This is a genomic window from Nocardiopsis sp. NPDC055879 (assembly GCF_053615935.1).
In genome coordinates, this window is record NZ_JBSHCT010000021.1 from 1 (window position 1) to 102,972 (window position 102,972).

The following is a 102,972-nucleotide window of genomic DNA, read 5'->3' on the forward strand; positions in this document are numbered from 1 at the left end:
TCAAGGCCACTAACCCCATCGTCACAGAACCCGACATCGCCTTGACGCGTGCGGTGCGGGCGGCAACAATCACGCGGCGGGGAAGGAGGGAGAACTACCCGAACAACGCCCAACAACCCCCAGGACCCCGACCCGAGGCGCCCCACCAGCCACCCGAACAACGCCCAACAACCTCAAGGTTCTCGACCCGAGGCGCCCCACCCATTCCCATCCGGACAAACCCCACCGACACCCCCACCGGTACGGATCGGTGCGGATCGGCTCGGGTCCGGCGCGTGCCGGGGATTTTTCCGGGGGCCATGTCGATCGTCCACTTCCACAAGGCAGGATGGTCTTGTGGGACGGCCCATACGGACGTGTACTCGCATGCTCACCCTGGAGGAGGCGGTTCAATGACGAAACGCAAGCCCACCGGTATGGAATTCGAGTCCTGGATCGATGTCCAGATCCGTGAGGCTCAGGAAAAGGGAGAGTTCGACGATCTTCCCGGTGCCGGCAAGCCCATTCCCGACATCGACCGCCCCTATGACGAGAACTGGTGGATCAAGCGCAAGCTCAAGCAGGAGAACGTCTCGCTGCTGCCGCCCACTCTGCGACTGCGCAAGGAAGCCGAGGACACCCTGATCGAGGCGCGCAAGGCCCGGACGGAGAAGCGGGTCAGGGAACTCCTGGAAGGCTTGAACAAGAAGATCCGGGCGATGAACACGAACGCGCCCCCGGGGCCGCCGCTCAACCTGATGCCCTATGACGTCGACGAGTTCCTTCGCGACAAGTGGGAGGGCCCTGGAGCCTGATCCCTCCCAGGTGCGAGTGGCCGACTGCGGCCGGCGGGGCCACCCGAACGGTCGGATGGGGCATGGCTGGATAGTCTTCCGGTACCCCAGCAGTCGCGCACCGTGAGGTGGACCCGTTGAGCGTCGAAACCCCCAGGGACAGCACGTCCAACAACGCCCGGGATGTCTTCGGAACGTTGTTCCAGGCGCGTGACATCACGGTCCACTACATCAACGGTGCCATCTCTGACGTCTCTGATGTCTCCGACGACTCCGAACGCGCCTTCGATCTCCTGGTGCCTCCCTCCTATGTGGACCGGGATGAACCTCGGGCCGACGCGCAACGGATCATCGACGAGGACCCGAGTGCCTCGACCATGCTCACGGTGTCCAGCAGGATCCAGGGCGGGGGCACGACCGCCTTCGGCCTGAAACTCCTGCACGACGGTTTCGAGCGGGATCGTGCCCGTTTTCCCGGCGGCCACGTCCTGGTGGACCTGGTCCGGGAGGATCCGTGGATGGCCGTGGGCCGCCTGTTGCGTCTCATGGACATTGCGGAGGAGGACATTCCGGCCACCCTGGAGTGGCGTGTCCAGAAGCTGCACCAGAGCCCGCGATGGCGGAGTGGGATCGCCGTCATGGTGGATTCTCCCGGCAACTTCACCGACGTCCGCCTCTTCCTGGCGACCTCCCCCGGAAGTCTCACCGTGGTCACCGGACCCCAGAACTTCGACCTGAGGACGCTGGGCCGTGACGACAGGAGGCTCCTGCGCCACGTTCAATGGCGCTCTATCCAGCTGGACGCCCTGTCGGACGAGGACGCCACGACGATGTTCCGCCTGCGGTCGGACCTGGCACCCTCCCGGCCGCGGGAATGGGCGATGGTCGCCGACTTCGTGGCCGCGGCCGGAGGCAATCCCGGACTCATCGCGGACTACGCCTTCGATGTCCACGTCGAACGCCAGTGCGGGGCACCGGACCCACTCGCCACCGCGCACCGGAACCACTTCGGTTCGGACGCCGTCCCAGGGCGGCGTCCGCGTGATCGTGTGGACTTCGCGGGACTCGATGACGGGCAACGTGCCTTGGCGGTCCGACTGGCCGGCCTCCCCGACGTCGATTTCGGTTTCGATCTGGCCGAGGCCCTCATGGCCGACTCCGTGAGACCGGAGGACGTGCGTGCGGGGCTGGGAATCCTGGCGGAGAGGGGCGTCCTCGACACCGTCGTGACCGGCCCCGAACCCAGGTACCGCTTCATCACGCGCAGTATGCGGTCGACCTTCACCCCTGACACGGAGAAACCCTTGGACACCCCCCGGCGCACCCTCACCCACTACTACGAGATCGGTTACGCCGCGCACCGAAAGCTGATGCCGGGTCGCTGGCTCCAGGTCGAACTCGACGGCCGTTCGGCCTTCCCCGACGGCGCGCGGGCCGCTCGCTCCTTCGGGAGCATCGACGAGGCCCGACAGGCGCTGACCCCCGAACGTCAGACCCTGGTCAAGGTCGTGATCGACGCCGTGGCCGCGGGCCACTTCGCGATGGCCGCGGAACTGTGCGAGGTCCTGTGGCCCTTCTGGTTCCACTCCGGCTGGTTCACCGACATGGTCGATGCGCAGGCGCCCGTATTGCGGGCGACCCTGGACACCCACCACCTCGAACCCGCTCGGCTCTCCCGCCTGTGCGTGCAGACGGCCATCGCCTATCGCCGGGACCGGAACCCCACGGACGCGCGCCTTCAAGCGGAGCGGGCCCTGGAACTCGCCCAGGGCGAGCACCCGCTGGTGGTCCTCACCGCCCACGACGCGCTCGGGGACGTCGAGACCGACGCTGAAGAGTACGACGCCGCGATCGGGCACTTCGCCGAGGCCCGCCGCATCGCCGAAGGTCTGGACCCCGTCGATCTCAGGGCACTGCACATCATGGAACGCAAGGAGGGCGTCGCCCACCGGCGGGCGGGACGTCCGGCAGAGGCGGAGTCCCTGCTCCTGCACGCGAGAGGGATGCTCGCCGAGGGCGACCACCAGAACCACGCCCGAACCGGCACGGCCCTGGGCGACCTGCGTCGGGACCAGGGCCGGGTCGAGGAGGCCCTGGAATCGTACGATGGCGCGATCGATCGCCACCGTCTCCTTGGTGACCTGCGCCGGGTCGGAGACGTGTACGTGCTGCGAGCCGACGTGAACCGGGTGCGGGACACCGTGGCCTCCCGATCGGACCTGGAGCGTGCGTTGGAGGCGTACGAGGCGGCGAACGCCGAGCGCGACGCGGCCGATGTCCGCGAGCGACTCGCCGGATGATCTCGGGGTGGTCACCCTTCGTTCGATGCTCGGATGGTGAAGCTCGACTCGTGCTCGCCCAGCAGGACGAGGAGTGACCCCTCGGGGGCTTCACCCTCGACCCATTGATGCCAGTACGCCGAGGCGGCGGCGGTGGGATCGTGTCGGTGTCCGGGGTCGTCCGCCATCAGTCTGATCCGTGTGCCGTCACGGTCGACGAGCAGGCAGTCGGGGCCGTCCGCGGCGACTGCGAGGTGGGCCCGAGGGTGATCGGACAACCTTGCCCGCAGCACTGCCCATGAGGTACCCCCACCGGGGCTCCCCGACTCGGGGCCGCAGAGGAGCAGGCAGGCGGCTTCGCTCCACCGGGCCTGGGTCTCGTCCGTATGGGTGACCAAGTGGGGGCGGTCCAGGAAGAGCCGTTCCCTGGTGATGGATTCGGCGGGGTGGCGGCGCACCCGGAGCCCGGAACCCTCCTCTTGGACGGTGCTCCACAGTGGTGCGTGGCCGGTGGCGTCGGGCCAACCCCGTCGATAGGGGATGGGGACGTCGGCGGGGAGGGTCCGTACCGGGCGCTCGGGTTCGGGTAGATCCAGGAGCCGGTAGAAGGTCTCGCGCAGGATCCGTCCGGAGCCGCCGGGTTGGGAGTTGAGCCGGTCGGTGAAGGCCGCGAACCGGTCGGGTTTGTGGTCGGCGGCGTCGGCGAGGATCTGCGGGAGCAGGGGGAGGTCGGCGCGTAACCGGGTGGCGGAGCGGCCGAATCGGGCGATGGGGGAGAACGGATCCATCTCGGTGTCGGGAAAGGCCCCGAGCATGGTGTGGGTACCCAGGGACGCCCCATAGGCGGTGACGGATCCGTGGTCGCCGATGACGTGGTCGGCGGCCACGAGCGCGGCCTGCCAGCCCTGGCGGGGCGGAAGTACGCGCAGACCGGCGCGTTCGGCCTCGGCGAGCCAGGAACGTACCTGGTGGTGACCGTGGCCGTGCCAGGTGTTGGGGTGCAGGGCGAGGGCGACGCGGTACTCGTCGACGGGCAGTTCGGCGAGCAACCGGTTCAGGAGTTCGGGCCGGGAGCCGAGGAGGGAACCAGGCCCCCAGGTGGAGCTGACCACGACCAGTTTCCGGTGCCCGGTTTCGAGGTGGTCGCGGTAGCGGTCACGCCAGGGGAGTCCGGCCAGGATGCGGTCGTGGGAGGGGTCTCCGGCGATGAGCGCGGCGTTCACGGCCTCGGGGCAGCTCCGGCGGAGACGGTCGAGCTGTTCGGGGTGGGACAACACGAGCGTTCCGGGAACGAGGGTCCCGTCCCGCAGGAGGGTGGCCGGACCGAGCCCGAAGGCCGCTTTCCGCTTTCCGCTTTCCGCTTTCCGCTTTCCGCTTTCCGCTTTCCGCTTTCCCTATCTTATTGTACCCCGCGCCATGAGAGAAAACAATCAAAGGCGCGTTTATCAGGTGTAGGTCATCGCCGTAACTGGCCGCGATCGCCAGGTCGAATTCCTCCTCCAGTGCCTGTTCCCAGGGTGCGACGAGAGCACCGATGTCATCGAGGAATTCGGTGACGCCCTCGCGGAAGTTGGAGGTTCTGGCCCGGGTGAAGACGAGCTGGATCCTCGGGTCGGAATCGAACAGCGGAAGGACGTCGAGAAGCCTCGTCAGGGTGGTGACGGTGTGGGCCACGACGAGGATTCGGCGGGCGTCGGGATAGGTGGACCAGTTCGGCGCCGATCCGATCGGTACCCGCAACCGTTCCTCGACCGACATGCATGCTCCCGCAGCTCGAAAGTCCGGAGTGCCCCGGAACACGATGGAACAGCGTACCGAACCCGTGTTCCGGGGCCTTCGCGGGCCTATACCCCGTGAACGGTGTGCCGGAAGTGCGCGTAGCGTTCACGCAGTTCCGTTCCGGCCTCGGAGTTGTACGTGGACGACTCCTCCGGTGCGCCCAGGGTCCACACCGGCGGTGATTCCTCGCCGGACAGCGCCCAGGCGGCCTGGCGGGCGGCGCCCAACGCCACGTACTCGGCGGCCGGTGGAACCACCACGGGCGCGCCCAGGACGATGGGGGCGATGGCGCGGACCGCGGCCGACCGGGCGCCTCCGCCCACCAGCAGCACCCGTTCGGTGGGCACACCCTGCCCGGAGAGGGCGGCCAACCCGTCGGCGAGTCCGCACAACATCCCCTCCACGGCGGCGCGGGCGATGTTGGCGGGGGTCATGTTGTCCCTGCGCAGGCCGTGCAGGGATCCGGTGGCCTCGGGGAGTTCCGGGGTGCGCTCACCGTCCAGGTAGGGCAGCAACACCACGCCATCCGACCCCGGGCGCGCTCCCAACGCGAGGTGGTCGAGCCCGGCCAGGTCGGTGCCGAGCATCGCGGCGGCCGAGCTCAGTACCCGGGCGGCGTTGAGGGTGCACACCAATGGCAGGTGGCCGCCGGTGGCGTCGGCGAAACCGCACACCGTTCCGGTGGGGTCGTGGGTGGGGCGGTCGTGGGCGGCGAACACGGTGCCGCTGGTGCCCAGGGACACCACCACGTCGCCGGGGCGCACGCCCAGGCCGAGGGCGGCCCCCATGTTGTCTCCGGTGCCGGGCGCGATGAGCGCGCCCTCGGGGGTGTGGCCCACGGTCTCGGCGGGGGCGGCCACGCGGGGGACCTCCAGTTCCCGGCCGAACCCGCGCACCAGCAGGTCGGTGCGGTAGGTGTTCTCGGCGGGGGACCAGTAGCCGGTGCCGGAGGCGTCGCCGCGGTCGGTGGTGGGTGCCCGGCGGGCGCCGCCGAGCCGCCAGGTCAGCCAGTCGTGGGGGAGCATGACACCGTGCGCGCGGGCGGCGAGCTCGGGTTCGTGTTCGGCGAACCAACGCAGCTTGCCGACGGTGAAGCTGGCCACCGGCACGTTTCCCACGGCGTCGGCCCAGGCCTTGGGGCCGCCCAGTTCCTGGACCAGGTCGTGGGTCGCCCCGGCGGAGCGGGCGTCGTTCCACAGCAGGGCGGGGCGGATGACCTCCCCGTCCTCGTCGACCACGACCATGCCGTGTTGTTGACCGGCCACGGAGACCGCGGCGACGTCGTCGAGCAGCCCGGAGGAGGCCTCGCTCAGGGCGCTCCACCAGTGGCGGGGGTGGGTCTCGGTGCCGTCGGGGTGTGGGGCGCGTCCCTCGCGCACCACCTTGCCGGTGGTGCTGTCACAGACCACGACCTTGCAGGACTGTGTCGAACTGTCGATTCCGGCGACGAGTGCCATGTTCGCTCCGTGTGGGTGAGGGGGTCCTGGCCGGGGCTCGGCGGGCTCATTCTCGCACTCTGGTGACCCCTCTCACAGTCCGGGGTGCGCCTCGATGAATCACTTGCCCGAGCAGATGGGCGTCAATAAAATTGAGTCCAGACAACTCAACGCGATGGGAGTGGTCCGATGCGCGTCACCGACGTCTTCGAAGGGGTCGAGCACACCCTGTGGGCGCAGCTCGCCGTGGATCCGGTCGTCCGGGTCGACAGTGGGCGTCGCGGCGCCGACCTCGTGGTCGAGGTCGAGCTTGCCCCGGGTGTGGATCCCGGTGGGGTCCTCGTGCTGCGAGAGGATCGTGCTCTGACGCTGGTGAACGCCTCCGATCGCGCGGTGTTGTACCGGATCCCCCTGGAGACCGCCGTGGGTCGCCCTGTTCGACGCGACCTCCCGGGTGGACTGCTCCTCACCGCACCCTTGGCCGGCCCGGCCCCGGTCTCCGTGGCCCCTGGAGTGCGCCCGCCCGTCGGACGTCTGCGCGCCGCCCTGACCCGCCTGTACGACCGTCTTCGGGGATTTCTCCGGGTATGACGAGGGTGCCCCCGATCGAGCGGGGGCACCCTCCTTCCCGAGGTGGGGCGGACGTGAGGCCCGTCGAGTGCAATTGCCAACTAAACCTGTAGGGAATGTGGTTTACTGGCGTGCATGGAAGCCGGCGCACCATCACACCTTCGGCCCTGGTGGCGGCCGTTCACCTTCGATGAGCGCTGTCGATGACAGGAGTCCCCGGATCACCACCGACAGCACGAGAAGGCGACAAGGACCATGACCATCAACGACATCGCCGCGCCCACGCCGCTCACCCTGGACCGCCTGTCCGGGTTGGCCGCGAAGGTCGCGGAGGAGGTCCGCCAGGGGCTCCACGAGATCCACTTCGACGCCGAGAATCGGTGGTCGGTCCGGCTGCACGCCGACGACTACACCGACGTCTGGCTCATCTCCTGGACCCCCGACCAGTCCACCCGACTGCACGACCACGCCGGTTCGCTGGGCGCGCTCACCGTCGTCACCGGCGAGCTGGTGGAGTACTACTGGGACGCCGGACCGCGTGAGCGCACCCTGGTCGAACCCGGGGGCGGTCGCTTCCCCCTCGGTCACGTGCACGACGTCGTCAACGCCTCCGACGGTCCGGCCGTGAGCGTCCACGCCTACTCGCCGCCGCTGACCGCCATGCACTACTACGAGATCACCGACCAGGGCTCGCTGCGGCGTACCAACAGCATCCTCACCACCGCGCCCGAGCCGGGTGTCCCCACCCTGGAGACCGTCCCCTCCGCGGAGGCCGCGACGGGGGAGGGGTGGCGATGAGCGGGCCTTCGGTCAGCGCCATCGAACGGCTCCTCGACCAAAAGCGCGCCCGCCTGGAGCGGCTCGACCCGTACCGGGCCCATGTCGCCCAGCGCGAGGGTGCCCTGCTGGTGGACACGCGTCCCGTCATCGATCGGGAGACCGAGGGGGAGATCCCCGGCGCCCTGGTGATCGACCGCAACGTCCTGGAGTGGCGGTTGGATCCCACCAGCCCCGACCGGGTGCCCGAAGCCGACTCCGCCGACCGCCGCATCGTGCTGTTCTGCAACGAGGGCTACGCCTCCAGTCTGGCCGCGGTCCAGCTCCAGGAGTTGGGGCTGGAGTACGCCACCGACCTGGACGGTGGTTTTCGCGCCTGGCGTGCCGCCGGCCTGCCGGTGACCGATCCACGCGGCTGACCCGCGCCTTTTCCCGAAGGCCCGCGACGGCGTGACCCGCGTCGTCGCGGGGTCCGGCTCGACCCACGCCCTCTAGCTATACTAAATAAGTAGGTTTAATCGAGTTGGGTCGACGCCTCCCCACCACCCCCGTCACCCCAGGGCGCATCGACGCCCGGAGATCGAGAAGGACATGAGCGAGACACCCTCCACCCCACACCCGAAAGCGCCCCCGCGCGGTCGGGGTTCCGACTCGGCGAGGACTGGGCCGCCACCATCACCGGCCTCGTCCTGCTCGGCCTGGCCCTGGTCGGCGTTCTAGGGTTGGCCGCCACCACCCGGTCAGTCCCCCCGCTCCGGCGCCGACGCCCGGGGGCCGCGATAGATGTACCCGACCTTGCGGACCGTGGCGATGCGTTCTCCGGCCGGCCCCAGCTTCCGGCGCAGTCGGTGGATGTGCACGTCGATGGTGCGCGAGTGCAGGTCCCGACTCACACCCCAGACCCGTTCGAGGAGTTCGGAGCGGGTGACCGCGCGGCCGGGGGCGGCGGTCAGGCAGTCCAGCAGCTCGTACTCCTGGTAGGTCAGGTCGATCTCTTGGCCTTGGACCCAGACCCGACGGGCGTTGCGGTCCAGCAACAGGACACCGTCGGTCGCCTCGGCGGTGGGATGCGCCCGGGGATGGGGTTCGTCCACGACGACCCCATAGACCAGCATGTACCGGCCGCTCTCGGGCAGGGGCAGGACGCCGAGCAGGGAGTGTTCCCCTTCGGGGACCGTGACCTTCGGGGGGTGGCCCTCGGGGGAGCGGACGGCGGTCAGGGGCGGCCGCGTGAGGGTGGAGCGACCGTTGGTTCCGGGTATGGCGGTGCGTGCGCTGAGCATGATTCCATGATGCGCCGTATTCCCCTTAATATCTACCTTATTAATAGGTAATCTCTGGGCTGTGGCCAAGGCCACGTTTCGGTCGGCGTTAATCGGATTATTCCTACCATATAGGTTGGATAGGGTCTGATCGGCTCGTAGGCGCACCAAAGGGGCGCCCGAGTACACCGCGTCCAGGTCCGTCCCGGCCTCGGCCACCCCCCGCGATCCTCCATCCCACGATCACGAAGGAGCGCACTCATGCGCACGACCTCGATCCTCATCGGCGCGGCCGCCCTGACTCTCGCGGTCGCGGCCTGCGGTGCCCCCAGTGAGCAGGCCGCCGAGTCCACCGAGGACGGCCAGGCACCGCTCCGGATCGGTGTCAACCCCGTTCCGCACGGTGACGTCCTCGCCTTCATCGACGAGAACCTCGCCGAGGAGGCCGGGCTGGACCTCGACATCGTGGAGATCGCCGACTACAACACGCCCAACGCCCAGTTGGTCGACGGCGACCTGGACGCGAACTACTTCCAGCACCGCTCGTTCCTGAACGAGTGGCTGGAGAACGGCCCCGAGGCCGACCTCACCTACATCACCGACGTGCACATCGAGCGCCTGGGGCTGTACTCCGAGAGCGTGGAGAGCATCGACGACCTGCCCGAGGGCGCCGAGGTCGCGGTTCCCAACGACCCGGCCAACCTCAACCGAGCCCTGGGCATTCTTGAGACCGAGGGTCTGATCACCGTCGACCCGGAGGCCGGTGAGACCGCCACGGAGAAGGACATCACCGACAACCCGAACGACCTGACGATCACGCCGCTGGAGGCCGCCCAGCTTCCGCGCTCGATCACCGACGTCGACGCCGCGGTCGTCAACGGCAACTACGCCATCGAGGCCGACCTCGCCGAGGAGTCCAACCTCCTGGCCTGGGAGCCCGAGGGTGACGACTACGTCGAGAAGTACGCCAACGGCCTGGTGGCCTTGGACGAGAACGTCGACGACGAGCGGGTCCAGCTGCTGGCCGAGCTGCTCCACGACGAGCAGGTCCTGGAGTACATCCAGCAGACCTGGCAGGGCGTCGTCCTGGCCGTCGACGCCGAGGGTCGGCCGGTCGAGTAACCGCGCGCCGTACGCCGTTCGGGGCGGTGGAGTCCTTCGACTCCACCGCCCTTTCGCGTGCCAGGGGCCGGATCCGAAGTGGCGCAGGTCACATGGGGGAATGGCGCCCTTCCTTCCCATTAATCCTACTCATTAAGTAGGATTTCCTTGTCCGGTCGACCCCACGACAGAAGAGGGCCCCATGAGCATGCGAACCTCCGCGCTTTCGACCGCCGCCGCGGCACTGGCGATCGGGCTGGTCGCGACCGGCTGCGGGGGCTCCGACGCCGACGCGGGCGGAGACGCCGACACCCTCACCCTCGGCTACTTTCCGAACGTCACCCACGCGCCCGCCCTGGTGGGTGTGGAGAACGGGACCTTCGACGAGGCGCTCGGCGACGTCGATCTGTCCACCCAGACCTTCAACGCCGGCCCGGACGCGATCAACGCGCTCTTCTCCGGCGAGATCGACGCGACCTTCATCGGTCCCAACCCGACGATCAACGGCTGGTCCCAGTCCGGCGGCACCGCGCTGCACGTCATAGCCGGCTCCACCTCCCAGGGTGCCGGTCTGGTGGTGCGCGAGGGCATCGACGACGTCGAGGACCTGCCCGGCCACACCATCTCCACGCCCCAGCTGGGCAACACCCAGGACGTGGCGTTGCGCTGGTTCGCCGAGGAGCAGGGGTGGGACATCGACACCGAGGGCGGTGGCGAGTTGTCCATCCTGCCGCAGGAGAACGCCGAGATCATCAACGCCTTCGAGCTCGGTGAGATCGACGGCGCGTGGGTGCCCGAGCCGCATCTGAGTCGGCTGATCCTGGAGCACGACGCCGAGTTGCTCGTCGACGAGAAGGACCTGTGGCCGGACACCGGCGGTGAGTTCGTCACCACCAACCTGATCGTCAACGCCGAATTCCTGGAGGAGAACCCCGATACCGTCCGGGACCTGCTGCGGGGCCACGTCGAGACGATCGACTGGATGAACGACAACTCCGAGGAGGCCCAGGAGGTGACCCTGGCCCACCTGGAGGCCCTCACCGGCGGAGACCTCTCCCCGGAGGTCGTCGCCTCCGCCTTCGACAACGTCTCGTTCACCGCCGACCCCATCTCTGCCTCGCTGCGAGGCGGAGCCGAGCACGCCGAGGCCGTCGGTCTGCTCGACCCGGTGGAGCTGGAGGGGATCTACTCGCTCGAAGCGCTCAACGAGATCCTCGCCGAGGAAGGACACGACGAGGTCGAGGGCTTCTAGCGCTTCCACAAAACCTACTTATTAAGTAGAGTTTTTCCGTGCCGCTTCAGACCTCGAACCCCCGACACGCGGGTCCGCCCGAACCCACCGAGAGCCGCCTCGGCCGCCCCGGTGGGCCTGGAAGGCGAAGGGAAACAATGAGCACCATCACCGAGACCCGCACCGACACCAACGCCGTGCGGATCGACGACATCTCCAAGGTGTTCGGGCGCGGCGGTGGCGCCGTCACCGCCATCGACGGGATGTCCGTCCAGGTAGAGGAGGGCGAGTTCCTGGCCATCCTGGGCGCCTCCGGATGCGGCAAGAGCACCCTGCTCTCCCTCGTCGCCGGACTGGAGGACCCCACCACCGGCAGCGTGGACGTGGGTGAACACCGTGTGGCCATGATGTTCCAGGAGGCCGCGCTCTTCCCCTGGCTCACCGTCGGCGCCAACATCGAGATCCCCATGAAGGTCAACAAGGTTCCCAAGGCCGAACGTCGCAAGCGTGTGGCCGAACTCCTGGACCTGGTGCGTCTGACCGGACTGGAGCGCAAGCGCCCGCACGAACTCTCCGGCGGCATGCGCCAGCGCGTGGCCCTGGCCCGAGCCCTGGCCCAGGACGCCGACGTCCTGCTCATGGACGAACCCTTCGGCGCGCTGGACGCCATGACCCGCGACATCCTCCACGACGAACTGGAACGGATCTGGCGGGAGAAGTCCCTGACCATCATGTTCGTCACCCACAACGTGCGTGAGGCGGTGCGCCTGGGCGACCGGGTCGTGCTGTTGTCCAGCCGTCCCGGGCGCGTCATCTCCGATTTCGAGGTGAAGGGTGAACGCCCCCGCCGCATCGACTCCGCCCTGATCGCCGAACAGGCCGCCGCCATCACCGACCGACTCCGTGAGGAGGTCTCACGCCATGCCTGAGACCCAGGACAGGGACACCGCCGTCCAAGGCCTGGACGCCCTCGAACTACAGCCCAAGCGTGGCAGCGACGAACGGAGCGTGGCCGAGACCGCGGGCAGGATCTGGGCGGCCACCTGGCCCAAGCTCGCCGCCGTCGCCTTGGTGCTGTTGGCCTGGCAGGCCGTGGTGTGGAGCGGCTGGCGTACCGAATGGGTCTTCCCCGGGCCCGACCGCGTCCTGCCCACCCTCTTCGGGGAGATCACCACCCCCGAGTTCTGGGAGGCCGTACGGGTCACCATGCGGCGGGCCTTCATCGGCTTCGCTCTGGCCCTGGCCGTGGGTGTGGTCGTCGGCCTGGCCGTGTCGCAGTTCAAGCCGTTGCGGGTGGCGATCGGCTCGCTCATCACCGGCCTGCAAACGATGCCGTCGATCGTGTGGTTCCCCTTCGCGATGCTGCTGTACGGCATCAGCGAGTCCGCGATCATGTTCGTGATCGTCCTGGGCGCGGCGCCCTCGATCGCGGGTGGTCTCACCTCGGGTATCGACTACGTGCAGCCGTCGCTGCTGCGCGCCGGCAAGGTCATGGGGTTGCGCGGGGCACAGCGGTACCGGCTGCTGATCATCCCCGCCGCGCTGCCGATGTTCGTCACCGGGCTCAAACAGGGATGGGCGTTCGCCTGGCGCTCCCTGATGGCGGGAGAGCTGCTGGTGATCATCAACCAGCAGAACTCGATCGGGTGGGCGCTGAGTCAGGCGCGCCAGCTCAACGACGCCGAACGACTGCTCAGCTACATCATCATCGTGCTGGCGATCGGGATCCTCATCGACGTGTTCTTCAACTGGGCCGACCGTTCTCTGCGCCGCAGGTGGGGCATCACCCGGTAACGGGGCCGAAGGGGAAGGGGCCGCACTTCGCGTGCGCGGCCCCCTCTCCCGATCAGCCGTAGACGGCGTGGTACAGCTCCACGACCTCCTCGGCGGTGGGCACCCGCGGATTGTTCCCCGGCGAACCCGACGCCAACGCCTGCCGTGCCATCAACGGCGCCAGCTCCCACCAACGCTCGGCGTCGATCCCGTGGGCGCGCGGGGAGGGCACCCCCAACTCCTCGTTGAGCAGTCGCAGCTCCCACACCAGCGCCCCGGTGGCCTCACCGTCCGTGCTGCCCGGCGCGGCCATTCCCATCGCCCGTGCGCAGTCGGCGTAGCGCTCAGGCGCCGCGCTCACCGAGAACTCCGTGACCGTCGGCAACAGCATCGCGTTGGACAATCCGTGCGCCACCTTGAAGTGCGCGCCGATCGGTCGACTCATCCCGTGCACCAGGGCCACGCTGGAGTTGGAGAAGGCCATACCGGCCTGGGTCGCGCCCGCCATGACCGCCTCCCGGGCGGCCCGGTCCGCGGGGTCGGCGTACGCCGAGCGCAGGTGGGCGAAGAGCGTGCGCATCGCGTCCCGGGCCAGACCGTCCGAGATCGGGTTGGCCTTGGTGCTCACGTACGCCTCGATGGCGTGGGTCAAGGCGTCCACCCCGGTGTCGGCGGTCAGCCGGGCCGGCATCTCCAAGGTCAGTTCGAAGTCCACGAGTGCCGCCCGCGGCAGCATCGCCAGCCCCGCGCACAGCATCTTCTCGTCGGTCTCCGCGTCGGTGATGATGCTGTAGCGGGTCGACTCCGAACCCGTGCCCGCGGTGGTCGGGACCGCGATCACCGGAAGGGCGGGCGCGTCGGTGACCACCGGGGCCTTGTAGTCGCGCATACGGCCACCGTGCGAGCCGAGCAGGGCGACGGCCTTGGCGGTGTCGATGGGGCTACCGCCGCCCACCCCCACCAACGAGTCGAAATCGCCCTCCCGCAACGCCCGCACCCCCGCGTCCACCACCTCGGTGGTGGGGTCGGGCACGGTCTCGGTGAACACCCCCGGCGAGATCCCGGCCCGTTCCAGCCGGCTCAGGATCTCGTGGAAGAAGGGTCGGGAGGCGACGAAGGGGTCGGTCACCAACAGGGGACGGGACAGGCCGAATGAGTCCAGGACCTCGGCCAACTCGGATGAGGCCCCCGCACCCACGCGTAGAACACGGGGCAGGGCCAGGGAAGCGGACACGTCGAGTACCTCCGGGGGATCGGGAGTACGGGCTTGGTACCCCGACCGAAAGCTCCGACGAGGCACGGATCAACGTCCCGGTACCTACCCTCTCGCCCCGTTCGATTCCTCCCGGACGCGGTCCGTTTCCGGACCGCGACCTCGCCTCGACCCGGGGCCGGGCACCGCTATGGCGCCCGGCCCCGGTGGTCCGTGTGGATCAGCCGCTCACCAGCGGGGTGTCCACCAGGTGTTCGGCCACGAACCACGCCTCCAGCTCGTTGGTGCGGATCACGTCCGAGACCAGCACGTCGTTGGTGCCGTCGTCACCCAACTCCTGCACGCGCGCGGCCGCGTCGTGGGCCTCCTCCAGGATGGTCTCGTGGGCCTCCAACAGACGGGAGAGCATCGCCGGGACCTCCTCGGCCCCGTTCGGTGGACGTGGGATCCTCGTGATCTCCGCGACGTGTCGGGGGTCGCCCACCGCCACACCGCCCAGGGTCTGGACGCGCTCGGCGACGGTGTCGATCAGCTCCAACTGCTCGTCGGCGTGCTTGTCCATGAGCAGGTGCAGCTGGTAGAAGGTCTGACCGCGCATCAACCAGTGGTGCTTCTTGTAGAGGTCGTGCAGGATGCGGGTGTCGCACAGGACCTGGTTGAGTCGCTGGCACGAGTACATCCGGGTGTCGTAGGACAACCCGACCGGAAGTTGGCGGACCGTCCCGAACTGCTGGATCTCCTCGCCCCGCTGATGGAGCCACGGCTGGCTGCTGCGCGGCTTGGGCGTGTTCGTGCGCTGATCGGAGGTCGTCACGACCGATTCCCCCTTGCGAGTAGGTGGCGGAACGCGGTTGGACGCGTCCCGCCTGCCAGTCTCGGCCACCGACCGTTGTCACGGGAGAAACAGCACCCCATGGCAGGGCAAGACTTCACCCGGCCGGCCGGAACACGGTCTACCGGCCCGGGTCGAAGGTCACCGGCAGCGCGAACAGCCCGTGCATGATCATGCTCGGCCACCAGCGCAGCTCGGATTCGGGGACGGAGAGCCGCAGCCCGGGCAGACGGTCCAGGACCGCGCCCACCGCGACCCGCGCCTCCATCCGCGCCAGGCGAGCCCCGATACAAAAGTGCGCCCCGTGCCCGAAGGCGAGGTGGGAGGAGCCACGTTCGAGGTCGAAGGTGTCGGGGTCCTCGTACTGTTGCGGGTCGCGCCCGGCGGCCAACAGCGACACCAGAACGGGTTCGCCCGCCTCCAGGCGCACCCCGCCCACGGTGGTGGGCCGTGCGGGGAAGCGCCAGGTCGCGTTCTGCAACGGGCTCTCCAGCCGCAACGATTCCTCGATCGCCGGGCCCAGCAGGGAACGGTCCTCGCGGACGCGTTCCAACCGGTCGGGGTGGCGCAACAGGGTCAGCAGCATGTTGCCGATCAGCGCCACGGTCGTCTCGTGCCCGGCCACCAACAACAGGAACGCGGTGGAGGTCACCTCGTCGCGGGCGAGGTCCCCGGCGCGGTGTGCCTGTACGAGGTCGTCGAGCAGGTCGTCGGTGGGGTCGGCCAGCCGGGCGTCCACCAACGACCCCAGGTAGGAGTCGAACCAATCGGTCGTCGCGGCGATCGCCTCGACCTCTTCGTAGGACGAGGAGTCGATCACCGCGGCCTGACGGTGGAACTCGGGCCGGTCCGCCTCGGGCACCCCGAGGATGTCGCAGATGATCGCGATCGGTAGCGGGTAGGCCAGGTCGCGCACCAGGTCGGGGTCGGGGGAGGCGACCAACGCGTCCAACAGCCGGGCGGTGACCCGTTCGGCGCTCTCCTCCAGTGCCCGCACGCGCCTGGGTGTGAAGGCGGCGCTCGCCACCCGACGCAGCCGGGTGTGGTCGGGGGCGTCCACGTTCACCATGCTGCGCCGCAGGCTGTCCCGGTGGTCGTAGGGCAGACCCAACCCGGCCTTGAACCAGGTCCGCTCACCCGCCAACGGGTCCTTGAGCATCTCGGGGTCGGCGAGCACGTCGCGGGCGTCACCGTAGCGGGTCACCACCCACGCCCACGCGCCGCCGGGCAGGTCCACCCGGTGTACCGGCCGGTTCTCGCGCAACCACCGGTAGGCGGGGTGCGGGTCGGCCTCGAACTCGGGGCCGTGCAGGGGCGGAGGGGTGGTGGTCATCGTGGGCCTTCCTCGGACGGGGGGGCGGTATTGCCGCACGGTTCCTACCCATCCGTCCCGCCTTCCGCACCCGGGTTCCGGCCAGGGCACGGCGGGCTCAGGGCGCGATGGCGCAGGCCGTCTCCAACACGAATCGCGACCAGGGACGGTGCGGATCATGACCGGTCAGTTCACGGACCCGACGCAGTCGGTAGCGCAGGGTCTGGGCGTGCACGTGCAGCTCGTCGGCGGCGATGGTGGCCGCCCCGGACCGGAAATAGGCGCCCAACGTCTCCAACAGGTGCCGGTGTTCGAGGTTGAGCAGTGGGCCCAGGACCGTGCGGCGCACCGTGGCCGGGGCGACGCCGCCACCGTTGAGCAGGGCGAGCACACAGGCGTCGGCCTCACGGAGCAGACCGTCGTCGCCCAGGGCGTGGGGTGGCGCGGTCTCCAGGGCGCCGTCCGCCAGCCGGTAGGCCGCCGACATGTCGCCGAGCGCGCGTGGCGCCAACGCGCATCCCCGTAGGCCCCGTTCCACCATCGCGGCGATCACGCGCGCGGCGTCCTGGGCCGCGACCAGTACCACCACCCGGCCCGAACGCGTGGTCACCAGCGGGTCCGCGCCGGTCACCTCCCGCAACAGGTCCAGGCCGGTCGCCACGGTCGCGCCCGACTCCCCGTCGGGTTCGACCACCACCAACGTCGCCGGGTCGGGTGGCGCGATGCCCAACGTGCGCGCCCGGTCGCGGATCGCGCCGGGGGAGGACTGGCGGCCGATGAGCAGGTCGTCGAGCAGGGCGCGGCGGGCCCGTTCCCGGTCGGCGTCGAGACGGTCGGCGGCCTCGACGTGGCCCTGGGATAGGCTCTCGGAGATCTGGTCGAGGGAGGTCAACCAGAGTTCGCCCAGAGCGAACACGTCGTCGGTGTCGAGCCGATCGCCCGCCCGCTCCCGGATGATCCGCACCGCGGCGGCCGAACCCACCCGGTGCGCGCGCACCACCGCGCCGATGGACCGGCCGTCGGCGGCGCGTGTCCGCCCGATGCCACGCAGCCGCTCCACGTCCTCCTCCGCAAGCCGGTCCGCGCCGCGCACCCATAGCTCCATCGAACGGGTGACCAACCACGACGTGATCGCCCGGACCTCCGCCAGCTGCGAGGTGTGCAGCGCCCGGTAGGCGGGCACCTGCGCGTACACCTCGGTGACGATCCGCTCGACCAGCGCGCCACGGTCCCGCCCGAGTTCCGCGCTGACCCGAAGCCGGTCCTCTTGTCCCATTCGTCCCCTCCCGGGTTCGGGCGGGCAGACTATCGCCCCCCCCCGCGCGGGAGTGGCCGGGTCCGGCCATCCGGGTGAAAAGCCCGGCCGACAGCGGCGCAGCCTCAGGTCCGCACCAGCGCCGACGTGGCAGTATGCGCACAGTGGTCGAACAGACCACGAATACGGGAGCAAGAAGGACGACGTACACGGCGATCGGCCGGTCGGACCGACGGGGGATGAGGACGATGACGGTTCCCACCATCACACTGAACAACGGGCTTCGCATGCCACAAATGGGCTTCGGCGTGTGGCAGGTACCCGATGACGCCGTGACCGCGGCGGTCATGGAAGCCTTGGCCGTCGGGTACCGCAGTATCGACACCGCGGCCTCCTACGGCAACGAGGCCGGTGTGGGGGAGGCACTGCGCCGTTCCGGGCTGGCGCGGGACGACGTGTTCGTCACCACCAAGGTCGCCAACCCCGACCACGGCTACGACCCCACCCTGCGCGCCTTCGACGCCAGCGCCGAACGTCTGGGGACGGACGTGGTCGATCTCTACCTCGTGCACTGGCCACAACCCGGGCACGACCGGTACGTGTCCACGTGGAAGGCGCTGGAACGCCTCTACTCCGAGGGCCGGGCACGTTCGATCGGGGTGTGCAATTTCAACCGCCCACACCTGGAACGTGTCCTGAGGGAGGGCGGAATCGCCCCCATGGTCAACCAGATCGAGTTGCACCCGCTACTGGCCCAGGCCGAACTGCGCGCCTTCGACGACGAGCACAACATCGTCACCGAGGCGTGGAGTCCCTTGGGCTCGGGACGGTTGCTGGACCATCCGCTCATCGTGGAGATCGCCCGGGAACTGGGACGGACCACCGCGCAGATCCTGCTGCGGTGGCACATCCAACTGGGCAACGTGGTCATTCCCAAGTCGGTCACGCCCGAGCGCATCCGCTCCAACTTCGAGGTGTTCGACTTCGAGTTGTCGCGGGAGGCGATGGAACGCATCGAGGGACTCGACGAGGGGCGTCGCTTCGGTCCCGACCCCGAGACCCTGGAGAGTTGAGGGGGCCGAGGTCAGCGCAGCTCGCGCACCCTGCGGGCGCCGGCCAGCATGGCCTCGGTTCCGTTGCGACGAGTCCGCGCGACGTATACGGCGCCACCGACGAAGATCGAGAGGAAGATCCCGACCACGACGATCAGGGCCAGGACGGACAGCACAGTAGAGATCATGCACTCATCGTAGCCGTACCCGATCGCACCAGCCATACCGCCATCAGGCACACGCCCAGGCCGGCCAGGGCGCCGGGGCCCACGGGGTCGCCGAACATCCACCAGGTCCACAACATCGTGGTGGGCGGGGTGAGGTAGAGCAGCGCCGAGACCCGGGCCACGCCGGTGCGCGCCAGGTTGACCCAGTACAACCCGTACCCGCCCAGGGTGGACAGCACCACCACCCAGAGCACCGCCGCCCAGAACCCCGGTTCCATGGGTGGGGCGAGGGTTCCGGTGACCGAGGCCAGACCCATGAACAGCACCGCGCTGACCGTGCACTGCACGGCCAACGCCTCGATCAGGTTCCCGCCGGGCCGGGTCCGACGCTCCACGAGGGTGGCCGTCACCAACGACAGCATCGCCCCCAACGGCAACAGGTAGGCCCACCAAGGGGCGGCTTGCGCGCCCAACAGGTCGGAGCCAACCGCCAACCCCACGCCGCCCAGTCCCACGGCCAGTCCCAGGACCTGCCGGCCGCGCACCGATTCGCCCAACAGGGGGATGGCCAGGGCCGTGGCCACCATCGGTTGCAGCGCGGCGACCAACGCGCTCGTACCGGCCGACACCCCGTGTTCGGCGGCGGCCACCACGCCGTACAGGAAACCGGCCTGCGCGAGTAGCCCGATGAGGGCGTGCAGGGCCAGGTCGCGACGGCGCACGCGCGAGCCCCGCCATAGGCACCAGGCGACCAACGCCGCGGCCACCAGGAGGAACCGCCAGGCCAGCAGGGTCGTGGAGGACGCGTACCGGGTGCCGAGCTCGGCTCCGACGAAACCCGAGCTCCACATCACCACCAACCCCACCGCGAGCAGCGGTGTGACCAGGTCGGTGCGGCGGGACGGGGCGCGGGGCGCGGTGGTGGAGAGACTCATACCGTGGAGGTAAACACACCGGTCGGTATACTCGCCATGTAGTCGCCGGACCCGATCAGGGAGACGTCATGCACACCATCGAACAGCGCCCGCTCACACCCGCCGCCCGTCGGGTCCTGGAGGTCGCCTCCGAGCTCTTCTACAGCCGGGGCGTCAACGTCGTGGGCATGGAACTGATCGCCGAGGAGGCCGGGGTCACCAAGAAGACCATCTACGACCGCTTCGGGTCCAAGCAGCGCCTGGTCGTCGCCTACCTGCGCGCCCGCGACCTACGGTGGCGCGACTTCCTCACCTCACGGGTGGAGGCGCACGATCCGCCCATCGACCGGATCGTCGCCACCTTCGCCGCCCTGGACGAGTGGATGGACCGGGAGAACGAACGCGGCTGCGCCATGGTCAACGCCTACGCCGAACTCTCCGACCCCGAACACCCCGGTCGCGCCGTGGCCCAAGAGCAGAAGCACTGGCTGCGGGACCTGTACCGGACCCTGGTCGCGCGGACCGGAGCCGGAGAGCCCGACGCCTTGGCCGACACCCTCGTCATGCTCCACGAAGGAGCGGTGGTCGCCCGCAACGTCACCGGGATCGCCGACGCCGCGCCTACCGCGAAGGAGGCCGCCCGGATCCTGCTCCGCGCACATGGGGCGGACGGCCCCGATCAGAGGTAACCCAGACGGGACAGCTCGTTGCGGGCCACCTCGTGCACGTCACCGTGGTCCCGGCGGGACAACCGCTCCTTCCACGAGCCCACCCCCGAGTCATCGCTCAGCAGCTCGCCGGCCGACACCCGCGCCCCGGTGAACTCCCTCAGCTTCTCGGCGGTCTGCACCTCGCCGCCGCGCACGTCCTCGTACCGCAACGTCAACAGTTGGTCTGGGCCGATCTCCCGGCGCAACCCGGCGGACATGCGCAACGCGCCCCGCCACCGCATCGCGCACTTGGTCGCCGTCGATCCCTCGGTGAACCGCTCCAGGTCCGACTCCTCGTCCAACCCGAAGAAGTGGTTGGGGAACTCGTGCTCCAACTTCATGAAACTGGGCTTGAGCCAGGCCAACGACAGCTCGTCCTCCAACATGTCCGCGACGACGTCACGGCCATCGCGGATGATCTGCACGAACAGGGCGTCGGAGAAGGCCGCGTGCAGGGCGCCGGCGCTGTAGAGCAGGTCGGGGCTGGCGTCGCCGTAACGGCGCACCCTGGAGCTGTGCTCACACGGCTCGGAGGCCGTGTTCGCGGGCACCCGGGCATAGGGGCCCGGACACTTCGGGCAGGTCAGGGGGGTGAGCTGCCAGGCCTCCGCGTAGGCCTCCCGGAACAGGCTCGCGGTGGCCGAGGCCTTCTCCGAGGCGAGGGAGGGGCGTCTGGCCACCGCGTACACGGTGTTGAGCACCCCGGAGGAACCGGCTCCCACGTGGAAGCCGGGCGCGCGGGACAGGGCACGGGCGATCAGCGGAACCCCGGAGTGAGGGGCGCCCAGTACGAACACCGGGCGTTGGACCTTGGTCCCGTTGACCACGAGAATGTAGGACTGCTTCATGATTGTGTGCATTTTGGCACCCTTTGCCCCCCTCGTGCGCATCGGTGGGGCAATGCGACCACCCGCCCCACACGTACCCGAGAGTACGACGTCGGCTTCCGCCCGGGCCCGCGACTCGTGGCGGGCCGTGCGGAAGGGGGATCACGGGCGCTGTAAGAATGGAGTATGGCCTCGATGACCGACGACACCGCGAGCTTCGCCGACCCCGAGGGGTTCGAGCACGCCGCCGAACTCCTCGCGTCCGCGCGACGCATCACCGTCCTGACCGGCGCGGGGGTGTCCACCGACTCCGGAATCCCCGACTACCGCGGTCCCCAGGGGTTGTGGACCAACGATCCCGACGCCCAGGCGTTGTCGGACATCGACTGCTACATGGGCGACATCGACGTGCGCCGTGAGGTCTGGTCGTCGCGCCGCGCCCACAGCGTGTGGAAGGCCGAACCCAACGACGCGCACCGCGCCCTGGCCGACCTGTCCGCGTCGGGCAGGTTGCGCGCCCTCATCACCCAGAACATCGACGGCCTGCACCAGCGCGCGGGGGTCCCCGACGAGCAGGTCATCGAGGTGCACGGCACGATGCTCCGGGTGATGTGCATGGAATGCGGGCTGCGCACCCCCAGCCCCGCCGTGCTCGCCCGCCTGGACGAGGAATCCGATCCCCGATGTGTGGAGTGCGGAGGGATCCAAAAGTCCGACACCATCTCCTTCGGCCAGCGATTGAACCCCGAGGTCATCGAGAGCGCCGCCGAGGCCGCCCGCGACTCCGACGTGTTCTTGGCCATCGGTACGTCCCTGACCGTGCACCCGGTCGCGGGGCTGTGCGACGTCGCCATGATGTCCCGCTCCGCCCTGTGCGTCATCAACGCCGAACCGACCCCCTACGACGACTACGCCGGCGCCGTGCTGCACGACCCCATCGGCCGGGTCGTCCCCGCCCTGGTCAAAAGGGCCCTGGCGGGCCAGGTGCGCTGACCACGGAGCGCCGGTCCGTCGAACGAACTCCTCACCATCCGGAGGAACCCCACCACGCACCGGAAACGTCGGCGTCCTCCGCGGGTTCCTGCGATACCGGGGAAGACGGGTACGACACCGGGGGCAGTGGCGGGTACCGGAAGGTCCCCGCGGCGGGTGGGGCGGGGCTCGGCGCGTCGAATCCGTCCCGCTCCGCGTCCCTCTCCAGGAACCTGAAGATCTCACCGCGCAGTCGACGGAGCGACTCCATGACCTCCGGTGTCTCGGCGGAGCGGTTCCCCGCCTCCCGGAGGGCGTCCTGGGCCATCCGGGCCAGGGTCTGGCGCTGTTCACCGTGCCGGGGCTCGGGCCAGGAACGCAGGTCCTCCAAGGCCTGTCGCAGGACGGTCAGGGTGACCCCGCCGGCGTCGAAGGCGAGCAACCGCCGATAGCGGGTGAGCCGTTCGTCGACCTGCTCCGCGGAAAGACCGTCGAGCGGCTCCAGGCGCAGCCGCAACACGTCGTGGGCCACCTCCCAGACCCCCTCCTCCCCGGGGTCCTTGGCCACGAATCTCCCCAGTTCGTGGGAGACGTGCTTCAAGTAGGGGGAGAGGGTCAGCGCCAACCGGGAACCGGTTCCGTTGACCCGCAGCGTCAGGGAACGCAGGAATCGGTGCGCGACCGTTCCCGCCGGGATCTCGATCTCGTACGGATTGATGTAGGACGGGGCCGCGTGGGCTTCGTGGCGCAGTTCGAAACCCGTGCACTCGCCGAGGTTGACCGGGCCGCCCCTCTCGCGTTCCAGGACCGAGACGGGGTCCTGGCTCTCCCAGAACCCCAGGTGTCGGACCCGCACCGTCTCCAGGATCCCGAACCACTGTGAGGCGGGCAGTAGACGCCACAGACCCACCATGCGGCGCCAGGTCTGGCGTGGGTCCGGCACGTCGTGGTAGAGCTCCGTCAGCGGAACCGGCTCCTCGGTGAGCAGAACCAACAGGGTGATCAGGTTCGCCGTGTAGCACGCCTCCCGGGTGGCGATCGGCAGCCGCTTGGGTTCGTACTCGGCGAAGGAACGGTTGGGGGCGGGGAAGGGTGCCTCGCGGAACAGGTCGATCAACAGCTCCCGCAGGTCGTCTCCGAGCCCGGGATCCTCCCGCACACGGGCTTGGAGCATCTCGTCCAGGAAGGACACCACCTTGTCCCGTCCGGCGAAGGCGGCGAAGGAGGACAGGGCGTAGAGCTCGCCGTCGTCCAACCGGGACGCCCGGTTCCGTCGGCGCGTGGCCCGGCTCCGATCCTCGGCGAGTTCCTCCAGTACCGCCACCACCAGGCGGGCCACCAGGTACTCGCCGAAGGTCGCGTGCAGGAACTCGAAGGCGCTGCTGGTGCCCTCCGCGGTTTGGGCGCGGTCCTCGTGGACGAAGAAGAACCGGCCCAGCACCTGGTGGGCGGGGGCGATGGTGCCGTGCAGGCCCGTGTCCTCGGGGCGTTCGGCCGCCTCGGGCATCAGAACGGACAGGTCGTATTCCAACTCCTCGGCGCGCACGCTCTGCAGGCCGCGGGCGAACATCGCCATCGCGACGACCTCCAGACGGCGTAGCTCGTCCTCCACCGCCTCCTCGCGGGCCCGTCCGCCCAGGCGGGCGCGGTGCTTTTCCACCTCGCGTTTGGCGAACATCGTCAACAGGCGTTCGTACAGCTCGCCGTGGGAGAGCGTCTCCGAGTCCCGGCGCAGCGCGTTGCCGTGCGCGTCGTAGATGAGCAGCATCAACATCAACAGCGGCTGTTCCGCCAGCTCTCGGTAGTGGAGAAGGGACCGGGCCTCCAACGGCAGCAGGCCCTTGCGCTCGAACGCCTCGGCGTTGGCCTGGTTCCACACCCGCAAGAGCTGTTCGATCTGGCCGTCGTCGAAGGGCTCCAACCTGATGACCGTGGTCAGTGACGGAAACCGGGTCCGTTCGGTCACCAGGGTGCGGCTGGTGACCATCACGACCACCGGTTGCCCCAGTGCCTCCTGTTGTTGCTGGAACTCCTGGACGCGTTCCAGGTAGTCGGAGCGGTCCACGCCGGTGGCCTGGAGGAGTTCGTCGAACCCGTCCAGGATGATCACCGGCAGGGCGCCGTCGGCGTCGTCGGCCAGGTCCCGCCAGGAGATCGAGGTGTGCAGGTCGGCGTTGAGCCCTTCCTCGATCTGGGTGTGCAGGGGCGCGTTCGGGCTGACCGAGCGCAGCTCCACCCGGATGGGCAGGAAGTCCTCGGGGGGTAGCTGGGCGGCGAGCATCTCGGTGAACTTGGACTTGCCCGCGCCCGGATGCCCCAGGACCACCACCGGGTACTCGGTGGCGCGCGGATGCGTGATCAACGAGGCCACCAGGGTCTGGAGGTCGTCCTGGACGGGGAACTCCCGCCACCAGCGGTCGAGGGCGGGGGAGCTGCCGCTGTTGATCAGGGTGATGCGCCCGCGCGGGGGGATGTAGGCCTCGCGTAGCGAGGGCAGGGAAAGCCCGGAGGGGACCTCGTCCGACCGGAGCACGGGACGGTTGAGCACCGCCTGGTAGGAGGCGGAGAGCTCCCGTCGACGCCGCGAGACGGGGCGGTCCGAACCGATCCGGGTCAGCTGTTCGTGCAGGTCGGCCAGGCCGGTGCCGATCTCCCTCCGGTCGCGTTCGCGTTCGGACGTGTGCAGCCACATGGCGAACTCGGGGATGTCGGCCCCCAACCGCAGGATCCCCTCCTTGAACCGGGCCGAGGCATGGCGGGCCAGGGACCGTTGGAACCTCTCCTTCAGTGGGTGATCCGGGGTGAACCCGTTCCGTTCGGCCACGGCGAGTCCGAACACGAAGGACGTGAAGTCGCCCGTGGCGCCGGTCCGCTCCAGCGGCCAGTCGATCCCCGCGCGGCCCGACCCCGAGTGGGTGAAGGGGAACAGGACGCGGGTGCCCTGGCTCAGGTGCCGCCCCAACAGCGTGTACTGCTCCTCGGCGGTGATCTCCAGTTCGTCGATCCCGAACGGCAGGCCGACCTCCTCGAAGGCCTCCTCGGCCCCTTCGAAGAACGAGGTGATCACCAGGACCTGGTAGGCGGCCGAGATCTTCTCCGTTCGCGACATCCGGCTCTGGCCCTTGAGCTTGTCTCGGATGCCCTCCAGAGCCTTGCGTCCCTTGCCCACCAGCGCGCCGCGCACCCCGAACAGGTCCGGGACGCCTATCAGCCCCAACCCGCCGTCGGCGAGTTTCTCCGCCAGGTCCAGGACCTCGGAGTCGTTCTCGCCGAGGGTCCGAAGCGCGTCTTCGTAGCCGAGTCTTCTCGCCATAGCCGGGGGTGGCCTTTCCGGGTTCGAGGGGGTGGAACGCGGCGGACCCGGCGCCGGGGGAGGCACCGAGTCCGTGGGCTGGTTCGTGTTCGAGGGTGGAATTTGCGTGAGGGCTCCCAGGGGATGGGAGTGCCTAGGGCAGCCGCCAGTTCACCGGTTCGGCGCCTTGTTCGGCCAACAACGCGTTGGTCCTGCTGAACGGCCTGGAACCGAAGAAACCGTTGCGCGCCGACATCGGGCTGGGGTGGGCGGACTCCACGCAGGGGACCCCGGGCATCAGTGGCCGCAGGTTTCGGGCGTCGCGTCCCCACAGGATGGCCACGAGCGGCCGGCCGCGGTCGGCCAGGGCGCGGATGGCCTGTTCGGTGACGGCCTCCCAGCCCTTGCCTCGGTGCGAACCGGGGTTGCCCGGAGCCACGCTGAGCACACGGTTGAGCAGCAGGACGCCTTGCTCGGTCCAGGGGGTGAGGTCGCCGTTGGAGGGCATCGGCACGCCGAGGTCCTCGCCCATCTCCTTGTAGATGTTGCGCAGGCTCGCGGGCAGACGCACGTCGGGGGCGACGGAGAAACTGAGCCCCACGGCGTTGCCCGGGGTCGGATAGGGATCCTGACCCACGATGAGGACGCGTACCTCGTCGAAGGGCTGTTGGAAGGCGCGTAGGACGTGGTCGCCCGCGGGCAGATAGGTGCGCCCGGCGGCCACTTCCTGACGGAGGAAGTCGCCCATCGCGGCGATCTGTGGGGCGACCGGCTCCAGCGCCTTCGCCCAGCCGCTGTCCATGATCTCGTTCAGGTCCCTGGATGACATGGCCAGAACACTAGTGCCCACCACCGACACCCGCGTCCGATTCCGCCGATCGATGGTGGTTTTCGCACGATCGCCACGGAACCCTTGGGGCCTCGAAGGATCAGGGGGTGTGGGCGCGCCAGAGGGTGAGGTGGGTGCGAATGCCACGAGTGCTCTCGGCCTCTTCCCCGTGGACGCGGACGTGGTCGGCGAGCAGCGCCTCGTACTCGCGCACCGCCTCCGCCGGGCGGCCGTCGTAGCCCAGGTAGGCGGCGCGGTAGTGGCGGGCGCGCAGGGTCACCGGGGCGTCCGCGCCGCGCAGTCGGGCAAGGTCCGGGATCAGCGTGCCGAGCAGGTCCACCGCGCGGCCCGACTCGCCGGCCTCGCCCACCTCGAACCCCAGGTACAGGCGTGCGGTGAGCACCTTGGTCGAGTCGGGTCCACCGACCGCGACCAGGTCGGGTAGGAGCGCTTCCAGGGTGCGGGCGGCCAGGACGTGGTCGCCCGCCCGGCCCGCGTTGGTGGCCAGGTAGTAGCGGGCCGCCAGGGTCTCGGGGTGGCGCGTCCCGTAGACCCGGATCAGGTCGGGCAGGAGCGTCTCGAACCCGGTGACCGCCTCGCCGTGGTCGCCGCCCTTGCCGGTGGCGTACGCCTCCCGACGGCGGGCGCGCAGCGTGTCCGGGTGGTCGGCCCCGTACACCGCCCGCAGCAGCGGGATCAGGGTGCGCAGCTCCTCGGCGGCGGTGTCGAAGTCGCCCTCGTCGACACGGTCCCTGGCGGCGTCCACCAACTCCGTGAGCCGGATCGGGTGCGCGTCGCCGCTGATCTCCGGCTGTTGTCCCTGCTGTGCGCGGGGCGGGGTGGGCGCCGGCTTGGTGACCGGGATCGGAGTGGACCGGTACGGCAGGTGCGGGGCCAGACGGTCACGCACCTCCTCGGCCCCGGCCGGGCGTTGCTCGGGCTTCTTGGCGAGCATCTGCGTCACCAGTTCGGACAGCGCCGGCGGGATCTCCGGGCGCAGCGCGCAGGGTCGCCGGGGCTTCTGGTTCAGGTGCATGCGCAGCACCGTGAGCGGGCGGTCACTGTGGAACGGGGGCTCACCGGTCAGCATCTGGTACAGGATGGCGCCCAGCGAATACAGGTCCCCGGCCCGGTCCACACGGTCCCCGCGCACCTGCTCGGGGGGCATGTACAGCGGGGTACCGATCACCTGTCCCGTCCGGGTGATGCGGTCGTTCTGGGTCGCCGCGACCACCGCCGCGATACCGAAGTCCAGTACCTTCAGCCCGGGCCCGTCGGGGCCGTCCTCGATCACCATGAGGTTGCCCGGTTTGACGTCCCGGTGGACGATCCCGGCGGCGTGCGCCGCGCTCAACCCCGCCGCGGCCTGCGACACCAGCGACGCCGTCAGGTCGATCGGCATCGGGCCGTTGTCCTTGATCATCTCCGACAACGGACGTCCCGGCACCAGTTCCATCACCGTGAACACCACGCCCCCGGCGTCGTGACCGAAGTCGTGCAGGATCACCACGTTGGGATGTCCCGCCAGGCGTGCGGTCAGCCGTGCCTCGCGGCGGAATCGGGCCGCGACCTCGTCGGAGTCCGCGCGTCCGGGCTGGATCAGCTTCACCGCGACCGGTCGATCCAACAACTCGTCCACGGCCTGCCAGACCTGGCCCATCCCGCCCGCGCCCAGCTTGGACAGAAGGCGGTATCGGCCGCCCAGGACCCTCTCCTCAGGCACGCGTGACCCCCTGCGATCGGACTGAAAAACCCTCGCCCCTGACCGATGGCGGTCACGATGGCCTACGGGGCGTAAGCGTACAACCGCTCCCGATACGGTGTTCGAGGTGTCCGCGGGCACCTGAGGCCCGACTCGCACGTCGGACCGACGACGAACGCACCCGCGCGCCGAGCGTACGAGGGCGTTCCGTTCCGCCGAGATCGCTACTCCGCGCGCCAGCCGCCCTGGCGGTCCTCCAGGTTCAGCGCCGTGGTCACCAACGGCACGTGGCTGAAGGCCTGTGGGAAGTTGCCGACCTGCCGCCCCGAGCGCGGGTCCCACTCCTCGGCCAGCAGACCCACGTCGTTGCGCAAGGACAGCAACCGCTCGAACAACTGCCTGGCCTCGTCCTGGCGGCCGATGGACAGCAGCGCGTTGGCCATCCAGAAGCTGCACGCCAGGAAGGCGCCCTCGTCACCGGGCAGTTGGTCGGCGGAGTCCTCCAGGTCGGTGCGGTAACGCAGCACGAACCCGTCCACCATCAGGTCCTTTCGGACCGCGTCGATGGTGCCGATGACCCGGGGGTCGTCGTAGGGCAGGAACCCGACCTCGGGGATGAGCAGCAGGGCGGCGTCCAGCTCCTTGCTGCCGTAGTACTGGGTGAAGGTGTTGCGCTGCGGGTCGTAGCCGTATTCGCACACCTCGGCGTGGATGGTGTCGCGCAGCGCCGTCCATCGTTCGATGGGCCCTTCCTTGCCGAACTCCTCGATGCTGCGCACGGCGCGGTCGGCCGCCACCCACGCCATCACCTTGGAGTGCACGAAGTGCTGCCGTGGTCCACGTACCTCCCACAGGCCCTCGTCGGGTTCGTCCCAGCACCACTCCAGGTAGTTGACCAGGGACCTCTGCAACCCCCACAGGTGGTCGCCGCCACGGATCCCGGATCGTCTGGCCAGGTGCAGCACGTCCATGACCTCGCCGTACACGTCGAGCTGGTACTGGCCCACGGCGGCGTTGCCGATCCGTACCGGGCTGGAATCCTCATAGCCCGGCAGCCAGTCGGCCTCCCACTCGGTGAGCCGTCGTTCGCCCCGGATGCCGTACATGATCTGCATCAGCTGGGGTTCGCCCGCGACCGCGCGGACCAGCCACTCGCGCCAGGCCTGCGCCTCGTCCTTGTACCCGGAACGGATGAGGGCTTCCAACGTGATGGTGGCGTCGCGCAGCCAGCAGTACCGGTAGTCCCAGTTGCGGACCCCGCCGATGTCCTCGGGCAGGGAGGTGGTGGGCGCGGCGACGATACCGCCAGTGGGCTGGTAGGTGAGGGCCTTGAGCACGATGAGGGAACGCACCACCGCCTCCCGGTAGGGGCCCTCGTACCTGCACTGGCTGACCCACTGTTCCCAGAAGCGCTCGGTGCGCGAGAGCGCCTTCTCGGCGTCCAGGTGGTCGGACTCCTCGACCTGGGAGGGGTGCCAGGTCATCACGAAGGGGATCCGCTGGCCCTCGTTGACGGTGAAGGTGGCGTCGTGGGTGAAGTTGTGCCCCTTGAGGTGGACGGGGCTGCTGAGCCAGACGGCGTCGGGGCCGGCGATGGCGACCAGTTCGGAGCCGGTCCGGTGCACCCAGGGGACGACGTGCCCGTAGTCGAAGCGGATGCGCATCGCCGTGCTCATCTCCACCGTGCCGCGCACACCCTCCACGATTCGCACGATGTGCGGGGCGCCGCCGCGCGGTGGCATGAAGTCGATGACCCGTACCGTGCCGGTCTCGGTGTCCCATTCCTGTTCGAGGATGAGGGTGCCGCCCCGGTAGCGGCGCCGGTCGGCGTGGGTGGTGCCACCGGTGGGGCGCAGGCTCCACAGGCCGTTCTGTTCGTCGCCCAACAGGGCGGCGAAGCAGGCGGAGGAGTCGAAGTCGGGCAGACAGGCCCAGTCGATGGAACCGTCGCGACCGACCAGCACGGCTGTCTGCATGTCGCCGATCACTGCGTAGTCTTCAATCCGGCCGGGCACGCGGCACACCCCCATCACGTCGTCACGAGTATGCGGTAGGCGCTGATGTCCCCGACCGAACGAGGGGCATCGCGCCGTCGCGAATCGCGGTGCGCACGTCCGTGCGCACGCCCCCTCGGGGTTTCGTCGCCCGACCTCTCCATGGGTCGGGGCGCTGTTCGGGCCACAGTTCCCCCGGTCGTCCGTCGCCGCCTCACCCGGTTATGTGCCCAAGTGAGGGCAGCCGAAAAGAACGGTGGGAGAAAGTGTCGATCCCGACCCTCGCCGTTTACCGCGATCCCCATCTTCCACGCTCCACGGGGTCGTCGCCACCCTTGGGTGCACGTGCATATGCCGGTGCGCGGAAGTATGAGGTGGAATGGGGAGTTTTTCCGTGGAGAAGTTATGTCGTGGTGATCATCGAGGTGTCTGCTCCGGATTCCCCTCGCCGTGGGAGGTCGGCTCCGGCATTCGCATCATCGGCAGGAACACCTGTGCCAGTGGGCCGATGGCCACCATGAACACCACTGTGCCGATCCCCACGGTGCCGCCCAGCAGGAAACCGGCCAGCGCCACGGTCAGTTCGATGAGTGTGCGGGCCAGGCGAACGGAGAGCCCGCGCGCGGCCAACCCGGTCATGAGTCCGTCCCGGGGCCCGGGCCCCAGTCCCACCCCGATGTAGCAGCCGGTCCCCACCGCGCACACCAGTACGCCCCCCACCAGGAGCGTCACCCGCCAGAACATGAGGTCGGTGGTGGGCAGCAGCCACAGGGACAGGTCCGTGGAAAGCCCGATCACGACCACGTTGCTCAGCGTGCCGACCCCGGCCTTCTGGCGCAGCGGGATCCACAGCAGCATCAACAGCGCGCCGATGATCACGCTCCAGGTGCCGATCGTCAGCCCCGTCTGCAGGGACAGGCCCTGGTGCAGCACGTCCCAGGGCGTGGCGCCCAGGTCGGAGCGGATCAGCATGGCTCCGCTGAGCCCGAACAGGTACAGGCCCAGGTAGAGCTGGACCAGGCGGCGCAGACGCGGACGCGGCAGCGCGGGGGTGATCAGGATCCTGGACGCCAGGGTGCGGACCGTACTGGACACGGCCTTCCTTTCAAAGTCATCTCAAGCAAGTCATCCTGTCATTGGATGACAATCAACCAGGGGGAGCCACATCGGTATCGTGGACCAAGAAATCCCGGAAATGAAGAGCCAATCAGGACAAGTGGTCTGATTCAGACCCACCGAGGTGGACCCCTTTGGTAAAACCGCGCAGCGACCGTCCCGGAACCGGAGGCGGAACCCGACGGATCAACGGGCGTCTGCTCGCCCGTCTCATCGGCGAGGCGCCCGTCGAACGCCCCTACTACCTTGCCATCGCCCACGCCATCAGTGGCCTGGTCCTGGACGGTCGTGTGCCCACCCACACCCGCCTGCCGGCCGAACGCGACCTGGCCACCGCCCTGGGGCTGAGCCGCAACACCGTCACCGCCGCCTACGCCTGGCTGCGCGACAACGGCTACCTCGACAGCAGGCAGGGCGCCGGAAGCTGGACGGTCCTGCCCGACTCCGGAAGCCACGAACCCTCCACGTTCGCGCCGGCCACCGAGCACATCGACCTCGGGGTGGCCGCCCCGCCCGCCGTGGCGGGACTGCGCGAGGCCTCCTTCCACGCCTCGGAACAGCTCGCCGCGCACGTCGCCGGCATGGGCTACTACCCCTATGGGTTGCCCGAACTACGCCACGCCATCGCCCGTCGCTACGTCGAGCGCGGACTGCCCACCACACCCGAACAGATCTTCGTCACCAACGGCGCCCAACAGGGCATCACCCTGGCCATGGACCTACTGGTCCAGGAGGGCGACCAGGTGCTGCTGGAGTCGCCCACCTACCCGCATGGGCCGGACGCCGCACGCCGCAACGGGGCGCGCATCCGCACCACGGGGGTGACCCCGCAGGGATGGGACATGGAGTACCTGGTGGACGCGTTCCGCCAGTGGAAACCGGCCGTGGCGTACACGGTCGCCGACTTCCACAACCCCACCGGCGCGCTGATGGACGACGACGAACGAGGCGTCCTGGTCCGGGAGGCGCGTCGCGCCAACACCCACCTCATCGTCGACGAGTCCGCCGCGGAACTGGCCATCGACTCCGGTGACCTGCCCGCCCCGGTGGCCGCCCACGACATCGACGGGCGGGTGCTGACCGTGGGGTCGGTGGCCAAACTGTTCTGGGGTGGGCTGCGGGTGGGCTGGGTGCGCGCCACTCCACCGATGGTGACCCGGCTGATGCAGGTGCGCCAACGCTTCGACCTGGCCGGTTCGGTGCACGACCAGCTCACCGCCACCCACCTGCTCGCGGACGTGTTGCGCATCCGCGCCGAACGCAGTCGGGAGTTGCGCCGCAACCGGGACGCCCTCCTGCGCGCCCTGCGCGAGCGGCTGCCCGACTGGCGGCCGAGCGTGCCCGGGGGAGGACTCGTGCTGTGGGCGACGCTGCCACAGCCGGTGGCGAGCGCACTGTCCACCACCGCGATCCGGCACGGGGTCCACCCGGCGGCCGGGCCGGTCTTCGGCGCGGACGGGACCCTGGAGCGGTACCTGCGCCTGGCCTACACCCGCCCGCCTGAGGTCATGGTCGACGCGGTGGACCGCCTGGCCGCCGCCTACGCCGAGATCCTGGCCCACCCCGCCCAGCCGCGCGGTCGCCTGTACGTGTGAGGGCCGGCCCTTCAAAAGGTCGGATCGGTCAGGGACCGGACCCTTGCCGGGCACCGTCCCCATCGTGAACCGCCACACCCAGTTCCGTCAGCGCCCGCCACCCGACCCGTGCGACCTCGGCCTTCGGTACCGCGGCGAGCGTGATCGCCTTCACCAACCCGATCCCCCTCGCCCGTGCCTCCGTGGCCTCGTCGAGGCCGCCGTAGGCCCGGTAGGCCTCGCCCACGGCGTCGCGCCGCAGCAGCAACCACAGGAAACCCAGGTCCACCGCGGGGTCCCCTCGCGCGATGTCGGACCAGTCGATGATGCCGCCGAACCGGCCCTCGTCGGAGATCACGTTGAACGGGTGCAGGTCGGCGTGGATCCAGACCCGCGGGGCGTCGTCGGGCACCGCGAGCGCCCGCCCCCACAGTTCCTCCACGGCGCCCGGGTCCACCATCGGTCCCCGCCCCGCCCCCACCGAGGGCAGGGTCCGCAAAAACCTTCGGAGCACGGGATCCCGCTCGGCGAGCCGAATGCTCTGCTCGACATCGAACGGGGCGTCGGCGGGCGCGGGCCGGTGGATCTCGGCCAGGGCCCGACCCAGGTCCGGCGCCGCCGACGCCTCCAGGGGGTGTCGTGCCGCGTTCCGGCCGGGAAGCCAGGACGTGACGGCCCAATTCCAGGGGAACTCCTCACCCGGGACACCCGTTCGCACGATCCGCTGCGTGGGGAAGGTCCACCCTTCGCTCAGTTCCCTCACCCACCGGACCTCCACCGCCAACGAGGCGATCGCTTCCCGGTGACGCGGTAGTCGGACCGCGAGGTCCTCACCGAGTCGGAACACGGCCATGTCGAAGCCCTCGACAGGGTCGGTGATCTCGCGATCGGCCAGGTCCGGGTGCTGCTCGCGCAGCAGAGCGCGCACGACCTCCCGCGAGGTCGCCACCTCCGAGGGCGGTGGTGTGAGCGAGGGCATCGAGCGGCCGTACGATTCGTCGTGCCGTCCGGACTCCGACGTCGGCGGTGGGATGGTCATGCGCCTCGGCTCCTCGTTGTGGGATCAGTTCGTGAAGCGGTGGGCGAAGCGGATCACCTCGGCCAGGACCTCGTCGCGGTCGGTCTCGTTGAACACCTCGTGCCGGGCGCCGGGGAAGATCCGCGCGGTGAAGTCCTCACCGGCGAGCCTTTCGATCCCCACCCGAGTGTCGGAGACGGGGACCAGCGCGTCCTCGCTGCCGTGCACCCACAGCATGGGCAGCGAACCCACGGTCCCGGACGCGTTGCCGCGCTCCAGTTCGGTGAGCAGCGCCTCGACCGTGGTGCGCTTGAACGGACCATGCCAGACCAGTTCGTCGGCCAGGTAGGCCCGCCCCACCTCGGGGTCGCGGGACAGGACGGAGGGGTCGATGGGGTCGTCGGGGATCTCCGTGGCGGCGGCGAGCCGTTCGGCCGCGGTCCAACGGCCCAGGACCGGCCCGGACAGCACCAGTGCCTGCAACGACTCGGGGTACACCTGGGCGTAGCGGGCGGCGATCATGCCGCCCATGGAGTGGCCGATCAGCACCAAGGGGATCGTGCGGTAGGCGGTGCGCGCCTGGGTGACGACGCGGTGGACGTCCTCCACCACACCGGCGTAGTCGTCGATCAGGACGCGCTCGCCGGAGGACCGTCCGTGTCCGCGGTGGTCGGCGCCGTAGACCACCGCGCCGGCCGCGCACAGGTCCTCGGCGACCTGGTCGTAGCGGCCCAGGTGTTCGCCGTAGCCGTGCACCAGGACGGCCAGCCAGGTGGGTTCACCCGTCGTGGGCGCCCAGGCCCGTGCCGCCAGCTTCGCCGAACCGTCGGGCCCGCCCGCCAGGGCCCACTCGCGTGTACTGATCACCGTGTCCTGCCTCCTTGTCGCCGTGCGGCTCTGGGACGATCGAACCGTCGTCCTCGGTAGAGCATGGGGCATCGGGTACGGCGATGTCATCACCCGTGGTGCCGGTCCGGCCGCCGAGAGGACACATGAAGCGGTTCTTCGGAAACGTTCGGACAACGATTCGCGTTGTTCCTTGGGGTGAAGGTCCACACGTGGGCGGAGATCCTGGTGGTCACCGACGAAATGCGGCAAAAGGCGCGATTGAGACTACTCACCGTGAAAGTGGATCTTCTACGCTGTTGAGTGGGTATCCCTCGGGTGGGTGCAAATTGGCGTACCGCCTACTCGGCAATTCAGACTGGAGAGGGTGACCGCCTGTGCTGTCCGACTCCTATGGGCGCGTGGCGACCGACCTCAGGGTCTCGCTCACCGACCGCTGCAACCTCAGATGCACCTACTGCATGCCTCCTGAGGGCCTGGAGTGGCTGCCCAAACCGGAACTGCTCACCGACGAGGAACTCCTGCGACTGGTCCGTATCGGGACCACTCGTCTGGGCATCGACGAGGTCCGTTTCACCGGTGGCGAGCCCCTGCTGCGGCGCGGCCTGCCCGGCATCGTCGCCGGCACCACCGATCACGAGCCCCGCCCGCGCACCGCCCTGACCACCAACGGCATCGGGCTCGCCCGGATGGCCCCCGCGCTCGCCGAGGCCGGGCTGGACCGGGTCAACGTCTCCCTCGACACCCTCGACCCCGTCGTGTTCGAGAAGCTCGCCCGACGTCGTCGCCTGGACGACGTCCTGGAGGGGATGGCCGCCGCCGCGGACGCCGGCCTCACCCCCGTCAAGGTCAACACCGTGCTCATGCGCGACATCAACGACCACGAAGCGCCCGCCCTGCTGCGTTTTTGCATCGAACGCGGCTACGAACTGCGCTTCATCGAGCAGATGCCGCTGGACGCCCAACACGGCTGGCGGCGCGACAACATGATCACCGCCGACGAGATCCTTCAGCGGCTGGAGGCCGAGTTCGACCTCGAAGCCGCCGACGCCGACACCCGGGGCAGCGCCCCGGCCGAGCTGTTCCACGTACGAGGTGCGAACTTCCCCGATGGTCGCACCGCCACCGTCGGCGTCATCGGATCGGTGACCCGACCCTTCTGCGGGGCCTGTGACCGGGTGCGACTGACCGCCGACGGCCAGATCCGCAACTGCCTGTTCGCCCGCGAGGAGTCGGACCTGCGCACGCCCCTGCGCGAGGGCGCCACCGACGACGAGATCGCCCAACGCTGGAAGGCCGCCGTGGCGAGCAAGCTGCCCGGTCACGGCATCAACGACCCCAGCTTCCTGCAACCGGCCCGCCCGATGTCCGCGATCGGCGGCTGACCCGCCCGCCCCGACCGGCGACCGCGAATATTCGGTTGCCCGCGACCTCCCGTTCTGACTTGATGTCCCGGGGGCGCCGACCGGCGCCTCCGGGGCCGACACGAGAGGGAGGTGGCCCCATGTCCTACACCGAGGTTCCCGGCGAACGAGTGCCGATCCGTATGTGGGCCGACCCGAACGGGGTCGAGTCCGCCGCCATGGAGCAGCTGCGCAACGTCACCCGCATGCCCTGGACCCACGGCCTGGCCGTCATGCCCGACGTCCACTACGGCAAGGGCGCCACGGTGGGTTCGGTGATCGCGATGCGCGACGCCGTCAGCCCCGCCGCGGTCGGCGTCGACATCGGCTGCGGCATGACCGCGGTGCGCACCGGCCTGAGGGCCGGGCGCCTGCCCGACAACCTGCGTCCCCTGCGCTCGGCGCTGGAGGCGACCATCCCGGTCGGTTTCCACGCCCACGACGAGCCCGTCGACCCCGCCCGCGTTCCCGGCCTGCGCAGCTCCGGCTGGGACACCTTCTGGGCCGGATTCGACGACCTGGCCGAGGCCGTCCACCCCCGCAGCGAGCGCGCCCGCCGTCAGATGGGCACCCTGGGCGGCGGCAACCACTTCCTCGAAGTGTGTCTGGACGACGACCAGACCGTGTGGCTGGTCCTGCACTCGGGGTCGCGCAACATCGGCAAGGAACTCGCCGACCACCACATCGGCCGGGCCCAGACACTGCCGCACAACCAGGACCTGCCCGACCGGGACCTGGCGGTGTTCCTGTCCGGGACCCCGGAGATGGACGCCTACCGGCGCGACCTGTTCTGGGCCCAGGACTACGCGCGTCGGAACCGCGACGTCATGATGGGCCTGGCCTGCCGGGTCCTGGCCGACCAGGTCCCCGGCACCACCTTCGAGCAGTGGATCTCCTGCCACCACAACTACGTGGCCGAGGAGACCTACGACGGGGTGGACGTGCTCGTCACCCGAAAGGGCGCCATCCGCGCCGGTTCGGGCGAGTTCGGCATCATCCCGGGCAGCATGGCGACCGGGACCTACATCGTGAAGGGGCTGGGCAACCCGGCCTCGTTCAACTCCGCCTCCCACGGGGCGGGGCGTCGGATGAGCCGCAACAAGGCGCGCAAGACCTTCACCGAGGCCGACCTGGCCGAACAGACCAAGGGCGTGGAGTGCCGCAAGGACCGGGGCGTCGTGGACGAGATCCCCGCCGCCTACAAGGACCTCGAATCGGTGATCGAGGCCCAGACCGACCTCGTCCAGGTGGCCGCCCACCTGCGCCAGGTCGTCTGCGTCAAGGGCTGAACCGTAGGGCATGCTGGGGACGTGAGCGAGTACCTGGACGCGGTGATCCTGGCCGGGGGAGCGGCGACCCGCATGGGCGGGCTCGACAAACCCGGCCTGACCATCGCCGGACGCACCCTGTTGGAACACGTCGCCGCCACCGTGCGCGCGCACGACCCCGACGCCGGCGTCACCGTGGTCGGACCCGAACGGGACCGGCCACGGGCCGCCTACGTCCGCGAGGACCCGCCGGGCGCCGGCCCGGTGCCCGCCCTGCGTGCCGGTCTGTCTACCGTGCGCGCCCCCTGGTGCGCGCTGCTCGCCGCGGACCTGCCCTACCTGCGCCCCGACCACCTCGCCGCCCTGGCGCGTGCCGCGACCTCCACGAACGGTGCCGTGCTGGTGGACGCCTCGGGACGCGAACAGTGGCTCACCGGCCTGTGGCGCACCGACGTCCTGCGCGAGGCCCTGGCCGCCTACACACGGCGATCGCTCTATGGACTGCTCGGTCCCCTGGAACCCGCGCACGTTCCGCTGCCCGGAGCCCCGGACGCCTTCGACGTGGACACACCCGAGGCCCTCACCCGAGCACGCGCGGACCTGGAGAAGCCCACCGAGGGCTGAACCCGGTCCCGGCGCCGCGAAACCTCCTTGCGACCGGTGTCGTGGCACTGCCAAGGTGATCGCCATGCCCGAGGACATCCCCGAGAACGGCCCCGCCCGGCGTCTCCTGGCCGACGTCGTTCCCCTCACCGGGAGCGAGCGCATGCGTCGGCTCGCTCTCTACGCCCGGCAACACCGACACGGTCCACTGTTGGCCGAGACCGTGTCCGGTCTCGACGCTCTGGACGAGCCGGCTCTGGGCGCGCACCTGGCCTTGGCCGCGCGCGACCCCGCCCTCATCACGCGCTACCTGAACGGTGCGGACCAAGACCTGCGCCGCTCCGTACTGTGCCGGACACCGGGGATGGCTCTGCCGGATCAGACCTTCGAGGCACTGCTGGACGACGCCTCCCACCGGCTGCGCCGCACTCTCTACGTCGTCCTGTACCGGGACCACCGGACCACGGTCGCCGACCGGATCCTGCCCTTGGTCCGAGAACGCCACGGTGAGCGCGAGGCCGCCTCGCTGCTACCCGCCTGTTCCACCCCGACGGTGGACGCGCACCTGGACGAACTGGCCCACCGGGTCGAAGGCTGGTCCCGGTTCGCCCGACGCCATCCGGACCCGTTGCTGAGACGACTGGAACGTGAGAAGGACACGTCCCCGATCACGGGACTGATCTGGGCCCACCCCTGGTACCGCGTGGCCGAAGCCCTCGCCAAGACGAGCCCCGAACTCCTCGTTCCGTTCCTGCGCGAGCGCCTCGAACCGAACGCCCCCTCCACCCACTACGTCCAGGCCCACCGGCTCCTGCACGCGGAAGGTGACGCGCTGCACTACCCGGCCCGTTACCCGGCGTACGCGCGTGACCGTCGCGACGTGGGCGGTCTGATCAAGACCATGCACGACGCCGGCCCCCGGGCCCTGCCGATCCTGCGGGTCATGCGTTACGTGGACCGGGCGCCGATCATCGACCGGTTCGTCGCCGAGGGCGGCGGGGAACGCGCCACCCTGCTCCCCTACCTCGGCCTGTTGCCGGCGGACCGGACGGTGACCGAGGCCAGGCGGATCCTGGATTACCTGGAGAGCTTCCGGGCCGTGCACCCCGACCACACCCACCGGGACGTGGAAGCCCTCGCCCACCTGCCCTTCGAGGAGGCCGAACCCGCCCTGTCCCAGGCGGCCGGAGATCCGGACCCGGACCGCCGCGAACACGCCCTGTACTGGCTGGTCGTGGCCGCCGGACGCGATGGGGCCGGCGCCTTGGCCCGGGTGCTCACCACCCGAACGGCGCGGTCCGCCGCCGACCGCGACCAGGTACGACGCTCCCTGCCCCTGGCGCTGGGGGTGCTGCCCCCGACCGTGATGGCCCCCGAAACCCTGCCCGACCTGTACCGCCTGCTCGACGACGACCTCGCCGCGCCCGACACCACCCACGCCACCCGCTGGGCCTTGGGCCACCTTGCGCTGCGGGTCCTGCGCCACCCCCTGGCCCGGGACCGGACCGATCTGACCGAATGGGCGCTCACCGTCCTCGCGCGGCTGATCGAACGCCACGGCGGGGACGGTGTCACCGGGTACGGAAGAGGCGCCTACGAGCGCTGGCATCGTCGGCCCACGTTGGGTCGGAGGTGGACCCTCGCCGAGGTGCTCACCCCTGATCGGGCGCGGGACCTGTACGACCGGCTCGCGCCCGCGCTGGCCCGTGCTCGGGCCCGGGGAGACCATGACGGCACCCTGGTCCTGGCCCGCGCCCTGGGGCATCACCTGTACGGGATCCCACCGTTGCTCGACCACGACCTGCGCGAGGTCGTGGTCGCGGACCCACCCGTCGCCAGGGCGTATGAGGCGGCGGTGCTCCACCTGCGCGGCACCCGTCCGGGAGAGCGCGCCGAACGGCTGTTCCGTGCCGCTCCCGCCACCGTCCTGATCGAGCCGGTCTGGGAACGCCTGGCCCGGCTGCGTTCCGACCTGGTGGTCGAGGCACTGAGGGAGGCCGCTCGCCTGAGGACGGGCGGTGGACGGCCGCCCCACCGGATCGTCGAGATCCACCGTGACCTGATCCGGACCTGGACGTCGGTCGAACACGCCCACGCGGCCGAGTACCTGCGGGGCGTGGTCGAGGACATGGTGGACCACGACCTGATCCCCGCGCGGGCGCTCGACGGACTGAGCGCCTTGCCCGGCGCCATGGACCACCTGCTGCCCTGGGTCGAGGCGGGCGCATGGACGAAGGAGCCCGCGCTGATCCGGACGGCGCGTTCCGATGACCCCGAACGCGCGCTCGGGGTGCTGTTGGAGCACGTCGACGAGGGCACCTCCTCCCGTGCGGTCGTGGCGGTGCTCGGCTCCTGCGCTCGGCGGGTCCGGTCCTCCACCCTGGTGGCGAGCCTGGGCGAGGTCCTGGCCCGACCGGGCAAGGTGAGCGTGCGCAAGACCGCCGCTCGGATCCTGGGCCTGGTGCGGCCGACCGGTGGCCTGGAACTCCTCGTGGACCTGCTCGATCAGGAGAATCCGCACCGTGACGTGCGCGCGGCCGTACTGGAGGCGCTCATCGCCGGAAGCGACCACCCGGGGGTCCTGCCCGCACTGGAGGAACGCGTCGCTACCTTCGACGACCCCGTGGCCAGGTCCACCCTGCTGGCGCACCCGCCCTTGGACGTACGTCCGGACCTGCGCGCCAGGGTGGCCCGGTTCATGGTGTCCCTTCCCGAGAGCGGCGACCCCGCCATCGACGAGAGCGTCGACGTGTGCGCCCGGATCTCGGGTTGGGCGCTGTGGGACGAGGCCCTCGCCGAGACCCTCATCGAGGACCTGAAGGACCTCTCCCGGTCCGACCAACGTGTGCTGCGCCTCTTCGAGGGGCTGCTCCGGGAAGACCGTTACCGGAAGCGGCTGCCCGCCGTCGTGGCGGAACTGGCGGACCTGTGCCCGCCTGTCGGCCGGGAGGTCCCCGTCCGAGGACCGGAGACCGATCGTCGCCCCTCCCTGCCGCACAGGGCGGTCGCCACCGCCCGGATACTCGCCGAGCGGATCCGGGGACGGGACGACCCGTACACCGCCGTACCCGGCCTGGACCACGCCGTGGAGCGGCTGGCCGCGCACCCGGGACTGCGCGCCGAGGCGCTGCTGCTACGCCTGGCCGACCTGCCCACCCTGACCTGGAACCGGAACCGGATCCTGCCAGCGGAGGTGTTCGAGGCCCGGGTCCGAGCCTGGGCCGACCTGGCCGCCCGCCACCCCGGTGACCGGTCGGCCACACCGGAGGCGGCGGTCGCGGACCTGCTCCCGAGCGGGATCGTCCACGGGGTGGGTCCCCGACACCTCGCCGTGCTGCTGCGTCACCTCGTCGCCCCGGCTCAGCGGGACCGTGGCGAGGCGGGCCGTCTGGTAGGTCTGGTCGCCGTCGCGCTCGCCGAACGGGAGGGCCGACGGCAGGACTGGAGCGATCCGTGGGCGCGGCTCATCGCCGACCTGGGCGCTTCACCTCACGAGGACGTCCGGGTGGCGGCTTGGCGGGCCGCGTCGTTGTGACACCCTCGCGCCGTGGCCGGCCCCGTGACCTGCGGGGCTTGCCTCGGCCCGGGGGAGTGGCCCATGATGTCCGCCATGACGATCAGGAAGGGCGGATGCCGCCCGGGCCGTTGAGCCCCACCACGCCGACGTTCGGGTCGGCCATCGAACTCCTTCACCACCTGAGCCCTCTCTCCAGGCCCGACCGCATGGCCCGGCTGGCCCGGTACGCCCTGGGACACTCGGGTACGCCCCACCTCACCGCGCTCCAGCGCGAGCTCGACGAACACGGGCACGGCCGCCTCGCCCTGCACATGGCCACGGCCGCCCGAGACCTCGACCTCATCGCCCCTCACCTCGCCGGACCCGACCCGGAACTGCGCCGTGCCGCCCTGCGTGCCGTGCGCACCCTCCCGGTCCCCGACGAGGCCGTCCGACCACTGCTCACCGACGCCTCGGCCGGACTCCGCCGAGCCCTGTACCGCACCCTGTTCACCGCCCGCCGGACCACCTTGGCCGACTCCCTCCTGGACCGGGTCCGCGCGGAGTTCGGTGACCAGGACGCGGCGGCGCTCCTACCGGCGTGTACCCCCGACACGGTCACCCGACGACTGCCCGACCTCGCCCACGCGGTCTCCTCCTGGCGTCGCCTGGCCCGGCGCCACCCCGACACCCTGGCCGACCATCTCGCCGAACGGATCACCGACGAGTTCACCTGGTGGCCCCACCGAAGGGCCTTGGCCGCGCTGGACGAGATCCGCCCCGGCCGGGTCCTGGGCATGCTGGAGAACTCGTCGCTGCGGAACCGGAACCTGCGGGTGCCACGCGCCCGCCGGTTGGATCGGACCGACACCCTCGACCCGCACCACGGCGCACCCCTGGGCCCACGGCTGAACCGGGAGCTGTGGCGCGCGATGCGCCGCAACCCCGGGACGGCCCGATGCGTGCTGCGGTCACTGCCCCCGGAACGGGCCGCGGAACGCATCGAACGGGCCATCGAACGCTTGGGCGATCGATCCCCCGAACCCCTGTTCCCGTTCCTGGACCTGCTGCCACCGGCCCGGGCCGAAGAGATCGCCCGCAACGCCCTGCGCCGCTTCGCGGTTTTCCAGCGCACCAACAGCCGGTGCCTGGACGCCCATCGGGACCTGGACGCGATCGTCCACCTGCCCTACGCGGAAGCGGCCCCGCTCCTGTCCGAGGCCGCCTCCGCCGGTGACCCGGAGCGAAGGGCGCGAGGGCTGGCCCGCCTGATGGAGGCCACCGCACGCACCGGTGACCCCGAACTGCTCGCCACCGTCCTGGGTGAGCGGGTCGACCGCCACGGCGCCGACCGTGATCCGGTGCGACGGGCCCTGCTGCGCTCCCTGGTCCCGATGGAACCGACCCTGTTGTCGCCGTGCCTGGACGCCTTGCATCGATTGGTCCGGGACACGCTCCGCTCACGCGACACCTCGGCGACCACCCGTCGGGCGTTGCGTGACCTGGTCGCCCGCCTGCTGCGTCACCCCCGGACCCGCCTCGATCCGGCCGTCCAGGACTGGGGAGTGGAGACCTACGCCCGGCTCGTCGAACGGTTCGGCGCGAGGGGATGGGGGGACCCCGATCGGGCGCGCCACAATCGTCCGTGGTGGGCACGGAACCCGCGGAGCGTCTGGTGGCGCGGGACCGAACCCGCCGGCCACCACCATGGTCCCGAACCGCGTCTGGACCAGATCCTGCCGCCCGGCGCGGAGACGATGCTCCTGGAGCGACTCGCTCCGGGCCTGCGAGCGCTCCGACGCCGTGACCCCGAAGCGCTCATCGCCCTGGCCGGTGAGCTCGGCCGTCGGGGCCGGGCCCTGGCACCGCACCTGCGGGAGATCGTGCTGGACGACCCCGCCCACGGCACCGCGGCGAGGGCCGCCGCCCTGTACCTGTCCGGACCTGAGCGGGCCGACCGGGCACTGGGATTGTTCGAGGGGGATCCGCGCACCGCTCGTGTCCCGCGGGTCTGGGAGACGCTGACCCTGCACCACGGCCCGGACACACTCGACCGGGCTCTGGACGCCGTCCTCGGCCACCCGGATTCCGAGGAACCCACCGATGGACCACGATCCGCCGACGGTTCTTCCTCGCACGAGTGGGAGAACCGGTGGCGCACCGCCGGGGACGACCCGGTATGGGTGCCGCGCGTGGAACGGGTCCTGGCACGGGACTGGCCCGAATCCCTCCGCGCACGTCTGACCACCCACCTGCGGGCGGTGGTCGTCGACCCCGTATCGACCGTCGAGGAGCGCGAGGCCGCGCTGCGTTCGCTGTGCGCGCTCCCCGGCGGCGAGGCGCACCTGGCCGTCCACCTGGCCGGCGACGACGTCCTGCTGCGCGAGGCCACGATGTCGGCCCTGGGCCGCTCCGCCGACCCCGCGGGCACCCTGGAACGGGTCATATCGAACGCCGATGGTCCGCGGTCCAGGGCCGCCGGGCCGGTGATGTCCCGCTGCGCCCGCTGGACACCGCCCTCCCGACTGGGGTCGTCGCTGGCGCGGGCGCTCGAAGGGCCGGTCAAGGTGACCGTCCGTAAGAGTGCGGCCCGGCTCCTGGCCGCCCACCGGCCCGAGGAGGCCGTGCCCTCCCTGACCCGGGTGCTGCGCCGCGAAGCCGAACATCGTGACGTGACGGCCGCCGTGGCCGCCGCGCTCCTACGGTGCGCCGACGACCCCCGTGCCTTGAGTGCCCTGGCCGAACGCGTGCCCGCCCTCGCCTCGGAGGAGATCCAGGTCGCTTTGCTGGGGGTCGACCCGGACCTGCTGGCCCCCGCCGTTCGCGCGCCGGCCGCTCGGATCTTGAACACCCTCCCCGCCCCCGAACGAGGTCATTGGCGAATGGCCGGCTGGTGGGCCCGGTGGGACCTATGGGGTGAGCAGACGATCGACGACGTCGTCGACGCCCTCTGCGACCTCGATCGTCCCTTAACGCGGTCGATGGCCGCGTTGCGCCGCCACCTGGACACGGGGCGCGGTGTGGACCGGATCGCGGAAGCCCTGGGACGCCTCCTGGACCAGGTTCCGCCGGCGGCACGGGGGATCCCACCGCGCCGGACCGGCCCGGAACGGTGGGAGAGCGCCCACCGGCGCGTCCAGGAACTGGCGGGGCTGATGAACACCCTGCTGGAACGCACCGACGCGGGACACATGATCGGGGAGGACCAACGGGACCGGTGCCTGGAGTTGCTCCGGGGCAGAGTCGAGTACCGGAGCGAGACGGTCCGTCTGCTCCAGACCGACCTGAACCGGCGGCTACGGGAACAGGACGACCCGTCCGCCGCGACCGTGGTCGACCACCTGTCCGACGTCGCCGGGGTGCTCGCCCTCGGAGGGGTCGCCGGTCCCCGACACATGGATCGCCACGTCGACGGGATCGTTCCACGGTACGGAAACGGCGGGTTGCCGAACGAGACGTCGGCCGCTGTGGTGCGCGGTCTCCTGGCCGTGGCCGCCGCCGACCCGGGGGAGCATGGGCGGGTCGTGGGAGCCCTGGCGTTGGTGATGGTCGAGCGCTGTGGCGGGGAGACGGGTTGGGCGGATCCCTGGCCGGAACTGCTCACGGCGGTCGGGGCGGTCGGCCACGAGGACCTGCTGCTGCACGCTTGGCACCTGGCCATGGGCTGAGGACGGGGCGTCCGGGCATCACCGCGACGGTGGTCGGACGCCTCCCCTCAGAGGCCCGTGTCAGCCCTCGAACTCGTCCATGGGGACGGTCTCGCGCAGGAAACCGCGCATGTCCAGGAAGTTCGCCAGGTAGTCGCGGTGCTCGTCGCAGGCCACCCACACCTTGCGACGGTCGGGGGTGTGCAGCTTGGGGTTGTTCCACACCAGGGCCCAGTCGGCGGGGGCACGGCAGCCCTTCCGAGAGCAGTGTGCGTCCTTCGTGGTGTCACCCAATGCCGAACCCCAGGAGATCAAGCGGAACCGATGGTCAAGCCACGGCCACGGGCGGGTGGCCACCCGCCCGGGTGTGGACAAAAAGCGACGCCGGGTGGTTACGGGGGCAAACCACCCGGCGTCACATGCGATGTTCCAACGGGGGCTCGGAACATCGCCGCGCGCTCCGACGGGGGACCGAAGCGCTACAACCCAATGTACACCGCCGCCCCCCGGGGTACGTCAAGAGTCAGTTACGACGTTGTCTCGGGAAAGTCCCGTCGACGTAGGGTCTTCAGTCCCAGGTCAGGACTAATCTGACACTTCGCCCCCACTTGTGTCCCTGTGTTCCCCCGAGTCCACCGTGGCACTCGGGTCAATCCGGTCCCACGCGGGACCAAGGCCCCCGGAAAAGGTCGGCAAAGGTCGAGGATCCCCGGTTTCGGAAGGGGATCCGGGACGAATCGGTCATCTCTCACGGCCACGTGTGACCGTGGGGGATCGGGGGGACGCAGGGAACGGGGGCCGCGTCCGCGCCGCCCCCGCAACCGACTACGCAGGGGGTCCACCGATGACCGACCACACCTACCGCGTCACCGAGATCGTCGGCACTTCGCCGGACGGGATCGACCAGGCCATCCGCAACGGCGTCCAACGGGCCTCGGCGACGCTGCGCGGGCTCGACTGGTTCGAGGTCACCCAGGTCCGCGGGCACATCGAGGACGGCCAGGTCGCCCACTTCCAGGTGGGCCTCAAACTCGGTTTCCGGCTGGAGGACTGAACCGGCCCGGACCGGGCCGACGGGAAGGGCTCGCGACCACCGCTACGACCCGAGATCGGTTCGAGCCCTTCCCGGTGAGGGTCAGGCCTCGTCGGGGTCCGGGCCGCGCAGCACGTCCACGTGCACGTGGTCCAGGTGGCGCAGGATCTCGTTGTCGGGGTCGGCCTCGTAGTGGCGCCACCCCAACGACGGGTAGCGGGTGCTCCAGATCTTGTCGTCGAAGATGATCACGTCGACCTGGAAGTCGGGGGCGTGCGCGATGAGCCAGTGCGCCATCAACCACCCTTGGCGGCGGTTGTCCTCGGTGACCGGCCGGTAGAAGATGTCGAGCGCGCGGCCCTCGTAGTGCGCCGACCCCTCACCGTGCCCGGAGTCGTAACCACCGGCCACGTAACCGCCGATGCTGGTGTCGGAGAAGTGCTCCTCCACGCCCGCCTTGAGGGTCTCGGTGCGCGGGGTCATACCGGAGGGCCTCTCCTCCTCGAACTCGACCTCCTCGCCACCGTAACGGCAGGTCAGTGAGGGGCCGGCGTCATCTTCCGGGCCCTCGACGAGCACCCGCATCACCTCGTCCGGGATGTCCTCCACGTCGGGCTGTTCGACCGGGGCGTCGTCGCCCTGGGCGATGACCGCCGCCGCCGTGGTGGCCCGTTGCGCCTGCTCGCGGTCGAGCCGGACCTGGTCGTCGCCGACCCAGACCGAACAGTCCGTTCCCCACGGAGTCGAGACGGGAAAGACCTTCTCCTGGTTGTGCACCACCCACCGGGCGCCGAGGACCGCGACCACGGCGAGCGCGGCCAGGATCGCCGTCGACAGGATCACCCCGTGCCAGCGGCGTCCGGGTGCGGCGGCTCTGTGCGTCATGGACTCTGCCCCTCCACGCCGAGGGCGGGCGACCGGGCGGTCGCCTTCTCGTCCCTGGCGCACGTGTCTGGTGGCCTCGAAGAAGAGGCACTTCGTTTATTGGACACAGTGGCCATTCGAGTCATTCCCGACTGTGGCCTGAATCAAAGTCGGCGGCCCGGGTGAAACCGCCCATGATCACGGCCCCGACCGATCACAGCACCGACCACAGGACGAAGACCCCACCCAGGACGAGGGTGAGGGCCCAGATCCGGTCCATGGTCACACCCTTCCAGCGCAGGGCGTGCACCCCCAGGAAGTCGTAGGCGATGAGCGCCGCCACCCCCGCGGCCGCGAACATGGCCAGGGTGTGCACCCCGGTCGCCGCCAACCCGAGCAGAGTGGCGTCCCACAGGCTCCAGGAACCCTCGACCACCTCCGCCGCGCCGGCCGTCCCGGTCTCGGCCGTGGCCGATCCCGGATCCACCGGTCCGCCTCCCTCCGCCGCCGACATCGCACCGTGCCCGCCATGATCGCCGTGACCACCACCGTCCACGTGGGTGTGCGAGAGCCCGCCCGCCAACACCGGCATCAGCATCAGACCCGCGCCGTGCGCCGAGGCCATCAGGAACGACCAGGCGGTCAGCTGCCACAGCGGAAGCCGCACCTGCCGCCAGTGGAAGTGCCGCCGGGAGAGCAGCATCACCAACCCCACGAGCACGATCACCGCGCCGCCCAGCACCGGGAACAGCACCGAGGCCGTCACCGAACCGGTCACCGTGATCGCCACCGCGGCCACCGCCACACTGCCGGCGTGGCCCACCGCGATCGCCGGCAACGCGCGTAGCACTTGGGCGCGCCCGCCCTCCTGGAGGCCACGGCCGACCGCGAGCAACCAACCCATGCCGGGGTGCAGTCCGTGGAAGGCGCCGAGGGCTACGAGGGTCCAAAGCTGCGCTGCGGTCACGGGGCCAGAGTCACACGCGGTCGAGGCGGTGGCAACGCTCGGTGCGGGACCGGCCGGGACCGGCCACCGCACCGAAGCGGGTTTGGGGCCTCACATCAGGGGCACAGCGCGTCGAGGTCGCTTGCCTCCGCGCCGACCTGGCGCCCCGGGTCGGCCGGAGACTCCTCGTCCAGACCGGTGTAGTCCTGCCACTCGGTCCGCTCCTCCGCGGACTCCTGCCCCGATTCCTCCTCGTCGGAGGCCTCTTCAGAGGGCTCCTCTGAGGACTCGTCCGGCAGCTCGTCGCCCTCGGCACTGCTGTCGATGGCCTCCTGGACCAGATCCTGGATCTCCTCCCAGTCCGGAGCGGCGGTGTTGACCTGGGGTGGGGAGAGCTGGAAGGTGCTCATGGAACCCTCGTCGGTGACCAGGTCGGCCAGCTCGATGAAGGCCGGCACCTTGGACTGGGGGATGTCGGTGGTCAGGGTCCGCTTGGTGGCCCCGGCCAGGCGCCGGTAGCTGGTGAGGACCGTGGAGGGCTCCACCTGCTCGGCGACGTACTTGATCAGACAGCCCTGGCGGCCCATCCGCCCGTAGTCGTCGCTGTTGACCCGGGACCGGCCGTACCAGAGGGCGTCGTGTCCGTTCAGCCGCCGCAGACCCGGCTCCAGCACACCGCCGTGCACGCCATAGGGGATGGGCTCGTCGATGCGCACCTGGATGCCGCCCACGGCGTCGATCAGGTCCCGAAAGCCCATCATGTCGACCATGGCGTAGTAGTCCACGTCCAGGTCCAGGTTGTGCGCGATCACCTTCTTGAGGGTGTCCGCGGCCGGGTCCGGGGCGATGGGGTTCATCGCGAGCTCCTCGGGCTCCTCGGCGATCGTCTGGTAGACGTCGTTGAGCAGCAGGTCGAACCCGTAGGGCTCGGGGTAGCGCTCGGCCAAGGCGCTGTCCTCGGGGAAGTGGACGTCCTCCAGGTTGCGCGGCATGCCCACGAGCACGGTGTCACCTGTGTCGGTGTCCACGCTCGCCACCATCATCGTGTCGGTGCGCGTGCCGTAGCGGTTGTCGCCCGAGTCCGCGCCGATCAGCAGCACGTTGAGCCGCTCGGCCCCGTACCAGGGGTCGGCCGCGTCGTGTGGGGGCAGGTCCTCGCGTTCGGGCGTGCCGAACACCGACCCCAACGTCTCGTAGGCGGTGTACCCGGCGTGCAGCGCCCACGCGGAGGGCACGGCCACGGTCAGGCACAGCAGCAGCACGGTCATGGCGCCGATCATCCGCAGGCCCCGCCCCTTGCCCTCGGGGCGGGTGATCACCCAGGAGTGGACGATCACGCTCATCCACACGACGGCGACGACGAACACCGCGCCCATCGCGCCCAACAACCACATGTCCTGTACGGCCATCCCGGCCAGCACCGTCATGGCGCCGGACTCGTGCGCGCCCAATCGGTAGGCCCACAGTCCCAGGGCGACGATCCCCAGGAGGTAGAGGCCCAGGATCAGGGCGCCCGCCTTGCGTCGCCCCATGCGCAGATGAGCCGCTCCGGGGAAGGGAACCGACACGGCGGTCCACAGCAGCGCCCCACCCGTGCTCGGGCGCCCGCTCCTGGGCTCGGGTGCCTCATCTGGCCGCTCGTCCTCCGCTGCCACCGGCATTCCTCTCACACCAAGGGGCGATCGGGTCCGCCCCGTACTGGTTCATGTGCCCACACCGCGATTCCGGGTGGCGGCCACCTTCGGTTGTGCCTCTTACGGGTTTTACGCCCGTGAACGTCCCCACGGTTCCGACCGCTCACGCCGAAGTCACCGTGCCGGGATCCCATGGTCCCGTGCGTTCTGGGGGCCTTACCCGGGCCCGCCCGTTCAGTGTGGCGCTTTGCGGAGGTTGTATGCACTGCGTACCCGTCTCAAGGGATGTTCTATACAAGTCTGTTATGTGGTCGAGAGGTATCCGATGGGGTTTTGGCAACCCGGCTCGGGCCGGTCAAAGGGGTGAATGAGCCGATTTCTTTGGCGATCCGTAGTACGAGAGGCTCCACAACTGCGATGATCTGGCCGGAGGAGGGGGCGTCGTTCGGGGGAATGGACGACGACATGGGAACGAAAGGCAGGCATCGTGCTCGATGCGGTTGACGCGGCGCTCATGCGCGCGTTGCAGGGGGACGGCAGAGCGACCTTCCAGGCACTGGCCGACGGCGTCGGTCTGTCACGGACCGCGGTGCGCGCTCGCGTGCGGCAACTCGTCCAGTCAGGGGCGATCCGGATCGTCGGCGTATTGCACGCCGGTGTGGTGGGCATGGAGGTCTTGGGCCACGTGTCCTTCCGGATCGGTGGACCGGTCGAACCGGTCCTGGAGGCCCTGGAGGAACGGGAGGCGGTGACCTTCGCGGCGCAGACCGCGGGGCGCTTTCCCGCGGTGGCGCAGGTGCGCGTGGCCGATGACGCCGCGCTCACCAAGGAGATGGCCCACCTGCGCTCGCTGCCGGGTGTGGAGGGCGCGGAGGTCTTCCGGGCCAACGCGGTGTACAAGGACGCCCACAGCAGTGTGAGGGAGCTCCACGACGTCGAACTGGACGCGCTGGACTGGCGACTGGTCCGCAGACTCCTCAAGGACGGCAGGGCTTCGTACGCGGACCTGGCGCGCCAGGTGGGGCTGTCCCAGGCGGCGGCCCGCTCCCGGGTGGTGCGTCTGCTCGAATCCGGGGTGGTGCACGTGACCGCCCTGGTCGATCCCACGGCGGCGGGCTCCAACGAACAGCTCGGATTCGGTCTGCACTGTCGGGGTGACGCCGACGCGCTGGGCAGTGCCCTGGCCAACATGGCCAGGGTCTCCTTCCTGGCCAGCGGGTTCGGGCGCTACGACGTGGTCGGCAGGCTCACCGCCCCCGACCGTTGCCGTCTGGTGGAGGCACTGGAGACCATCCGCTCCACCATGGGTGTCGGTCACGTGGAGACCTGGGAGCACCTGCGGGTGCGCAAGGAACGTCGCGGCGGTGAACGCCCGGAGGCCTGGATCCCGAGCTGAGACGCCCGCCCCCGACCCTTCCGGTGCCGGTCCCGGTCGGCCACCGTGTTCGACCATGGCCCAGGATGGAGCCATGGTGACAGGTGGTCCGGCGGTGCCGGAGGGAACAGGGACACTGCGACTGCGTTCGTACACGTACGCGGGGAACCGGTACGCGGTGATGGGGGTGATCAACCGGACCCCCGACTCCTTCTACGATCAGGGCGCGACCTACGCCCTGGAGGCCGCGTTGGCCTCCGCTGACCACGCCGTGGCGGCGGGGGTGGACGTCATCGACGTGGGCGGGGTCAAGGCCGGTTACGGCGCCCCCGTGGACGAGGACGAGGAGATTCGTCGCACGGTCCCGTTCGTACGTGAGTTGCGCGAGCGCCACCCCGACGTGGTGATCTCCGTGGACACCTGGCGCGCGCGGGTGGGACGCGCGTGCGCGGAGGCCGGCGCGGACATGATCAACGACACCTGGGCCGGGGCCGACCCCGACCTGGCGCGGGTGGCCGCGGAGTACGGCACCGGGCTGGTGTGCAGCCACAGTGGTGGCCTGGCCCCGCGCACCGACCCGCACCGGGTCCACTACGACGACGTCGTCGCGGACGTGATCTCCGGCGTGTGCGCCCTGGCCGAACGAGCGGTCTCCCTGGGTGTGCGGTCCGACGGGGTGATGATCGACCCCACGCACGACTTCGGCAAGAACACCTATCAGTCGTTGGAGCTCACCCGACGGTTGGGCGAACTCGCCGCGACCGGCTGGCCGGTCCTGGTGGCGGTCTCCAACAAGGACTTCGTGGGGGAGACCCTGGGGGTCGGTCTGACCGATCGTGGAGAGGGCACGCTCGCCACGTTGGCGGTCTCGGCGCTGGAGGGCGCCCGGGTGTTCCGGGTGCACGACGTGGCGGCGGCGCGGACGGCCCTGGACACGGTGGCCGCCGTCGGTGCGACGGGTGGTGCGACCGTGTGAGAACCGGTAATGGTTCCGGCCATCCGTGTAACCACCGGTAACATTTTTACGTGTTTCCCGCCCGTATGGCTTGCGTCACGCTTAAGTTACCCGTGAGTATGGAGGAGGCCGGTTCGAGCCGGCCGCACCGGGCGCGGGTGTAATGGAGGCTGACATGGCGCTTGCGAAGACGTTGACGGCTGTGGGGACGGTGGCACTGGCCCGAAGCGGAGGCCGACCGTTCGGTACCCACCTCTTCTCCGTCTGGCCGGGAGCCGCGTTCGCCGCGACCGCCTTCCCGGTCCGCTGCGCCCCAGGGGACAACCTCGCGCTACACGTGGCCGTCGCCCAGGCCCCACCCGGTTCCGCGCTCATCGTGGACGTCTCGGGTGAACCCGAGTACGGCTACGTGGACGAGATCCTCGCCGTGGCCGCCCGTACCAAGGGCATCGTCGGGATCGTCCTTGAGGGATGCGTGCGCGACGTCGCCGCCATCGCCCACTGCGAACTCCCCGTCTTCGGCACCGGTGTCTCGGTCCGCGAGGCCGGGCACGACGCCGGTGGTTCGGTGGGCCGCCAGATCACCATGGAGGCCACCGGCCCCGTACCGCTGTCGGTCCGCCGCGGAGACTGGATCGTCGCCGACGACGACGGGGTGGTCTGCCTGCCGCGCGGCCAGGTCAGCGCCATCATCGCCGACACCATGAGCAGCATCTCCCGCGAACGCGAGATCATCGACGCCGTGAGCGAGGGGGCGAGCACCTTGGACCTGCTCGGCCTGGATCCCTCGCGGGTCACCGGATGGGAAGAGGCCCCCGACCCGCCGACCGACCTCACCACCCGCCGCGGCCGCCCCCGCGCGCTCAACCCGCGGATGCGGTCGCGTCGCGGCTCCTTCTCGGCGGTCACCGACGTCTACGGCGGGGACCACTGAGAAGACGGTGCGGTGTCAGTCCTCGGTGAGGGACAGCAACTCGTCGAGGTAACAGGTGGCCTCACGGGCGGCCCGGATCGGATCCGCGTCGCGAACGGCCTCGGTCAGCTTGCTGTGGTCTATCCCCTCGGTGGCGGAGGAGGGTTGCTCGGCGGCCTCGTCGCTCTGTTCGTAGGCGGTGTGGGCGATGCTCGCGTAGACCACCTGGGCGATGTCGTCGTACAGGTCGATGAGCAGGGTGTTGTGGGTGGCGTTGACCACCGCCCGGTGGAAGGTGAAGTCCGCCTCCACGAACGCGCCCATGTCGCGGCCGAGCCACGCCTCCTCGCGCAGGGCCATGGCCCGATCGATGTCGGCCATGTCCTCCTCGGTGTGGCGCATCGCCGCGAGACGCGCCGCCTCCACCTCCAGGGCGCGCCGGACCTCCAGGTTCTCCCGCACGCGGGAGCGCTCCAGGCGCCTGCGCAGGGCGCCACCGAGCTCGCTGGAGGCGCGTACGAAGGTGCCGGCGCCCTGGCGAATCTCCAACAGGCCCGCGTGGGCCAGGGCGCGAACCGCCTCACGGACGGTGTTGCGGCCGACTTCGAGCTGTTCTGACAACTCCGATTCGGTGGGGATACGGTCGCCCACACCCCATTCACCGGAGTCGATCTGGGCTCTTAGCTGGCTGATGACCTGGTCGACCAGACCGGTCCGGCGTGTAGAGGCGAGGGGCACGCGTAAACCTCCTAGGGGCGGGTCGCCGGATGACAGGGCCAGCGCACAGGTATGGAACGGTTAAGGAGGGAGCCTAGACCAGATGGGCATGGGAATAGGCCCTCATGGGCAATGCGTTATCCTCATGAAGTACATAGGGTCATCCTACGATTATGTGAGCCGCGTCCCATGAGCGCCACCCCTACGCGCATGACACCTCCCGAAAACACCTCCGCGGCCGGGACCGAAACCGCCTCCGCGCTTCCGCGCAAGGCCTTGGTCCTGGTCGCCGTGGCCATCGCACTGGCCGCACTCAACCTGCGCACCGCCATCACCAGCGTCGGACCCGTCCTGGACGAGGTCACGAGTGGTCTGGGCATGAGCGCGGTGGGCGCCGGCCTGCTCACGACCCTGCCCGTACTGTGTTTCGCGCTCCTGGGCGGGCTCACCCCCACCCTCGCCCGCCGGCTCGGCTCCCACCACCTGCTCGTGTACGCGCTGAGCGCGCTCACTCTCGGCCTCGTCGCCCGGGCCCTGGCACCCGAACCCTGGTTGTTCCTCGCCCTGAGCGTCGTCGCGCTGACCGGTGGCGCGATCGGCAACGTCATCCTCCCCGCCCTGGTCAAGCAGCACTTCCCCCACCGGGTCGGGCTGATGACCACCGTCTACACCACCGGCCTGGCCGTCGGTACCGCCATCGCCGCCGCCGTCACCGTGCCCCTGGAGGAGGCCACCGGTGAGTGGCGTGTGGCCATCGGGGTCTACGCGCTCTTCGGGCTGGTCGCCGTACTGCCCTGGCTGCTGGTCCTGCGCCACGAACCGGCCACGGGCGGGAGTGGCCGCGCGATCGGACCGCGCCGGGTCCTGTCCACCGGTCTGGGTTGGCAGGGGGTGGTGTACTTCGGTACCCAGTCCTCCATCGCCTACATCATGTTCGGCTGGTTCGCCCAGATGCTGCGCGACCAGGGCATGGACGCCCAGTCCGCCGGAGTCATGCTGGCCTACCTGACCGCCCTGGGCATCCCCATGTCGCTGGTGTTGCCCACGCTCATCGTGCGCGTGCGCGACCAACGCCCCTTCGTGGTGCTGTTCGTCGTCGCCTACCTGGCCGGGTTCATCGGCCTGTGGATCTCGCCGCTGTCGGGCACCTGGGTGTGGACCACCCTCATCGGCGTGGGCATGGGCAGCTTCGTCCTGGCCCTGACCATCTTCGCCGTGCGCACCCGCACCGCCGAGGGGACCGCCGCCATGTCCGCCTCCAGCCAGAGCCTCGGCTACCTGCTGGGTGGCGCCGGGCCGTTCCTCTTCGGAATGCTGCACGAGGTCTCGGGCGGCTGGCACGCCCCGATGATCATGATCACCGGCATCGTCGTCATCAACCTCGCCGTCGGCCTGCTGGTGGGACGTCCCCGCTACCTGGAGGACGTCATCGCCGAACGAGAGGCCCGCACCCGACCGACCGGCTAGAGCCAGTCGTGCTCGCGGGCGTAGCGGGCGGCCTGGTGACGCGTCCGGGTCTGCGTCTTGCCCATCGCGCTGGACAGGTAGTTGCGCACCGTGCCCTGGGCCAGGTGCAACCGTCCGGCGATCTCCGCGACCGAATAGCCATCGCCGGTCACCCGCAGCACGTCGACCTCCCGGGCGGTGAGCGGGTTGTCGTCGATGACCGCCAGTGCCGACACGTCCGGGTCGATCCACCGGCGCCCCTCGTGCAGACTTCGCACGACGGAGGCGATGTGCGCCGGTTCCGCCGACTTGCTGACGAATCCCTGTACGCCGAGCTTCAGGGCACGGCGCAGCACCCCGGGGCGGGCGTGCCGGGTGAGCATGAGGATCACCTGCTCCGGTAGCTCCCGGCGGATCCGCGCCACCGCGTCCAGACCGTCGACCCCGGGCATCTCCAGGTCGATGACGAGCACGTCGGGCCGATGCCGCAGGGTCGCCTCCACCGCCGCCCCTCCCTCCTCGGCCTCCGCGAGCACGGTGATCTCGTCCTCCATGGGCAGCAACGCCGCCAACGCCGAACGCAGTAGGGCCTCATCGTCGGCCAGGACCACGGTGGTCATCGAGCATCCTTCCAAGATCGGGCGGTGATGTCCGAAACGGTGTCCGAATCATCGGTGAGAGAAGCGCTAGGGGCGGGAAAGGTCGCCTCGGTCAGGAAGTCCTCGCCGGAGCGCTCCACGACCAACTCCCCGCCCAGATCACTTACGCGGGCGCGCAGCGCCGCCAGCCCGCGCAGTTCGGTGGCGGGTCCCGTCCGCGCACCGTCGTTGGTGATGGAGATGCCGCGTTCCGTCAACGTGATCCGGACCCGTTCCGCCTGGGCGTGTCGCAGGATGTTGGTGGTCGTCTCCCGCAGCACCTGGCCGAGTATCTCGCCCACCCGTGAATCGACCTCGTTCCGGCGTTCGACGGACACCCGGATCCCCGCGGCCTCGAAAAGGTTGCCGGCGTTCTCCAGTTCCGCGGACAGGTTGAGTCGCCGCTGCGCGTGGGCGAGTTCCTTGGTCCGGGCGATGGTGTCACCGACCAGCTCGTACACTTCACCCAGCTCCCGGTCGGCCCGTTCCCGGTCCTGCCGCCCCTGGTCGCGACCCAGCAGCTTGCGGGCCAGCGCCACCTTCAGCTTCACCACGTGCAGGGTGTGCCCCTGGATGTCGTGCAGGTCGCCGGCGAACCGCACCCTTTCACGGGACACCGCCAGGTCGGCCTCGCGTTGACGGGACCGTTCCAGCTCGTCCACGAGTCCGGACATCACCTGGACGAGGGACGTCAGGACGCTTCCCGTGACCGCGACGCACACGGTGGCCACACTGTGGGTGAGCAACTCAAAGGGAGACAGCCCCAGGGTCAGGGGCATGGCGGCGAGTACCACCACACCGAAGCCGATCAAGAGCACGGTCGCCGCACGCCGGTGCCGGGGAAGCCGTTGGACGAACAACGTCCCGACGATGGCCAGCCCGAAGGACGCCGACAGGGTCTCGGCCACCAGGACCCCGACCGCCCACACCACGGCGGTCACCACCAGGCCCGGAACCAGGACCGTCAACCGCTCGTCCGTCGCCGACCGGTTGACGGTGAACAACGCCGTGGCCAGGCCTATCGCCAGAAGGAGGGCGTGCCACCAGACCTGGGCGTCGGTGATCACCAACAACGCGCCGGTGGCGGACAGCGCCGCCGTCACGACGCTGACGTTGAGCCTGCGCAGATCACGTGGTGTCGCCTCGGTCTTTTCGGGCATGGCGGGTGACCTTTCAGGTTGCGGGACCGGCCCCAGTATTCAGGTCGCGCACGGACGCCACCAGTGACACCACGTCATGCCCCGCACTAGGGAAAGTCACGGTCGGCTCCTGACACGGTGACACTGCCCGCCGAGCGTCGCGAAGACTGTAATCGAAGCATGGCGAACACAACGGTCATCGACGTCCAACGTCTCAACGTCCGCTACGGCGACTTCCACGCCGTCAAGGACCTGTCCTTCCAGGTGAACCGAGGGGAGCTGTACGCGCTCCTGGGCACCAACGGCGCGGGCAAGACCTCCACCCTGGAGACCATCGAGGGGCACCGAGCCGCCACCTCGGGCGAGGTCCTCGTCTTCGGGCACGACCCTCGTGATCGCCGCGCCGTGCGCCCCCGCATGGGCGTCATGTTGCAGGAGAGCGGGTTCACCCCGGACCTGACGGTACGCGAATCGGTCCGGCTCATCGGGGCGCTGACCCGCCGCACCGACGACGTCGGCCGCGTCCTGGCGGTCGTCGACCTCACCCGCAAGGCCGACACCAAGGTGGCCCAGCTCTCCGGTGGTGAGAAACGGCGACTGGACTTCGCCACCGCCGTGTACGGGACACCCGAACTGGTGTTCCTGGACGAACCCACCACCGGCCTGGACATCCGTTCCCGGGACGAGCTGTGGGCCGCGGTGGAACGGATGCGCGAGGCCGGTTCCACGGTCGTGCTCACCACGCACTACCTGGAGGAGGCCCAACAGCGCGCCGACCGCATCGGCCTGATGCACCGGGGTTCGCTACAGCGGGAGGGGACGGTCGCCGAACTCACGCGGGCGTTGCCGTCCGTCATCCGCTTCTCCGTGCCCGACACCGCGCCGCGCCCACCGTCGTCGGCGGCCCACCAGGGGGACGGAACGTTCCTGGTGGAGACCCTCGACCTCCAGGGGGACATGTACGCCCTGCTCGGCTGGGCGCGGGAGCACGCGGTGGAACTGCGCGGACTGGAAGCCGGCCCGACCCGCCTGGACGACGTCTTCCGCGCCCTGGACACCGCCGACGCCTGACCCCGCCCCGAGCACCACACCCATAAAGGACCCACGCCATGCTCACCATCGCCCAAGGCGAACTGATCCAGATCTTCCGAAACCGGTTGGTCCTGGTCACCATGCTCGTACTCCCGGCGGCGTTCAGTGCCTTCTACATCTACCTGCACGACCTCATCCCCGCCCTGGACCTGGGGGCGACCGCCGCGGTGGTGACGTTCCTCGTGATCGCACTGGGTCTGTACAGCACCTCGGTGACCACGCTCGCCTCCCGCAGGCAGAACCTCTTCCTCAAGCGACTGCGCTCCACGGCCGCCGGCGACGGCGAGATCCTGGCCGGGCTGCTGCTACCCGTCACCGTCATCACCGTGCTCCAGGTGGCCGTGGTCCTGATCGCGCTGACCGTGTTCGCCGGCGGACCGGCCGACCCGCCGCTGTTGACCGTGGCGGTGCTGTCCACGGTCGTCATGATGCTGGGGCTGGGGCTGGCCACGGCCGGGGTGACCGACTCCCCGGACCACGCCCAGGTCACCACGCTGCCCCTGCTGGTGGGCACACTCGCCGTGTCCGGCTGGGTGGGGTTCACCGGAACCGAGGAACTCACCCTGCTCAAGCGGCTGCTGCCCGGCGGTTCGGCGAGCGAACTGATCGTCAACGCCTGGAACGGCGGCATGCCGCTCGGCGACTCCCTGTGGCTCCTGGCGCCCACCCTGGCCTGGGTCGCGGTCGCCCTCTTCGCCGCCACCCGACTCTTTCGCTGGGAACCACGCCGCTGACCACCGGCCCCGTCACCAGAAGTCCACGAGCCTTCGCGGGTCGACGCAGTCGATGGTCACCTGCAAGATCACGTCCATGCGCGGAGCCCGCCACACCGCTCCGACATTCCCACCAGTGACATGGCGTCATGGGCTCGCCCTCACGGAAGTCACGGGCGAGGGGTGACGTGGACGCACTGCCCGGGACCACCCCCGACGGGAGACGGTGGCCACATGACCTCGAAACCCCCGACCCGGAGCCCATCACCATGACACTCCGCCGTACCGAGACCACCTCCACCACCGCCGGATCCACCCCGGTCACCGAACGCGCCCTGGCCCCGGACCTCGCCCGGGGCGCGATGCTGCTGCTCATCGCGCTGGCCCACGTGCCCTGGTTCCTCTACGACGCCCCCGTGGGCGCGACCATGCTGCACCCCGTCGACGGAGGGATCGCCGACCGGATCGTCCAGGCCCTGACCCTGATCGTCGTGGACGCCCGTACCCACACCATGTTCGGGTTCCTGTTCGCCTACGGGGTCGGACAGATGTACGCGCGACAGACGGCGCGCGGCACGAGCCCGGATACGGCCCGCCGACTCCTGCGCCGCCGACACCTGTGGATGATCCTCTTCGGGGCGGTGCACGCCGCCCTGCTGTGGCAGGGCGACATCGTCGGTGTCTACGGACTCATCGGGCTGATCATGGTCCCGCTGTTCCTGGGCCGCACCGACCGGACCCTGCGCGTGTGGGTGGTGGTCCTGCTGACCCTGGGAGCCCTGGCCACGATCGTCTCGACCATCTCCGGGCTGCTCGTGGACTCTGCCGGTCCCATGCCCGCCGACCTGCAGCGGCTCAGCATCGCCGAGGCCGACTACGCGACCTCCGCCGCGGTCCGCTTCCCCACCTGGCTCTTCACCCTGCTCTCCAGCCTGTTCACCCTCGCCCTGCCCACGGCCTTCCTCATCGGGCTCCTCGCGGCCCGACACCGCGTCCTGGAGGAGCCCGCCCGACACCTGTCGCTGCTGCGCCGGACCGCGTTCGTGGGCATCCTGCTCGGCTGGACCACGGGTGTCGCGGCGGCCCTGGGGCACCTCGGACTCCTCGAAGCCGTCCCCGAGAGCGCCCTGGGCGGTGCGCACTTCTACACCGGGATCTTCGCCGGGGTGGGCTACGCCGCCCTCTTCGGGCTCATCGCCCACCGGCTCGACACCCGCCGGGCCCGAGAGTCGCTTCCGGTCCGCGCGATGGTCGCCCTGGGCCGCCGCTCGCTCAGCGGTTATCTCGCCCAGTCGCTGGTGTTCGCCCCGTTCCTGGCGGCGTGGGGACTGGGTCTGGGCGTGCACCTGTCGAGCTGGTCGGCGGCGCTGGTGGCCCTCGCCACCTGGCTGCTCACCATGGTGGCGGCGTATCGGATGGACCGCGCCGGGACGCGCGGCCCCGCCGAGACCCTGCTGCGTCGACTCACCTACCGACGCGCCCCGCGCCGATGACCGGAGCCGGAACGGATCACATCGGCAGCCACTCGAAGCGACCGATCAGGTACACGGCGCCCACGAACGCCACGATGTCGATCACCGTGTGGGCCACCACCAGCGGCATCACCCGCCCGTAACGCAGGTAGAACCACCCGAACACCAGCCCCATCACCAGGTTCCCGAAGAACATGCCCACGCCCTGGTACAGGTGGTAGAACGCCCGCAGCACCGAGCTCGCCAGCACCGCCTTCCACGGCGACCAACCCAACTGGCCGAGCCGGTGCAGCAGGTACCCGACCACGATCACCTCCTCCAGGACCCCGTTCTTCAGGGCCTGCAGGATCAGCACCGGCATCTCCCACCAGTGGCCCTCCAGGGTGCTGGGCACGATGGTGCGGGTCAGCCCCAGCTGCCACGACACCAGGTACACGACCAGGCCACCGGCGCCGATCGCCGCCGCGAGCAGTACCCCGCTCCAGGTGTCGAACCAGGGTCGGTGCCGGTCGAAGCCCACGGTGCGCGCCGACTCCCCGGTCCGGTGCAACAGGTAGACCACCAACGCGACCGGGGCCAGGGCGAAGACCACCGCGTACAACTGGAGCGACAGGTCCAGCCAGGGTCGGTTCTCCGCGCGCGAGCGGATCAGGTTCGCTGTCTGGTCGGCCATCGACTCGGGTGCGGTGAGCACCCCGAGGAAGGTGATGGTCGCCGAGACCGCGGCGGCGCCCAGGGACAGGGCGAGCACGCACAGGATCTCCCAACGAAGCAGGGAGCGATCGGGCAGCAGGTTCGGGATCGTGGTCTCGGCCGTTACGGGGGCGGCCGGAGAAGGGGTGGGTTCGCTCGGGTGCTGGCGGGTTCTGTCGGTCACGAGTCGAATGTACCCGCGTGGCCGATGGTGCCCGTGGGAACGTGCGGGCAGGGAGCGGGGCGAGGACACCACTCCTCGCCCCGAAGATCACATCGGGGGGAAGGGGTCAGTCGTCGTCGTTGTCGTCGTCCCCGTCATCGTCTCCGTCGTCGTCACCATCGTCACCGTCACCGTCATCGCCGTCATCGCCGTCGTCCCCGTCGCCCCCGTCCTCAAGTTCGACCCCCGAGTCGTCGTCGCCTCCGTCCTCGCACGCGGCGACGCCGAAGACGGCGACACCCGCGATCGCTCCGGCCGCCAGTACACGGCGGCCGGTGGTGAGCAGATCCTCGCAAAGGTCCTCGAACTTCACAGTGACTCCAAACGGTCGGGGCGGATACAGCCGGTTCACGCATCCTTCCCGAACGGCGGAGCCGGGACCCAGCCGTTCGGGATGAACTTCCATTGAACTCGATGCCCACTCCGGCCCTGGGCACGCGGCCCGCACACGGAGAAGCCGTCGGCCATACGCGTGTGACACGGACCGCGTATGGCCGACGGCTAGGGGGAGAGGTCGTCCCGCCCCGCCCCAGCCACGAAAGCGGGGTGGGACGACCTCTGAGGAAACGAAGACCGGACTCAGTGAGCCTCTGAGAACTGGTCTTCCTCGGTGGAACCGGTGAGGGCCGTGGTGCTGGCCTCGGGGGAGATGGTCGTGCTGATGGCGTCGAAGTAGCCGGTGCCGACCTCGCGCTGGTGACGGGTCGCGGTGTAGCCCTGGGCCTCCGCCGCGAACTCGGCCTCCTGCAGCTCGACGTACGACGTCATCCCGTTCTGGGCGTAGCCCTTGGCCAGGTTGAACATCGAGTAGTTGAGCGAGTGGAAGCCCGCCAGGGTGATGAACTGGAACTTGTAGCCCATGTGGCCCAGCTCGCGCTGGAACTTCGCGATGGTCGAGTCGTCCAGGTGACGCTTCCAGTTGAAGGACGGCGAGCAGTTGTAGGCCAGCATCTGGTCCGGGTACTCGGCCTTGATGCGCTCGGCGAAGTCGCGGGCGACCTCCAGGTCCGGGGTCGCGGTCTCCATCCAGAGCAGGTCGGAGTGCGGTGCGTAGGCCAGACCACGGGCGACGCAGGCGTCGACGCCGTTGCGGAAGCGGTAGAAGCCCTCGGCGGTGCGCTCACCGGTGATGTAGGGCTGGTCGCGCTCGTCGACGTCGCTGGTGATCAGGGTCGCGGCCTGGGCGTCGGTCCGCGCGATGACCAGGGACGGGACGCCGGCGACGTCCGCGGCGAGACGGGCCGCGTTCAGGGTCTTGACGTGCTGGCCGGTCGGGATGAGGACCTTGCCGCCCAGGTGACCGCACTTCTTTTCGGAGGCCAGCTGGTCCTCCCAGTGGACGCCGGAGGCGCCGGCGGCGATCATGCCCTTCATCAGCTCGTAGGCGTTGAGGGTGCCACCGAAGCCGGCCTCGGCGTCGGCGACGATCGGGGCGAGCCACTCGGGGGCGTTGTCGTCACCCTCGGACCAGGTGATCTGGTCGGCGCGCAGGAGCGCGTTGTTGATGCGACGGACCACGGAGGGGACCGAGTTGGCCGGGTAGAGGCTCTGGTCGGGGTAGGTGTGGCCGCCGAGGTTGGCGTCGGCCGCGACCTGCCACCCGGAGAGGTAGATGGCCTTCAGTCCGGCGCGGACCTGCTGGACGGCCTGGTTGCCGGTCAGGGCGCCGAGGCTGTTGACGTAGTCCTCGGTGTGGAGCAGGTCCCACAGGCGCTCGGCGCCTCGGCGGGCCAGGGTGTGCTCCTCGGTGACCGAACCGCGCAGCTTGACCACGTCGTCGGCGGAGTAGGTCCGCTCGATGCCCGCCCAACGGGCGTTGGTCTCCCAGTCGCGCTGGAGCGCGGCGCTGGCTTCCTGACGACGAGCGCTGGTGCTCATGTTCGTTCCCGCCTTCGTGTAGTCCCCAAGGTGTTCACACCGGTCGAGGGAGGTCCTTCCAGGGCCAGGGGCTGAGCCCTGGGCGGTAAGTTCCCCGCCGGTAACTATGATTCTTAGGGAAGATCCAAGACTTTTCCACTCGAAATCGGGTGAAGATCGTTGATTCTTTCCGTAAGATGAAGTCATGGCGTACTTTGGTGCTGAAGAAATACCGTCTTTGACAGGTGACCTAGATCTCGTCACCTTTGGTCAGCGGCTCCGTCATCTCCGCCGCGCACGCGGAATGACCCTTTCCGACCTGGGTGAACGCGTGGGGCGCGCCCCCTCGCAGCTCTCGCTGCTGGAGAACGGAAAACGTGAACCCAAGCTCTCCCTCCTCACGTCCCTGGCCGCGGCCCTCGGGGTGTCCATCGAAGAACTTCTCTCCAAGCAGCCCCCGAGCCGTCGGGCACAGCTGGAGATCTCCGTGGAGGAGGCTCAGCGCGACTCCCTCTACCAAGGCCTCAACCTCCCGCACCTGAAGGTCGGGAAGAGGGTCCCCAACGACGTCCTCGAACACATCGTCGGTCTCTACGACGAACTCAAGCGGCGCCACGCCAAGCCCACCGCCACCCCGGAGGAGGCGCGTCGGGCCAACGCCGACCTGCGTCGGCAGATGCGCGAGCGCGGCAACTACTTCGAGAACATCGAGCGCGCCGCCGCCGAGACCCTCGACGCCGTCAACTACACGGCGGGACCCATCTCCCAGGGACAGATCCTCGCGATCGCCACCCACCACGGCTTCTCCCTGAAGTACGTGCAGGACCTGCCGCGCTCGGTGCGCTCCCTCACCGACCACGTCAACCGGCGCATCTACCTCAAGCGCGAGACCAGCCTGGGCATGCACAGCCCGCGCACGATCCTCCTGCAGACCCTCGGTCACGTGATCCTCGGGCACGACCAGCCCCGCGACTTCGGCGACTTCCTGCGTCAGCGGGTGGAGGCCAACTACTTCGCCGCGGCCGTGCTCATCCCCGAGACCACAGCCGTGCCCTACCTCCAAGAGGCCAAGCAGGCCCGCGACCTGTCCGTGGAGGACCTGCGCGACGTCTACTCCGTCTCCTACGAGATGGCCGCGCACCGGTTCACCAACCTGGCCCACCGTCACCTGGACCTGGTCTGCCACTTCATCCGCAACGACGAGACCGGCATCATCTACAAGGCCTACGAGAACGACGGGCTCATCTTCCCCACCGATGACTCCGGCGCCATCGAAGGTCAGCGCATGTGCCGCCAGTGGTCGGGGAGGCAGGTCTTCCAGTCACCCGACCGGTACTCGATCTACTACCAGTACACCGACAAGCCCAACGGCACCCACTGGTGCGTGGCGCACGTCGACCCCAGCCGTGAGCGCAACTTCGCCATCACCCTGGGCGTGCCCTACAAGGAGTCGCGCTGGTTCCGCGGGCGCGAGACCACCAACCGCACCAAGTCCAACTGCCCCAGCGGCGAGTGCTGCGTGCGCCCGCCCTCGGAGCTGGCCGGCAAGTGGGAGGGGAACGTGTGGCCCTCGGCCCGCGCCCACTCCCACGTGCTGTCCGCGCTGCCCGCGGGCACCTTTCCCGGTGTGGACGAACACGACGTCTACACGTTCCTGGAGAAGCACAACGTCGAGTGATCGACCGCCTTCGGCACCCGGATGACGCCAGGGGCCGGCGCCCACGCGCCGGCCCTTCGTCATGTCCGGTGCGGAGTCAGCGCAGGTCCTTGAGCGCCGAGGGGTTCAGGTCCGCGAGCGACCCGTAGCCGTCCACCGCCATGAGCAGATCCGCCTCGGCCAGCAACGACCGCAGGACGTGGACCACCCCGTCCACCCCGCCCAACGCCAGCCCGTACACGTACGGGCGGCCCACCGCGACCGTCGTCGCGCCCAGGGCCAGGGCCTTGATCACGTCCGAACCCGAGCGCACCCCCGAGTCGAAGATGATCGGCAGATCCGTGGCGGCGGCCACGTCCGGCAGGCACTCCAGCGCCGGGATACCGCCGTTGGCCTGCCTGCCCCCATGGTTGGACACGTAGATGGCGTCCACGCCCCCGTCCGCCGCGCGCCGCGCGTCGTCGGGGTGACAGACGCCCTTGACGATCAGCGGCAGGTCCGTCAACGAACGCAGCCACTCCAGGTCGTCCCAGGTCAACGGATTGCCGAAGACGCCGGCCCAGTGCGCGACCACGGCGTCGGGCGCCGCGTCCTCGCCCACGCGCTCCCGGAAGACCGGGTCGGAGGTGTAGTTGGCCAGGCAGTGGCCGCGCAGTTGCGGGAAGTTCGAGGTGGACAGGTCGCGCGGGCGCCACCCGGTGATCCAGGTGTCCAAGGTGACCACGATCCCTCGGAAACCGGCCCGCTCCGCCCGTCGAACCAGACTCTGCGCCAACTCTCGGTCCGTCGGCGTGTAGAGCTGGAAGAACCCGGGGGTGTCCCCGAACCGGGCGGCGACCTCCTCCATCGGGTCCTGCGACAGGGTGGAGGCGATCATCGGAACACCCGTCCGGGCCGCCGCCTCCGCCGTGGCCAGGTCACCGTGCCCGTCCTGCGCGCACAGACCCACCACGCCCACCGGGGCCATCATCACGGGGGAGGGCAACTCGATCCCGCACAGGTTCACCGAGGTGTCCCGATCGGTGGCGCCCACGAACATGCGCGGGTACAGGCCCCAGCGTTCGAAGGCGGTGGCGTTGGCCTCCTGGGTGTGCTCGTCGCCCGCTCCACCCGCGACGTAGGACCAGAGCGACGGCGGCAGTGCTTCCTTCGCCCTCCGCTCCAGCTCCGCGGCGGTCATGGGATACCTCGGCAGGACCCCGGTCAGTCCGTTGAGGTAGATCTCCAGCTGGTAGTCGCCGTAACGCGGTGTCATGGACGCCTCCGAGAGGGTGGGTGTGACCCGCATCATCCAAGTTGACACATGCGTGTGTCAAGAAATCCGTCGTGCCCTCAACACCGGTACGAAGACCCCCGCCACGTCCTCCGACAACTCCTCCCGGGTGCGGGAACGGTCGCTCAGCACCCAGTCGATGACCAGTTCGTTGGCCGCGCCCACCAGGGCCAGGGCCTGCTTGCCGAAGGGACGGTCCACCGACGTGCCCACCCGGACCGAGCGCCGGTACTCCTGTGTGAACAGGTCCGCGATCCGATGCCGCACCCCTCGCCGATGCGCCTCCATGACCGGGTTCACCCCCACGCTCTCCACCGAGATCACCCGGGGCCTGCGCGGGTCCTCCATGGAGAAGGAGAGATAGGCGTCGACAGCCGCCATCACCCGCACCTCCAGCGGGCCTTCGCCACCTTGCAAGGGCTCCGAGATCCGCTGCAGCGCCTCGTGCACCAGACCGTCGTAGACCGCACGCAGGGCGGACTCCCGGTCGGTGAAGTGCTCGTAGAAGTAGCGGTTGGTCAGGCCCGCCTCCCGGCAGATCCGGCCGACCGTGGCCGCGCGGAACCCTTCGGTGCCGAACACCTCCAGACCGGCCTCCAGGAGTTGCCGCCTGCGGGTCTCCTGACGTTCCCGGGGAGATTTGCCCCGCCAGGAGCGCACGAGTTCGACACGTGGTTCGCTCATGCCCCCACGCTAGACCGCCGGAGGCGGAGACGGTGTTATGCCGGTGGGCTCGTGGAGGATGGTGCCCGGAGCCGGCGTCGATGCCGGAGCCGGAGCTGATGCTGATGCCGGAGTCGGAGCTGGAGCCGGTGTCGAAGCCGAGGTCGAGGTCGAGGAAGCGCAGACCCTCGCCGAGGGGAAGGGCCACGAGAGCGTCCTCGGTGGCCTGGCCTCGCTCCCCTCGAAGTTCGCCGCCCAGGGGCGCCTTGGGCCTTTGGGTCTTGGGGTGCTCTGAAGGGGTGTGGGGTGTGTGGGTGGGGCGCCTGGGGTCGGGAGTCTTGGGGTTGTTGGGCGTTGCTCGGGTGGTTGGTGGGGCGCCTGGGGTCGAGTTCCTTGGGGTTGTTGGGCGTTGCTCGGGTGGGTTCTCCCTCCTTCCCCGCCGCGTGATTGTTGCCGCCCGCACCGCACGCGTCAAGGCGATGTCGGGTGCTCTGGCAGCGGTGTTGGTGGCCTTGACCCGTACGGCACGGGCGGCGGTTTGGCGGCTATCGGGGAAGGGGGGAGAGTGGTTGGGGTTCCAAGGGCCCTGTGGGCCTTCGGCCCACTCCGGCCGCAGGCGGCCGGATCCCTTCCCCTCCCTCTGGTGTCCTCGTTGGCCGCGTCGCCACTACGTGACGGGTCCGGTCACGAAGGGCCCGCTACAGGCCGGGCACGGGGCGGGGCGCGTCCCCGCGGTGGCCGGCTCTGGTCTTCTCAGCGATGATCTTGCTCCTAGCGCCCATTTGGGCGCTCAACATGGCGCTACGAGCAAGATCATCATGGTGGAGAGACAACACGGGGTTGATGGTGCCGGTGGGCCGGTACCGGGGGTGGCAGTGGCGCCGGTACCTGTGCTGGGGGTGGCACCGGTAGGGCGGGTGGCCGCAGTAGGGGCCGATCTCGCCAGGAGTGCTGCCGACACCCCCGATGGGAGCCACTCCGGCCCCGGAATGTGGCTCTGGGTGGGGGGTTCGCGGTGTTTCTGCCCCTGGGCATGCTGATATCCCCACAGGGCATAGGGCCCTTGGGGTCTGACACCCAACCGGGGGTGGTCTCGTCGGGGTGGTGTTCCACCTGGCGGAAGTACGCGGTGGTTAGGGGGCGGTGGCTGGGGCTGGCTCCCCCTCACCATCCCCTGACCCGCTGTCCTTTCCCGCTTCTTGGTGGTTTTGGGCGTGGTGGTGTTCCCAGATCTGCCGGTTCATCTTGGCCTGGAGCCGGTGCTTGAGCCTGTTGTGGGTCGAGCACAGGATCTGCATGTTGTCGGCGCTGGTGGCTCCGCCGTGGGAGAAGGGGACGATGTGGTCGTACTGCGACCAGCTACGCGGCACGTCACAGCCTTCGTACCACTCGCAGTAGGGCTTCTTGAACCCGGCAGCTTGGCGCACCGGGTCCGGAGCGCATCGCTGCTTTCGCCCCACATCCAGCAGAGTCCGACCCTGGGCGTCGGTCACGAACCGGCGCAGCCAACTGTCGGGGGTCAGGCGGGCCACCATCTGATCGGGGATGACCACCCCATCCTCGGTGGTGGCGGGCTCTGCGGTGCCGTCTCCGAGGAAGCGTTTGAGGGGGACGGTGATGTTGAGGGTCGCCAACGGTTGGCGGCTCAGGCTGGAGCAACCCCGATGCGTCAGAGCGGTCTCGAAGATGCGTATCATCGCGTCATAGGTGCGCTGATGCTTCGCCACGGCGGCGTTCTCCGGGCCGTACGGTTCGGTGTAAGCCTCCAGGGCGGCCTGGATGAGCTCGTTGTCGGCCCCCGGCCCCCACATCCGCAGCAAAAACCCGGACTCGAACGTGGGCGAGAACTGGGCGCCCCGGTTCTCGAACGTTTCGTCGTAGTCCCGGTCGGCCTTTTCCGGATCCAAGCGGGCCACGAACCATTTCGCCGCGTCCCGCAACTGGCGCACCGAAGCCTGCGGGCACTCCTTCTTATAGGCGATCAGCCCGTATTCCAACCGGGCCCGAAACCCCTCCACCGAAGGACGCTGGGCACGGAATTCCTCATCCGCTGCTTCGAGGACCTTCGCCCACTCGGTGGTGGCCTTTTCGGTGGAGGCGGCGATGGCGCAGGCTTCACCCAGCGACAGGGCGCTGGTTTGGAAGGCTTCTTCCACCAACGGCAGCTGTTGCTGGTACAACGCCCGGGCGAGGGTGGCAAGGCTCTTGGCCTCGGCCGGAGAGGTGCCCCACTGGTGGGTGATCCACGCTTGGATGCTGCGCTGGCCACCCTCTTCCAGCAGGGCGCCGGTGGCTTCCATGCGGGCCAGGGCGGGCAGCATCCCGTAGCGGATGCGGTCTGTTTCCTGGTTGAGGCGGCCGAACTGGGCGAGCACATCGGCTTCGCACCCGAACGGGATGTCCCGGCCGGAGAATTCCACCGCGATCTCCCGTGCACCCGCCATCGCCTTATCGACCGGGGTGTTCCCGGTCGGGCGCGGTGCGTGGGGAGGAAAGCTCATACTCTGATTATATGCGAACACCCCCAATAATGGTAGGCCTACTCGCCGGTTTATTGACCGAATTCTTGGGCTGGCATGTCTATCATGAAATGGCTGTTATTGTGGGTTATCCACAACCCCTTTTCCCTGTGGTCGGCACCACCTCTCATAGAAGTGCCTCCTCACGGTTTCGGTGGAGGGGCTCTGAAGAGAAACGATCTTGTCCGTAGCGCCATGTTGGGCGCCCAACATGGCGCTAGGAGCAAGATCATCGCTGAGAAGACCAGAGCCGGCCACCGCGGGGACGCGCCCCGCCCCGTGGCCCACCTGTAGCGGGCCCTTCGTGACCGGACCCGTCACGTAGTGGCGACGCGCTCAACGAAGACACCAGGCAGAAGGGAAGGGATCCGGTCGCCTGCGGCCGGACCGGGCGAAGCCCGGGGCCGTTGGGGACCTCAACCACTCTCCCCCCTTCCCCGATAGCCGCCAAACCGCCGCCCGTGCCGTACGGGTCAAGGCCACCAGCTCGATCGCTACAGGACTCAACATTGCCTTGACGCGTGCGGTGCGGGCGGCAACAATCACGCGGCGGGGAAGGAGGGAGAACCCACCTCCACCCCGCCCAACAACCCCAAGACTCCCGACCCGAGGCGCCCCACCAGCACTCCAACACTCCGGCACTTGATCGACCAGAGTGTGAGCCATGCCAGAACGCAGAAAGCCCCGAGCTCCCCATACGCCCGGGGCCGTTCCACAGTTCTACAGTCCTGCTCTCCTACTCTCCTACCTTTCTGCTCTTCTGCCCTTGCGACCTTCTGTCCTTTTTCTGTCCTTTTTCTGTCCTTTCCGCCTTCCGCCCTTCCCCGCTCGAAGGCCCTAGTTGATCAGTCCCAAGAAGGTCGGCAACCACAGGGAGAACTGCGGGACGAACACCACCAGGAACAACGCGACCAGCAGCGCCACGAAGAACGCCCACAGGCGGCTGATCACCGGTTCGATCCGCAGACGTGCCACCCTCGCACCCACGAACAGCACGTTCCCCACCGGTGGCGTGATCACCCCCAGGGACAGGTTCATCACGACCATCACGCCGAAGTGCACCGGGTCGATCCCGAACTCCTGCACGATCGGCAGGAAGATCGGCACGAAGATGAGGATCGCCGGGGTCGGGTCCATGAAGGTGCCGATGACGAGCAGGACGATCATCATCAGCAACAGGATGACCACGTCACTACCGGTGAACCCGAGGACGAAGCCGGAGATCACCTCCGGGATGCGCGCGAACGACATGACGAACGCCAGCACCGTGGACACCCCGACCAGGAGCATCACGATGGCGGTGGTCCGACCGGCGTCCATGAGGATCTGCGGCAGGTCCGTGAACTTGATCGACCGGTAGATCGCCGAGAGCACCAGGCAGTACACCACGGCGATGGAGGCCGACTCGGTGGCGGTGAAGAACCCGCTGAGGATCCCGCCCACCACGATGACGATCATCAGCAGGGATGGCACCGCGCGCCAGATCACGACCAGGCCCTGGGCTGGGCTCACCCGCTCCTCTGTGCGCAGTCGCCCGGGCCGGCGGCGCGCGTGCAGGTACACCACGACCATGCAGGCCAGGATCCACAACAACCCCGGCACCAGACCGGCCATGAACAGCGCGGCGATGGAACTGCCCGAGACCAGCGCGTAGACGATGAAGGTGTTGGACGGGGGGATCAGCATCCCCGCGGGCGCCGAGGCGATGTTCACGGCGGCGCCGAACCGGCGGTCGTAACCCTCCTGGGCCATGCGCGGGCCCATCACCGTGCCCACGGCGGCGGCGGAGGCGACGGCCGCGCCGGACACCGACCCGAACAGGCCGTTGGCCACGACGTTGGTCTGGGCCATGGAGGCCGGCATGCGCCCCGTCACGACCTTGGCGGCGTCCACCAACCTTCCGGCGATCCCCCCGTTGTTCATGATGACGCCCGCCAGGACGAACAACGGGATCGCCAGGAGTGGGAACGAGTTGATGCCGGAGAACACCTGTTGAGCGCTGACCAGGGCCGCCTGTTCGAGTCCGACGAGCGGGATGGCGGCCAGGAACGCCGACAGACCGATGGCCACGGCGATCGGTACGGACGAGGCGATACCGATGATGATGCCGACCAGGAGAATGAGTCCGGCCAGGGCTGCGGGATCCATCAGGTGTCCTTTCCGGTGCTGTTCTCGGACCCGTCCACGCCCTCGTCCTCGGGGGAACCGGGCGAACCGGGGGACCGGTCGACCTCCGTCAGCAGCACGCTGTCGGGGACGTACTTCTCTTGCCGGATCTCGGGGTCGTCCTCGGCGACGTCGGTGTACGGTTCCTCCGCACCCGTCAACAGGCCTCGGACGTGGTGCAGGGCGTAGAACGTCACCAGCACACCGGTGATCGGCATCGCCAGGTACATGTGCCCGTAGGTGAAGGGCAGCGCGCTCAGCTGTTGACTCCACGCGTTCTGCGCCGCGGCCCAACCGCCCCAGACGAGGATGATCAGGGCGAAGGCCAAGACGACGAGCTGTACTCCGACGGCGACGGACCTTTCGATCCCCGCCGGGGTCCTACGGGCGAGGTACTCGACGGCGATGTGACCGCGTTCGCCGAACACGTACGCCGAGGCGAACAGACCCAGCCACACGAAGGACATTCGAGCGCCCTCGTCGGTCCAGGTCGCGGGGTCGCTCAGGACCTGGCGGCTGAACACCTGCCACACGACGATCACCGTCAGCAGTGCGAAGAGCACGACGACGATCCAGTAGAGACAGGTGTCGAGGAACTTCTTCAACGACTCCACGGAAACCTCCGATCGGGGGTGCGGGAACTGCTGCGACGCTTCACTGCGCGGCCTCGCGCGCGGCGTCGTGGAGTTCTCGCTGGGTGTCGGTGACGACGAACTCCTCGACGAGGCCGTCCAGCGCCTCGGCGAACGAGGCCTCGTCCACCTGGTGGAACTCGGCGCCGTCGGCCTCGGCGCCCGCGATGGCCTCCTCCGTGGCCTCGGCCCACAGCACGGCGTGCTCTTCGTAGGCGGCCGTCCACCCCTCGTCGAAGGCGGCGCGCTGTTCGTCGTTCAATCCGGCCAGCGCGTCGGAGTTGATGATCAGGTAGTCCAGACCGATCAGGTGTTCGGTGTAGGACCAGTACGGAGCCACCTCGTAGTGGCGTTGGGTGAAGTAGGAGACCTCGTTGTTCTCCGCCGCGTCCACGACCCCCGCCTGGAGACCGGTGTAGAGCTCGCCGTATACCATCGGTGCGGCCGAACCTCCGAGCGCTTCGGCGATGGCCACGTTGAGCGGGGACTCCTGCACCCGGATGTTGGCGCCGGCCAGGTCGTCGGGCGTCTGGACGGGGCCGTCCGCCGTGTACACGCTGCGGGCGCCCTGGGTGAAGCCGCCCACCACCGTCAGGTCGTGGTCCTCGTCCAGGGAGGAGTACAACTCACCGGTGATCTCCGGGTCGTGGACGACGTCCATCTGGTGGTCGATGTCGTCGAAGACCCTGGGCACGTTGAACGCGATGAAGTCCTTGTTCAGGTTCTCCAGCTGGGCGCCGGAGACGATGGCCATGTCGACGGCCCCGCTCGCCACGAGTTGCAGCACCTCGGCCTGCCCGCCCAACGTCTCGTTGGGGTAGATGTCGAGGTTCAGTCCGTCGGTGTTCTCCCGCAGGTGGTCGCCGAAGTGGTCCAGCGCGGTGAACGAGGGGTGTTCCTCCGACTGGTTCAGGGCCAGCCGCAGGGACCGTTCACCTCCGGGGCCACTGGATTCGGCGCCGCCCCCGCAGGAGGCCAGCACCAGGGTCGTCGCCACGGAGGCGGCGGCGACCAGGCACGTTCTGCCATGTGTGCGCACTGTCGGTTTCCCGTCCTTGGTCGCTTCGTGCCGGTGGCGTTCGAAGATCTCAGTCATGGTCGGTCACCCTCGAACCGCGCAGCAGGAGCAGGATCCCACCGGCCAGGACCAGGGCCACGGTCCCCCAGAGGAACCAGGGCGACGACAGGCCGGCCTTCTCCTCGTAGGTCAGACCGAAGCCGTATTCGTAGAGGGCGCCGTCGTCGGTCTCGGCGTAACCGGGCGCGTCGCTGTCCTGCTGCGTGATGGCCTCGGGGGTGCCGGCCAGGGCGAAGGGCATCCGTCCCTGGGGCGCGTGGTCCCCGGACAGCACGTCCATCAACGCGGTGTCGCCCACCCCGAACCCGGCGACGATGGCACCGGCGTCACGGAGTCCGCTCTCCTCGTCCAGGACGTAGGGCTGGCGGAAGTACACGTGAAGGATCACCCTGCTCGGGCCCTCGACCTCGGCCATGACCTCGCGCACCGACTCCAGGGACGGTTCGACCACCCAGGAGTCGGCTTCGGACATGCCGGTGAAGTCCAGTACGGACGACTCCCAGGGGTAGGAGCCCCCGAACCCGAGACCGTCGTCGGTGCACTCCGGGGCCCCCGACGTCACGCAGGCGTCGGCGGCGCCGTAGGGGCTCTGGCCGTCCAATCCCTCGATACCGTCGATCACGCCGGGGTTGACGTGGTCCTCGTCGAGACCGAGTTCCTCGTCGTCGCTGACGTAGTCCTCGGCTTCGGTGCGGGCGGTCAGCGAGATGATCGCGTAGTCGCTGTCGGCCGCACTGGGCCGCTCCTCGTCCTCCTCGACGTTTCCACTGGTCACGTCGTGTCCGTAGGAGGCGACGACGTCCTCGTCGAAGTCTCCCAGCAGGTACAGGCTCGACCCGTCCGCCAACGGCAGGGTGGGGCCGTCATCGGTGGTCTCGTTCTGGAGCAGGACCAGGGAGTCGCGTTGCGTCTCCAGGCCGATCTCGCGGTTCTCCTCGGAGCCGATCGTGGCCGTGGCGACCTCCGGGTCGACGTAGGGGTTCTCGAACAGACCCATCAGGAACATGGGGGTGAGCAGCCGTTCGGCCGCCAGTTCGACCCGTTGCTGCGTGACGAGTCCTTCGTCGACCAGGTCGAGGATGACCTGGACCTCGTTGAACCCCGAAAGCGTGTCCGTGCCGGAGTTGATGGCGGCGGCGACCCTTTCCGGAACGGTCGCCTCCTCCAGCCCCCAAGCGCGGTCGTTGATGATCCCGGTGTCGGAGTTGACGTATCCGGAGAATCCCATTCGTTCGCGCAGGAGTTCGTCGACGATGTCGTCCGAGAAGGCGAAGCCCACCTCGTCGAATTCCTGTCCCTCGTGTGAGACGTCGACCGGAACCCCGTAATAGGGCATGATCGAGGAGACGCCCGCGTCGATGGCGGTCTCGAACGGCAGAAGGTGCTCGGCGAAACCGTCGGAGGGGTACACCTGGGACTTGCCGAAGGAATAGTGCGGGTCCAGTCCCAATTGCTGCGGGCCGCCCCCGGGGAAGTGTTGGAGGGTGAGCGCCACGGAACTGTCCGGGCTCAGCGAGACACCGTCCTGGACCGGTCCCTGAAGCGATTCCACGAGCGTGCCCATGACCGCGGAGGCGTGTTCGGCGTCCTCGGTGAAGGTCTCGTGCGTGCGGTACCAGCGCGGTTCCGTGGACAGGTCGGCCATGTAGCCGTACATCCCACGCAGACCGATCGAACGCCACTCCTGGCCCATCACGTGGGAGAAGTCCTCCACCATGGCCATGTCGCCGGTGGTCGGCTCCTCCCCGGTGGTGGCGGCCTCGGCGCCGAGCGAGGCGGCCGAGATCCCGGCCTCCTTGGGGAAGGAGGTGAACGTACCGACGGACTCGTTGATGCCCGCACGCGCGTCGGGGTCGATGTGGTTGCGGGCGTTGGACTTGAACAACGCGGGGATGCCCAGGCGCGTGGACTCGCTCATCTCCTGGACGGAATTGGTGAAATCGGCGGCCTCTTCCGGGGTGACGCTGGTCGAGGCGTTGAATCCGGCTTCGGATTCACCGCATTCGGCTTCATCGGGGCTGGTCACGGTATTTCGGAAGACGAATCTGTGCATGTGCTGGTGATCGACGTAATCGTCGGCGAGAGGGGGCACGGTCCCGCGTTCTCCGTCGACGCATTCGGCGTTGAGGGTGTCGATGAGCATGAGCCCGGCCATCTCTTCCAGGTCCATTTTCCCGACGAGGTCGTCGACCCTTTCCTCGACCGGCAGGCGCCAGTCCTCATAGGGGTCGAGTTCTCCGTCGTCGTCCAGGTCCCGGAAGTCGGCGCCGTCGACATCGATCACGTCCTTGACGCGTGACTCCACCTGGGGGTTCTCGTCCGCGGCGGCGACGTCCGGCACGGTGGCCGGCCCGAGGGCGACCGCCAGGGCGAGTGGGATCGCCAGGGCGGTAACGCGTGGGCCGGAAGTGCGCTGACGAGGGGATTCGGTCATGTCGTGAACTTCCAATCGGGGTGGTGTGCTCAGAGTCACACCGGCCTACGGGCCCGGCAAGAAGTTGCCATATGTTGGCGTGCGCTCCACCTCGACGCCCCTCGGCGGCCCATCGTCGGGGGCTCGATCGGCGCACCGATCGAGTGCCACGGCGACCGCGATAGGTTGTGCGCATGTCAGGTGAGGTCTGCGGGAACGACGACCCGGTCGAGCGGCGCCCACCCACGATCTACGACGTCGCCGAGGCCGCCGGGGTCTCGCCGTCCACGGTCTCCCGCGCCTTCTCCCGACCGGGCAGGGTCAACGCCGAGACCGCCGAACGCATCAGGCGCGTGGCCCACGACCTGGGCTACCGGGTCAACCCCCTGGCGCGGTCGCTGCCCGTCGAACGCACCTCGATGTTGGCCCTGGTGGTCGCCGACGCCACCAATCCGTTCCACTTCGACATCATCCGGGGCGCGCAGGACGCCGCCACCAAGGCCGGATACACCGTGCTGCTCACCGACACCCGAGAGTCGGACCTGCTGGAACGCCAGGCGCTGGAACGCACCCTGCCGATGGTCGAGGGCATCGTCCTGGCCAGTTCTCGCATGTCGGACTCCACGATCCGGGTGACCGCCAAACAACGACCGATGGTCGTGCTCAACCGGGTGGTGACCGGGGTGCCGAGCGTGGTGACCGACATCAGTAGCGGGGCCCGCCGCGCCATCGACCACCTGCGCGGACTCGGACACGACAGGTTCACCTACGTCGCCGGCCCGGAGGCGTCCTGGACCGACGGGATGCGCTGGCGGGAACTGCGCGAGGCCGCCCGGGGCGCGGGCCCGAAGGTGCGCCGGATCGGGCCCTTCCCCCCGACCCTCGAAGGGGGAGTGGAAGCGGGGCGTGCGCTGCGCCGCGAACCCACCAGCGCCGTGATCGCCTACAACGACCTGCTCGCCATCGGCCTCATGGGCGAACTGCTCGGGCACGGCCACCGGGTCCCGGAGGACTTCAGCGTCATCGGGTTCGACGACATCTTCGGCGCCCAGCTGGTCACACCGGGGCTGACCACCGTCGCCGCCCCGCTCTACCAGATCGGTTCCACGGCGGTGGGCCACCTGTTGGCGGTGCTCAACGGCGCCCGACCCCAGACCGAGACCCCGCTGGTGGTGCCCACCTCGCTGATCCGTCGCCGCTCCACGGGACCCCACGGAGCCGACCCGGTGGCGTGACGCCGGCCGTCCAGGGCAACTCACGGCAACTCGTTGCCGTCCGTGTGAGGTGGGCCTCAGCATGTGGCCATGACATCAACCGCGCCCCTGGCACCGCACCCGGATCGTCTGCTGCCCACGGATCCGTCGGTCCGGTCGATCGCGCGACGGCTCTACCGGCACGTGCGCGAACTCCCGATCCTCTCCCCGCACGGGCACGTCGATCCACGGCTGTTCGTCGAGGACGCGGCCTTTTCCGATCCCGCGACGCTGCTGGTCACCAAGGACCACTACGTCACCCGGATCCTGCACGCCGCCGGGTTCTCCCTCGACGAGCTCGGCGTGGGGCGGGACGATCTGACCGAAGCCGAGTCGCGGTCGATCTGGCGCGCCCTGTGCTCACGGTGGGACGTCCTGCGGGGCACACCGTCCCGGTACTGGCTGGAGTCCGAGCTGTCGGAGATCTTCGGGGTCGAGCAACGGCCCTCGGCGGCCACCGCCGACGCGATCCACGACCGGATCGCGGAGTGCCTGGCCAGGGACGAGTTCCGGCCTCGGGCGCTCTTCCGGAGCTTCGGCGTGGAGGTGCTCGCCACCACCGACGACCCCGCCGACGACCTGCTCGCGCACCGCTCGCTGCGCGAGGACCCCACGTGGAACGGGCGCGTCATCCCCACCTTCCGGCCCGACCGTTACCTGGAGGCCGGCCGACCCGGATGGGTCGAGGACGTGGACCGGCTCGGCGAGGTCGCCGGGATCGACACGGGCGACCACACCGGATACGTCAGGGCCTTGGAGGAGCGCCGCCGCCGCTTCGTCGAGCTCGGGGCGACCTCGGCCGACCACAGCCACTTCGACGTGCGCACCGACCCGCTCGACGCGGGCGAGGCCGAACGGATCTACCGCGCCGCCCGCACCGGTACGGCCACACCGGAGGAGACCACGGCCTTCCGGCGTCACATGCTGCTGGAGATGGCCCGCATGTCCACCGAGGACGGTCTGGTCATGACCCTCCACCCGGGAGTGCGGCGCAACCACCACACACCCACCTTCCGGGCCCACGGACCCGACACCGGCCACGACATCCCCGTCCGGGCGGAGTTCACCGAGGCGCTGCGCCCCCTGCTGGAGCGCTACGGAACCCACCCGAACCTCCACCTGGTCCTGTTCACCCTGGACGAGACCACGTTCTCTCGTGAGATCGCCCCGCTGGCGGGCTTCTACCCGTCCGTGTACGCGGGCGCCCCCTGGTGGTTCCTGGACGCGCCCGAAGCGGTGCGCCGGTTCCGCGGTGCCGTGACCGAGACGGCCGGGTTCACGCGCACGTCCGGGTTCATCGACGACACCAGGGCCTTCTGCTCGATCCCGGCCCGGCACGACATGTCCCGCCGCCTGGACAGCGGATACCTGGCGGGGCTGGTCGCCGAACACCGGTTGGCGGAGGACGAGGCCGCCGAGGTCGCGGTGGAGCTGTGCACCACCATCCCTCGGGGGGTGTTCAAGCTGTGAACCCGTCCAAGGAAGGGGCGGACACGACCGCACGCACCCTCACCCGCGCCGGCCGGCCCGACCTCGAACCCGCACCGGTCCGCATCGTGCACCTGGGCCTGGGCAACTTCTTCCGCGCGCACCTGGCCTGGTACACCCACCACGCCCCGGGGCGCTGGGGCATCGCCGCCTTCACCGGACGCCGGGACGGACCCGCCGACGCGCTGCGGCCACAGGAGGGGCTGTACACACTCGTCACCCGACACGAGGACGGCGACCGCTTCGAGGTCGTGGGCAGCGTCTCCGCCGTCCACTCGGCCGCGGACCACGCCTCGTGGCTGGGCTACTTCCGCTCACCCGACCTGGCCGTGGTCACCTCCACGGTCACCGAGGCCGCCTACCTGCACGTCCCCGGCATCGGACTCGACGTCGACCACCCCGGAGTACGCGAGGACGTCGAGACCCTGCGGCGCGACCCGACGGCCCCGGTCTCCACCGTGCCCGCACGGCTTCTGGCCGGGCTCGCCGCCCGCGCACGCGCCGGGCTGGGGCCGATCACCCTCGTGCCCTGCGACAACCTGCCCCACAACGGCTCCGTTGTCCGCACCGTCGTCCGCGACATGGCCGCGCTCGTGGACCCCGATCTGCTCCCCCTGGTGGAGCGGACCGCCGTCTACGCCACCACCGTGGTCGACCGCATCACCCCGCGCACCACCGACGAGGACCGCGACGCGGTCCTGGCCCGGACCGGGGCGCGCGACGCCTCCCCGGTGGTCACCGAACCGTTCACCCAGTGGGTGATCGGCGGTGAATTCCCGGCCGGACGCCCGGACTGGGAGTCCACCGGAGCGGTGATCACCGACGACGTCACCCCCTACGAACAGTGCAAACTCACCCTGCTCAACGGCGGACACTCCCTGCTGGCCTACGCCGGGAGCGCTCGCGGACACACCACGGTCGCCGACGCCGTGGACGACCCGGTCTGCCTCGGTTGGCTGCGGGAGTGGTGGGAGGAGGCCCGCCCCCACCTCGACCTGCCCGAGGAAGAGATCGGGGACTACCTGGACGCGCTCCTGCGGCGCTGGTCCAACCCGAGGATGCGCCACCTGCTGGCGCAGATCGCCGCGGACGGGTCGGTGAAGCTCCCGGTCCGGATCCTGCCGACGGTGCGGGCCGAACGCGCGCGGGGACGCATACCTCGGGCGGCGTCTCGGGTCCTGGCCGCCTGGGTATGCCATCTGCGCGGCTTGGGCGCACCGGTCTCCGACCCCCGCTCCCAGCCGGCACGAAAGGCGGCCGCCGGCCCGGTCGACGAAGCCGTCCCCCGTGTCCTGGCCCTCCTGGACCCCTCCCTGGCACACGACACCACCCTGGCCGCCGAGGTCGCGCGCCGCGTCGAGGAACTCGACGCCGCTTCGTGAGCGCACACCGCCCCGGTCGCCCACACCACCCCGAACCGAACGAGGAACCGACCATGAAGATCGCCTCAGCGGACGTCATCGTGACGTGCCCCGGACGCAACTACGTCACCCTGAAGATCACCACCGAGGACGGGGTCACCGGCATCGGCGACGCCACGCTCAACGGGCGTGAGCTGTCGGTGGTGTCCTACCTGCGCGACCACGTGTGCCCGCTCCTGGTGGGCCGTGACGCCGGTCGGATCAACGACATCTGGCAGTACCTGTACCGGGGCGCCTACTGGCGGCGCGGACCGGTGACCATGACCGCCATCGCCGCGGTCGACTGCGCCCTGTGGGACATCCTCGGCAAGGTCACCGGACAACCCGTCCACCGGCTGCTCGGCGGGGCCGCGCGCGAGGGCGTCATGATCTACGGTCACGCCAGCGGGGGCACCATCGACGAACTCCTCGACGACGTGGCGGGCTACCTCGACCAGGGCTACAAGGCCGTGCGGGTCCAGGCCGCCGTCCCCGGACTGGACAGCACCTACGGGCTGCACCACCCGGGCACCGGCCACACCTACGAACCCGCCGACGCCGCGATGCCCTCCGACAACGCCTGGCACACGCCCTACTACCTGGACTTCGCGCCGAAGATGATGAAGGCGGTCCGGGACCGGTTCGGCTACGACTTCCACCTGCTGCACGACGTGCACCACCGGCTCTCCCCGCTGGAGGCCGCCCAGTTGGGCAAGTCCCTGGAGCCCTACCGGATGTTCTGGATCGAGGACGCGACACCGGCCGAGGACCAGGAGGCCTTCCGGACCATCCGGCAGCACACCACCACCCCGTTGGCGGTGGGCGAGGTCTTCAACTCCATCTGGGACTGCCGGTACCTGATCGAAAACCGGCTCATCGACTACATCAGGACGTCGGTCTCCCACACCGGCGGCATCACCCACCTGCGCAAGATCTTCGATCTGGCCGACCTGCACGGGGTGCGCACCGGTTCGCACGGTGCCGGGGACCTGTCCCCGGTGTCGTTCGCCGCCGCGCTGCAGCTGGACCTGACCGTGCCCAACTTCGGCATCCAGGAGTACATGGGCCACCTGGAGCCGGCCTCCGAGGTGTTCAAGACCTCCTACACGTTCGAGGACGGCTACATGTACCCCGGCGACGCCCCCGGCCTGGGCGTGGAGATCGACGAGGAGGCCGCGGCCCGTTACCCCTACGAACCCAGGTACCTGCCGGTGAACCGCCGCCTGGACGGCTCCATGCACGACTGGTGAGGGGAACCGACATGACAGTCTCGAACGAGGACGTCCTCGAAGCGTTGGGCGCGGCCGGGATCCTGCCCGTGCTGCGCACCCGCGACCCGTCGCGGCTGAGGGACCAGGTCCACCGGCTGCGCGACTGCGGTGCGAAGGCGGTGGAACTGACCACCTCCATCCCCGGCTGGGACGAGCGGCTCGCGGAATTCACCGAGACGATGCCGGACCTGGTCTGGGGAATGGGCACCGTCACCGAACCGGCCGTGGCCGAACGGGCGCTGGGGCACGGCGCGACCTTCCTGGTCAGCCCCTACCCGGTGCCCGAGGTGCGGCGTGCCGTGTCCGGCTCCGGGACGTTGCTGATCGAGGGCGGCCACACACCGGGGGAGCTCGCGTCGGTCGCCGCCGCGGGGGTCGCCAAGGTGTTCCCCGCACACGTGGGCGGGACCCGATACCTCCGTTCCCTGGCCCCGGTGTTGCCGGGATGCCGGCTGATACCCTCCGGCGGGATCGGCCCGCGAGAGGTGCCGGACTGGACGGCGGCCGGGGCGTTCGCGGTCGCGGTCGGCTCCGCGCTCTTGGAGGTCGACGACCTCGCCGGGCACTTCGCCGCGGCGCGCGAGAAGAGAGCAGAGGTGGAGCGGTGACGCGGTTCCTGGCCATCGGTGAGTGCATGCTCGAACTCACCCACCGCACCGAACGCGACCTACGCCTGAGCGTGGCCGGTGACACCTACAACACCGCCGTCTACCTGGCCCGGAGCACCATGCTCCAGGAGGTGGGCGTGGACTACCTGACACTGCTGGGCGACGACCACTACAGCGACCTCGTGCTGGAGACCATGCGCGGGGAAGGCGTGGGAACACACCTGGTGGGGCGGGTGAGCGGCGCCCAACCGGGGCTGTACCTGGTGCGCACCGACGACGAGGGCGAGCGTTCGTTCACCTACTACCGGTCGCGCTCGCCCGCGCGCGGACTCTTCGGCGAGGGGCACGACCTCGCCGATGGGCTGGGCGGCCACGACGTGCTCTACCTGTCCGCGGTGACCTTGCAACTGCTGACGGACAAGGCGAGGCGGCGCCTGTGGGAGCTCTTGGCGCGGGCGCGTGAACAGGGCGCGCGTGTGGTGTTCGACAGCAACTACCGGCCCGCCGGCTGGCCGAACCGGGAGGCCGCGCGCGAGGCGGTGAGCACGGCCTATGGCCTGGCCGACACGGCGCTGTCGACCTTCGACGACGAGAGGGCGCTGTTCGGCGACGAATCACCCGAGGCGGCGGCCCGGCGTCTGCGTGGCCAGGGGCCGCGGGAGGTCGTGGTCAAGGACGGTGCCCGCGGGTGCGTGGTCCTGGTCGAGGAGGAGACCGGCTCGGAACCGGTGCACGTGCCGGCCGAGGTGGTGGACGAGGTCGTCGACACCACGGCGGCGGGGGACTCCTTCAACGCCGGCTACCTCGCGGCGCGGCTGCGGGGGGAGGGCGCCGTGGAGTCCGCTCGCCGGGCGCACGCGCTGGCCGCCAGGGTCGTGGCCCGGCCCGGCGCGGTGGTCGAGGATCTGGAACTGCCGCCGCGCGGCGCCCGGCCGTAGGCGGTTCGGGGCGGGGTCCCGGTCGAGTCCCAGGCTCGACCGGGACCTTCCTGTTTCCCGAGCCCCGCACTGGTCATTCGGGTGGAGATCGCCCTGGCGTGGGGGAATTCGTGCGTGTTACCGTTGGTAACACACGTAGGCCGTCCCTCCACCCCCGGAGGGTCCGACGAAGGACGTAAGCGCATGAGCGAGGACACCGCCCCCACCTTCAGCCTGGAACCGAGTCAGGACGTCCGCGACGTCCGGGACTGGGCCCACGGGTTCGCCAAGGACGTCATCCGCCCCGCCGGGGCCGAATGGGACGAGCGTGAGGAGACGCCCTGGCCGATCATCCAGGAGGCCGCCAAGATCGGCCTGTACTCCCTGGACTTCTTCGCGAACCAGTGGCTCGAACCCAGTGGACTGGGCATCCCCGTCGCCTTCGAGGAGCTCTACTGGGGCGACCCCGGCATCGCCCTGTCCATCACCGGCACCGGTCTGGCCGCGGTCTCCGTCGCCTCCAACGGAACCCAGGACCAGCTCTTCGAATGGGTGCCGCAGATGTTCGGCACCGCCGACGACGTCAAGCTCGGCGCGTTCTGTTCCTCCGAGCCCGACGCCGGCTCCGACGTCTCCGCCATCAAGACCCGCGCCGTCTACGACCAGGCCAAGGACGAGTGGGTCCTCAACGGCGTCAAGACCTGGGCGACCAACGGCGGCATCGCCGACGTCCACGTCATCGTGGCCAGTGTGGAACCCGAACTGGGCTCGCGCGGCCAGGCGTCGTTCATCGTTCCGCCGAACACCCCGGGGCTGTCGCAGGGTCAGAAGTTCCAAAAGCACGGCATCCGCGCCTCGCACACCGCCGAGGTGGTCCTGGACGACGTGCGCGTACCCGGCTCCTGCCTGCTGGGCGGTAAGGACAAGCTCGACGAGCGTCTGGCCCGCGCCAAGGAGGGAAAGCGCTCCAAGGGACAAGCCGCCATGAAGACCTTCGAGGCCTCTCGCCCGAGTGTCGGCGTCATGGCGGTCGGCACCGCGCGCGCCGCCTACGAGTACGCCCGTGACTACTCCGTCCAGCGCGAGCAGTTCGGCAGACCCATCGGCGACAACCAGGGCGTGGCCTTCCTGCTCGCCGACATGGCCACCCGCATCGACGCCGCGCGCCTGCTGGTCTGGCGCGCGGCCTGGATGGCCCGCAACGGCAAGGACTTCGACAACGCCGAAGGTTCCATGAGCAAGCTCTACGCCTCCGAGACGGGCACCTTCGTCACCCAGAACGCTCTGCGCATCCTGGGCGGCAACGGCTACACCCGCGAGTACCCGGTGGAGCGCTGGCACCGCGACGCCACCATCTTCACCATCTTCGAGGGCGCCAGCGAGATCCAGAAGCTCATCATCGGCCGCACCATCACCGGCCTGCCCGTTCGGTAGAGACGATCTGATCGGGGGGACCCCTCTCGGGAGTGGAAGGGGGTGGGCGCGGACAATCCGGACACGCCCACTACCCTTTGGCGCATGAAACCCGGCAGCGGCACCCCCACGATCACCATCCCCGGCGGATTCAACGGTCCCGACGGGTCCGGCAACGGTGGTTACAGCGCCGGCCTGCTCGCCGAACGGCTCACCCGCGTCGGCGGCACGGCCGTACAGGTCACCCTGCGCACCCCGCCGCCGCTGGACCGGCCGCTGACCGTCGAACCCGATGGAGAGGACGCCCTGCTCCTGACCGGCGACGAGACCGAGGAGTCCGGCGAGACCACCCCGATCGCCGAGGCGGTACGCGTGGCCCCCTTCGACCGCGGCGTGATCCCCGGTGGTCCCGTCTCCGTCGCCGAGGCCGAGAACGCGAGCCGGCTCTACCCCGGGTTCGACGACCACCCCTTCCCGCGCTGTTACAGCTGTGGCCCCGAGCGCCAGGAGGGTGACGGGCTGCGCCTGTTCCCCGGCCAGGTCCTACCGGGCGACGGTCGCGCCAACGTCGGCAACACCGTCGCCTGCACGTGGGAGGTCGACGAAGCGGTCGACGACGGCACCGGCTCCGCCGCGTTCGCCCAGGTGTGGGCGGCACTGGACTGTCCCGGTGGCTGGTCCCACGACATCACCGGACGCCCCATCCTGCTGGGCCGCTTCACCGCCCAGGTGCTCAGCGTCCCGAAGGTGGGCCAGACCACCGTGGTCATGGGCCGGCTGGCGTCGGTGGACGGCCGCAAGATCCACACCGGAAGCGCTCTGTACGACGCCGAGGGCGGTCTCCTCGCCCAGGCCGGTGCGACCTGGATCGCGCTGAGGACCTGAACCCGCCCGGTGGCCCCGCGCCGCCCCGAAACCGCTACGGTGAACCCTTGTGGCCTTCGAAGACATCCGACAGACGGTGCCCGGTGAGAACGACGCCCCCGCCCCCCACCGTGGACGCAACGTGCGTGGACGCGACCCCCAACGGCGCAAGGCCATCCTGGACGCCGCCGATCGGGTGATCCAACGGGAGGGCCACGAGGCCTCCATGCTCGCCATCGCCACCGAGGCGGGCATCAGCAAACCCATCCTGTACCGGCACTTCGGTGACAAGGGCGGCCTCTACCAGGCGCTGGCCCGGCGCCACGTGGACCCGCTCATCGAGCGCATCCGCGCCGAGTTGCACCAGCACACCGACTTCGAGATCCGGGCCCGGGCCACCGTCGGCGCGTACCTGTCGATGATCTCCCAGAACCTCAACCTGTACCGGTTCCTCATGGACCGGGCCACCTCCGAGGACGTGCGCACCCGCAGCGACCTGGGCCTCATGGTCCGTCGTCTGGGCGAGGAACTCGCCGACCTGCTCCTCATCGAGAACCGTATCCAGGGTCGATTGCGCGCCCAGATCGCCGCGCACGCCGTGGTCGGCATGGTCCAGGCGGCGGGGGAGTGGTGGCTCGAACACCCCGAGGTCGGCGAGGACGAGATCATCGAGGACCTCACCGCGGCCGTGGTGGGCGCCATCCGCGGCAGCGTCGACTGACGACGGAGGACCCGGGTCCACCTCATCCGCCGAATCCACCACATGCCGCCCCACCAGTGGTGTTCGGGGTTCATCGACGTTTTCCGGTCGAGGACTTGACCTGGAGCGCGCTCCAGGTCCCATGCTTTGTCCCATGAAGGACTACTTCACCCCGGGCGAGATCGCCGAACGCTTCGAACTCACCCTGGACACCCTCCGCTACTACGAGAAGGCCGGACTGCTGCGCCGCGTCGACCGCGCGCCCAGCGGACACCGCCGCTACCGCGCCGACGACGTCGAACTCCTCCACCTGGTGCGCTGCCTACGCGACACCGACATGCCCATCTCCCGACTGCGCGAATTCGCCGAACTCGTGCGCGAGGGCGACCACACCATCCCCGAACGGGTCGAGGTGTTGCAGAGCCACCAGCACCGACTGAACGCGCACATCGAACAGCTGCGCGAACGCCAGGAGGCCATCCGCCACAAGATCGACTACTACCTCGGGGTGCTCTCGGAGCGTCCCGAACTCGCTCGGCGCCCCGAAGGTTCCATGGACACCCCCGTGAAGGAGACCGGTTGATGCGCTACACCACCATCGGCGACCGCACCGTCAGCGCCCTGTGCCTGGGCGCGATGCAGTTCGGCTCGACCACCGACCCCGACACCTCCCTGGCCCTGCTCGACCGGTTCGTCGACGCCGGCGGCACGTTCATCGACACCGCCGACTGCTACCAGTTCTGGGTCGAGGACGGCCGGGGGCACGAGAGCGAGACCTTACTGGGGCGGTGGCGGCGCGAGCGCGGTATCACCGACGAGGTCTTCATCGCGACCAAGGTCGGCGCCCAGCCCACCATCCCCGGCGCCGGGCTGGAGGCCCAGGAAGGGCTGTCGGCCCAGGCCGTCACCGCCGCGGTCGAACGCAGCAGGCGACGACTGGGCGTGGACACCCTGGACCTGCTCTACGCCCACAGGGAGGACCCCCTCACCCCGATCGAGGAGACCATGGGCGTCTTCGCCGACCTGGTCGAGCGCGGACACGTACGTGAGCTCGGGATGAGCAACCACCGCACGTGGCGGCTGGAACGCGCCCGCGCCGCGACCGAGAACCACGGATGGCCGCGCCCACGCGTCCTGCAGTACCGCTACACCTACCTGCAGGCGCGCGACGAGGTGCCCCTTCAGTCATCCGGGCACAGGTTCGTCACCCCGGAGCTGTTCGACTTCATCCGCTCCGAGGCGTCGCAGGGGCGCGATCACACCCTGTTGGTGTACAACTCGCTGCTGTCGGGCGCCTACACCCGGCCCGACCGGCCGTTCGAGTACGCCTACGATCACCCGGGCACCCCGGCGCGCCTGGCGGTGCTCGACGAGGTCGCCAAGGAGACCGGCGGTAGTCGCAACCAGGTGGTGCTCGCCTGGTTGCTGGATCACGACCCGGCCATCGTGCCGCTGGTGGGGGTCAGCTCGACCGGCCAGCTCGACGAGGTCCTGGAAGGCGTTGACCTGCGCCTGAGCGCCGAACAGCACGAGCGCCTCACCGCCGCGCACTGAGGGTCCGCGCGCAGAACGGGGGAGGGGCCGTGGCCGGAGGGGTTGGAAAGCGCTTTCGGTCACGGCCTCGCGCGGAGCCCGTCCAGACGCTCGCGTCCGGAATCGTGGGAAGCGCTTTCAGCCGCGGGCTCGAAGCAGGGGGCGGCTTCGTCGGGAGGAGAGTGCCCGGTGAAGCCGCCCTCTTCAGGCGAAGCCCTCAACCCTCACAATCGGTGCAAACGTCGCAAAGATGCACGTAGCTCTGCTTTTGCGGTTTCTTGACGCTTGCGACGGATACCTTCCCTAGGGAAGCGCGCGACCGGCCGGGTCGCCAACCCGTGGGAGGGGCCACTTGCCCGAAAGCACAGAGTCGTCCGACCGGCGTTCGGGCGCCGACGACAAGGCCTATGAGCAGATCCACTTCGCCTGGGCCGAACCCACCCTCCTCGGCCGTGTCGGACCCGGACCCGCCGCCACCTCACTGCCCGAACGCGACCAACCGGTCCTGCGCTCCTGGCGTGACCGGCTACTGCCGGCACTCACCGCCGACTACCGGTCCGCCCTGCCGGGCGTCGACCCCGGCGACTACCCCGAGACCCTGTGGGCGCACCACTACCCCGACGGGCAGAGCGCCCTCGTCTACCGATGGCCCGGCGACGTCCGCGAGGCCCACGCCTGGGCCATCGTCGGACCCACCGGCGGGCTCACCCTCTCGCGCATCCTGTCCCTGCACGAGAACCCCAACACCCGACCCGCGCAGAGCCGCCCACCCACACCCGGTTGGGCCACCATGCGCCCCCTGGCCACACCCGACCCCTGGGAACTGACCGCCGCGCCCGGTGCCCTGCGTACCCGCGACCGCCGCGCCGCCGAGACCCGCATCGGCGACGAACCACTCCTCGTCGGCGCGATCGCCCGCGCCCTGGCCCACCCCGACCGGCCCATCCACATCACCCTGGACCCGGAACGCGCCGACCTGTGGCAGGCCACCCAGCTGCGATTCCTCTGGGGCATGCACCGAATCCTGCACGAGGTCCTGACGCCACGGGCCGCGATCCCCGCCGCCGGCTGGAGCTGGTCCTTCTCCACCTACGACCCGGTCCTGGGCGTGGAGGACGGTCCGCACCTGGCCTTCGGGCCACCCGATGGCCCCGCCTCCGCCAAGGGCCCCTTCCGGGACCCGGCCCCGGCCGAGTACCTCAAGGTCGCCGACGGCCTGGTCACGGTCCTGCGAGAGGAGGGCGGCGACGCCCTGGCCCAACACCTGCGTTCCCGGGGTGTTCCCGAGGGGGCCACCTTCGCGGGCCGGCTCGACCGGCTCCACGACTGGCTCGACCCGCGCCCGACGGCGCCCGCCCGGACCGTCGAGCCGCCGGAAGCGGAGGAAGAGCTCCAGGAGGCCCCCGACCCGTTCTCCGACACCGAGGAAGGCCCCGAGGAGCGCGAGTTCCCCGACACCGTGGACCCCCTCGAACCCGAACCGCTCCCCGAGCCTCGGGATGACCTCGAAACGGGCCCGCCCGAATCACCGGAGCCGCCCGAGCCGGAGCACCACCACGAACCGGTCCCGGAATCGAAACCGGCCTGGACCATCGGCGCCTCCTCGGGCTCCACGGCCGCCGAGATCCCCGACCCGGCCCCGGACCCCGAACCCGACCACCCCGAACCCCCCGCCCCCGATCGCCCCGAAGGTCGCACCCCCGCCGACGCCCCACCCCTGCCGGTCCTCGACGAGGCCACCGAAACGGCCGTGGGGGAGGGCGACGAACCCCTCGACTACGCCTCCGAGACCGAACCGGAGGCCGGTGAGGGATACTCCGACTCCGACGACAACTGGCCCACCCACTACGTCGACCTGCCACTGGCCCGCCTGGAACGTTGGCACCGGCGACGCGGCCCCGAAGGCGCCCGCACCGACGTGGCCGACGTACGCGCCGCCATCCGGGCCGAACGCGCCGAACTCGGACGGGTACGCGGTGAACGCGACCATTACCACTCCGAGGTCCAGGAACTACGCAGGGAGATCGCTCGCTTGGACCAGTCCTGGATCGACGCCGACCCCGCCGCCGCGAACAGACGGGGGCGCCGTTGGCCCCGCCATCTGCTCCTGTTCCTCGTCCTGCTGGTGGCCTTCGCCGCCGGCCTGGAGACGGGGGCGCGGGCCGACACCGGCGTCCTCGACCTGCTGCGCGCCATCCCCGGCCTCCCTCTTGGCTAACGTGCTGGTATGACACCCGATGAACCCCGATCGGTCGAGCCCGCCGGCCTCTTCGACCTCGAACCGTGGAAGCCGATCCACCAGCTCGACCTGCCCCAGGAGATCCTCGACGATCTCGACACGAGCGCTCCCGAGGAGACCGGAGAGATCCTCCTGATGGCGAGCGAACTCCTCCTCGCCAACGAGCGTCCGGATCAGGCCCGGCTCCTGCTCCAGACGCTTCATGCCCATCCGCCCACCCCGGAGGACGGCCAGTACGCCCTGTTCGACCTGGTCTGCCTGTATGAGGACGAGGGGAACGAGAAGGAGGCGAACCGGCTTGTGAACGAGGCCGTGAACCCGGACGAGCTGACACCGGGCCCCGCGGCGCTCTTCGCCGAACGGTTCGAGAGCCGGGGTGAGGCGGACAAGGCGCTGCGCTGCTTCAACATCGGAGCACGCGACCACCTGGCGCTCCCGGCCGACGCGATCGCCGACCTGAGCGCCTACGACCTGCTTCCGCTCCAGGGGCGGGCACGGGTGCGGAAGGCGCTCGGGATGCCCGCCGACGAACACGACACGCACACCCTCGCCGCGCAGGAACTACTCCCGGCCGACCCCCTGGGAGTGGGTGACCCGCTCGACGGGCCCCTCGGATACGACGAGGAGGAGCCGCCCGCACAGATCGTCGCCGTTCAGGTGGTCTTCTCCCGCAAGGCGCTGCCCGAGGTCCTCGAACGTGGATGGGTCCGGCTCGAACGGACCGAGGCGACCTACTTCCTCGACGCCGAGCGGGAGCTGCGCGCCGAGGCCAAGGAACGACCGGACGTGCACTTCGTCGTGCTCACCGCGGAGGTGGGTGAGGTGGCGGACTTCGTCGCCCACACCGGACTCGACCCGTGCGACCCGAGAACCCTGATGGCGTGGAGCGAAGCCGAGGTCCCCGACGAGTCGGACCGTCGCCTGCCCTGGCCGCCCGAACGCAACCACACCTGCTGGTGCGCTTCGGGGCGCAAGTACAAGAAGTGCTGTGGATCCCCCTCCCTGCGCTGACCTGCCAGAGCGAGCGCCAAGGGCCGATGACGGGATAATCCGAACCGAATGCCCGTGACGGGAGTCGTACCCCGTTGCGTGAGAGTCCCCAGGTGGGACTCCGTGAGGAAATGGGAGCGGTCGTGTTCGGAATCCTGCGGCCCTGTCGGCACACTCTGCCCGGCGGGTTGGCCACGGAGTGGATGTCCCATCTGTGCGGGCTCTGCCTGGCCCTGCGCGATGGGCACGGTCAGGCCTCGCGCCTGGCCACCAACCACGACGGTCTGGTCATCTCGGTGCTGACCGCCGCACAGTCCCGGGCCGAGGCCGGAACCCGGGCCGTCGGCCCCTGCCTGTTGCGCGGCATGCGCTCCGCGCGGGTCGCCGACGGCACCGGTGCGAACCTGGCCGCCACGGTGTCGCTGATGCTGGCCTCCGGCAAGATCAGCGACCACATCGAGGACGGCGACGGGCGCCTCGCCCGGCCCGGAGTGCGCGCTGTCGCCGGGAGGATGGCGCGACGCTGGCAGCAGGACGCGAGGGAGGCGGGCACCGGTCTGGGCTTCGACACCTCCGCGCTCACCGCCGTCATGGATCGCCAAAGCGAGGTCGAGGCGGTCGCCGGTCCGGGCACCGACGTCCTCACCGTGACGGCACCCACCGAGGAGGCCACCGCCGAGGCGTTCGCGTACACCGCGGTGCTGGCCGAGCGCCCCGCCAACGCCGAACCGCTCCACGAGGCCGGTCGGCTCTTCGGTCGGATCGCCCACCTGCTGGACGCCGTGGAGGACCAGAAGGACGACCTCGCCAACGGTTCCTGGAACCCCCTGACCGCCACCGAGACCGGAGCCGACCGGGCCCGTGAGCTCTGCGACGACGCCGTTCTGGGCGTGCGTTTGGCCTTGGACGCCACCGAGTTCGCCGATGACCGCCTGGTCCGCGCCCTGCTCGTCACCGAACTGCGCCGAGCCGTCTCACGTACCTTCTCTCACGCCGGCCACCCGGGGCAGCCCGGATACGGTGCGGGCCATCCCGGATACGGGCCCGTCTCAGGCGGACACCACCACCCCGGGTACGGGGCCGGTGATCACTTCCACGGTGGTCACGGCGACCACGGTGGAGGTTCGGGGTCGGGACATGGACACGGCGGGGGTGGCTCCGGTGACGATGGCGGCCACCGGAGCAAGGGCGGCTGCTGCACCGCTTGCAACTGTGAGACCCCGGCCCTGGAGACACCACCCCGCTCTCGTGGCTTCTTCGCCGGTTGCGCCGCCGCTCTGTTCATGTGCTGTACCTGCCAGCTCTGCTGCCGTGGTCCACACCCCGGCCCCTGGACGGGCAAACCCCGGGAGGCCTGGTGCGACATCTGCGAATGCGTGGGGGACACCTGCGGTAACTGCTGCGGCTGTTGCGGTCGCTGCAAGGACTGCGACTGTAATTGCTGTGACTGACCCCGACCCGGTTCACCTCGGATGGATCGGGCGCCCTGGCCCGGAGCCCGCTCGGCCACCGCGGGAAATCTCGCGGAGAGCCTGTGGAAAACCCGGTCCGAAACGTCGGGAGGCCTGGTCAGGGCTTCTAGCATGGGAACCATGAACGAACTGTCACCAGAGCAGGTCGACCGGGTGATCACCCTGGCCATGGACATGGCCCGAGAGGGACGGACCACCGAACTCCTGGAGTTCCTCGACCACGGGCTCGCCGTCGACGTCCGCGACAACGACGGCAACACCCTGCTGATGCTCGCCGCCTACCACGGCAACGGGGAGACCGTCCGGGAACTCATCGGACGCGGAGCCGACGTGGACCTGCGCAACGGCCGCGATCAGTCACCGTTGGCCGGAGCGCTCTTCAAGGGTGAGGACGAGGTCGTCAAGGCTCTCGTCGAGGCCGGGGCGGACCTGGACGCCGGCACACCCAGCGCCCGCGCCACCGCACAGATGTTCGGCCGTACCGAACTGCTTTCCTGATCCCCACCATCGGCACGAAACACCGAAGAGCCGGCACGGTCGCCCGTGCCGGCTCTTCTCGCTAGTGCCGCGAAGCGTTACAGACTGCCGGCCTTGTGGGCCTCGATGGCCTTGCGCACGCCCTCACCGTAGGCCGGGTCGGCCTTGGTGCAGTTGGCGATGTGGCGCTCGATGGTGGCGTCGGAGGCCCCGTCGATCGCACGCGCGGTGTTGGCGAACAGACGCTGCTGCTCCTCGGAGTTCATCAGACGGAACAGGTCGCCCGGCTGCTGGAAGTAGTTGTCGTCGTCCTCGCGGTAGTTGAACCGGTCGGCGTTGGCACCCACGCCCAGCGCCGGCTCGGCGTAGGCGGGCTGCTCCTGCCAGCGGCCGTAGGAGTTCGGCTCGATACCGGGAACGCTGCCCTGGTTGCCGTCCACGCGCATGGCACCGTCACGGTGGTAGGTGTTGACCATCTTGGCGCCGCGCGGGTAGTTCACCGGGATCTGGTGGTGGTTGACGCCCAGGCGGTAGCGGGCGGCGTCACCGTAGGAGAACAGGCGACCCTGGAGCATGCGGTCCGGGGAGACACCGATGCCGGGGACCAGGTTGGCCGGGGTGAAGGCGACCTGCTCCACGTCGGCGAAGTAGTTCTCCGGGTTGCGGTTGAGCTCGTACTCGCCGACCTCGATGAGCGGGAAGTCCTTCTTCGACCAGACCTTGGTGAGGTCGAAGGGGTGGAAGCGGTACTCCTCGGCCTCGGCCTCGGTCATGACCTGGATGTACATGGTCCACTTGGGGAAGTCGCCCCGCTCGATGGCCTCGTACAGGTCACGCTGGGAGGACTCGCGGTCGTCGGCGACGACCTCACGGGCCTCTCCGTCGGTGTAGTTCTTGATGCCCTGCTGGGTGCGGAAGTGGAACTTGACCCAGACGCGCTCGTTCTCCTCGTTGATGAAGGAGTAGGTGTGCGAACCGAAGCCGTGCATGTTGCGGTAGCCGACGGGGAGGCCGCGGTCCGACATGACGATGGTGACCTGGTGCAGGGACTCGGGGAGGTTGGTCCAAAAGTCCCAGTTGTTCTCGGCCGAGCGCATGTTGGTGCGCGGGTCGCGCTTGACGGCGCGGTTCAGGTCGGGGAACTTCAGCGGGTCACGGAAGAAGAAGACCGGGGTGTTGTTACCGACGATGTCCCAGTTGCCCTCCTCGGTGTAGAAGCGCAGGGCGAAGCCGCGGATGTCGCGCTCGGCGTCGGCGCCACCACGCTCACCGGCGACGGTGGAGAAGCGGTTGAAGACCTCGGTCTTCTTGCCGACCTCGGAGAAGATCGCGGCCTTGGTGTACTGGGAGACGTCCTTGGTGACGGTGAAGGTACCGAAGGCGCCGGAGCCCTTGGCGTGCATCCGCCGCTCGGGGATCACCTCGCGGTCGAAGTGGGCGAGCTTCTCCAGGAACCACAGGTCCTGCAGCAGCATGGGGCCGCGCGGACCGGCCGTGAGGCTGTCCTGGTTGTTGGCGACGGGGGCACCGTTCGCCGTGGTCAGCGGCTTGGTGTTGTCCTGGTACGACATGTGTTCCTTGTACCTCCACGGAAGGCGGTGGGATCACCGACAGGTGTCGGGCCTCGTGACACCCACGCGAGTGGTCTTCGCGGCGGAGTTCGTCGTGCCACGCTCGACGCCTCGGGCCGGGACCGCTCTGGTGCTTTCTCGTATTGAATCAGTTTTCTGGATTGATTCCAAACTAGGAGCCGATCCGTTTTGGGGCAAGGTGCGTGTCACGACCCGGATCGGACGCGGGAATGTGTTGTGCCTCACACGTAGGCCGCCCTCGGATGAGGTCGAGAGGCGTGCCGGTACGGGTCCCGGTCCGTGGCACGAGGAACGGGAGCGGCCGGCGGGGATGGGATGGCCCTTGTTCTCCGGGCGTGAGCCTTCCGGCGCACGGCTCTGGCGTCAGCCCGGGGTGGAGTCCGGCTCGGAGGTGTCACGCACCGGGGTGTCCTCCACCCGTGAACCGGGAGCGCCCCGATCGGGGGCGGCCGGATTGTGCGCGTGCTGGGGTGGCGCCATGTCGTCCCCGACGCCCTCACCCGCCTCCGGAATCCGCAGCGCCAACAGGGCCACGTCGTCCCCACTGGGATTGATGCGCACCAGGAGTTCGTCGAGGAAGTCCTCCAACCCCAGGTGGGTCAGGTCCATGGCGTGCCCGCGCAGCTTCTCCAACCCCGTGTCGAGATGCTCATCGCGGTTCTCGACCAGACCATCGGTGTAGAAAAGCACCGTGGATCGCTCCGGAAGCTCCTCCCACGCGTCGGGCCACTCCAACCCCAGGTGTAGGGCGGAGCTCATACCGATGAGGGGACCGTGCCCCTCCTCCAGGTATCGGGCGGTCCCGTCGGGTGTGATGAGCAACGGCGGCGGATGCCCGGCGTTGACCCAATGCAGGTGCCACGGGCCGCCGTCGGTCCCCTCGATACGGGCGATCACGACGGTGGCCATGGGCGCGTCACTGGTGTTGGTCATGACCTCGTCCAGACGCCGCATGATCTGGCTGGGCGGCTCCTGGCGGTCCCAGGCCAGCGCGCGCAGCATGTTGCGCACCTCCGCCATGTGCCCCGCCGCGTGCAGGTCGTGCCCGACCACGTCCCCGATGACCATGGTCGTGACCCCGTCGGCCAGCAGGAACACGTCGTACCAGTCCCCGCCGACCTCCGCGGCCCGCTGCGCCGGTTGGTAACGGGCGGCGAACCTCAGGTGGTCGATCTGCGGCAGCGGGGTCAGGAGCTGTCGCTGAAGGGTCACCGCCATGTCGCGCTGCTGCTCGTACAGACGGGTGCTCTCGATGACCAGACCGGTACGGCGGGCGATGTCGCCCAGGAGCAGGATCTCGGCCTCGGTGTGGCCGGCCCCCACACCGGTGCGTCCCACCGTGAGCGCGCCGAAGACCTTCCTGCGGCTGTACAGCGGCACCACCACCGCGCTGCCCTCACCCAGGACCTCGAACAACCACCGATGCGCGTGGGCGAACGGCTCGTCCGGCTCGTTCGCCTGGGCCTGGGCGTCCAGCAACACGGGGCGGGTCCCGCGCAGGGCCCGCGCCAACGCCGAACGCGACGGGTGTGAGGGCGGCGGCAACGGCCCCTTCAACGAATCGTCGACGTCGGGGGCGCCCTGGGAGTGGACGGCCGCGCGCCGCATCCGACGCTCCGTGTCGGCCTCCGGAAGCAGGTCGACCACCGCCCAGTCGCCCATCTCCGGCACCAACAACCGCACCAGTTGGTCCAACGCCTCACCTATGTGCGAGGCCGAGATGAGCAGGACCGAGCTCTCCGCGACCATGCTCAGCCGTGCGGTGAGCTCCTCCAACGCCGCCAGGTGCGACGCGGTCTGTTCCCTGGCGTCCCGGTGCTTCTTGAAGTTGTGGAAGACGATGACGGCACCCACCGTCCGATCCATCTCCTGGAGGGGCGTGGCCGCCCAGATGATGGGTACGAGCGTGCCGTCTCCGCGCAGGAAGAACTCGTCGCTGCCCTCGGTGGGCCGACCGCTGTCCAACACGCTCTGGGCGAGGCACTCCTCGCGCGGAAGCTCTTCGCCGTCGGCGTCCCTGTGCATCAGGTCGTGCAGGTCGGCGCCGAACAGCTGTTCCTCGTCGCGGCCCACGATCTGACGCGCGTAGGGGTTGGACACGGTGATGCGGCCGGCGGTGTCGATGACGAACAACCCCGCCCCCACCTCGTCGAACACCGCGCGCAGCATGGCGCTCTCCGGTGGCCCACCGGTGTCGCCCATCGTCCTCACCTCCGGCGGCCACGCCGTGGAACTTCCTCTGGGTCCTCCCCGGGCCGCGTCGGGTCGCATCGAAATACCCGATCGAACGTTGGGTACACGCAAAATCTCGGTAAGTGATGACGATCCGCGAACGGGCCTCCGGCCCACGAGCGCCGCCGAACCTCCGTGTCGTCCCCACCCGGTTCACACCGTCGGGGCGAGACTGGGGCTGTGAACCACGGCCCCACTTGTCATAGCCGAGGAGGACGCCCATGGACTGGAGCGTGATCCTTCCACCGAGCGAGTCGATCCTCGAACTCATCGCGCGGGGCAGCATCACCTTCCTCCTGCTGGTCCTGCTGCTACGGCTCGTCGGCCAACGGGAGTCCGGCGGCCTGGGCATCACCGACCTGCTCGTGGTCGTGCTCATGGCCGACGCCGCCAGCGCGGGCATGACCGGGAACGCCGACACGATCGGTGACGGCCTGGTACTGGCGGCCACCATGCTGTTCTGGAGCGTGGCGCTCGACGGGGTCGCCTACCGCTGGCCGGCCTTCGCCCACCTGATCAAGGCCCGCCCCCGACCGCTCGTCCTGGACGGCCGACTCGACCGCCGGGTGATGCGACGCGAGTTCATCACCGAGGAGGAGGTGCTCACCCAACTGCGGCTGCACGGTTACAGCGACCTCGACATGATCGCCCGCGCCTACCTGGAACCGAACGGGATGATCAGCATCGTCCCCAAACCGGACAGGAAGCCCTGAACCCGGCCCATCCCTGAGGCAAGGTGGGTTTTGTCGGCGAAACCGCAGGTTAGGAGGACCATGAGAGTCGATCATCGCTCGACGCGAGGGGGGAACATGATCGCCTATCAGGAACTCATGGAACACGTGGCCCGCGAAGGCGGCACCTCCGACAACGAGGAGGCGCGCCGAGCGCTGGAGGCCTCCGCCGAGGTACTGGCCCGGCACACCGACCCGGATACCCGCGAGTATCTGCGCGAACAACTCCCCGCGATGCTGCGCGACCATATCCCCGAGCAACCGGGTGCGCCGGCCCTGGAGAGCGGTGAACTCTCCGAGGAGGTCGCCCAACGGATCGGCTGCCCTCCGGAAAGAGGCGTGCGCCTGATGGGAGCCGTGCTCTCCGGGATCCACCGGAGCGATCCCCGGCTCGCCGAGGAACTGGCCTCTCGGCTTCCCGACGAACTCGCCGAGTGGGCCCGCGACCCCCAGGGAGCGCGCGGCCGGGCCGATACCGGCCAGACGGACACGCCCGACCGCCTGGATCAGGCCGGCCTGGAGCGGGCCTTGGAGGGGCTTCCCGACTGGCAGGGCGACACCGAGGGTCTGACCCGGTCCGTGAACCTGCCGGTCGACCGGCTCACACCGCTGCTGAATCAGGCCCACAAGGCGGCTCGCGAACTCGGTCACGGTTTCGAACACCACACCACCGGCACCGAGGTCGTCTTCACCGTGCGGACCGCATCGATAGGCGCGGTGACCACCCGGGACATCGAGATGGCGGAACGCGTCGACGCGGCCATCGCCAAGATCGGTTCCGGTGGCTGACGCTTCCGCCGCCCACGGTCGACAAAGAGAAGGACCCGACACGTCCGTGTCGGGTCCCCTTTTCTTCTTGGAGGCTACTTCTTCTCCTCAAGACGTAGAGCGACGCCCAGAGCGAAGAAGGTGGGAGCCCACTGTCCGACGAAGATGCCCCACCGGTCGGCCCGGTCGAGGGAGGCGTCCTCCTTCTTCTTGGACATGGCCCAGCTCAGGAACGCCAGGCCGATGCTGGCGGTACCGGCGGTGTAGGCCATCTCGGAAGTGAGGCCGATTTCGGACAGCTTCGCGATCATGAGGTCCCCTCGATGTCGGGTGCGGTTCGTGGAGCACCTGCCCGGGCGAACACCAAGGTACGGGCAGGAACAGGCAAAACATGCGGTGCCCGGACACGTGCTCGCGACGGCCGGGACCGGTACCGGTGGCTCGGTGACGCCTTCCGCCTGAACTCGACCGCCACGGCGAGACCGCCCGAAGGACCGCCGAGGTACCCGGCCCGCGTTTTTCGCGCAAATGGTTGACATTATTCACAGAGTTGTATTTAAGATGATGACGCCAATACACGGAACGGCTCGCCGCTGACCCGGCGTGGGCCGCGGCCCGCCGGAAGGGGGGCACCTTCACACTCGGCAGCGACCCCTGAGCGGAAAAGGAACACCCCCCATGCGCAGACACGGTTTCGGTGGGTTGCTCACCGACGACCAGTGGCACCGACTCGTCTCCTCGACCCCTTCCAGCGCCTTCACCCGTGGGCAGGTCCTCCTGCACCAGGGCGACACGGGCACCGGCGTCCACCTCATCCTCGGCGGCCGCCTCCGCGTGGAGTCGGTGTACGCCGACGGCACCCGGGCCCCGCTGGCCTTCCGATCCCACGGTGAGATCCTCGGCGAATCGGTCCTGGCCGGCGGGGGAGTGACACGCAGCGCCACCGTGGTCGCCCTGACCGACGGCGCCACCGTTCACCTGCCCGCCGAGCGTTTCCAGCGCAGGCTCAAAGAACTCGACCTGGTCTCCCGGCTGTGGGAGAGCGTGGTCAGACGGCAGAGCGAAAGCGACCAGATCCGCGTCCAGCTCTCTCGGCTACCGGCCGAACGTCGCCTGCCCGCCGCCCTGGTCCACCTGGCGACCATGCTCGGCGAGCCGATCCCGCCCCCGCTCACTGACGCGCCCGACCGGCCCGACGACCCGGGCCGAGGCGTGCTCCTGAACATCCCCCTGCCCCAACAGGAGATCGGCGGTTTCGTCGGGCTCTCCCGCACCTCCGTGCACAACGCCTACACCCGTCTCAAGGAGATGGGGCTGATCCGCACCGGTCGCCAGTACGTGGCCCTCCTCGACCTGGTCCGCCTGGAGGCCATCGCCCGGGGAGACGAACCCGGCTGAGGTGCCGTGCGTCACTTCCCTCCCGTTGTGTTCAGAACTGAACAAAGTCCCATCGGACACCGCGCGATGCTGTCCGCGGACGGGCCGCCGAGGCCCACTCACCCCCTGAGGAGAATCGGCATGGAACTGGATCTGCCCGCACACGGTGACGTCACCCCGCTCCCGCTCTACCGGGCCGTATTGGCCGTAGACATGGAGAACTTCAGCAGTACCAGCGCCAGGAACCAGCAGATCATCGGCGCTCTCATCCCGAAGGTGCTGGAGGAGGCGCTGAAGGAGTCCGGCATGGCGAAGGTCTGGGAGGAGAGGCTGTTCGCCCGGCACGGCGGCGACGGCTACGTCTTCGGCACCGACCCCGAACACCTGCCCTTCCTCATCAGCCCCTTCCTGGGCAACCTGCAGAACTCCCTGGAGCACATCCAGCCCGTCCTGGCCGCCCTCGACCGGGACCTGCGCATGCGCCTGCGGGTGAGCATCGACGTCGGTCCCCTGCCCTACCACGGCGCCGGAGACCCCAAGAACGCCATGGGCGAGGCCATGATCAGCACCCACCGCCTGCTCGACTCCGAACCGGTCCGCGCCGAACTCAAGCGCACCGACCCCGACACCACGTTGGTCGCCGCCATCATCTCCCGACGCGTGTACGAGGACGTGGTTCTGGGCGACTTCACCACGGTGCGCCCCACCCGGTGGCGTCAGGTGAACGCGACCGTGGGCGGCAAGGGCTTCTCCGCGGAGGGCTACCTGTTCGTCCCCACCCCTTCCTGGGGTCCCGACCCCGATGGGGACACGTCGCCCAAGGACACCCCCGACGACGGTGCCCCCACCGGTGACTCCGGCGGCGCCACCACCGACGACGCTCCTTCGCGTACACGCTCTGTACCTGAGCAGGTCGACGCCTACAACGAGTACGCGGTTCGCAACAATAACCGCGGCCAGGTCGTCCAGGGCGGGACCATCAACGGCGGCGTCCACTATGGGGAGAACGTCGATGACCGCTGAACCAACGGGCTCCGAGCACGACCCGCCCCCTGAACGACGGCAGGCGCAACCGACCGAAGAAGGGGGCGCCAAGGATGCGAAGACCACTGGGGAGCGCCCTTCCGAAACCAAAGGGGACGCCACGAAGAAGGGCCGCCGCAGGCCCCGCTTCGGGAATAAGGTCGACAAGAACAGGGGCCAAGCCGTCGCCGCCGGAAAGATCAACGGCGGCGTCCACTACCACGAGCACATCGGCGAGGGCATCACCCAGCGACTCCGCCAGACCGCCACCGTCGACGAGGAACGCGTCAAGGAGGTGCGCAACACCTTCTGTGCCGCCGACCCCGCCGCGTACGACATATTCCGGAACGAACTCAGGGACGACGGCGTGGGGGTCGTTTCGGGCAAACCCGGAACCGGACGCTTCACCGCCGCTCTGCATGCGTTGGCTTCGGTACGACTCGGAAGCCCGATCGAAGAGCTCACGATCGACACGGCGGCCAAGGACGCCGGGGTCTCCCTGATCAACGTGGATTCCGACGAGTCTCTCCTACTCGACCTCACCGGACTGCCCGAGCCCACGACCACGCAGAAGGTGGCCCTTCGAGGGTTGGCGATGGGCGCACGTCGATCCGGTGCTCTGCTGGTGTTCGTGAGCGATTCGGTCTCTAGGGGCTTCCCAAACGACCTCCGGGCCCGGTTGCGTATCGACGCGCCGGCCGGTGCGATCGATGTCTTCCGCCGCGTCATGGGCCGCATATGCGGTGAAAGGGCCACCGCGCTCTGGTTGGACACCGCCGAGGTACGCGAGGCCCTGGAAGGTGCCGAACCCGCCCGGGTCATCACTCTGGTTCGTGAGGCACACCGGCGTAAGAACTCCTTCACCGATGAGAAGGAGTGGATCGCACACGTTCTGAAGGACCACGTTGAGAACTCCGACGATCTGGCCGGATGGTTCCGCGAACACGCTCTCGACACCGAGTTCCAGCGTGTATTGCTGGCCACCGTCGCCCTGCTGGAAGGGGGACCCCGGGCGGCCATCGCTCACCATGCCCGTGGGCTGGCGAAGGTGTGGCACGTTCCGCCGCTATGGCGTACCCCCATCTCCGGCGACGGGCTCACCTCCCACCTGGGGGAGATCAAGGCCCACGTGCGTGAGGACGGCATCTACTTCAATCGGCCCAAAGCCGCTGACGAGGCGCTCGACTACCTGTGGCGTGAGCACCCAGAGACCCGCACCCTCCTTCGGGAATGGGTTCCCGTGGCCGTCGCCGACCTGGGTGAGCACCACCGGTTGGAGGCGGCCCGGCGGTGGTTGCGCCTGGCCCGCAGACAGCGGGACTTTGCCCCGGTCCGCATGCTCATCGAGGAGTGGGGCAATACCAAGGAACTCATGTGGGAGGCCATCCCCGTGGTGGCCGAAGCCGCACTCTCGCCCGAGTTCGGCCCCCGAGTGCGCCGACTGCTCTACAACATCGCGAGCTCCCCGCGAGTGCGTATGAGTGACCGGACTGTTTTGGAGGTCTGCCGGGTCTACGGCCGGATCCAGCCCGAGACCGCACTGACCCGCATCCGTGCCATCGCCGAGAAGGTCTTGGTGTTCTGGGACCCGAGCCTGGTCCAGGCATTGGAGGACATCGCCGGGGAGCCGGAGAACACCGGCGTCGTCCTGGAGTCCCTGGTCGACTGGACGTTTCGGGAGAGGAAGGGACGAGCGAACGAGGTCGCTGCTCTGGCGCTGTGCCGTCTGCTCGCCCGTGGGGGCAAGGCAGGGCCACGAGTGTTGGTGGACTTGTGGTCGGGGGAGAGGACATCCGACGAACTCGCTCGCGCCTGGCAAGCGGCCACCTCATCTGAGGCCGAGGTAGGAAGGGCGCTGTGGGCGTGGTTCGACGCCCTGGCCGATTGCCGGGACGCGAGCGACATCGGCTTCGAGGTGCTCAGAGGCGTCGCCCGTGAACACGGCCCCTTCCGGTCCGCGCTCGAACGGTGGATCAACCGTTGGCGGCACGCCCACACGCACAGAGCTCCGGCCATCGAAGAACTGTGGCGGATCATCACTGAGGAGAGGAAATGATGATCGGACGTGGACGCGGAACCAAGCGCGGTAATAAGCACGATACGCCGGTGTGGAGCATCGCCTTCCGCTCACCGGACACGACGGTGGAGTTCCAGGCCAGGGTCCCGAGCGCCGCGGCCGGGATGGGGTTCGAGGCCACCTTCGAGATGACCATCGCTTGGAACGGGGCGGGAGCTGCGGCGCAGGCGCGTGCGCGCGCCCTGCTGCAACGCGAGGTCATTCGGATCGCGAAGGGGGTGAGCTCGGGGTTCACCCTTGGCGACCGAGGGAGCGCCGAGGCCGAGATCGGCTGCGCCCTGGCCGAGGCGAAGGGAACACATGAGGAGGTGGTGCGTGAGGTCGCGGTCCTGGCGCGGTTGTCCGTAGACAAGGAGGACCTCGACCTGGAACGCGAACGAGAACGCGTGGGCCCACGCAACGAGGTCGAGCGGGCCGCCCACCGAGTTCGTATGGAACGGGTCCGTGAACTTCAGCGCGACGTGCTCAGTGACCCGCAGGTGGCCAGGGTGTGGTGGTACGAGCAGAACCCTGACCTGCTGCACGAGATCGAGAACGCCGGGGCGGCTCTCGACCTGATGAGCACCTCGGGGAACAGGTCGGAGGAGGCCGGTGAACATCGTGGTGGAACGGACGATCCCGTACTCGACGCCTTCCTGAGTGGTCTGTCGGAGTGGGAGGTGCCCTCGGCCCTGGAGCGTCTGACCACCATGTTCGAAGGGCTCGAACGCCGCGACCTGGCCGAGCGGCTACGCGAGAGGTGGCTGAGTAATTGAGTGAGGGCCGGGGCGCTGGCCCCGAATGAGCGCGGCCAAGGCGATCGACCTCTCCCGACGGCTCGGGAACGCCTTCCGTTGAGGGCGTGAAGCCCGGGTGGGATGACGAACACGGATTTCGGTGGAGAACAAGTGCCCAACGCCATCTGGTTGGTCGTGTTCACGCCAAGTATAATTTGGTGTATTCGTTGAAAACTTCGGTCGGCAGGCGCATGACGTAGCCGGTGTGTTCCCGACCCCCCGACCTCGCAAGCGGCGCCGTCCCCCCGACGGCGCCGCCCGTCGCATTCCTCTTCGAAGGAGGCCAGGCCATGGAGAACACGGCCCGAGAGCGGATCATCGAGCAGGAACAGGTATCGGTGGACCGGGCCCACCGATACCTGGAACGGCAACGTGTGAAGACCGAGCGGCTCGCCGGGGTGAACGCCGCGGCCAGCGCCAAGGACGGTGTGGCCCAGCACGCCGAGTTCACACGCTGGGCGCAGGAGTACCGGATCGACGAACGGCAACTCGTCGTCCAACGGGTCGACCTGCTTGAGAAGGCCGAGGCCGAGACCTTCTACGAGCTCATCTCATTTGGATTCTCGATAGCCTGGCCCGGTGTCGATGGTTGAGCGGTTGGTGCCGGACAAACTGTGGGAGCTGTTTCAACGGGTGG

The 102,972-nt window shown here is 69.4% G+C and carries 87 protein-coding genes; 50 read left to right on the forward strand and 37 right to left on the reverse strand.

All coding sequences use genetic code 11. The annotated features are described in order from the left end of the window. The first annotated feature begins 392 nt into the window (after positions 1-392). A complete protein-coding gene (locus ACWGKS_RS23175; protein WP_358506289.1) occupies positions 393-794 on the forward strand; it encodes a DnaJ family domain-containing protein in 402 nt (133 codons plus the stop codon). Between the two features lie 116 nt (positions 795-910). Next, positions 911-3,073 (forward strand): tetratricopeptide repeat protein, encoded by a 2,163-nt coding sequence (locus tag ACWGKS_RS23180; RefSeq protein WP_358506292.1) that lies wholly within the window; start codon positions 911-913, stop codon positions 3,071-3,073. An 11-nt stretch (positions 3,074-3,084) separates the two neighbouring features. On the opposite strand, the gene ACWGKS_RS23185 is transcribed toward ACWGKS_RS23180, so the two are convergent. Beyond that, complete coding sequence (locus ACWGKS_RS23185; protein WP_452524032.1) at positions 3,085-4,329, reverse strand: hypothetical protein; 1,245 nt, start codon at positions 4,327-4,329, stop codon at positions 3,085-3,087. Positions 4,330-4,896: 567 nt separating this feature from the next. After that, positions 4,897-6,288 (reverse strand): xylulokinase, encoded by a 1,392-nt coding sequence (gene xylB, locus ACWGKS_RS23190; protein WP_358506301.1) that lies wholly within the window; start codon positions 6,286-6,288, stop codon positions 4,897-4,899. Between the two features lie 168 nt (positions 6,289-6,456). Here xylB and ACWGKS_RS23195 point away from each other — a divergent pair, with 168 nt between their 5' ends. From ACWGKS_RS23195 to ACWGKS_RS23205, 3 genes are all read left to right on the forward strand, one after another. Further along, positions 6,457-6,858 (forward strand): hypothetical protein, encoded by a 402-nt coding sequence (locus ACWGKS_RS23195; protein ID WP_358506304.1) that lies wholly within the window; start codon positions 6,457-6,459, stop codon positions 6,856-6,858. Between the two features lie 234 nt (positions 6,859-7,092). After that, positions 7,093-7,635 carry a cysteine dioxygenase gene (locus tag ACWGKS_RS23200; protein ID WP_358506307.1) on the forward strand — a complete coding sequence of 181 codons (543 nt, stop codon included), beginning with the start codon at positions 7,093-7,095 and terminating at the stop codon, positions 7,633-7,635. Further along, positions 7,632-8,033, forward strand: a complete 402-nt coding sequence (locus ACWGKS_RS23205) for a rhodanese-like domain-containing protein (protein WP_358506310.1) — start codon at positions 7,632-7,634, stop codon at positions 8,031-8,033. Before ACWGKS_RS23200 ends, ACWGKS_RS23205 begins: the two co-directional genes overlap by 4 nt. Positions 8,034-8,354: 321 nt before the next feature. Here the strand turns inward: ACWGKS_RS23205 and ACWGKS_RS23210 are convergent, their stop codons facing one another. Further along, positions 8,355-8,897, reverse strand: coding sequence for a winged helix-turn-helix domain-containing protein (locus ACWGKS_RS23210; RefSeq protein WP_358506313.1), 543 nt, complete (start codon positions 8,895-8,897; stop codon positions 8,355-8,357). Between the two features lie 240 nt (positions 8,898-9,137). Here ACWGKS_RS23210 and ACWGKS_RS23215 point away from each other — a divergent pair, with 240 nt between their 5' ends. From ACWGKS_RS23215 to ACWGKS_RS23230, 4 genes are all read left to right on the forward strand, one after another. Beyond that, a complete protein-coding gene (locus ACWGKS_RS23215) occupies positions 9,138-9,998 on the forward strand; it encodes a MetQ/NlpA family ABC transporter substrate-binding protein (protein WP_358506316.1) in 861 nt (286 codons plus the stop codon). A gap of 181 nt (positions 9,999-10,179) precedes the next feature. Further along, on the forward strand, positions 10,180-11,229 hold the full coding sequence (locus tag ACWGKS_RS23220) for an ABC transporter substrate-binding protein (protein ID WP_358506319.1): 1,050 nt from the start codon (positions 10,180-10,182) through the stop codon (positions 11,227-11,229). A 137-nt stretch (positions 11,230-11,366) separates the two neighbouring features. Further along, positions 11,367-12,137, forward strand: coding sequence for an ABC transporter ATP-binding protein (locus ACWGKS_RS23225; RefSeq protein ID WP_452454795.1), 771 nt, complete (start codon positions 11,367-11,369; stop codon positions 12,135-12,137). After that, a complete protein-coding gene (locus ACWGKS_RS23230) occupies positions 12,130-13,002 on the forward strand; it encodes an ABC transporter permease (RefSeq protein ID WP_358506325.1) in 873 nt (290 codons plus the stop codon). The genes ACWGKS_RS23225 and ACWGKS_RS23230 overlap by 8 nt, the downstream gene beginning before the upstream one ends. A gap of 52 nt (positions 13,003-13,054) precedes the next feature. On the opposite strand, the gene ACWGKS_RS23235 is transcribed toward ACWGKS_RS23230, so the two are convergent. The 4 genes from ACWGKS_RS23235 to ACWGKS_RS23250 form a co-directional block, all read right to left on the reverse strand. Continuing rightward, complete coding sequence (locus ACWGKS_RS23235) at positions 13,055-14,215, reverse strand: iron-containing alcohol dehydrogenase (protein WP_358506328.1); 1,161 nt, start codon at positions 14,213-14,215, stop codon at positions 13,055-13,057. A gap of 199 nt (positions 14,216-14,414) precedes the next feature. Then, positions 14,415-15,008, reverse strand: coding sequence for a Dps family protein (locus ACWGKS_RS23240; RefSeq protein WP_067606094.1), 594 nt, complete (start codon positions 15,006-15,008; stop codon positions 14,415-14,417). 139 nt (positions 15,009-15,147) lie between these two features. Continuing rightward, positions 15,148-16,359 carry a cytochrome P450 family protein gene (locus ACWGKS_RS23245; protein WP_452524038.1) on the reverse strand — a complete coding sequence of 404 codons (1,212 nt, stop codon included), beginning with the start codon at positions 16,357-16,359 and terminating at the stop codon, positions 15,148-15,150. A gap of 97 nt (positions 16,360-16,456) precedes the next feature. After that, positions 16,457-17,614: a PucR family transcriptional regulator gene (locus ACWGKS_RS23250; protein ID WP_452524040.1), complete on the reverse strand. Its 1,158-nt coding sequence runs from the start codon at positions 17,612-17,614 to the stop codon at positions 16,457-16,459. A gap of 227 nt (positions 17,615-17,841) precedes the next feature. On the opposite strand from ACWGKS_RS23250, the gene ACWGKS_RS23255 reads away from it, so the two are divergent. Then, on the forward strand, positions 17,842-18,666 hold the full coding sequence (locus ACWGKS_RS23255; protein WP_452454798.1) for an aldo/keto reductase: 825 nt from the start codon (positions 17,842-17,844) through the stop codon (positions 18,664-18,666). 11 nt (positions 18,667-18,677) lie between these two features. Here ACWGKS_RS23255 and ACWGKS_RS23260 read toward each other — a convergent pair whose 3' ends face one another. Beyond that, complete coding sequence (locus tag ACWGKS_RS23260; RefSeq protein WP_452454799.1) at positions 18,678-18,833, reverse strand: hypothetical protein; 156 nt, start codon at positions 18,831-18,833, stop codon at positions 18,678-18,680. Beyond that, entirely contained in the window at positions 18,830-19,747 is a 918-nt protein-coding gene (locus tag ACWGKS_RS23265) for a DMT family transporter (protein WP_452454800.1), read from the reverse strand. Before ACWGKS_RS23265 ends, ACWGKS_RS23260 begins: the two co-directional genes overlap by 4 nt. A gap of 68 nt (positions 19,748-19,815) precedes the next feature. On the opposite strand from ACWGKS_RS23265, the gene ACWGKS_RS23270 reads away from it, so the two are divergent. Beyond that, positions 19,816-20,415, forward strand: a complete 600-nt coding sequence (locus ACWGKS_RS23270; protein WP_358506343.1) for a TetR/AcrR family transcriptional regulator — start codon at positions 19,816-19,818, stop codon at positions 20,413-20,415. Here ACWGKS_RS23270 and ACWGKS_RS23275 read toward each other — a convergent pair. Continuing rightward, positions 20,406-21,284, reverse strand: a complete 879-nt coding sequence (locus ACWGKS_RS23275) for a sulfotransferase family protein (protein WP_358506346.1) — start codon at positions 21,282-21,284, stop codon at positions 20,406-20,408. The genes ACWGKS_RS23270 and ACWGKS_RS23275 overlap by 10 nt on opposite strands. A gap of 165 nt (positions 21,285-21,449) precedes the next feature. Between ACWGKS_RS23275 and ACWGKS_RS23280 the strand changes: the two genes are divergently transcribed. Next, positions 21,450-22,256, forward strand: coding sequence for an SIR2 family NAD-dependent protein deacylase (locus tag ACWGKS_RS23280; RefSeq protein WP_358506349.1), 807 nt, complete (start codon positions 21,450-21,452; stop codon positions 22,254-22,256). Between the two features lie 31 nt (positions 22,257-22,287). Here the strand turns inward: ACWGKS_RS23280 and ACWGKS_RS23285 are convergent, their stop codons facing one another. The 5 genes from ACWGKS_RS23285 to yczE form a co-directional block, all read right to left on the reverse strand. Then, positions 22,288-25,548: an NACHT domain-containing protein gene (locus ACWGKS_RS23285; RefSeq protein ID WP_358506352.1), complete on the reverse strand. Its 3,261-nt coding sequence runs from the start codon at positions 25,546-25,548 to the stop codon at positions 22,288-22,290. 133 nt (positions 25,549-25,681) lie between these two features. Continuing rightward, the gene (locus ACWGKS_RS23290) at positions 25,682-26,356 is read right to left on the reverse strand and encodes a uracil-DNA glycosylase (RefSeq protein ID WP_358506355.1); all 675 of its coding nucleotides are present in this window, start codon (positions 26,354-26,356) and stop codon (positions 25,682-25,684) included. Positions 26,357-26,456: 100 nt separating this feature from the next. Next, on the reverse strand, positions 26,457-28,079 hold the full coding sequence (locus tag ACWGKS_RS23295) for a serine/threonine-protein kinase (RefSeq protein WP_358506357.1): 1,623 nt from the start codon (positions 28,077-28,079) through the stop codon (positions 26,457-26,459). 203 nt (positions 28,080-28,282) lie between these two features. Then, positions 28,283-30,088 carry a glycoside hydrolase family 15 protein gene (locus ACWGKS_RS23300; protein WP_358506568.1) on the reverse strand — a complete coding sequence of 602 codons (1,806 nt, stop codon included), beginning with the start codon at positions 30,086-30,088 and terminating at the stop codon, positions 28,283-28,285. Positions 30,089-30,469: 381 nt separating this feature from the next. After that, complete coding sequence (gene yczE / locus ACWGKS_RS23305; protein ID WP_358506360.1) at positions 30,470-31,147, reverse strand: membrane protein YczE; 678 nt, start codon at positions 31,145-31,147, stop codon at positions 30,470-30,472. A gap of 155 nt (positions 31,148-31,302) precedes the next feature. On the opposite strand from yczE, the gene yczR reads away from it, so the two are divergent. Further along, entirely contained in the window at positions 31,303-32,763 is a 1,461-nt protein-coding gene (gene yczR, locus ACWGKS_RS23310; protein WP_358506363.1) for a MocR-like transcription factor YczR, read from the forward strand. 28 nt (positions 32,764-32,791) lie between these two features. Here the strand turns inward: yczR and ACWGKS_RS23315 are convergent, their stop codons facing one another. Together ACWGKS_RS23315 and ACWGKS_RS23320 are read right to left on the reverse strand one after the other, a co-directional pair. After that, complete coding sequence (locus tag ACWGKS_RS23315) at positions 32,792-33,781, reverse strand: aminoglycoside phosphotransferase family protein (RefSeq protein ID WP_358506365.1); 990 nt, start codon at positions 33,779-33,781, stop codon at positions 32,792-32,794. A gap of 24 nt (positions 33,782-33,805) precedes the next feature. Further along, positions 33,806-34,627, reverse strand: coding sequence for an alpha/beta hydrolase (locus tag ACWGKS_RS23320; protein ID WP_358506368.1), 822 nt, complete (start codon positions 34,625-34,627; stop codon positions 33,806-33,808). 356 nt (positions 34,628-34,983) lie between these two features. Here ACWGKS_RS23320 and moaA point away from each other — a divergent pair, with 356 nt between their 5' ends. The 5 genes from moaA (at position 34,984) to ACWGKS_RS23345 (ending at position 45,044) form a co-directional block, all read left to right on the forward strand. Next, positions 34,984-35,991, forward strand: a complete 1,008-nt coding sequence (gene moaA, locus ACWGKS_RS23325) for a GTP 3',8-cyclase MoaA (RefSeq protein WP_358506371.1) — start codon at positions 34,984-34,986, stop codon at positions 35,989-35,991. Between the two features lie 119 nt (positions 35,992-36,110). Then, positions 36,111-37,298: an RtcB family protein gene (locus ACWGKS_RS23330; RefSeq protein ID WP_358506374.1), complete on the forward strand. Its 1,188-nt coding sequence runs from the start codon at positions 36,111-36,113 to the stop codon at positions 37,296-37,298. Between the two features lie 21 nt (positions 37,299-37,319). Then, the gene (gene mobA, locus ACWGKS_RS23335) at positions 37,320-37,901 is read left to right on the forward strand and encodes a molybdenum cofactor guanylyltransferase (protein ID WP_358506376.1); all 582 of its coding nucleotides are present in this window, start codon (positions 37,320-37,322) and stop codon (positions 37,899-37,901) included. Between the two features lie 64 nt (positions 37,902-37,965). Continuing rightward, positions 37,966-41,415, forward strand: coding sequence for a HEAT repeat domain-containing protein (locus tag ACWGKS_RS23340; protein ID WP_452524046.1), 3,450 nt, complete (start codon positions 37,966-37,968; stop codon positions 41,413-41,415). A gap of 95 nt (positions 41,416-41,510) precedes the next feature. Beyond that, positions 41,511-45,044 carry a hypothetical protein gene (locus ACWGKS_RS23345; protein ID WP_358506382.1) on the forward strand — a complete coding sequence of 1,178 codons (3,534 nt, stop codon included), beginning with the start codon at positions 41,511-41,513 and terminating at the stop codon, positions 45,042-45,044. A gap of 60 nt (positions 45,045-45,104) precedes the next feature. Here ACWGKS_RS23345 and ACWGKS_RS23350 read toward each other — a convergent pair whose 3' ends face one another. Further along, positions 45,105-45,317, reverse strand: a complete 213-nt coding sequence (locus ACWGKS_RS23350) for a hypothetical protein (protein WP_358506385.1) — start codon at positions 45,315-45,317, stop codon at positions 45,105-45,107. Positions 45,318-45,867: 550 nt separating this feature from the next. Here ACWGKS_RS23350 and ACWGKS_RS23355 point away from each other — a divergent pair. Continuing rightward, on the forward strand, positions 45,868-46,077 hold the full coding sequence (locus ACWGKS_RS23355; protein ID WP_358506388.1) for a dodecin: 210 nt from the start codon (positions 45,868-45,870) through the stop codon (positions 46,075-46,077). Between the two features lie 81 nt (positions 46,078-46,158). Here the strand turns inward: ACWGKS_RS23355 and ACWGKS_RS23360 are convergent, their stop codons facing one another. The 3 genes from ACWGKS_RS23360 to ACWGKS_RS23370 form a co-directional block, all read right to left on the reverse strand. After that, the gene (locus ACWGKS_RS23360; RefSeq protein ID WP_358506391.1) at positions 46,159-46,941 is read right to left on the reverse strand and encodes a hypothetical protein; all 783 of its coding nucleotides are present in this window, start codon (positions 46,939-46,941) and stop codon (positions 46,159-46,161) included. A gap of 193 nt (positions 46,942-47,134) precedes the next feature. After that, on the reverse strand, positions 47,135-47,887 hold the full coding sequence (locus ACWGKS_RS23365) for a cell wall anchor protein (protein ID WP_358506394.1): 753 nt from the start codon (positions 47,885-47,887) through the stop codon (positions 47,135-47,137). Between the two features lie 95 nt (positions 47,888-47,982). Beyond that, positions 47,983-49,521, reverse strand: a complete 1,539-nt coding sequence (locus ACWGKS_RS23370; RefSeq protein WP_358506397.1) for an LCP family protein — start codon at positions 49,519-49,521, stop codon at positions 47,983-47,985. A gap of 466 nt (positions 49,522-49,987) precedes the next feature. Between ACWGKS_RS23370 and ACWGKS_RS23375 the strand changes: the two genes are divergently transcribed. The 3 genes from ACWGKS_RS23375 to ACWGKS_RS23385 all read left to right on the forward strand — a co-directional run bounded on the left by ACWGKS_RS23375 (position 49,988) and on the right by ACWGKS_RS23385 (position 52,764). Continuing rightward, positions 49,988-50,896: an Lrp/AsnC family transcriptional regulator gene (locus ACWGKS_RS23375; RefSeq protein ID WP_358506400.1), complete on the forward strand. Its 909-nt coding sequence runs from the start codon at positions 49,988-49,990 to the stop codon at positions 50,894-50,896. 73 nt (positions 50,897-50,969) lie between these two features. After that, a complete protein-coding gene (gene folP / locus ACWGKS_RS23380) occupies positions 50,970-51,851 on the forward strand; it encodes a dihydropteroate synthase (RefSeq protein WP_358506571.1) in 882 nt (293 codons plus the stop codon). Positions 51,852-52,032: 181 nt separating this feature from the next. Next, the gene (locus tag ACWGKS_RS23385; RefSeq protein WP_358506574.1) at positions 52,033-52,764 is read left to right on the forward strand and encodes an RraA family protein; all 732 of its coding nucleotides are present in this window, start codon (positions 52,033-52,035) and stop codon (positions 52,762-52,764) included. A gap of 15 nt (positions 52,765-52,779) precedes the next feature. Here ACWGKS_RS23385 and ACWGKS_RS23390 read toward each other — a convergent pair whose 3' ends face one another. Next, on the reverse strand, positions 52,780-53,481 hold the full coding sequence (locus tag ACWGKS_RS23390) for a FadR/GntR family transcriptional regulator (protein WP_358506403.1): 702 nt from the start codon (positions 53,479-53,481) through the stop codon (positions 52,780-52,782). 189 nt (positions 53,482-53,670) lie between these two features. Here ACWGKS_RS23390 and ACWGKS_RS23395 point away from each other — a divergent pair, with 189 nt between their 5' ends. Beyond that, positions 53,671-54,927 carry a CynX/NimT family MFS transporter gene (locus tag ACWGKS_RS23395; RefSeq protein ID WP_358506406.1) on the forward strand — a complete coding sequence of 419 codons (1,257 nt, stop codon included), beginning with the start codon at positions 53,671-53,673 and terminating at the stop codon, positions 54,925-54,927. On the opposite strand, the gene ACWGKS_RS23400 is transcribed toward ACWGKS_RS23395, so the two are convergent. Both ACWGKS_RS23400 and ACWGKS_RS23405 read right to left on the reverse strand, forming a co-directional pair. Beyond that, positions 54,924-55,526: a response regulator transcription factor gene (locus ACWGKS_RS23400; protein WP_358506409.1), complete on the reverse strand. Its 603-nt coding sequence runs from the start codon at positions 55,524-55,526 to the stop codon at positions 54,924-54,926. The genes ACWGKS_RS23395 and ACWGKS_RS23400 overlap by 4 nt on opposite strands. Next, complete coding sequence (locus ACWGKS_RS23405) at positions 55,523-56,704, reverse strand: sensor histidine kinase (RefSeq protein ID WP_358506411.1); 1,182 nt, start codon at positions 56,702-56,704, stop codon at positions 55,523-55,525. The genes ACWGKS_RS23400 and ACWGKS_RS23405 overlap by 4 nt, the downstream gene beginning before the upstream one ends. 159 nt (positions 56,705-56,863) lie before the next feature. On the opposite strand from ACWGKS_RS23405, the gene ACWGKS_RS23410 reads away from it, so the two are divergent. The 3 genes from ACWGKS_RS23410 to ACWGKS_RS23420 all read left to right on the forward strand — a co-directional run bounded on the left by ACWGKS_RS23410 (position 56,864) and on the right by ACWGKS_RS23420 (position 59,981). Continuing rightward, on the forward strand, positions 56,864-57,754 hold the full coding sequence (locus ACWGKS_RS23410) for an ABC transporter ATP-binding protein (RefSeq protein WP_358506414.1): 891 nt from the start codon (positions 56,864-56,866) through the stop codon (positions 57,752-57,754). A gap of 38 nt (positions 57,755-57,792) precedes the next feature. Then, the gene (locus tag ACWGKS_RS23415; protein ID WP_358506417.1) at positions 57,793-58,509 is read left to right on the forward strand and encodes an ABC transporter permease; all 717 of its coding nucleotides are present in this window, start codon (positions 57,793-57,795) and stop codon (positions 58,507-58,509) included. A gap of 167 nt (positions 58,510-58,676) precedes the next feature. Continuing rightward, the gene (locus tag ACWGKS_RS23420; protein ID WP_358506420.1) at positions 58,677-59,981 is read left to right on the forward strand and encodes a DUF418 domain-containing protein; all 1,305 of its coding nucleotides are present in this window, start codon (positions 58,677-58,679) and stop codon (positions 59,979-59,981) included. A 16-nt stretch (positions 59,982-59,997) separates the two neighbouring features. Here the strand turns inward: ACWGKS_RS23420 and ACWGKS_RS23425 are convergent, their stop codons facing one another. The 3 genes from ACWGKS_RS23425 to aceA form a co-directional block, all read right to left on the reverse strand. Next, a complete protein-coding gene (locus tag ACWGKS_RS23425; RefSeq protein ID WP_358506423.1) occupies positions 59,998-60,837 on the reverse strand; it encodes a CPBP family intramembrane glutamic endopeptidase in 840 nt (279 codons plus the stop codon). Between the two features lie 106 nt (positions 60,838-60,943). After that, positions 60,944-61,189, reverse strand: a complete 246-nt coding sequence (locus ACWGKS_RS23430; RefSeq protein ID WP_358506426.1) for a hypothetical protein — start codon at positions 61,187-61,189, stop codon at positions 60,944-60,946. A gap of 266 nt (positions 61,190-61,455) precedes the next feature. Continuing rightward, on the reverse strand, positions 61,456-62,754 hold the full coding sequence (gene aceA, locus ACWGKS_RS23435; RefSeq protein ID WP_358506429.1) for an isocitrate lyase: 1,299 nt from the start codon (positions 62,752-62,754) through the stop codon (positions 61,456-61,458). A 217-nt stretch (positions 62,755-62,971) separates the two neighbouring features. Here aceA and ACWGKS_RS23440 point away from each other — a divergent pair, with 217 nt between their 5' ends. After that, positions 62,972-64,411 (forward strand): helix-turn-helix domain-containing protein, encoded by a 1,440-nt coding sequence (locus tag ACWGKS_RS23440; protein ID WP_358506431.1) that lies wholly within the window; start codon positions 62,972-62,974, stop codon positions 64,409-64,411. 76 nt (positions 64,412-64,487) lie between these two features. Here ACWGKS_RS23440 and ACWGKS_RS23445 read toward each other — a convergent pair whose 3' ends face one another. Then, positions 64,488-65,645, reverse strand: a complete 1,158-nt coding sequence (locus tag ACWGKS_RS23445) for a lactate 2-monooxygenase (RefSeq protein ID WP_358506434.1) — start codon at positions 65,643-65,645, stop codon at positions 64,488-64,490. 57 nt (positions 65,646-65,702) lie between these two features. Beyond that, positions 65,703-66,347, reverse strand: coding sequence for a TetR/AcrR family transcriptional regulator (locus ACWGKS_RS23450; RefSeq protein WP_358506437.1), 645 nt, complete (start codon positions 66,345-66,347; stop codon positions 65,703-65,705). A 37-nt stretch (positions 66,348-66,384) separates the two neighbouring features. Here ACWGKS_RS23450 and ACWGKS_RS23455 point away from each other — a divergent pair, with 37 nt between their 5' ends. Further along, on the forward strand, positions 66,385-66,621 hold the full coding sequence (locus ACWGKS_RS23455; RefSeq protein ID WP_358506440.1) for a hypothetical protein: 237 nt from the start codon (positions 66,385-66,387) through the stop codon (positions 66,619-66,621). A gap of 838 nt (positions 66,622-67,459) precedes the next feature. Here ACWGKS_RS23455 and ACWGKS_RS23460 read toward each other — a convergent pair. The 5 genes from ACWGKS_RS23460 to ACWGKS_RS23480 all read right to left on the reverse strand — a co-directional run bounded on the left by ACWGKS_RS23460 (position 67,460) and on the right by ACWGKS_RS23480 (position 75,155). Beyond that, on the reverse strand, positions 67,460-68,827 hold the full coding sequence (locus tag ACWGKS_RS23460) for an HNH endonuclease signature motif containing protein (protein ID WP_358506443.1): 1,368 nt from the start codon (positions 68,825-68,827) through the stop codon (positions 67,460-67,462). Between the two features lie 855 nt (positions 68,828-69,682). Then, on the reverse strand, positions 69,683-70,993 hold the full coding sequence (locus tag ACWGKS_RS23465) for a TRAP transporter large permease (RefSeq protein WP_358506446.1): 1,311 nt from the start codon (positions 70,991-70,993) through the stop codon (positions 69,683-69,685). Further along, the gene (locus ACWGKS_RS23470) at positions 70,993-71,625 is read right to left on the reverse strand and encodes a TRAP transporter small permease (protein ID WP_358506449.1); all 633 of its coding nucleotides are present in this window, start codon (positions 71,623-71,625) and stop codon (positions 70,993-70,995) included. Before ACWGKS_RS23470 ends, ACWGKS_RS23465 begins: the two co-directional genes overlap by 1 nt. 40 nt (positions 71,626-71,665) lie before the next feature. Next, positions 71,666-72,739 (reverse strand): TRAP transporter substrate-binding protein, encoded by a 1,074-nt coding sequence (locus ACWGKS_RS23475; RefSeq protein WP_358506452.1) that lies wholly within the window; start codon positions 72,737-72,739, stop codon positions 71,666-71,668. After that, a complete protein-coding gene (locus ACWGKS_RS23480) occupies positions 72,732-75,155 on the reverse strand; it encodes a glycoside hydrolase family 3 N-terminal domain-containing protein (protein ID WP_452524055.1) in 2,424 nt (807 codons plus the stop codon). The genes ACWGKS_RS23475 and ACWGKS_RS23480 overlap by 8 nt, the downstream gene beginning before the upstream one ends. Before the next feature lie 173 nt (positions 75,156-75,328). Between ACWGKS_RS23480 and ACWGKS_RS23485 the strand changes: the two genes are divergently transcribed. The 15 genes from ACWGKS_RS23485 (at position 75,329) to ACWGKS_RS23555 (ending at position 91,780) form a co-directional block, all read left to right on the forward strand. Further along, positions 75,329-76,369: a LacI family DNA-binding transcriptional regulator gene (locus ACWGKS_RS23485; protein WP_358506457.1), complete on the forward strand. Its 1,041-nt coding sequence runs from the start codon at positions 75,329-75,331 to the stop codon at positions 76,367-76,369. Between the two features lie 69 nt (positions 76,370-76,438). Continuing rightward, positions 76,439-77,857 (forward strand): glucuronate isomerase, encoded by a 1,419-nt coding sequence (uxaC, locus tag ACWGKS_RS23490; protein WP_358506459.1) that lies wholly within the window; start codon positions 76,439-76,441, stop codon positions 77,855-77,857. Continuing rightward, complete coding sequence (locus ACWGKS_RS23495) at positions 77,854-79,257, forward strand: mannitol dehydrogenase family protein (RefSeq protein ID WP_358506462.1); 1,404 nt, start codon at positions 77,854-77,856, stop codon at positions 79,255-79,257. The genes uxaC and ACWGKS_RS23495 overlap by 4 nt, the downstream gene beginning before the upstream one ends. A gap of 53 nt (positions 79,258-79,310) precedes the next feature. Further along, positions 79,311-80,525 (forward strand): D-mannonate dehydratase ManD, encoded by a 1,215-nt coding sequence (gene manD, locus ACWGKS_RS23500; protein ID WP_358506465.1) that lies wholly within the window; start codon positions 79,311-79,313, stop codon positions 80,523-80,525. A gap of 11 nt (positions 80,526-80,536) precedes the next feature. After that, positions 80,537-81,154, forward strand: coding sequence for a bifunctional 4-hydroxy-2-oxoglutarate aldolase/2-dehydro-3-deoxy-phosphogluconate aldolase (locus ACWGKS_RS23505; RefSeq protein ID WP_358506468.1), 618 nt, complete (start codon positions 80,537-80,539; stop codon positions 81,152-81,154). Further along, positions 81,151-82,092, forward strand: a complete 942-nt coding sequence (locus ACWGKS_RS23510) for a sugar kinase (RefSeq protein WP_358506470.1) — start codon at positions 81,151-81,153, stop codon at positions 82,090-82,092. Before ACWGKS_RS23505 ends, ACWGKS_RS23510 begins: the two co-directional genes overlap by 4 nt. 183 nt (positions 82,093-82,275) lie before the next feature. Continuing rightward, positions 82,276-83,505, forward strand: coding sequence for an acyl-CoA dehydrogenase family protein (locus ACWGKS_RS23515; RefSeq protein WP_358506473.1), 1,230 nt, complete (start codon positions 82,276-82,278; stop codon positions 83,503-83,505). A gap of 84 nt (positions 83,506-83,589) precedes the next feature. Beyond that, positions 83,590-84,369, forward strand: a complete 780-nt coding sequence (locus ACWGKS_RS23520) for a hypothetical protein (RefSeq protein ID WP_358506475.1) — start codon at positions 83,590-83,592, stop codon at positions 84,367-84,369. 49 nt (positions 84,370-84,418) lie between these two features. Next, the gene (locus tag ACWGKS_RS23525) at positions 84,419-85,069 is read left to right on the forward strand and encodes a TetR/AcrR family transcriptional regulator (RefSeq protein WP_358506478.1); all 651 of its coding nucleotides are present in this window, start codon (positions 84,419-84,421) and stop codon (positions 85,067-85,069) included. A 133-nt stretch (positions 85,070-85,202) separates the two neighbouring features. Further along, positions 85,203-85,631, forward strand: coding sequence for a MerR family transcriptional regulator (locus ACWGKS_RS23530; protein ID WP_358506481.1), 429 nt, complete (start codon positions 85,203-85,205; stop codon positions 85,629-85,631). Continuing rightward, entirely contained in the window at positions 85,631-86,602 is a 972-nt protein-coding gene (locus ACWGKS_RS23535; RefSeq protein WP_358506484.1) for an aldo/keto reductase, read from the forward strand. Before ACWGKS_RS23530 ends, ACWGKS_RS23535 begins: the two co-directional genes overlap by 1 nt. Before the next feature lie 331 nt (positions 86,603-86,933). After that, positions 86,934-88,799 carry a hypothetical protein gene (locus ACWGKS_RS23540; protein WP_358506487.1) on the forward strand — a complete coding sequence of 622 codons (1,866 nt, stop codon included), beginning with the start codon at positions 86,934-86,936 and terminating at the stop codon, positions 88,797-88,799. A gap of 9 nt (positions 88,800-88,808) precedes the next feature. After that, complete coding sequence (locus ACWGKS_RS23545; protein WP_358506491.1) at positions 88,809-89,831, forward strand: SEC-C domain-containing protein; 1,023 nt, start codon at positions 88,809-88,811, stop codon at positions 89,829-89,831. Between the two features lie 122 nt (positions 89,832-89,953). Further along, positions 89,954-91,261, forward strand: a complete 1,308-nt coding sequence (locus ACWGKS_RS23550) for a DUF5685 family protein (protein WP_358506577.1) — start codon at positions 89,954-89,956, stop codon at positions 91,259-91,261. Between the two features lie 141 nt (positions 91,262-91,402). Then, positions 91,403-91,780, forward strand: a complete 378-nt coding sequence (locus ACWGKS_RS23555; protein WP_358506494.1) for an ankyrin repeat domain-containing protein — start codon at positions 91,403-91,405, stop codon at positions 91,778-91,780. 77 nt (positions 91,781-91,857) lie between these two features. Here the strand turns inward: ACWGKS_RS23555 and ACWGKS_RS23560 are convergent, their stop codons facing one another. Then, positions 91,858-93,330 carry a catalase gene (locus tag ACWGKS_RS23560; RefSeq protein WP_358506497.1) on the reverse strand — a complete coding sequence of 491 codons (1,473 nt, stop codon included), beginning with the start codon at positions 93,328-93,330 and terminating at the stop codon, positions 91,858-91,860. Between the two features lie 384 nt (positions 93,331-93,714). After that, positions 93,715-95,553 (reverse strand): SpoIIE family protein phosphatase, encoded by a 1,839-nt coding sequence (locus ACWGKS_RS23565; protein WP_358506500.1) that lies wholly within the window; start codon positions 95,551-95,553, stop codon positions 93,715-93,717. Between the two features lie 251 nt (positions 95,554-95,804). On the opposite strand from ACWGKS_RS23565, the gene ACWGKS_RS23570 reads away from it, so the two are divergent. After that, complete coding sequence (locus tag ACWGKS_RS23570) at positions 95,805-96,296, forward strand: DUF421 domain-containing protein (protein WP_358506503.1); 492 nt, start codon at positions 95,805-95,807, stop codon at positions 96,294-96,296. A 96-nt stretch (positions 96,297-96,392) separates the two neighbouring features. Then, positions 96,393-97,103, forward strand: a complete 711-nt coding sequence (locus tag ACWGKS_RS23575) for a DUF2267 domain-containing protein (RefSeq protein WP_358506506.1) — start codon at positions 96,393-96,395, stop codon at positions 97,101-97,103. A 74-nt stretch (positions 97,104-97,177) separates the two neighbouring features. Here the strand turns inward: ACWGKS_RS23575 and ACWGKS_RS23580 are convergent, their stop codons facing one another. After that, entirely contained in the window at positions 97,178-97,393 is a 216-nt protein-coding gene (locus ACWGKS_RS23580; RefSeq protein ID WP_358506509.1) for a hypothetical protein, read from the reverse strand. A gap of 367 nt (positions 97,394-97,760) precedes the next feature. Between ACWGKS_RS23580 and ACWGKS_RS23585 the strand changes: the two genes are divergently transcribed. From ACWGKS_RS23585 to ACWGKS_RS23605, 5 genes are all read left to right on the forward strand, one after another. Continuing rightward, the gene (locus ACWGKS_RS23585) at positions 97,761-98,480 is read left to right on the forward strand and encodes a Crp/Fnr family transcriptional regulator (protein WP_358506512.1); all 720 of its coding nucleotides are present in this window, start codon (positions 97,761-97,763) and stop codon (positions 98,478-98,480) included. 120 nt (positions 98,481-98,600) lie between these two features. After that, complete coding sequence (locus ACWGKS_RS23590) at positions 98,601-99,482, forward strand: hypothetical protein (RefSeq protein ID WP_358506515.1); 882 nt, start codon at positions 98,601-98,603, stop codon at positions 99,480-99,482. After that, on the forward strand, positions 99,472-101,538 hold the full coding sequence (locus ACWGKS_RS23595; protein ID WP_358506518.1) for a hypothetical protein: 2,067 nt from the start codon (positions 99,472-99,474) through the stop codon (positions 101,536-101,538). The genes ACWGKS_RS23590 and ACWGKS_RS23595 overlap by 11 nt, the downstream gene beginning before the upstream one ends. Next, positions 101,535-102,314 carry a hypothetical protein gene (locus ACWGKS_RS23600; protein WP_358506521.1) on the forward strand — a complete coding sequence of 260 codons (780 nt, stop codon included), beginning with the start codon at positions 101,535-101,537 and terminating at the stop codon, positions 102,312-102,314. The genes ACWGKS_RS23595 and ACWGKS_RS23600 overlap by 4 nt, the downstream gene beginning before the upstream one ends. A 311-nt stretch (positions 102,315-102,625) precedes the next feature. Then, on the forward strand, positions 102,626-102,928 hold the full coding sequence (locus ACWGKS_RS23605; protein WP_452524064.1) for a hypothetical protein: 303 nt from the start codon (positions 102,626-102,628) through the stop codon (positions 102,926-102,928). Positions 102,929-102,972 lie beyond the last annotated feature (44 nt).

Excerpts from the sequence above, each read along its gene's own strand:
- ACWGKS_RS23175 (WP_358506289.1), top strand. The coding sequence starts at position 393 with ATGACGAAACGCAAGCCCACCGGTATGGAATTCGAGTCCTGGATCGAT.
- xylB (WP_358506301.1), bottom strand. The coding sequence starts at position 6,288 with ATGGCACTCGTCGCCGGAATCGACAGTTCGACACAGTCCTGCAAGGTC.
- ACWGKS_RS23195 (WP_358506304.1), top strand. The coding sequence starts at position 6,457 with ATGCGCGTCACCGACGTCTTCGAAGGGGTCGAGCACACCCTGTGGGCG.
- ACWGKS_RS23200 (WP_358506307.1), top strand. The coding sequence starts at position 7,093 with ATGACCATCAACGACATCGCCGCGCCCACGCCGCTCACCCTGGACCGC.
- ACWGKS_RS23205 (WP_358506310.1), top strand. The coding sequence starts at position 7,632 with ATGAGCGGGCCTTCGGTCAGCGCCATCGAACGGCTCCTCGACCAAAAG.
- ACWGKS_RS23210 (WP_358506313.1), bottom strand. The coding sequence starts at position 8,897 with ATGCTCAGCGCACGCACCGCCATACCCGGAACCAACGGTCGCTCCACC.
- ACWGKS_RS23215 (WP_358506316.1), top strand. The coding sequence starts at position 9,138 with ATGCGCACGACCTCGATCCTCATCGGCGCGGCCGCCCTGACTCTCGCG.
- ACWGKS_RS23220 (WP_358506319.1), top strand. The coding sequence starts at position 10,180 with ATGAGCATGCGAACCTCCGCGCTTTCGACCGCCGCCGCGGCACTGGCG.
- ACWGKS_RS23225 (WP_452454795.1), top strand. The coding sequence starts at position 11,367 with ATGAGCACCATCACCGAGACCCGCACCGACACCAACGCCGTGCGGATC.
- ACWGKS_RS23230 (WP_358506325.1), top strand. The coding sequence starts at position 12,130 with ATGCCTGAGACCCAGGACAGGGACACCGCCGTCCAAGGCCTGGACGCC.
- ACWGKS_RS23245 (WP_452524038.1), bottom strand. The coding sequence starts at position 16,359 with ATGACCACCACCCCTCCGCCCCTGCACGGCCCCGAGTTCGAGGCCGAC.
- ACWGKS_RS23250 (WP_452524040.1), bottom strand. The coding sequence starts at position 17,614 with ATGGGACAAGAGGACCGGCTTCGGGTCAGCGCGGAACTCGGGCGGGAC.
- ACWGKS_RS23255 (WP_452454798.1), top strand. The coding sequence starts at position 17,842 with ATGACGGTTCCCACCATCACACTGAACAACGGGCTTCGCATGCCACAA.
- ACWGKS_RS23260 (WP_452454799.1), bottom strand. The coding sequence starts at position 18,833 with ATGATCTCTACTGTGCTGTCCGTCCTGGCCCTGATCGTCGTGGTCGGG.
- ACWGKS_RS23265 (WP_452454800.1), bottom strand. The coding sequence starts at position 19,747 with ATGAGTCTCTCCACCACCGCGCCCCGCGCCCCGTCCCGCCGCACCGAC.
- ACWGKS_RS23270 (WP_358506343.1), top strand. The coding sequence starts at position 19,816 with ATGCACACCATCGAACAGCGCCCGCTCACACCCGCCGCCCGTCGGGTC.
- ACWGKS_RS23275 (WP_358506346.1), bottom strand. The coding sequence starts at position 21,284 with ATGAAGCAGTCCTACATTCTCGTGGTCAACGGGACCAAGGTCCAACGC.
- ACWGKS_RS23280 (WP_358506349.1), top strand. The coding sequence starts at position 21,450 with ATGGCCTCGATGACCGACGACACCGCGAGCTTCGCCGACCCCGAGGGG.
- ACWGKS_RS23285 (WP_358506352.1), bottom strand. The coding sequence starts at position 25,548 with ATGGCGAGAAGACTCGGCTACGAAGACGCGCTTCGGACCCTCGGCGAG.
- ACWGKS_RS23290 (WP_358506355.1), bottom strand. The coding sequence starts at position 26,356 with ATGTCATCCAGGGACCTGAACGAGATCATGGACAGCGGCTGGGCGAAG.
- ACWGKS_RS23300 (WP_358506568.1), bottom strand. The coding sequence starts at position 30,088 with ATGGGGGTGTGCCGCGTGCCCGGCCGGATTGAAGACTACGCAGTGATC.
- ACWGKS_RS23315 (WP_358506365.1), bottom strand. The coding sequence starts at position 33,781 with ATGACCATCCCACCGCCGACGTCGGAGTCCGGACGGCACGACGAATCG.
- ACWGKS_RS23330 (WP_358506374.1), top strand. The coding sequence starts at position 36,111 with ATGTCCTACACCGAGGTTCCCGGCGAACGAGTGCCGATCCGTATGTGG.
- ACWGKS_RS23340 (WP_452524046.1), top strand. The coding sequence starts at position 37,966 with ATGCCCGAGGACATCCCCGAGAACGGCCCCGCCCGGCGTCTCCTGGCC.
- ACWGKS_RS23345 (WP_358506382.1), top strand. The coding sequence starts at position 41,511 with ATGCCGCCCGGGCCGTTGAGCCCCACCACGCCGACGTTCGGGTCGGCC.
- ACWGKS_RS23355 (WP_358506388.1), top strand. The coding sequence starts at position 45,868 with ATGACCGACCACACCTACCGCGTCACCGAGATCGTCGGCACTTCGCCG.
- ACWGKS_RS23360 (WP_358506391.1), bottom strand. The coding sequence starts at position 46,941 with ATGACGCACAGAGCCGCCGCACCCGGACGCCGCTGGCACGGGGTGATC.
- folP (WP_358506571.1), top strand. The coding sequence starts at position 50,970 with ATGGTGACAGGTGGTCCGGCGGTGCCGGAGGGAACAGGGACACTGCGA.
- ACWGKS_RS23395 (WP_358506406.1), top strand. The coding sequence starts at position 53,671 with ATGACACCTCCCGAAAACACCTCCGCGGCCGGGACCGAAACCGCCTCC.
- ACWGKS_RS23400 (WP_358506409.1), bottom strand. The coding sequence starts at position 55,526 with ATGACCACCGTGGTCCTGGCCGACGATGAGGCCCTACTGCGTTCGGCG.
- ACWGKS_RS23405 (WP_358506411.1), bottom strand. The coding sequence starts at position 56,704 with ATGCCCGAAAAGACCGAGGCGACACCACGTGATCTGCGCAGGCTCAAC.
- ACWGKS_RS23410 (WP_358506414.1), top strand. The coding sequence starts at position 56,864 with ATGGCGAACACAACGGTCATCGACGTCCAACGTCTCAACGTCCGCTAC.
- ACWGKS_RS23415 (WP_358506417.1), top strand. The coding sequence starts at position 57,793 with ATGCTCACCATCGCCCAAGGCGAACTGATCCAGATCTTCCGAAACCGG.
- aceA (WP_358506429.1), bottom strand. The coding sequence starts at position 62,754 with ATGAGCACCAGCGCTCGTCGTCAGGAAGCCAGCGCCGCGCTCCAGCGC.
- ACWGKS_RS23445 (WP_358506434.1), bottom strand. The coding sequence starts at position 65,645 with ATGACACCGCGTTACGGCGACTACCAGCTGGAGATCTACCTCAACGGA.
- ACWGKS_RS23450 (WP_358506437.1), bottom strand. The coding sequence starts at position 66,347 with ATGAGCGAACCACGTGTCGAACTCGTGCGCTCCTGGCGGGGCAAATCT.
- ACWGKS_RS23455 (WP_358506440.1), top strand. The coding sequence starts at position 66,385 with ATGCCGGTGGGCTCGTGGAGGATGGTGCCCGGAGCCGGCGTCGATGCC.
- ACWGKS_RS23460 (WP_358506443.1), bottom strand. The coding sequence starts at position 68,827 with ATGAGCTTTCCTCCCCACGCACCGCGCCCGACCGGGAACACCCCGGTC.
- ACWGKS_RS23465 (WP_358506446.1), bottom strand. The coding sequence starts at position 70,993 with ATGGATCCCGCAGCCCTGGCCGGACTCATTCTCCTGGTCGGCATCATC.
- ACWGKS_RS23475 (WP_358506452.1), bottom strand. The coding sequence starts at position 72,739 with ATGACTGAGATCTTCGAACGCCACCGGCACGAAGCGACCAAGGACGGG.
- ACWGKS_RS23480 (WP_452524055.1), bottom strand. The coding sequence starts at position 75,155 with ATGACCGAATCCCCTCGTCAGCGCACTTCCGGCCCACGCGTTACCGCC.
- ACWGKS_RS23485 (WP_358506457.1), top strand. The coding sequence starts at position 75,329 with ATGTCAGGTGAGGTCTGCGGGAACGACGACCCGGTCGAGCGGCGCCCA.
- uxaC (WP_358506459.1), top strand. The coding sequence starts at position 76,439 with ATGACATCAACCGCGCCCCTGGCACCGCACCCGGATCGTCTGCTGCCC.
- manD (WP_358506465.1), top strand. The coding sequence starts at position 79,311 with ATGAAGATCGCCTCAGCGGACGTCATCGTGACGTGCCCCGGACGCAAC.
- ACWGKS_RS23505 (WP_358506468.1), top strand. The coding sequence starts at position 80,537 with ATGACAGTCTCGAACGAGGACGTCCTCGAAGCGTTGGGCGCGGCCGGG.
- ACWGKS_RS23515 (WP_358506473.1), top strand. The coding sequence starts at position 82,276 with ATGAGCGAGGACACCGCCCCCACCTTCAGCCTGGAACCGAGTCAGGAC.
- ACWGKS_RS23520 (WP_358506475.1), top strand. The coding sequence starts at position 83,590 with ATGAAACCCGGCAGCGGCACCCCCACGATCACCATCCCCGGCGGATTC.
- ACWGKS_RS23530 (WP_358506481.1), top strand. The coding sequence starts at position 85,203 with ATGAAGGACTACTTCACCCCGGGCGAGATCGCCGAACGCTTCGAACTC.
- ACWGKS_RS23535 (WP_358506484.1), top strand. The coding sequence starts at position 85,631 with ATGCGCTACACCACCATCGGCGACCGCACCGTCAGCGCCCTGTGCCTG.
- ACWGKS_RS23545 (WP_358506491.1), top strand. The coding sequence starts at position 88,809 with ATGACACCCGATGAACCCCGATCGGTCGAGCCCGCCGGCCTCTTCGAC.
- ACWGKS_RS23555 (WP_358506494.1), top strand. The coding sequence starts at position 91,403 with ATGAACGAACTGTCACCAGAGCAGGTCGACCGGGTGATCACCCTGGCC.
- ACWGKS_RS23560 (WP_358506497.1), bottom strand. The coding sequence starts at position 93,330 with ATGTCGTACCAGGACAACACCAAGCCGCTGACCACGGCGAACGGTGCC.
- ACWGKS_RS23565 (WP_358506500.1), bottom strand. The coding sequence starts at position 95,553 with ATGGGCGACACCGGTGGGCCACCGGAGAGCGCCATGCTGCGCGCGGTG.
- ACWGKS_RS23570 (WP_358506503.1), top strand. The coding sequence starts at position 95,805 with ATGGACTGGAGCGTGATCCTTCCACCGAGCGAGTCGATCCTCGAACTC.
- ACWGKS_RS23575 (WP_358506506.1), top strand. The coding sequence starts at position 96,393 with ATGATCGCCTATCAGGAACTCATGGAACACGTGGCCCGCGAAGGCGGC.
- ACWGKS_RS23580 (WP_358506509.1), bottom strand. The coding sequence starts at position 97,393 with ATGATCGCGAAGCTGTCCGAAATCGGCCTCACTTCCGAGATGGCCTAC.
- ACWGKS_RS23585 (WP_358506512.1), top strand. The coding sequence starts at position 97,761 with ATGCGCAGACACGGTTTCGGTGGGTTGCTCACCGACGACCAGTGGCAC.
- ACWGKS_RS23590 (WP_358506515.1), top strand. The coding sequence starts at position 98,601 with ATGGAACTGGATCTGCCCGCACACGGTGACGTCACCCCGCTCCCGCTC.
- ACWGKS_RS23595 (WP_358506518.1), top strand. The coding sequence starts at position 99,472 with ATGACCGCTGAACCAACGGGCTCCGAGCACGACCCGCCCCCTGAACGA.
- ACWGKS_RS23600 (WP_358506521.1), top strand. The coding sequence starts at position 101,535 with ATGATGATCGGACGTGGACGCGGAACCAAGCGCGGTAATAAGCACGAT.
- ACWGKS_RS23605 (WP_452524064.1), top strand. The coding sequence starts at position 102,626 with ATGGAGAACACGGCCCGAGAGCGGATCATCGAGCAGGAACAGGTATCG.